The 112,782-nt window shown below is 63.3% G+C and carries 106 protein-coding genes, 1 other RNA gene and 4 pseudogenes (2 of these 111 only partly in view); 71 read left to right on the top strand and 40 right to left on the bottom strand.

The features are described from left to right. The 5 genes from AACW18_RS05120 to mltB form a co-directional block, all read left to right on the top strand. Positions 1-545, top strand: the 3' portion of a protein-coding gene (locus tag AACW18_RS05120) for an ABC transporter substrate-binding protein (RefSeq protein WP_218388002.1). Its footprint begins 640 nt before the window's first position; 545 of the gene's 1,185 nt are visible here — the last part of the coding sequence; its start codon lies beyond the left edge, outside the window; its stop codon occupies positions 543-545. Between the two features lie 3 nt (positions 546-548). Beyond that, a complete protein-coding gene (locus AACW18_RS05115) occupies positions 549-2,198 on the top strand; it encodes an ABC transporter permease (protein WP_218388001.1) in 1,650 nt (549 codons plus the stop codon). 2 nt (positions 2,199-2,200) lie between these two features. Beyond that, positions 2,201-2,863 (top strand): ATP-binding cassette domain-containing protein, encoded by a 663-nt coding sequence (locus AACW18_RS05110; RefSeq protein ID WP_218388000.1) that lies wholly within the window; start codon positions 2,201-2,203, stop codon positions 2,861-2,863. Then, positions 2,856-3,458, top strand: a complete 603-nt coding sequence (locus AACW18_RS05105) for a CDP-alcohol phosphatidyltransferase family protein (protein WP_218387999.1) — start codon at positions 2,856-2,858, stop codon at positions 3,456-3,458. Before AACW18_RS05110 ends, AACW18_RS05105 begins: the two co-directional genes overlap by 8 nt. A 132-nt stretch (positions 3,459-3,590) precedes the next feature. Beyond that, positions 3,591-4,679 carry a lytic murein transglycosylase B gene (gene mltB / locus AACW18_RS05100; RefSeq protein ID WP_218387998.1) on the top strand — a complete coding sequence of 363 codons (1,089 nt, stop codon included), beginning with the start codon at positions 3,591-3,593 and terminating at the stop codon, positions 4,677-4,679. A 45-nt stretch (positions 4,680-4,724) separates the two neighbouring features. On the opposite strand, the gene AACW18_RS05095 is transcribed toward mltB, so the two are convergent. Next, on the bottom strand, positions 4,725-5,207 hold the full coding sequence (locus AACW18_RS05095) for a MarR family winged helix-turn-helix transcriptional regulator (RefSeq protein ID WP_042651368.1): 483 nt from the start codon (positions 5,205-5,207) through the stop codon (positions 4,725-4,727). A 94-nt stretch (positions 5,208-5,301) separates the two neighbouring features. Here AACW18_RS05095 and AACW18_RS05090 point away from each other — a divergent pair, with 94 nt between their 5' ends. Next, entirely contained in the window at positions 5,302-6,183 is an 882-nt protein-coding gene (locus AACW18_RS05090) for a DMT family transporter (RefSeq protein WP_218387997.1), read from the top strand. A 97-nt stretch (positions 6,184-6,280) separates the two neighbouring features. Here the strand turns inward: AACW18_RS05090 and pgm are convergent, their stop codons facing one another. Further along, positions 6,281-7,930 (bottom strand): phosphoglucomutase (alpha-D-glucose-1,6-bisphosphate-dependent), encoded by a 1,650-nt coding sequence (pgm, locus tag AACW18_RS05085; protein ID WP_218387996.1) that lies wholly within the window; start codon positions 7,928-7,930, stop codon positions 6,281-6,283. Positions 7,931-7,982: 52 nt separating this feature from the next. Next, positions 7,983-8,492, bottom strand: a complete 510-nt coding sequence (gene seqA / locus AACW18_RS05080) for a replication initiation negative regulator SeqA (protein ID WP_218387995.1) — start codon at positions 8,490-8,492, stop codon at positions 7,983-7,985. Between the two features lie 290 nt (positions 8,493-8,782). On the opposite strand from seqA, the gene AACW18_RS05075 reads away from it, so the two are divergent. The 4 genes from AACW18_RS05075 to fldA are packed head-to-tail and all read left to right on the top strand — an operon-like array spanning position 8,783 to position 10,705. Next, positions 8,783-9,547 (top strand): alpha/beta fold hydrolase, encoded by a 765-nt coding sequence (locus AACW18_RS05075; protein WP_218388352.1) that lies wholly within the window; start codon positions 8,783-8,785, stop codon positions 9,545-9,547. 55 nt (positions 9,548-9,602) lie between these two features. After that, positions 9,603-9,824: a DUF2788 domain-containing protein gene (locus AACW18_RS05070; protein WP_005325663.1), complete on the top strand. Its 222-nt coding sequence runs from the start codon at positions 9,603-9,605 to the stop codon at positions 9,822-9,824. A 20-nt stretch (positions 9,825-9,844) separates the two neighbouring features. Continuing rightward, positions 9,845-10,141, top strand: a complete 297-nt coding sequence (gene ybfE, locus AACW18_RS05065; protein WP_042651364.1) for a LexA regulated protein — start codon at positions 9,845-9,847, stop codon at positions 10,139-10,141. A gap of 39 nt (positions 10,142-10,180) precedes the next feature. Further along, on the top strand, positions 10,181-10,705 hold the full coding sequence (fldA, locus tag AACW18_RS05060; protein ID WP_042651363.1) for a flavodoxin FldA: 525 nt from the start codon (positions 10,181-10,183) through the stop codon (positions 10,703-10,705). A 70-nt stretch (positions 10,706-10,775) separates the two neighbouring features. Here the strand turns inward: fldA and AACW18_RS05055 are convergent, their stop codons facing one another. Beyond that, complete coding sequence (locus tag AACW18_RS05055) at positions 10,776-11,252, bottom strand: DUF4442 domain-containing protein (RefSeq protein ID WP_042651362.1); 477 nt, start codon at positions 11,250-11,252, stop codon at positions 10,776-10,778. 244 nt (positions 11,253-11,496) lie between these two features. On the opposite strand from AACW18_RS05055, the gene fur reads away from it, so the two are divergent. Further along, a complete protein-coding gene (fur, locus tag AACW18_RS05050; protein ID WP_042651361.1) occupies positions 11,497-11,925 on the top strand; it encodes a ferric iron uptake transcriptional regulator in 429 nt (142 codons plus the stop codon). A 103-nt stretch (positions 11,926-12,028) separates the two neighbouring features. Here the strand turns inward: fur and glnS are convergent, their stop codons facing one another. Further along, positions 12,029-13,690: a glutamine--tRNA ligase gene (gene glnS / locus AACW18_RS05045; protein ID WP_218387994.1), complete on the bottom strand. Its 1,662-nt coding sequence runs from the start codon at positions 13,688-13,690 to the stop codon at positions 12,029-12,031. Between the two features lie 509 nt (positions 13,691-14,199). Here glnS and AACW18_RS05040 point away from each other — a divergent pair. Genes AACW18_RS05040 through AACW18_RS05020 form a run of 5 tightly spaced genes read left to right on the top strand, consistent with a single transcriptional unit; the run spans position 14,200 to position 20,304 of the window. Next, a complete protein-coding gene (locus AACW18_RS05040; RefSeq protein WP_218387993.1) occupies positions 14,200-17,031 on the top strand; it encodes a xanthine dehydrogenase family protein molybdopterin-binding subunit in 2,832 nt (943 codons plus the stop codon). Continuing rightward, positions 17,028-17,558 carry a (2Fe-2S)-binding protein gene (locus AACW18_RS05035; protein WP_218387992.1) on the top strand — a complete coding sequence of 177 codons (531 nt, stop codon included), beginning with the start codon at positions 17,028-17,030 and terminating at the stop codon, positions 17,556-17,558. Before AACW18_RS05040 ends, AACW18_RS05035 begins: the two co-directional genes overlap by 4 nt. Beyond that, entirely contained in the window at positions 17,555-18,772 is a 1,218-nt protein-coding gene (locus tag AACW18_RS05030; protein WP_218387991.1) for a cytochrome c, read from the top strand. The genes AACW18_RS05035 and AACW18_RS05030 overlap by 4 nt, the downstream gene beginning before the upstream one ends. Next, a complete protein-coding gene (locus AACW18_RS05025; RefSeq protein ID WP_218387990.1) occupies positions 18,765-19,748 on the top strand; it encodes an XdhC family protein in 984 nt (327 codons plus the stop codon). Before AACW18_RS05030 ends, AACW18_RS05025 begins: the two co-directional genes overlap by 8 nt. After that, positions 19,738-20,304, top strand: coding sequence for a nucleotidyltransferase family protein (locus AACW18_RS05020; protein ID WP_218387989.1), 567 nt, complete (start codon positions 19,738-19,740; stop codon positions 20,302-20,304). The genes AACW18_RS05025 and AACW18_RS05020 overlap by 11 nt, the downstream gene beginning before the upstream one ends. Positions 20,305-20,502: 198 nt before the next feature. Here AACW18_RS05020 and AACW18_RS05015 read toward each other — a convergent pair whose 3' ends face one another. Beyond that, entirely contained in the window at positions 20,503-23,166 is a 2,664-nt protein-coding gene (locus tag AACW18_RS05015) for a beta-N-acetylhexosaminidase (RefSeq protein WP_218387988.1), read from the bottom strand. 121 nt (positions 23,167-23,287) lie between these two features. Further along, positions 23,288-24,742: an N-acetylglucosamine-specific PTS transporter subunit IIBC gene (gene nagE / locus AACW18_RS05010; RefSeq protein WP_042651353.1), complete on the bottom strand. Its 1,455-nt coding sequence runs from the start codon at positions 24,740-24,742 to the stop codon at positions 23,288-23,290. Between the two features lie 272 nt (positions 24,743-25,014). On the opposite strand from nagE, the gene nagB reads away from it, so the two are divergent. Genes nagB through nagC form a run of 3 tightly spaced genes read left to right on the top strand, consistent with a single transcriptional unit; the run spans position 25,015 to position 28,189 of the window. After that, a complete protein-coding gene (gene nagB / locus AACW18_RS05005) occupies positions 25,015-25,815 on the top strand; it encodes a glucosamine-6-phosphate deaminase (protein ID WP_042651352.1) in 801 nt (266 codons plus the stop codon). Between the two features lie 9 nt (positions 25,816-25,824). After that, complete coding sequence (nagA, locus tag AACW18_RS05000; RefSeq protein WP_218387987.1) at positions 25,825-26,970, top strand: N-acetylglucosamine-6-phosphate deacetylase; 1,146 nt, start codon at positions 25,825-25,827, stop codon at positions 26,968-26,970. A gap of 4 nt (positions 26,971-26,974) precedes the next feature. Continuing rightward, positions 26,975-28,189 (top strand): DNA-binding transcriptional regulator NagC, encoded by a 1,215-nt coding sequence (gene nagC, locus AACW18_RS04995; protein WP_042651350.1) that lies wholly within the window; start codon positions 26,975-26,977, stop codon positions 28,187-28,189. A 302-nt stretch (positions 28,190-28,491) separates the two neighbouring features. Here the strand turns inward: nagC and AACW18_RS04990 are convergent, their stop codons facing one another. The 3 genes from AACW18_RS04990 to aspS form a co-directional block, all read right to left on the bottom strand. Further along, on the bottom strand, positions 28,492-30,117 hold the full coding sequence (locus AACW18_RS04990; protein ID WP_218290102.1) for a phosphoethanolamine transferase: 1,626 nt from the start codon (positions 30,115-30,117) through the stop codon (positions 28,492-28,494). Positions 30,118-30,429: 312 nt separating this feature from the next. Beyond that, entirely contained in the window at positions 30,430-31,170 is a 741-nt protein-coding gene (locus AACW18_RS04985) for a YebC/PmpR family DNA-binding transcriptional regulator (protein ID WP_042651348.1), read from the bottom strand. Between the two features lie 70 nt (positions 31,171-31,240). Beyond that, entirely contained in the window at positions 31,241-33,019 is a 1,779-nt protein-coding gene (aspS, locus tag AACW18_RS04980; protein ID WP_218387986.1) for an aspartate--tRNA ligase, read from the bottom strand. A gap of 434 nt (positions 33,020-33,453) precedes the next feature. Between aspS and AACW18_RS04975 the strand changes: the two genes are divergently transcribed. From AACW18_RS04975 to AACW18_RS04940, 8 genes are all read left to right on the top strand, one after another. Continuing rightward, positions 33,454-34,302, top strand: coding sequence for a DUF72 domain-containing protein (locus AACW18_RS04975; protein ID WP_218387985.1), 849 nt, complete (start codon positions 33,454-33,456; stop codon positions 34,300-34,302). Positions 34,303-34,858: 556 nt separating this feature from the next. Further along, positions 34,859-35,602, top strand: a complete 744-nt coding sequence (cmoA, locus tag AACW18_RS04970; protein WP_218290096.1) for a carboxy-S-adenosyl-L-methionine synthase CmoA — start codon at positions 34,859-34,861, stop codon at positions 35,600-35,602. Positions 35,603-35,605: 3 nt separating this feature from the next. After that, entirely contained in the window at positions 35,606-36,583 is a 978-nt protein-coding gene (gene cmoB / locus AACW18_RS04965) for a tRNA 5-methoxyuridine(34)/uridine 5-oxyacetic acid(34) synthase CmoB (RefSeq protein ID WP_042651344.1), read from the top strand. Between the two features lie 52 nt (positions 36,584-36,635). Beyond that, positions 36,636-37,424, top strand: coding sequence for an ATP-dependent zinc protease family protein (locus AACW18_RS04960; protein ID WP_042651343.1), 789 nt, complete (start codon positions 36,636-36,638; stop codon positions 37,422-37,424). Between the two features lie 3 nt (positions 37,425-37,427). After that, on the top strand, positions 37,428-38,966 hold the full coding sequence (locus AACW18_RS04955; protein ID WP_218387984.1) for an inactive transglutaminase family protein: 1,539 nt from the start codon (positions 37,428-37,430) through the stop codon (positions 38,964-38,966). 3 nt (positions 38,967-38,969) lie between these two features. Then, a complete protein-coding gene (locus tag AACW18_RS04950; protein WP_042651341.1) occupies positions 38,970-39,935 on the top strand; it encodes an alpha-L-glutamate ligase-like protein in 966 nt (321 codons plus the stop codon). Positions 39,936-40,271: 336 nt separating this feature from the next. After that, entirely contained in the window at positions 40,272-41,186 is a 915-nt protein-coding gene (locus tag AACW18_RS04945; protein WP_042651340.1) for a hydrogen peroxide-inducible genes activator, read from the top strand. Positions 41,187-41,304: 118 nt separating this feature from the next. Further along, positions 41,305-41,754, top strand: coding sequence for a C40 family peptidase (locus tag AACW18_RS04940; RefSeq protein WP_218290092.1), 450 nt, complete (start codon positions 41,305-41,307; stop codon positions 41,752-41,754). 59 nt (positions 41,755-41,813) lie between these two features. On the opposite strand, the gene AACW18_RS04935 is transcribed toward AACW18_RS04940, so the two are convergent. After that, positions 41,814-42,107, bottom strand: a complete 294-nt coding sequence (locus tag AACW18_RS04935) for a hypothetical protein (protein ID WP_218328791.1) — start codon at positions 42,105-42,107, stop codon at positions 41,814-41,816. Between the two features lie 210 nt (positions 42,108-42,317). Here AACW18_RS04935 and AACW18_RS04930 point away from each other — a divergent pair, with 210 nt between their 5' ends. From AACW18_RS04930 to AACW18_RS04915, 4 genes are all read left to right on the top strand, one after another. Next, positions 42,318-43,751: a coniferyl aldehyde dehydrogenase gene (locus tag AACW18_RS04930; RefSeq protein ID WP_218387983.1), complete on the top strand. Its 1,434-nt coding sequence runs from the start codon at positions 42,318-42,320 to the stop codon at positions 43,749-43,751. A 9-nt stretch (positions 43,752-43,760) separates the two neighbouring features. Further along, on the top strand, positions 43,761-44,339 hold the full coding sequence (locus AACW18_RS04925; RefSeq protein WP_218387982.1) for a TetR/AcrR family transcriptional regulator: 579 nt from the start codon (positions 43,761-43,763) through the stop codon (positions 44,337-44,339). Next, complete coding sequence (locus AACW18_RS04920; protein WP_218387981.1) at positions 44,329-44,832, top strand: hypothetical protein; 504 nt, start codon at positions 44,329-44,331, stop codon at positions 44,830-44,832. The genes AACW18_RS04925 and AACW18_RS04920 overlap by 11 nt, the downstream gene beginning before the upstream one ends. A gap of 73 nt (positions 44,833-44,905) precedes the next feature. After that, positions 44,906-46,090 carry an iron-containing alcohol dehydrogenase gene (locus AACW18_RS04915; RefSeq protein WP_218387980.1) on the top strand — a complete coding sequence of 395 codons (1,185 nt, stop codon included), beginning with the start codon at positions 44,906-44,908 and terminating at the stop codon, positions 46,088-46,090. A gap of 83 nt (positions 46,091-46,173) precedes the next feature. On the opposite strand, the gene cysM is transcribed toward AACW18_RS04915, so the two are convergent. Beyond that, positions 46,174-47,076: a cysteine synthase CysM gene (gene cysM / locus AACW18_RS04910; protein WP_218387979.1), complete on the bottom strand. Its 903-nt coding sequence runs from the start codon at positions 47,074-47,076 to the stop codon at positions 46,174-46,176. A 146-nt stretch (positions 47,077-47,222) separates the two neighbouring features. Between cysM and AACW18_RS04905 the strand changes: the two genes are divergently transcribed. The 7 genes from AACW18_RS04905 (at position 47,223) to AACW18_RS04875 (ending at position 54,581) form a co-directional block, all read left to right on the top strand. Continuing rightward, positions 47,223-47,486 (top strand): GNAT family N-acetyltransferase, encoded by a 264-nt coding sequence (locus AACW18_RS04905; protein ID WP_218387978.1) that lies wholly within the window; start codon positions 47,223-47,225, stop codon positions 47,484-47,486. Further along, positions 47,486-48,076, top strand: a complete 591-nt coding sequence (locus AACW18_RS04900; protein ID WP_218387977.1) for a nucleotidyltransferase family protein — start codon at positions 47,486-47,488, stop codon at positions 48,074-48,076. Before AACW18_RS04905 ends, AACW18_RS04900 begins: the two co-directional genes overlap by 1 nt. A 70-nt stretch (positions 48,077-48,146) precedes the next feature. Then, positions 48,147-49,970 (top strand): SulP family inorganic anion transporter, encoded by a 1,824-nt coding sequence (locus AACW18_RS04895; RefSeq protein ID WP_042651332.1) that lies wholly within the window; start codon positions 48,147-48,149, stop codon positions 49,968-49,970. 126 nt (positions 49,971-50,096) lie between these two features. After that, positions 50,097-51,443: an MATE family efflux transporter gene (locus AACW18_RS04890; protein WP_218290080.1), complete on the top strand. Its 1,347-nt coding sequence runs from the start codon at positions 50,097-50,099 to the stop codon at positions 51,441-51,443. Positions 51,444-51,454: 11 nt separating this feature from the next. Next, positions 51,455-52,045 carry a hypothetical protein gene (locus tag AACW18_RS04885; protein WP_218290078.1) on the top strand — a complete coding sequence of 197 codons (591 nt, stop codon included), beginning with the start codon at positions 51,455-51,457 and terminating at the stop codon, positions 52,043-52,045. Between the two features lie 272 nt (positions 52,046-52,317). Further along, positions 52,318-52,533 carry a YdcH family protein gene (locus AACW18_RS04880; protein WP_050718646.1) on the top strand — a complete coding sequence of 72 codons (216 nt, stop codon included), beginning with the start codon at positions 52,318-52,320 and terminating at the stop codon, positions 52,531-52,533. Positions 52,534-52,778: 245 nt separating this feature from the next. Beyond that, positions 52,779-54,581 (top strand): MOSC N-terminal beta barrel domain-containing protein, encoded by a 1,803-nt coding sequence (locus AACW18_RS04875; protein ID WP_218387976.1) that lies wholly within the window; start codon positions 52,779-52,781, stop codon positions 54,579-54,581. A 112-nt stretch (positions 54,582-54,693) separates the two neighbouring features. Here AACW18_RS04875 and htpX read toward each other — a convergent pair whose 3' ends face one another. The 5 genes from htpX to bioB form a co-directional block, all read right to left on the bottom strand. Continuing rightward, positions 54,694-55,566, bottom strand: coding sequence for a protease HtpX (gene htpX, locus AACW18_RS04870; protein WP_042651327.1), 873 nt, complete (start codon positions 55,564-55,566; stop codon positions 54,694-54,696). A gap of 113 nt (positions 55,567-55,679) precedes the next feature. Next, on the bottom strand, positions 55,680-56,360 hold the full coding sequence (gene bioD / locus AACW18_RS04865; protein ID WP_218290074.1) for a dethiobiotin synthase: 681 nt from the start codon (positions 56,358-56,360) through the stop codon (positions 55,680-55,682). A 165-nt stretch (positions 56,361-56,525) separates the two neighbouring features. Beyond that, a complete protein-coding gene (gene bioC / locus AACW18_RS04860) occupies positions 56,526-57,359 on the bottom strand; it encodes a malonyl-ACP O-methyltransferase BioC (RefSeq protein ID WP_218387975.1) in 834 nt (277 codons plus the stop codon). Next, on the bottom strand, positions 57,352-58,563 hold the full coding sequence (bioF, locus tag AACW18_RS04855; RefSeq protein WP_256351761.1) for an aminotransferase class I/II-fold pyridoxal phosphate-dependent enzyme: 1,212 nt from the start codon (positions 58,561-58,563) through the stop codon (positions 57,352-57,354). The genes bioC and bioF overlap by 8 nt, the downstream gene beginning before the upstream one ends. Continuing rightward, positions 58,560-59,678 carry a biotin synthase BioB gene (bioB, locus tag AACW18_RS04850; protein ID WP_218387974.1) on the bottom strand — a complete coding sequence of 373 codons (1,119 nt, stop codon included), beginning with the start codon at positions 59,676-59,678 and terminating at the stop codon, positions 58,560-58,562. Before bioB ends, bioF begins: the two co-directional genes overlap by 4 nt. A gap of 195 nt (positions 59,679-59,873) precedes the next feature. Between bioB and bioA the strand changes: the two genes are divergently transcribed. From bioA to asnS, 3 genes are all read left to right on the top strand, one after another. Further along, on the top strand, positions 59,874-61,148 hold the full coding sequence (gene bioA / locus AACW18_RS04845) for an adenosylmethionine--8-amino-7-oxononanoate transaminase (RefSeq protein WP_218387973.1): 1,275 nt from the start codon (positions 59,874-59,876) through the stop codon (positions 61,146-61,148). A gap of 134 nt (positions 61,149-61,282) precedes the next feature. Next, entirely contained in the window at positions 61,283-62,098 is an 816-nt protein-coding gene (locus AACW18_RS04840; RefSeq protein WP_218387972.1) for a HAMP domain-containing protein, read from the top strand. Between the two features lie 314 nt (positions 62,099-62,412). After that, positions 62,413-63,813, top strand: coding sequence for an asparagine--tRNA ligase (gene asnS / locus AACW18_RS04835; protein WP_042651320.1), 1,401 nt, complete (start codon positions 62,413-62,415; stop codon positions 63,811-63,813). A gap of 76 nt (positions 63,814-63,889) precedes the next feature. Here asnS and AACW18_RS04830 read toward each other — a convergent pair whose 3' ends face one another. From AACW18_RS04830 to AACW18_RS04820, 3 genes are all read right to left on the bottom strand, one after another. After that, positions 63,890-64,894 carry an NADP-dependent oxidoreductase gene (locus tag AACW18_RS04830; RefSeq protein WP_256351760.1) on the bottom strand — a complete coding sequence of 335 codons (1,005 nt, stop codon included), beginning with the start codon at positions 64,892-64,894 and terminating at the stop codon, positions 63,890-63,892. Between the two features lie 173 nt (positions 64,895-65,067). Then, positions 65,068-65,865 carry an SDR family NAD(P)-dependent oxidoreductase gene (locus AACW18_RS04825; protein ID WP_218387971.1) on the bottom strand — a complete coding sequence of 266 codons (798 nt, stop codon included), beginning with the start codon at positions 65,863-65,865 and terminating at the stop codon, positions 65,068-65,070. Positions 65,866-65,982: 117 nt separating this feature from the next. Then, positions 65,983-67,074 (bottom strand): alkene reductase, encoded by a 1,092-nt coding sequence (locus AACW18_RS04820; RefSeq protein WP_218387970.1) that lies wholly within the window; start codon positions 67,072-67,074, stop codon positions 65,983-65,985. Positions 67,075-67,308: 234 nt separating this feature from the next. Here AACW18_RS04820 and AACW18_RS04815 point away from each other — a divergent pair, with 234 nt between their 5' ends. The 3 genes from AACW18_RS04815 to AACW18_RS04805 all read left to right on the top strand — a co-directional run bounded on the left by AACW18_RS04815 (position 67,309) and on the right by AACW18_RS04805 (position 70,447). Further along, complete coding sequence (locus tag AACW18_RS04815) at positions 67,309-67,917, top strand: TetR/AcrR family transcriptional regulator (protein WP_218387969.1); 609 nt, start codon at positions 67,309-67,311, stop codon at positions 67,915-67,917. 348 nt (positions 67,918-68,265) lie between these two features. Then, entirely contained in the window at positions 68,266-69,609 is a 1,344-nt protein-coding gene (locus AACW18_RS04810) for an anaerobic C4-dicarboxylate transporter (RefSeq protein WP_042651319.1), read from the top strand. Positions 69,610-69,772: 163 nt separating this feature from the next. Further along, complete coding sequence (locus AACW18_RS04805) at positions 69,773-70,447, top strand: adenine nucleotide alpha hydrolase (protein WP_218387968.1); 675 nt, start codon at positions 69,773-69,775, stop codon at positions 70,445-70,447. Positions 70,448-70,485: 38 nt separating this feature from the next. Here AACW18_RS04805 and AACW18_RS04800 read toward each other — a convergent pair whose 3' ends face one another. Beyond that, on the bottom strand, positions 70,486-71,625 hold the full coding sequence (locus AACW18_RS04800; RefSeq protein WP_218387967.1) for a M20 family metallopeptidase: 1,140 nt from the start codon (positions 71,623-71,625) through the stop codon (positions 70,486-70,488). 87 nt (positions 71,626-71,712) lie between these two features. Then, a complete protein-coding gene (gene dcuC, locus AACW18_RS04795; protein WP_218387966.1) occupies positions 71,713-73,089 on the bottom strand; it encodes a C4-dicarboxylate transporter DcuC in 1,377 nt (458 codons plus the stop codon). Positions 73,090-73,374: 285 nt separating this feature from the next. On the opposite strand from dcuC, the gene AACW18_RS04790 reads away from it, so the two are divergent. From AACW18_RS04790 to AACW18_RS04760, 7 genes are all read left to right on the top strand, one after another. After that, positions 73,375-73,689, top strand: coding sequence for a hypothetical protein (locus AACW18_RS04790; protein WP_218387965.1), 315 nt, complete (start codon positions 73,375-73,377; stop codon positions 73,687-73,689). A gap of 197 nt (positions 73,690-73,886) precedes the next feature. Further along, complete coding sequence (locus AACW18_RS04785) at positions 73,887-74,237, top strand: ArsC family reductase (protein WP_218290059.1); 351 nt, start codon at positions 73,887-73,889, stop codon at positions 74,235-74,237. A 22-nt stretch (positions 74,238-74,259) separates the two neighbouring features. Beyond that, positions 74,260-75,387, top strand: a complete 1,128-nt coding sequence (gene dapE, locus AACW18_RS04780) for a succinyl-diaminopimelate desuccinylase (protein ID WP_218387964.1) — start codon at positions 74,260-74,262, stop codon at positions 75,385-75,387. Between the two features lie 34 nt (positions 75,388-75,421). Then, positions 75,422-76,111, top strand: a complete 690-nt coding sequence (locus tag AACW18_RS04775; RefSeq protein ID WP_218387963.1) for a M15 family metallopeptidase — start codon at positions 75,422-75,424, stop codon at positions 76,109-76,111. A 100-nt stretch (positions 76,112-76,211) separates the two neighbouring features. Next, positions 76,212-76,358 carry a hypothetical protein gene (locus AACW18_RS04770; RefSeq protein WP_005325762.1) on the top strand — a complete coding sequence of 49 codons (147 nt, stop codon included), beginning with the start codon at positions 76,212-76,214 and terminating at the stop codon, positions 76,356-76,358. Positions 76,359-76,651: 293 nt separating this feature from the next. Further along, a complete protein-coding gene (locus AACW18_RS04765) occupies positions 76,652-78,379 on the top strand; it encodes a potassium/proton antiporter (protein WP_218387962.1) in 1,728 nt (575 codons plus the stop codon). Positions 78,380-78,433: 54 nt separating this feature from the next. Next, entirely contained in the window at positions 78,434-79,537 is a 1,104-nt protein-coding gene (locus tag AACW18_RS04760; protein WP_042651310.1) for a beta-N-acetylglucosaminidase domain-containing protein, read from the top strand. 74 nt (positions 79,538-79,611) lie between these two features. On the opposite strand, the gene AACW18_RS04755 is transcribed toward AACW18_RS04760, so the two are convergent. Beyond that, positions 79,612-80,244 carry a LysE family translocator gene (locus tag AACW18_RS04755; RefSeq protein WP_218290053.1) on the bottom strand — a complete coding sequence of 211 codons (633 nt, stop codon included), beginning with the start codon at positions 80,242-80,244 and terminating at the stop codon, positions 79,612-79,614. Positions 80,245-80,662: 418 nt separating this feature from the next. Here AACW18_RS04755 and AACW18_RS04750 point away from each other — a divergent pair, with 418 nt between their 5' ends. Together AACW18_RS04750 and AACW18_RS04745 are read left to right on the top strand one after the other, a co-directional pair. Then, positions 80,663-81,193 carry a DUF1523 family protein gene (locus AACW18_RS04750; protein ID WP_218387961.1) on the top strand — a complete coding sequence of 177 codons (531 nt, stop codon included), beginning with the start codon at positions 80,663-80,665 and terminating at the stop codon, positions 81,191-81,193. A gap of 88 nt (positions 81,194-81,281) precedes the next feature. Continuing rightward, on the top strand, positions 81,282-81,578 hold the full coding sequence (locus tag AACW18_RS04745; RefSeq protein WP_218387960.1) for a winged helix-turn-helix domain-containing protein: 297 nt from the start codon (positions 81,282-81,284) through the stop codon (positions 81,576-81,578). Positions 81,579-81,673: 95 nt separating this feature from the next. On the opposite strand, the gene AACW18_RS04740 is transcribed toward AACW18_RS04745, so the two are convergent. Together AACW18_RS04740 and rihA are read right to left on the bottom strand one after the other, a co-directional pair. Next, the gene (locus AACW18_RS04740) at positions 81,674-82,144 is read right to left on the bottom strand and encodes a hypothetical protein (protein WP_042651306.1); all 471 of its coding nucleotides are present in this window, start codon (positions 82,142-82,144) and stop codon (positions 81,674-81,676) included. Positions 82,145-82,173: 29 nt separating this feature from the next. Continuing rightward, complete coding sequence (gene rihA / locus AACW18_RS04735; protein WP_218387959.1) at positions 82,174-83,109, bottom strand: pyrimidine-specific ribonucleoside hydrolase RihA; 936 nt, start codon at positions 83,107-83,109, stop codon at positions 82,174-82,176. Positions 83,110-83,315: 206 nt separating this feature from the next. On the opposite strand from rihA, the gene AACW18_RS04730 reads away from it, so the two are divergent. Next, a complete protein-coding gene (locus tag AACW18_RS04730; RefSeq protein WP_218387958.1) occupies positions 83,316-84,014 on the top strand; it encodes an RluA family pseudouridine synthase in 699 nt (232 codons plus the stop codon). Between the two features lie 117 nt (positions 84,015-84,131). On the opposite strand, the gene udp is transcribed toward AACW18_RS04730, so the two are convergent. Then, positions 84,132-84,887, bottom strand: coding sequence for a uridine phosphorylase (gene udp / locus AACW18_RS04725; RefSeq protein WP_042651303.1), 756 nt, complete (start codon positions 84,885-84,887; stop codon positions 84,132-84,134). 392 nt (positions 84,888-85,279) lie between these two features. Here udp and yiaY point away from each other — a divergent pair, with 392 nt between their 5' ends. The 3 genes from yiaY (at position 85,280) to AACW18_RS04710 (ending at position 87,599) form a co-directional block, all read left to right on the top strand. Then, a complete protein-coding gene (yiaY, locus tag AACW18_RS04720; RefSeq protein ID WP_218387957.1) occupies positions 85,280-86,431 on the top strand; it encodes an L-threonine dehydrogenase in 1,152 nt (383 codons plus the stop codon). A gap of 135 nt (positions 86,432-86,566) precedes the next feature. After that, the gene (locus tag AACW18_RS04715) at positions 86,567-86,905 is read left to right on the top strand and encodes an outer membrane protein assembly factor BamE (protein ID WP_005325779.1); all 339 of its coding nucleotides are present in this window, start codon (positions 86,567-86,569) and stop codon (positions 86,903-86,905) included. Positions 86,906-86,963: 58 nt separating this feature from the next. Next, complete coding sequence (locus AACW18_RS04710; protein ID WP_218387956.1) at positions 86,964-87,599, top strand: NAD(P)H-binding protein; 636 nt, start codon at positions 86,964-86,966, stop codon at positions 87,597-87,599. 88 nt (positions 87,600-87,687) lie between these two features. Here AACW18_RS04710 and AACW18_RS04705 read toward each other — a convergent pair whose 3' ends face one another. Then, complete coding sequence (locus AACW18_RS04705) at positions 87,688-88,047, bottom strand: RnfH family protein (protein ID WP_042652535.1); 360 nt, start codon at positions 88,045-88,047, stop codon at positions 87,688-87,690. Then, positions 88,040-88,474, bottom strand: coding sequence for an SRPBCC family protein (locus AACW18_RS04700; protein ID WP_218328820.1), 435 nt, complete (start codon positions 88,472-88,474; stop codon positions 88,040-88,042). The genes AACW18_RS04705 and AACW18_RS04700 overlap by 8 nt, the downstream gene beginning before the upstream one ends. Before the next feature lie 339 nt (positions 88,475-88,813). Here AACW18_RS04700 and smpB point away from each other — a divergent pair, with 339 nt between their 5' ends. The 3 genes from smpB (at position 88,814) to AACW18_RS04685 (ending at position 90,089) form a co-directional block, all read left to right on the top strand. After that, positions 88,814-89,302, top strand: coding sequence for an SsrA-binding protein SmpB (gene smpB / locus AACW18_RS04695; protein WP_042652537.1), 489 nt, complete (start codon positions 88,814-88,816; stop codon positions 89,300-89,302). Between the two features lie 122 nt (positions 89,303-89,424). Next, positions 89,425-89,784, top strand: a transfer-messenger RNA (tmRNA) gene (ssrA, locus tag AACW18_RS04690). A 164-nt stretch (positions 89,785-89,948) separates the two neighbouring features. Continuing rightward, positions 89,949-90,089 carry a hypothetical protein gene (locus tag AACW18_RS04685; protein ID WP_218388375.1) on the top strand — a complete coding sequence of 47 codons (141 nt, stop codon included), beginning with the start codon at positions 89,949-89,951 and terminating at the stop codon, positions 90,087-90,089. Between the two features lie 315 nt (positions 90,090-90,404). Here AACW18_RS04685 and AACW18_RS04680 read toward each other — a convergent pair whose 3' ends face one another. Beyond that, a complete protein-coding gene (locus tag AACW18_RS04680) occupies positions 90,405-90,839 on the bottom strand; it encodes a hypothetical protein (protein ID WP_256351758.1) in 435 nt (144 codons plus the stop codon). A 4-nt stretch (positions 90,840-90,843) separates the two neighbouring features. Here AACW18_RS04680 and AACW18_RS21480 point away from each other — a divergent pair. Beyond that, positions 90,844-90,972: pseudogene (locus AACW18_RS21480) on the top strand (integrase); the annotation flags it as partial. Here the strand turns inward: AACW18_RS21480 and AACW18_RS04675 are convergent. Continuing rightward, positions 90,946-91,263 (bottom strand): hypothetical protein, encoded by a 318-nt coding sequence (locus AACW18_RS04675; protein ID WP_218387955.1) that lies wholly within the window; start codon positions 91,261-91,263, stop codon positions 90,946-90,948. The pseudogene AACW18_RS21480 and the gene AACW18_RS04675 overlap by 27 nt on opposite strands. A gap of 297 nt (positions 91,264-91,560) precedes the next feature. Further along, positions 91,561-91,662 (bottom strand): annotated as a pseudogene (locus AACW18_RS21475) (IS5/IS1182 family transposase); the annotation flags it as partial. A gap of 190 nt (positions 91,663-91,852) precedes the next feature. Here AACW18_RS21475 and AACW18_RS04670 point away from each other — a divergent pair. Next, on the top strand, positions 91,853-92,671 hold the full coding sequence (locus tag AACW18_RS04670) for an AraC family transcriptional regulator (RefSeq protein ID WP_218290038.1): 819 nt from the start codon (positions 91,853-91,855) through the stop codon (positions 92,669-92,671). 30 nt (positions 92,672-92,701) lie between these two features. On the opposite strand, the gene AACW18_RS04665 is transcribed toward AACW18_RS04670, so the two are convergent. Together AACW18_RS04665 and AACW18_RS04660 are read right to left on the bottom strand one after the other, a co-directional pair. Next, entirely contained in the window at positions 92,702-94,975 is a 2,274-nt protein-coding gene (locus AACW18_RS04665) for a M9 family metallopeptidase (RefSeq protein ID WP_218387954.1), read from the bottom strand. Positions 94,976-95,179: 204 nt separating this feature from the next. Continuing rightward, positions 95,180-95,281: pseudogene (locus AACW18_RS04660) on the bottom strand (IS6 family transposase); the annotation flags it as partial. A 524-nt stretch (positions 95,282-95,805) separates the two neighbouring features. Between AACW18_RS04660 and AACW18_RS04655 the strand changes: the two are divergent. The 4 genes and pseudogenes from AACW18_RS04655 (at position 95,806) to AACW18_RS04640 (ending at position 101,207) form a co-directional block, all read left to right on the top strand. Further along, positions 95,806-97,674 carry a potassium transporter Kup gene (locus tag AACW18_RS04655; protein ID WP_218387953.1) on the top strand — a complete coding sequence of 623 codons (1,869 nt, stop codon included), beginning with the start codon at positions 95,806-95,808 and terminating at the stop codon, positions 97,672-97,674. Positions 97,675-97,981: 307 nt separating this feature from the next. Further along, positions 97,982-98,183: pseudogene (locus AACW18_RS04650) on the top strand (IS3 family transposase); the annotation flags it as partial. 40 nt (positions 98,184-98,223) lie between these two features. Next, entirely contained in the window at positions 98,224-99,702 is a 1,479-nt protein-coding gene (locus AACW18_RS04645) for a DUF1254 domain-containing protein (protein ID WP_218387952.1), read from the top strand. A gap of 14 nt (positions 99,703-99,716) precedes the next feature. Next, positions 99,717-101,207, top strand: coding sequence for a DUF1254 domain-containing protein (locus tag AACW18_RS04640; protein ID WP_218387951.1), 1,491 nt, complete (start codon positions 99,717-99,719; stop codon positions 101,205-101,207). Between the two features lie 196 nt (positions 101,208-101,403). On the opposite strand, the gene AACW18_RS04635 is transcribed toward AACW18_RS04640, so the two are convergent. Next, positions 101,404-101,835 (bottom strand): GNAT family N-acetyltransferase, encoded by a 432-nt coding sequence (locus AACW18_RS04635; RefSeq protein WP_042652564.1) that lies wholly within the window; start codon positions 101,833-101,835, stop codon positions 101,404-101,406. A 181-nt stretch (positions 101,836-102,016) separates the two neighbouring features. Here AACW18_RS04635 and AACW18_RS04630 point away from each other — a divergent pair, with 181 nt between their 5' ends. Beyond that, positions 102,017-102,517: an SRPBCC family protein gene (locus AACW18_RS04630; protein ID WP_042652565.1), complete on the top strand. Its 501-nt coding sequence runs from the start codon at positions 102,017-102,019 to the stop codon at positions 102,515-102,517. A 73-nt stretch (positions 102,518-102,590) separates the two neighbouring features. Here the strand turns inward: AACW18_RS04630 and AACW18_RS04625 are convergent, their stop codons facing one another. Then, positions 102,591-103,097 (bottom strand): GNAT family N-acetyltransferase, encoded by a 507-nt coding sequence (locus tag AACW18_RS04625; RefSeq protein ID WP_218328424.1) that lies wholly within the window; start codon positions 103,095-103,097, stop codon positions 102,591-102,593. Between the two features lie 144 nt (positions 103,098-103,241). Then, the gene (locus AACW18_RS04620) at positions 103,242-104,498 is read right to left on the bottom strand and encodes a GNAT family N-acetyltransferase (RefSeq protein ID WP_218387950.1); all 1,257 of its coding nucleotides are present in this window, start codon (positions 104,496-104,498) and stop codon (positions 103,242-103,244) included. Between the two features lie 300 nt (positions 104,499-104,798). Here AACW18_RS04620 and AACW18_RS04615 point away from each other — a divergent pair, with 300 nt between their 5' ends. Genes AACW18_RS04615 through AACW18_RS04605 form a run of 3 tightly spaced genes read left to right on the top strand, consistent with a single transcriptional unit; the run spans position 104,799 to position 107,244 of the window. Further along, positions 104,799-105,617: a DUF3100 domain-containing protein gene (locus AACW18_RS04615; RefSeq protein WP_218290705.1), complete on the top strand. Its 819-nt coding sequence runs from the start codon at positions 104,799-104,801 to the stop codon at positions 105,615-105,617. Further along, the gene (locus tag AACW18_RS04610) at positions 105,614-106,063 is read left to right on the top strand and encodes a hypothetical protein (protein WP_218387949.1); all 450 of its coding nucleotides are present in this window, start codon (positions 105,614-105,616) and stop codon (positions 106,061-106,063) included. The genes AACW18_RS04615 and AACW18_RS04610 overlap by 4 nt, the downstream gene beginning before the upstream one ends. Further along, positions 106,063-107,244 carry a M20 metallopeptidase family protein gene (locus tag AACW18_RS04605; protein ID WP_218387948.1) on the top strand — a complete coding sequence of 394 codons (1,182 nt, stop codon included), beginning with the start codon at positions 106,063-106,065 and terminating at the stop codon, positions 107,242-107,244. Before AACW18_RS04610 ends, AACW18_RS04605 begins: the two co-directional genes overlap by 1 nt. Before the next feature lie 360 nt (positions 107,245-107,604). Here the strand turns inward: AACW18_RS04605 and AACW18_RS04600 are convergent, their stop codons facing one another. The 4 genes from AACW18_RS04600 to AACW18_RS04585 form a co-directional block, all read right to left on the bottom strand. Then, complete coding sequence (locus AACW18_RS04600) at positions 107,605-108,564, bottom strand: LysR substrate-binding domain-containing protein (protein WP_218387947.1); 960 nt, start codon at positions 108,562-108,564, stop codon at positions 107,605-107,607. Beyond that, positions 108,564-109,202, bottom strand: a complete 639-nt coding sequence (gene pdxH, locus AACW18_RS04595) for a pyridoxamine 5'-phosphate oxidase (RefSeq protein ID WP_218387946.1) — start codon at positions 109,200-109,202, stop codon at positions 108,564-108,566. The genes AACW18_RS04600 and pdxH overlap by 1 nt, the downstream gene beginning before the upstream one ends. A gap of 155 nt (positions 109,203-109,357) precedes the next feature. Continuing rightward, positions 109,358-109,684, bottom strand: a complete 327-nt coding sequence (locus AACW18_RS04590; protein WP_218387945.1) for a hypothetical protein — start codon at positions 109,682-109,684, stop codon at positions 109,358-109,360. Further along, complete coding sequence (locus AACW18_RS04585) at positions 109,681-111,669, bottom strand: reprolysin-like metallopeptidase (protein WP_218387944.1); 1,989 nt, start codon at positions 111,667-111,669, stop codon at positions 109,681-109,683. Before AACW18_RS04585 ends, AACW18_RS04590 begins: the two co-directional genes overlap by 4 nt. 213 nt (positions 111,670-111,882) lie before the next feature. Here AACW18_RS04585 and AACW18_RS04580 point away from each other — a divergent pair, with 213 nt between their 5' ends. Continuing rightward, positions 111,883-112,782 carry the 5' portion of an RsmB/NOP family class I SAM-dependent RNA methyltransferase gene (locus AACW18_RS04580; protein ID WP_042652574.1) on the top strand. Its footprint extends 312 nt past the window's final position, so only the first 900 of its 1,212 coding nucleotides appear in the window; its start codon is at positions 111,883-111,885; its stop codon lies beyond the right edge, outside the window.

The following is a 112,782-nucleotide window of genomic DNA, read 5'->3' as shown; positions in this document are numbered from 1 at the left end:
TGATCGCCGATCCCGCCCCCCTCTATCGGGAGGCGACCGACGCCGAGTTCGCTCGTCTGAGCGCCCCGCTCTGGACCTGGCTCGATGCGCTTCACCCCGCGCTCTGGCGCAAGGGCAGGCTGTTCCCCACCAGCGCCGCCGAGACCAAGCAGCTGCTCGATGACAATGAGCTGGCCATGGCCATCAGCTTCAACCCGGGGGAGGCCCAGAGCTCGGTGCAAAACGGCACCCTACCGCCGACCGTCAGGGCCGTCGCCATGAGCAAGGGGGCGCTGACCAACAGCCACTTCCTCGCCATCCCCTTCAACGCCAGCGCCCGGGCCGGTGCCATGGTGGCGGCCAACTTCCTGCTGAGCCCCGCCGCCCAGACCCGCAAGGCGGATCCCGCCTTCTGGGGTGATCCCAGCGTGCTGGATCCCGCCAGACTCGGTGCCGCCCCGTCCGCGAGTGCCGGCCCCCAACTGCGTTTCAAGGCGGTGGCCGAGCCCCATCCCAGCTGGCAGCTGCGGCTGGAAGCGGCCTGGGCCGAGCGCTACGGCCGCTGATCGATGAGTTCCCGGGCCTGGCGCCTGCCCTTCATCCTGCTGTGCGGCCTGCTGCTGGCCGCGCCGCTTTGTGGCGGCCTGTTGTTGCTGCTGGCCGAGGGCATCGCCATGGGCAATCTCAGGCTGCTGCTGGCCCAACCCGGGCTCTGGCACTCCGTGGGCCTGAGCCTCTGGGTGGCGACCGCCTCCACCCTGGGCGCCCTGCTCTGCACCGCCCTGCTGCTCGCCCAGGGTGACGGAAGCCGCTGGATGGGCTGGCTCCGCCGCCTGCTCTCCCCCCTGCTGGCTCTGCCCCACGTGGCCTTCGCCATCGGTTTCGCCTTCCTGCTCGCCCCCTCCGGCTGGCTGCTGCGGCTGCTCTCCCCCACCCTCACCGGCTTTGCGCTGCCACCGGACTGGCAGAGCCTGAGAGATCCCTGGGGGCTAGGGCTGATACTGGCGCTGATCCTGAAAGAGACCCCCTTCCTGCTGCTGATGGCGCTGGCCGCCCTGGAGCCCGCCAAGCTGGCGCGCCAGCAGTGGCTGGGGGCCAGCATGGGCTTCAGCGCGCCGCAGATCTGGGGGCGCCTGCTGCTGCCCGCCCTCTGGCCCGCCCTGCGCCTGCCGCTCTACGCGGTGGCGGCCTATGGCCTGGCGGTGGTGGATCTCGCCCTGCTGCTGGGGCCGGATGCCCCGGCTCCGCTGGCGGTGCGGATCTGGCTCTGGTATCAGGATCCCGACCTGCTCTGGCGCGGCGCCTCCGCCAGCGGCGCCCTGCTGCTGCTGGCGGGCAACCTGCTGCTGATCGCCGGCCTGCGGCTGCTGGAGTGGATTCACGGAAGGCTGGGCAAGGCGCGCTGGCTGGACGGTCGGCGCACCCGCCCCTCCCCCCTGCTTGCAGGGCTGACCCGGACGGGCGTCTGGGCCCTGCTCGCCATCAACCTGCTGGTGCTGGCCTCGCTGCTGCTCTGGTCGTTGACCCGGCGCTGGCCCTTCCCCGCCCTGCTGCCGAGCGAGTGGAGCGGCCGCCACTGGCTGGAGCTGCTGCCCAGCCTGGGCCCCTTGCTGTGGCAGAGTCTGCTGCTGGCGCTGCTCTGCGCCGGCGTCGCGCTGCTGCTGGTGGTGCTCAGCCTAGAGGCGCAGCAGGATCGCCGACCCTGGCCGCTCTGGCTCATCTGCCTGCCGTTGCTGTTGCCCCAGGCCAGCCTGCTGTTCGGGTTGCGGCTCCAGATCGACTGGCTGGGCGGCGCCGGAGTCGATGGCATAGGCTGGGGCTGGGTGCTCTGGAGCCAGCTGCTGTTCGTCGCCCCCTATGTCTACCTCTGCCTGCACGGCGCCTATCGCCAGTTCGACCCTCGCCTCACCCGGGCGGCAATGAGCCTGGGAGCCAGCCCCTGGCGGGCCTGGTGGCGGGTGAAGGCGCCGCTGCTGGCACGCCCGCTGCTGTTCGCCTTCGGGGTCGGGGCGGCGGTGAGCCTGGCCCAATACCTGCCCACCCTGTTGTTTGGCGCGGGCCGCGTGGTCACCATCACCACAGAGGCGGTCGCCATCGGCAGCGGCCTCAACCGGCGGCTGGCGGGTCTCTACGGCCTGCTGCAGTTGCTGCTGCCGCTGTTCATCTACGGCCTGGCGCTCTGGCTGCCCCGCCGCATCAATCCCGCACTGAGGCATTGAGCATGCTGCATACCACCCCCCTCACCCTGTTTCTGGATGGCCGCCCCCTGCTGGTGCTGCCCCCCCTCGAGGTGGCCCCCGGCGAGGTGCTGACCCTGATGGGGCCGAGCGGCTGCGGCAAGAGCTCGCTGCTGGCAGCACTGGCGGGCGTGCTGCCCGCCAAGGGCCCCCTCCGGCTGAGCGGCGACATCTATCTGGGTGAGCGGTTGCTCACCCCACTGCCCCCTCAGGCCAGGCGCGTCGGCATGCTGTTTCAGGACGATCTGCTGTTTGCCCACCTGACGGTGGCGGAGAACCTGATGTTCGGCATGCCCGCCCAGCTCGAGGGGCTGACGGCCAGGCGAGCGCGCGCCCTCGAGGCACTGGCGCAGGTGGCGCTCGCCGATCAGGCCGACAAGCTGCCGGGCCGGCTCTCCGGCGGCCAGAAGGCGCGGGTCAGCCTGCTGCGGGCGCTGCTGGCCGAGCCGCAAGCCCTGCTGCTGGACGAGCCCTTCTCCCGGCTGGACAAGCCGCTGCGCAGCGCCTTTCGCACCCTGGTGTTCGAGCAGATCAAGCGCCTGAACATACCGGCCATCCTGGTCACCCACGACGAGGAGGATGCGCCAGGCGCCATCCTGACCCTGACCCCCCCCTGTTCCGACAAAGAGGAAGCCGACCTTGCTTGATCGCCACCTGATCCCCCTCATTCGCCGTCCCCTCCAGCTGCTGGCCGCCCCCCTGTGCCGGGCCGGGATCAGCGCCAACCAGGTCAGTCTCAGCGGCTTTGCCATCGGCATGCTGGCCTTGCCGCTGCTGGCGCTGGGATGGCACGGCTGGGCGCTGCTCGTCATCCTGCTCAACCGGCTGCTGGACGGGCTGGATGGGGCGGTGGCGCGGCAGACCGGGATCTCCGACTGTGGCGGCTTTCTCGACATCACGCTGGATTTCATCTTCTACGCCGCCGTGGTGCTGGGCTTTGCCTTGAGCGATCCCGCCAACGCCCTGCCCGCCGCCACCCTGCTGTTCGCCTTCATGGGCACGGGCTCGAGCTTCCTGGCCTTCGCCATCATGGCGGGCAAGCGCGGCATCGAGAACCCCGTCTACCACCACAAGTCGCTCTACTATATCGGCGGTCTGACCGAGGGCAGCGAGACCATCACCCTGTTCGTGCTGATGTGCCTGTGGCCCGGCGCCTTCGGGCCGCTGGCCTACGGCTTCGCCCTGCTCTGCGGCATCACCACCCTGACCCGGCTCTGGGGCGGTTATCACACCCTTCGATGAGGAAGGGCACCAAGCGCTGGCGGCGAATCAATCAAAGGATGAATAGCGCCCCCCGCCATGCACTGAGCACTTGCGCACCGGCGCCAATGTCTTACCATGACGACACTCCTTATTCAGGCCTTCGAGAACCTTATGCGTCGCCTTGTCTGTGTCCTCACCCTATCCGCCTTCCCCCTGCTTTATGGCTGCAGCAGCACACCGGCCCCAAAGCCCGTGGTCAAGCCACAGCCAAAGAGCGCCTTCATCAACCAGACACCACCGAGCAAACCCCTTTACAGCCAAGGGGTTAGCAAGGGCGACTTCGCCAATCGCCCCAATGTGGACAGATTCGTGCAGCGCATGGTGCAGAAGCACGGTTTCGACAGTGCGCAACTGCATCAGGTGCTGGCCCAGGCCCAGCGCTACGACTGGATCATCAAGCTGATGGACGCCCAGGCCCCCACCACCACGCCGCCGACCGGCCCGACCGGTGCCTGGAACCGCTATCGCGCCAAGTTCATCACCCCGGACAACGTGCAAAACGGCGTCAGCTTCTGGCGTGAATACGAGAGCGAGCTCAACCGGGCGCAGCAGATCTACGGCGTGCCACCCGAGATCATCGTCGGCATCATAGGGGTGGAGACCCGCTGGGGCCGGGTGATGGGCAAGACCCGCATCCTGGATGCGCTGGCGACCCTGGCCTTCGACTATCCGCGCCGGGCCGAATTCTTCACCGGCGAGCTGGAAGCCTTCCTGGTGATGACCCGGGATGAAGGCATGGATCCCGCAGAGCCCCAGGGCTCCTATGCCGGCGCCATGGGCTATGGCCAGTTCATGCCGTCCAGCTTCCGCAGCTATGCGGTGGACTTCGACGGCAATGGCCATACCAACCTGTGGGATCCGGTGGATGCCATCGGCAGCGTGGCCAACTACTTCAAGGCCCATGGCTGGGAGAAGGGACAACCGGTGGCGGTGCGCGGCCAGGGCCAGCTGCCCGGCTATGAGCACGGCTTCCAGACTCGCTACCCCGTCTCCTCCCTGCGCGGGGCCGGGCTGGTCCCCACCGGCTCCCTCGGCAATCACAACGAGGCGAGCCTGCTGCGCCTGGATGTGGGCACCGGTTATCAGTACTGGTACGGTCTGCCGAACTTCTACGCCATCACCCGCTACAACCACAGCACCCACTACGCCATGGCGGTGTGGCAGCTGGGTCTGGCGGTCAGGGATGCCAGGGGTTTCTGAGACCCTTCACTCGCCAACCAAAACGGGCCCGCTGGGCCCGTTTTGTCATTCGTTTTCCAGCAACCAGCGCTTGAGCAAGCCGGCCAGCTGCGCCTGCTGCTGGTCCGTCAACGGGGCCAGCAGGCGGCGCTCGTTCGCCACGTGCCGCTCCACCGCCCTGTCGATCAGCTCATGCCCGTCCGCCGTCAGGCAGACCAGCAGGCTGCGCCTGTCGCTCGGGGCCGCCTGTCGCTCGATCAGGCCCCGCTCGGCCAGCTTGTCGAGCCGGGCCGTCATGGCCCCCGAGGTCAGCATGGCGGACTGGTAGAGCTGGGTCGGCGTGAGCGGCTCGCCGGCGCGGCGCAGGGTCGCCAGGATGTCGAAGTCGGAGCCCAGCAGGCCGCACTCCTTGAGCTCCTCATTCACCTCGCGCCCGGCGATCGCCGCCATGCGCGCCACTCGCCCCAGCACGCCCATGGGCGAGCAGTCGAGATCCGGTCTCTGCCGGGCCCACTGCGCCAGCAGCAGGTCTACATGATCACTGTCCATCCAGACTCCATTATCTTTTCGTAAAGATACTTGATAATAAACCAACTCGCGGCTAATTTATCTTTACTTGAAGATACTTGTCCATGAGATAGCCATGCCACTGCTGATTGCCCTGCTCGCCCCCCTGCTCTGGGGCAGCACCTATGCCCTGGTCAGCCTCTACCTGACCGACTACTCCCCCTACTGGGTGGCGGTGTGGCGCGCCTTGCCCGCCGGCCTGCTGCTGCTGGTGCTGCATCCCCGCCGACCGCCGCTGATCTGGAGCAGGCAGTTCCTGCTGGCGTTTTGCAACATCACCGCCTTCTTCGCCCTGCTGTTCGTGGCCGCCTTCCGCCTGCCGGGCGCCGTGGCGGGTACCCTGGGCGCGACCCTGCCGCTGATCCTGATGGGGCTGGCCTGGTTGCAGGATGGCAAACGGCCGAGCCTGAAATGGCTGCTGCTGGGGCTGATGGGGCTGGCGGGAGTGCTCCTGCTGCTCAACCCCTCCGCCAATCTGGATCCCATCGGCGTGGGCTGCGCCCTGCTCGCCACCCTGCTCATCGGCCAGTCCAGCCGCTGGATGCAGCGCTGGCCGGTGAGCGATCTGCTGGCCCTCACCGCCTGGCAGCTGCTGCTGGGGGGGCTGATGCTGATCCCGCTGGCCTGGTGGCTGGCGGGCCCCATGCCGATACCCCGGCTGGCGAGTGCCCCCGCCTTTGCCTGGCTGATCCTGCTCAACACGGCGCTGGCCTACTGGGCCTGGCTGTGGGGCCTCAAGCGCCATGGCCCCGAGGTGATGGGCATGCTGGCCCTCACCAATCCCATGGTGGCGGTGTCGCTGGGGGTGCTGATGGTGGGTGAGACCCTGGACGGGCGTCAGTGGCTCGGCATCGGGGTGATCCTGCTCTCCCTGTTCCTGATGAAGCTGCCGACGCGCTCCTTCTTCAAACGCTGGCAAGTCCGCAAGGCGAGCACCGGCAAGGCCAGCAATGACTGACCCGCGAGACGAATGGCTTGAATAGCCAACAGGATGCATAAAAAAAGAGGAGCCACCAGGGCTCCTCTTTTTATTCAGGATCTGGCGATCCGCTAGGTCAGACGCCGGCCTTGGCCAGGGCGGCGGAGACGATCAGCTGGGCCTCCTGCTGGATCAGATCCAGGTGTGCCTCGCCCTTGAAGCTCTCCATGTAGATCTTGTAGATGGACTCGGTGCCGGAGGGGCGCGCCGCGAACCAGCCGTGCTCGGTCACCACCTTGAGGCCACCGATGGCGGCGTCGTTGCCGGGCGCGCGGGTCAGCTTGGCGAGGATGGGGTCACCGGCCAGGGTGGAGGCTTCAACCAATGCCGGATCCAGCTTGGAGAGCACCGCTTTTTGCGCGCTGTTGGCCGGGGCATCGATGCGACGGTAGCTGGAGCGGCCGAACTTGGCCTCCAGGGCGTCGTAGTGGGCCTGGGGATCCTTGCCGGTCACGGCCAGGATCTCGGCGGCCAGCAGGGCCAGGATGAAACCGTCCTTGTCGGTGGTCCAGACGCTGCCGTCCTTGCGCAGGAAGGAGGCACCCGCGCTCTCCTCGCCGCCGAAGCCGAACTCGCCGCTGTAGAGGCCATCGACGAACCACTTGAAGCCGACCGGCACCTCTTTCAGGGTGCGGCCAATCTCGCCCGCCACCCGATCGATCATCGAGGAGGAGACCAGCGTCTTGCCGACCGCGGCCGTTTTGGGCCAGCCGGTTCTGTGGGTGAACAGGTACTGGATGGCCACCGCCAGGTAGTGGTTCGGGTTCATCAGACCGGACTTGGTGACGATGCCGTGGCGATCGTAGTCAGGGTCGTTTCCGAGCGCGATGTCGAACTTGTCTTTCAGGGCGATGAGGCCGGCCATGGCGAAGGGGCTTGAGCAATCCATCCGGATCTTGCCGTCCTTGTCCAGGGTCATGAAGGAGAAGGTGGGATCGACGCGATAGTTGACTACCTCGATGTCGAGCTCATAGCGCTTGGCGATCACGTCCCAATAGGCCACGCCGGAGCCACCCAGGGGATCGACCCCGATCTTGATGCCGGCCCGCTTGATGGCCGCCAGATCCAGCACATTTTCCAGATCGTCCACATAGGGGGTGACGTAGTCGTGCTCGACCACCAGGGCGCTCTTGAGGGCCTCGGCGAACGGCATCCGTTTCACCCCGGCGAGGTTCGCCTCCAGGATGGCGTTGGCCCTGTCCTCCACCCACTTGGTGATCTCCCCTTCGGCGGGGCCGCCGTGGGGCGGGTTGTACTTGAAGCCACCGTCTTCCGGCGGGTTGTGGGACGGGGTGATCACCACCCCATCGGCCAGGGCCGCCGGCTTGCTGGCGTTGTGGCGCAAAATGGCGTGGGAGATGACCGGGGTCGGTGTGAAACCGAGGCCGGTCTGGATGCGGGTCTCGACGCCGTTGGCCGCCAGCACTTCGACCGCGCTGGCGAAGGCAGATTCAGAGAGGGCGTGGGTATCCATGCCGACAAACAGCGGGCCCGTGATGCCGGCCTGCTGGCGATACTCCACCAGCGCCTGGGTCACCGCCAGGATGTGGGATTCGGTGAAGGCGTTGTGCAGGGCGCTGCCGCGGTGGCCGGAGGTGCCGAAGGCCACCCGCTGCTCGGGGCGGCTCATGTCCGGCTTGTTGAGGTAGTAAGCGCTGACCAGACGGGGAATGTTGGTCAAGTCGCTGAGACGGGCCGGCTGACCGGCGTGGGGATGCTGTGCCATGGCGTTTTCCTTGCATGAGGCCTTGCCCGGCAAGGCCTGAGTCTTTGATGCGTTAAACGGTGCCGCACACCTGAGCGGTCAAGACTTCATCGTAACCCATGCTGGTCATCAGCTGGGCCACCATGTTCTGCTTGCGACTGGTGTTGGTGTTGGTGATCACCCAGAACGGGGTATCCGGCACCTGCTTGGGCTTGGTGGTGCTGCCACTGGCACGCAGCGCCTCGGGGTCCCGCGAGAAATAGACGCGCTTGCGCCCCTTGATCTCGGTCGCCTGAGTGAAACTCTCCGGGTTGTCCCGGTAGAGGCTACTCAGCACCAGCATGAAGCGGTTGATGGACTTCTCTTCTCTTTGCAGCTCACCCGAGTCGAGCAGGGCCTGCAACCCCACGGCATCGGCGACCACACGCGGCTGGGGGGCCGCCACGGGCTCGACCACAGGCACGGCAATGTGGGAGGGCTGTTCCAGCAGACGGCGCAGGATATCGGAGGCACTCTCGCCGATGTGCCGGGTCTGGCTGGCGATATAGAAGTAGAGATCGTCATCAAGCTCGATGGTTTTCATAGGGATGCGCTGGACTCGTCGAAATTCGGATGCGGCGATTATACATAGGCAAACCCGGCAGCCCAAGGGAGTGGCTGGCAGATGTGCATGAATCTCATCGAGAATACGGCATAATGCGGGTCCAAGTGTGTGATCCCCCGCACTGATAAGGGATCCCGGGGTCGTCTTTTTGGAAAAAAACCACAAGAGAGACCAGCCCAAGAGAATGAAATCCTTTTCTTTCAGTGCGTTAAGAATCTGGCGAAACAGCCCACGACCGATAAGGTGTTATTTTGCAACACAATCAGCTTTTGCATTTCAAGGAACAGGGCCAGGGCCCTGCCGTCGTCCTGATCCACGGCCTGTTCGGCAGCCTGGACAACCTCGGCCTGCTGGCCCGTCCGCTCAGTGAGCAATACAGGGTCATCAGCCTGGATCTGCGCAATCATGGCGCCTCCTTTCACTCGGACGAGATGAGCTACCCGCAGCAGGCGGCGGATGTGATCGCCCTGCTGGATCATCTGGCGCTGGATCAGGTGGCGATAGTCGGTCACTCCATGGGCGGCAAGGTCGCCATGCAGGTCGCCAAGCAGGCCCCCGCGCGGGTCGGCCGGCTGGTGGTGGCCGACATAGCCCCGGTGGCCTACCCCCATGCCCGTCACCAGAATGTGTTCGCCGGGCTCAACGCCACACTGGCCAATCCGCCTCAGAGCCGTGCCGAGGCCGAGGCCCTGCTGGCCCAGTACATCGAGATCCCCGGCGTGCGTCAGTTCCTGCTCAAGTCCTTCGCCAAGGGGGAGTCCGGTTGGGGCTGGCGCTTCAATGTGCCGGCGCTGGAGCGCAACTACGCCAACATCATGGGCTGGCCCGACGACCAGACCCGCTTCGAGGGGCCGACCCTGTTCATCAAGGGGGGCGATTCCGACTATGTGCAGCCCCAATATACCGAGACTGTGATGGCACAATTCCCGGCCGCCAAGGCCCGCGTCATCGCCGGAACCGGTCACTGGCTGCACGCCGAAAAGCCGGTGTTGTTCAACAAATTGGTTGTGGATTTCCTGTCGACAGGCGGTTAACAGTTTCAAATCCTTTGTGATATAGTGCGCCCGTCATAAGGAGTGCGCGCAATCCATGCTGAGTGAACATATCGATCTGATCGAGAGTCTGGGCCTGAAGCTGTTCTTCGTGGCCATCTTCCTGCTGATTGGTCTGGCCATTCACGACGTGCTCAAACGCGGCAACGTGCCCCGCTTCGGTCGTCTCATCGTCTGGCTGGTTCTGTTTCTGGGTTGCGCGGGTTTTGTCGCCAAGGGGCTGATCGAAATGGGCTGGGAAGGCTCAGGGATCGGCTAACTACTTTTCATCTGTGATGTATGGCCAAACAGCAAACTGATCGAACAACACTGGATCTGTTCGCAACTGAGAAGCGCCCCGGCAGGCCAAAGACCAATCCACTCCCCCGTGAGACCCAACTCAAGATCAACAAGCGCAATCAGCTCAAGCGCGATCGGGAGAACGGCCTGAAACGGGTAGAGTTAAAGGTGGAGGCCGAGTTGCTGGAGCGCCTGAACCAACTTGCGTTACAACAGAACGTCAGCCGAGCCGAGCTGATCCAATCTATCCTGAAGCAACAGATTGAGTCTGCTTTTGCAGCAGGCATCGCAATCTGACCGTTAAGCATTAACACCAAATACGGGTAACTAAACACTATGGCTAGTGTAGGTCTGTTTTTCGGCAGCGATACCGGTAATACCGAAGCTGTCGCCAAGATGATCCAGAAAGAACTGGGCAAACAACTGATTGAAGTCCGTGACATTGCCAAGAGCAGCAAGGCCGACATCGACAGCTTCGATCTGCTGATGTTCGGTATCCCGACTTGGTACTACGGCGAAGCCCAAGCCGATTGGGATGACTTCTTCCCCGAGCTGGAAGAGATCGACTTCACCAACAAGCTGGTCGCCATCTTCGGATGCGGCGATCAGGAAGACTATGCCGAGTACTTCCTCGATGCCATGGGCACCCTGCGCGACATCGTCGAGGCCAAAGGCGCCATCATCATCGGCAACTGGCCGACCGCGAGCTACGAGTTCGAAGCCTCCAAGGCCCTGGTCGATGACAAGCACTTCGTCGGTCTGGGTATCGACGAGGATCGCCAGCCGGAGCTGACCGCCGAGCGCGTCAAGGGCTGGTGCAAGCAGTTGCACGAAGAGATGTGCCTGAGCGAGCTGGAGTGATCCACCTCCTCTGACAACAAGGGCCCCGCTGGGGCCCTTGTTGTTTCTGACTCTCGCCTCAGCAGGTGGCCTACTCGGTCGCTCTGTGTTCCGGTCTGGCGCGCACGTAGAGGGTGCGCTTGACCTGGGCCACCAGCTCGCCCCCCTTGTCCTGCACTGTTACCTCAAACTCGGGGAAGTGCTTGTCTCCGCGCTCGGTGGCCGCCACGATCGACGCCAGCTTGGCGTCGGTCAGGGTGAACTCCGCCACCAGCATCCCCTTGCCCGGCTTGATGTAGTTGATGCTGCCCGCCTTGTCCCAGACGTAATAGCGGTTCTTGAAATGGCCCATCAGCATCAGCGGATAGATGGGGTCCGTCATGGCGAACATGCTGCCGCCGAACTGGGTCCGGTTGGCATTCTTGTTCCACCAGCGGGATTTCAGGGTGACCCGACAGAAGCGAAAATCGGGGCTCAGGGTTTCGATGTTGATGCCGGCTCCCCAGAAGGGAGGCCAGGCGTTGAGGGCGTGGCGCACCCAGGCCGCGTTGCCAAAAAGCCAATCCATGGATCTCATCCGACCAGACAATAGAGAAATTACATAGTATCAACATTTCCGGGCGGAGCAAGCCTAGCCACTGCGGGGTATATTTATCCTCCAAGGGGGCTGAACATGCTAAAGCCCTTGAATTGCTGGGTTTATTTTTAACTTGGCTACGACCTATAATGACAGGCCATACGAGTTCGTGGTTGCCATTCCTTCGGCAGTCAATCAGAATAACCACACCTTCGAGAATGCGAATTAATAGAATATGGCAGACAACAACCAAGCGTTAAAAAAGGCCGGGCTCAAGATCACCTTGCCCCGCGTCAAAATCCTGGAAATCCTGCAACAGCCGGACTGCCAGCACACCAGTGCGGAAGATCTGTATAAACGGCTGATCGATCAGGGTGAGGAGATTGGTCTCGCTACCGTCTATCGCGTTCTCAACCAGTTTGATGATGCAGGTATCGTCACCCGTCACCACTTCGAAGGCGGCAAGTCGGTGTTCGAGCTGGCTACCCAGGAGCATCATGACCACCTGGTCTGCCTCGATTGTGGCAAGGTGATCGAGTTCTCCGACGAGGTGATCGAGCAGCGTCAGCGCGACATCGCCAAGGTGCACAACATCCGCCTGACCAACCATAGCCTCTATCTCTATGGCCACTGCGCGAACGGCGACTGCAAGCACGACGAATAACGCCGTCGGCCCGCGCGCAGCAATGAAAAAGCCAGCATGATGCTGGCTTTTTTGTGTCCGCAAGGGGCGGGCGATGGGCAGGATCTCCCCTGCCCTTCTCGCATCAGCCTTCGGTCTTGCCCCAGACGTCGCGCAGGGCAACGGTGCGGTTGAACACCAGGTGCTCCGGGCTGGAGAGCTTGTTGTCGGCACAGAAGTAGCCTTCACGCTCGAACTGGTAGGCAAACTCCGGCTTGGCATCCTTGAGGGAGGCCTCGACCCGGGCACCGGCGATGATCACCAGCGAATCCGGGTTGAGCGCCGCCTCGAAGTCATCCTCGGCAGCGGGATTCGGCATCTTGAACAGACGATCGTAGAGACGGATCTCGGCCGGCAGGGAGTGAGTGGCGCTGACCCAGTGGATCACCCCCTTCACCTTGCGGCCATCGGCCGGATCCTTGCCCAGGGTCTCGGGATCGTAGGAACAGTAGACGCAAGTCACCTTGCCTTCCGCATCCTTCTCGACCCGCTCGGCCTTGATGACATAGGAGTTGCGCAGGCGCACTTCCTTGCCCAGCACCAGGCGCTTGAACTGCTTGTTCGCCTCTTCCTTGAAGTCCGCCTCGTCGATGAAGATCTCGCGGCTGAAGGGAAGCGTGCGGCTGCCCATCTCGGCGTTGTTCGGGTGCGCCGGTGCGGTCAGCACCTCGTCGCCCGCCAGGTTCTCGATGACTACCTTGAGCGGGTGCAGCACGGCCATGGCACGCGGGGCGTTCTCGTTGAGATCGTCGCGGATACAGGCTTCCAGCATGCTCATCTCGACGATGTTGTCCTGCTTGGTCACGCCGATGCGCTTGCAGAACTCGCGGATGGAGGCCGGGGTGTAGCCACGGCGGCGCAGACCGGAGACGGTCAGCATGCGCGGATCGTCCCAACCGCTGACGTGCCCCTCGGTCACCAGCAGGTTCAGCTTGCGCTTGGACATGACGGTGTATTCGAGGTTCAGGCGGGAGAACTCGTACTGACGGGGGTGGCAGTCGATGCTGATGTTGTCCAGCACCCAGTCGTACAGACGGCGGTTGTCCTGGAACTCCAGGGTGCACAGGGAGTGGGTGATCCCCTCCAGGGCGTCCGAGATGCAGTGGGTGAAGTCGTACATCGGATAGATGCACCACTGGTCACCGGTCTGGTGGTGGTGGGCAAACTTGATGCGATAGATGACGGGATCGCGCATCACCATGAAAGGTGAAGCCATGTCGATCTTGGCGCGCAGGCAGGCGCTGCCCTCGGCCATCTCGCCGTTCTTCATCTTGGCAAACAGCGCCAGGTTCTCTTCGACGCTGCGATCGCGGAACGGGCTGTTCTTGCCGGCTTCGGTCAGGGTGCCACGGTACTCGCGCATCTGCTCGGGGGAGAGCTCGTCCACATAGGCAAGACCCTTCTCGATGAGCTCGATGGCGTAGCCGTGCAGCTTGTCGAAATAGTCGGAGGAGTAGCAGATCTCGCCGCTCCACTGGAAGCCGAGCCACTGCACGTCCTGCTTGATGGACTCCACGAACTCGATGTCTTCCTTCGCCGGGTTGGTGTCATCGAAGCGCAGGTTGCACTGGCCCTGGTAGTCGCGGGCGATGCCGAAGTTCAGGCAGATGGACTTGGCGTGGCCGATATGCAGATAACCGTTCGGCTCGGGTGGGAAACGGGTATGCACGCTCTTGTGCTTACCGCTGGCCAGATCTTCATCGATGATCTGACGGATAAAGTTGGTTGGGCTGCTCGCCTCGGTCATGAATTCACCTCGAATGTCTCAGCTCGTGGGGCAACCGCGCGCCCCCGCTTAGAAACCGTCAATGATCCACTATTCATCCATGAGGCTCAACAGGAATTTGCCGCCACGGCAAGTGGGCCGCGCCACCAGGCCCCATTTGTGCTGGGGCCGACAAGCTTCCCCGCGAAACCTCGCGCGGCTTAGTCTCATCCGGGTAGATCCTAAAATAGATCAATTCATATGGGTCTAGAATTAAATGGTCTATTGTGAGTACACACAAAATACTTTTATCACGACAGTTCCAATACAAAAGCTCAAAAATACAAATCAAACACCACATAAGTCAGCTTATTATTCTGACAAATCGCATCAACTCAACATAAGATGCAACAATTAATTTTCCAAACCACTCAATCCTTAGTATTCTATTTATCATTTTCTGCAGCGACATCAAGGAAGATGACCGACAGCACCTGTCCCTCCTCGCTCCCCCGATCCGCTCGCCTCATCCTCACACAGGTAGCTGAACCATGTCCTATCCCTTATCAAGACGTGAATTCATCAAGCAGTGCGTCATCGCCGGCATCGCCGTCTACAGCGCCCCCCTCCTCGCCAACCTCTCGCTGTCCGGTATGGAAGACGAGATCTTCGATCCCGAGTTGCTCGGCCAATGGAAGCAGGGCGGCAAGGTCAAGTTCCGCAGCGACGGCCTGGCCAAGGTGACCGGTCAGAAGATCTACAGCCGGGACTATCGCGCTCAGGATCTGGCCGGCTGGCCGTCCCAGCAACAACATGCGCTGCTGATCCGGGTCGACAAGGCGGATCGCGTCTATCTGGGGCTGGATCTTTCCATGCTGCCTGCCAATGCCCAACCGGTTCGGGTCGTCACCGCCGCCGATCTGGTGCGCGACGGCGTCGAGCTGCCCTCCTTCTACGGCATCAACATGATGGTGAGCGAAGGGGCCACCCCGGATTATCTGGGTCATGCGGCCGCCATGCTGATCTTCCAGGACTTCGCCACCTTCAACCGGGCCAAGCAGATCCTGCAATTCAACGACAAGGTGATCCGTTACGGTGAGGTAATGCCGCTGGTCGCCACCACCCGCGATCCCTGGGCCTGCTGGCGCATCATCCGGATCGAGGGCAAGCTCGGCATGAGCGACCAGTACAGTACCTTGAAGAACGGGCTCTTCTTCCCGGCCATCGTCAGCCACCAGCCGGTGTGGCCGACGGCCAAAGCCGATGGCAACGCGGGTGAACAGGGGATGTATCAGGCCGAGCTGGTGCACAAGGAGCTGGAGGCCGAGGACGCCCTGGTGCTGGATCGCAGCTATCAGACCCAGTTCATCGAACCCATGATGATGGAGCCGGAAAACTTCAACGGCTGGTTCGACGCCAAGGCGCGCACCATGCACCTGGTGATAAGCACCCAGTCCCCTCACGACTTCTACTACCAGGCTGCCGAGATGCTGGCCAAGGGGCCGCTGGCAGGCAAGGTCGACAAGCTGGTGGTGCACTCCCCCTTCATCGGCGGTGGCTTCGGGGCCAAGGATCACACCATATTCCCCTTCTATGGCCTGCTCGCGACCATTTATGGTGACGGCCCGGTGCGCCTGGCCAACGATCGTTTCGAACAGTTCCAGGGTGGCCTCAAGCGTCATCCGTTCAACATGCACAACAAGCTGGTGCTCGACAAACAGAGCGGCCAGTTCCGCGCCCTGATCTCCTCCATGACGGTTGACGGTGGCGGTCGCCTGAACTTCACCGGCTCGGTGGCCAGCGTCGGCGCCAGCGCCATCCAGGGCGTCTACTACCTGCCCAAGAACGACATCACGGCGGTCGCCCTGCCGTCCGAAAATCCAGATTGCGGCTCCATGCGCGGCTACGGCTCCCTGCAAACCATGGCGGCCATGGAGATGATGATCAACGAGGCCGCCGCGCTGCTGAAGATGGATCCGCTGGCGCTGCGGCGCCGCAACCTGATCAAGCCCGGCCAGCCCAATACCCAGGGCGCCATTCCCCAGGGCAACAACCGTTACCCCGAGATCCTGGCGATGGCCGAGCGGCACGAGATCTGGGCCCAGCGTCAGGCCAGGAAGCAGGCTTACGAGACCCAGCACCCGGACCGCCTGCACGGCACGGGTTTCAGCATCACCACCAAGGACTATGGCACCGGCGCCGTGGCCCCCTCCGCCTGCGTCGAGCTGACAAGCAAGGGGGAAATCCTCCTCAAGATCAGTGGCATGGAGATGGGCACCGGGATCCAGACCTCCCAGGCCGAGATCGTCAGTCGCTACTTCGGCCAACCGGCCGACACCATAGATCTCGCCGAAATCGCGCTCTGGGAGAGCTTCAAGCTGGTCGAGACCGATAACCCCTACACCATCTCCCAGGAACGCCAGGACGAGATGCAGAAGAACCCGCGCTGGACGCTGGCCATTCCGCAGGCCTCCTCGGCCTCCATCTCCTCCTACTTCCAGAGTCACGCCACTGTGGCGGCGGCCCGCATCCTGTTCGAGCAGACGCTCTGGCCGGCGGCGGCCGCCATCTGGCGCAAGCAGTTCTTCGTCGGTCAGGCCGGTCTGGACCTGGGCCCCGCCAGCGAGGCGAGCTGGACCCCAGCGGGGTTGACGACCCGTGGCATGCCGCCGTTGCCGCTCTCCCTGCTGGCGGCTCATGCCCACGCCAACGGCCTCATCACCGGTGCCATGGTGCACAGCTTCAATCGCTGGGCCTGGGCCGAGTGCGACTTCACCATCGAGGGTCAGAGCCAGCGCCTGCCCATAGATGCGCTGGCGTTGCGCTACGGTGACGGCGCCAGCAACGCGCAGCGCGCACAGGCCGATGCCAACGGCTACCAGCTGCTCGATCGCACCCAGGCCCACTACCCCAGTACCAACCTGAACAACGCCATGGTGACCTACTACGCCCCCTGCGCCACCCTGGTCGAGATCGCGCTGGAGAAGGGCTCGGGCAAGGTGCACATACTGTCCGCCCACAGCTGGCTGGACGCCGGTCGGGTCATAGTCCCCGAACTGGTGGAAGGCCAGATCCAGGGCGGCCTGGCCATGGGCGTCGGTCATGCCCTCTATGAATATCTGCCGTCAGGCCAGGAAGGGCCGGGCAACGGCACCTGGAACCTGAACCGCTATCAGGTGCCCCTGGCGCACCAGCTGCCAGTCTGGAACCTGACCCACACCCTGCTGGAACCCCTCTCGCCGACCGATGCCACCAAGGGCATTGGCGAAGTGGTGATGATCCCCGTGGTCGCCGCCCTGGTCGAAGCCATCTATCAGGCGACCGGCACCCGCTTCTATCATCTTCCCGTGACTGCAACCGACATTCAGAAGGCCATCCAATGATCACCGTAAACATGACCATCAACGACCGTCTCATTGGCCCGCTCGAAGTGGATGACAACACCATGATGATCGACTTCCTGCACGAGTATGTGAACCTGACCGGCACCAAGTTCGGCTGTGGCATCGGCGTCTGTCATGCCTGCACCATAGTCGTCGACGGGGCGGATGGCAGCAGCGAGAGCGTGCGCACCTGCGTCAACGGGGTTGGCCGCTTCAATGGCCAGCGCATACGCACGGTGGAAGGCCACGCCAAGCGTAACAACTTGGGCAAGATCATCGCCCTGAGCCCGGTGCAGAAGACCTTCCTCGATCACTTCTCCTTCCAGTGCGGCTGGTGTACCTCCGGCTTCGTCAACGAGACCACAGTGCTGCTGGAGCGGCTGCGCAAGCAGCCGGTGGCCATGGCCGACCTCGAATCCACCATAGAGGGTGCGCTTAAAGATCACGTCTGCCGCTGCACCGGTTACAAGAAGTATTACGAGGGGGTCAAGGCCATGTTGATCTCGGAGGGGGTAGTACGCACATGATGCTCTCCGGACTCGCATTCGCACTCTTGCTCGGCACAGGCACAGTGTCTGCGGCCGACGCCCAGGATCCGCAGGTGGCACAGGGAGAATACCTGTCCAAGGTCGGCGACTGCGCCGCCTGCCACACCGCCGAAGGTGGCCAGAAGTATGCCGGTGGACTGGCGTTCAAGACGCCTTTCGGCGTCATCTACTCCACCAACATCAGCTCCGACAAGGCCCAGGGGATAGGCAGCTACAGCTATCAGGATTTTTATGAGGTGATGCACAACGGCAGCGCCCCCAAGGGACGCCTCTATCCCGCCATGCCTTATACCTCCTACCACCTGGTCACGGATGAGGACATGAAGGCGCTCTACGCCTACTTCATGCAGACCAAACCGGCCGCCACCCCGAACCGTGACAACGAGGTCGGCTTCCCCTTCAACGTGCGCACCGGCCTGGTGTTCTGGAACCTGGTGGCCCATGAGGACAGCGCCTTCCAGTCGGATCCGGCCAAGAGCAGCAACTGGAATCGTGGCCGCTACCTGGTGGATGGGCTGGGGCACTGTGGCGAATGCCACACGCCGCGGGATACCTTCATGGCGATGGACGACTCCGGCTACCTGAAAGGGGCCATGATCGAGGGGGTGATGGCCCCGGAGATCACCGCCACCGAGCTCAGGCGCCAGGGCTGGACCCATGACTCCCTGACCCGGCTGCTGCGCAAGGGCTACTCGGTCAAGGGCGGCGTCTTCGCCGGCATGTACCCCGTGGTCGAGAAGAGCTTCGCCTACCTGACCGACGAAGACATGCACGCCGTCACCAGCTACCTGCTCGGCAGCGACACCCCGCTGCCGGTGCCGGAGCCCAAGCAAGTCACCCTGGATAGGGCGCACCCCGGCTATGGGCTCTACCGGGACTACTGCGCCGGTTGTCACGGCCAGGAGGGTCAGGGCAAGCCGAACGTGACGCCATCCATGTACACCAACGCCACCCTGGATCAGGCGACCCCGACCAACACCCTGGCGGTGCTGCTGCGCGGGATCCCGGCCCAGAGCTACAGCCAGACCGAGCGCTTCGCCCCCATGCCAAGCTACGCCAAGGAGCTCAACGAGCAGCAACTGGCGGATCTGGTCAACTTCCTGCGCCAGACCTGGGCCCATCAGCCCTCCACCCTGAGTGCAAGCGACATCGAGGCGCTCAAGAAGGAGATCGTCGAGGCGCACGATGAGTAGCGGTCAGCTGGAGGTGCTGCGTCAGAGCCTCGCCTGGCTCGCTCAAGGAAAATCTATCTGGCTGTGCAGCATAGTGGCGACCTACGGCTCGGCTCCCCGCCCGCAAGGGGCCCTGTTCGCCACCGACGGCAGCCGCCGCAGCGGCTCCATCTCCGGCGGCTGCATCGAGGATGCCTTCGTCGCCATGTTGGCCAGGGGGGAGTATGACTCGCCCCTGAGCCTGCTGGACTATGGATCCCATCTGGCCCCCGATGGCAGCGAGTTCGAGCTGCCGTGCGGCGGCCGCATCCGGCTGTTGGTCGAACGCCTCTCAGGGGACGAGGCCGTCGCGGATCTGAACGAGTGGCTGAGCAGGCTGCAAGGTGCCCTCCCCTTCGTGCGGGAGGTGCGGCTTGATCAGGGGGGGCGCTCCTATCTGGCCGACGAGATGCAGGGCGAGCAAGAGGAGCCAGGCCGGGTGCGGCTGAGCTATGCCCAGCGCTGGCGCCTGCTGCTGCTGGGGATCAGTCAGGTGAGCGAGCAGGTGGCCAGACTGGGACAGGCCGCTGGCTTCGAGGTGCTGCTGTGCGACACCCGCGAGGCATATCGCCCCGACTGGCACTGGGGGCCGGAGCAGGGCGGCATAGCGGTGGAGTGGTGTGACCCCGAGCGTTTCGTCGAGCGTCATGTCACGGCCCGGAGCGCCGTGCTCGCCCTGGCCCACGATCCCAGGATCGACGATGCCGGCTTGATGGCGGCACTGGAATCAGAGGCCTTCTATCTGGGCGCCATGGGCTCGGTGCGCACCAGCGAGCGCCGCCTGGAGCGATTGCAGCGCATCGGCGAGATCAGCCGGGAGCGGCTCGACAGGATCCATGCGCCTATCGGGCTGCCGATCGGCAGCAAGGCCCCGATCGAGATCGCCATCGCCACCCTGGCCGAGGTGATCGCCGCCCGTCATGGCATTCGCCTGAGGCTTCGCCAAGATGCGGCCTGAGCGGATAGCCCTGCTGCTGGCCGCCGGCTTCTCCCGTCGCTACGGCAGCGACAAGCGCCTCGCAGGCTCCCCGCCCCTGATCCTGCGCACCCTCGCCACCCTGCTCCTCTGCCATGACCGCGTGCTGGTGGTGCTCAGGCAGCGAGACGAGGCATTACGCCAGCTGCTGGCGCCGACGGGTGCCCTGATCACCCAGGTGCCGGCAGATGGCGGCATGGGTGACAGCCTGGCCCACGGCGTCCGCACCCTGCTCGCCCAGGATTGGCCCATCCAGAGTCTGCTGGTGGCGCTGGCCGATATGCCCCATCTCTCCCGTACCAGTCTGCTGGCCTTGCAGGCTGCCCAGCAGGGTCACTCGCTGGTGCGGCCCCTCTACCAGGGCCAGCAGGGGCATCCCGTCAGCTTTCCCGCCGATCTGCTGCCCGAGCTGGCCCGCCTCTCTGGTGAGCAAGGCGCCAAGCCGGTGCTCGATCGCCACGCCGACCGCCTGATCTACCTGACGCTGGATGATCCCGGCTGCGTGCAGGATATCGACCGGCCCGAAGACCCTCTCTGATCTACCCCGACGACGACGCCGGCAAAACGCGGGCAAAAAAAGCCCCGCACCAGGCGGGGTCACAAGTGATGAAAAACAGACAATACACACACACAACAAAGGCTCACACGCACAGTCAACCTTTCCCAAAACCGATGACATATCGGCCTTGGGAAAGGCGGGTCTTGCGACCCGCCTGGTGTTAGCGGTTGACAGCTATCAGTTCAGTTCGGTGACGCGGCTGGTGCGCTTGCCATCGAAGCTGGTGGTACGCAGGTAGACCTTGCCGTTCACGCTCGGCTTGGCCGCGGCGTCATAGGCGCTCCAGCTCTTGCCATCCAGGCTGTACTGGATGGGCAGACCCGGCAGATCCACGTTCGCTTCCAGCTTGCCGTCGACGACCTTGGCACCCGGTACCGAGAGGCGATACTCGACGCCGTAGGCTTCCAGTTTCGCCAGCTCACGCTGACCCAGCAGGTTGGCGAACTGGTTCCACTCCTTGTCCAGAGTGGCCTTGTTGACATGCTTGGTCTCGCCGGAGAACTCGCGACCCTTCACATAATCCAGCTCGAAGCCACCCTTGTGCCAGGCACGCTCGGCCACTGAGAAGATCCGCGGGTAGACCATGTACTCGTACTGGGCATCGGTACGCACGGTTTCACCCCACTGCTGACCGGACATGCCCTTGAACTTGACGGGATCCTGGTCACCCTTGGCCACGAAGGCATTGCCGTCGCGGTCAACCGAGGTCTCGGCGTTCTGCGGCAGGTTTTCCGGGGCGAAGTTGAACAACTTGCGGGTGTCGGTGAAGCGAGTCGCCCAGTAGTAGCCACGCTCGGCCGGATGCACCTCGTTCGGGAAGTCCAGGTAGAGGTAATCCGGGTTGGACAGCACCACGTCATAACCCTTGTGCGCCCACGCCATCGCGTTGTTGAAGCCGCCCCAGTAGAGGGTTTCCCAGAAGTTGACCTGGGTCTTGTCGGTGGCGAAATCCTTGGCGCCGTCGGCGTACTTCAGGCCATCTTCCCACGCCATCAGGGTGGAGTAGCCATCCGCCTTGACCATCTTGGCAACTTCCTTCGCGTAGTAGACCATCAGTTCGTCTACGCTCTTGATCTTGCCCTCGTCGATCATCTTCTGGCACAGCGGGGACTTGCCGAACGGCTTGTCCTGCTTGCTCCAGTCGGTGTTGCCCTTCCAGGCCACCAGATCTTCTTTCTTGGTGACGGCCGGATCCTGGTAACCATCGCGGATCATGATGTTCTTCGCCTCGTCACCACCGTAGTGCCAGACGGTCAGCGGCTGGCCGGCGGCCTTGTGCATGGCGCCGACTTCATCCATGACCTTGGCCACGAAGGCGGAAGAGCCCGGCTGGCAAGGGTTGATGAAGGACATCTTGTCGTAGAACTGGACCGAGGTGATGTTGGAGGTGTCGGCCGGATCGAGCAGACGGTACTGGTTCGCCTCCTGCTCTTTACCCTCGGCCATCAGCCGCTTGTAACGCGCCTCCATGGAGACCACGGCGGCACGGGCATGCGCCGGCATGTTGACCTCGGGGATCACGGTCACACCACGCGCCTTGGCGTAACGGACCAGGTCGATATAGTCGGACTTGGTGTAGAAACCGCTACCCATGTTGTCGCTGGTCGGGCCTGAACCCAGCTGTGGCAGGATGCACTTGGTTTCGGACAGATCGTGGCAACGTTCGCTGCCGACGTCGGTCAGCTCCGGCAGGCCCGGGATCTCGATGCGCCAGCCTTCATCGTTGGTCAGGCCCAGGTGCAGGGTGTTGAGCTTCTTGGACGACATCTGGTCGATCAGCTTGCGCAGGGTTTCCGGGCCACGGAAGTGGCGGGCCACGTCGGTCTGCATGCCGCGGTATTCGAAGCGCGGGGCATCCTCGACCGCCATCTGGCTGATCAGCTTGTCGTTGACCCCCAGCAGGGAGATCAGGGATTGCGCGCCCCAGAAAGCGCCGTCGATGTCGTGGCCCTGGATCAGCGCGCCCTGCGAGCCGATGTTCATGTCATAGCCTTCGGCCTGCTTGACCTTGCTGCCGAGCTTGATGGTCACTGGGTAGCCGGTGTCGGAGAGGGTAACACCCAGCTTGGTCAGTGACGCCTTGATGGCTTCGGCACGGTCGGTCGGCAGATCCAGCGCGTTGAGTTTGATGCTGGAGAGATCGACCTGCGGACCCGCCTTCACCACCTGCTTGAGCGGGGTCGGCATGATCTGGTCGTCGATCTTGCTGGCCGGCAGCAGCGTGCTGGCCTGATTGGCAGCGAAACGGGTCTCGCTGTTCATCAGGATGTTCTTGTCATCCTTGGTGCGCTTCCAGCCGTCGGCCGGCATCGGCTTCTCGTAGCTGGTGGCATCTTCGATGTTGGTCATGCTGGCGATCACCTTGGGCTCGGCGCCCTCGGTGGCGACGTACCAGTTCGGCATGATGTCGCTTTCAAACAGCACCCAGTACTCCACCACCAGCGGCACTTCGACCGCAGCATCCTTGGCAAAGCCCTGGAACTTGTCGGTCGGCGTCATGCGATAGAGGTCGCCGGTCAGGTGGGTGATGGTGAACTGGTCGTTGTCCACCCGCTGGATGCGGCGGATGGAGTGGATGTAGATGTTCCAATCCTTGGAAGTCACGTCCGCACCGGTGTTGGTCAGGTGCAGCTTGGCAACGCCACAACTCGCCCACTCGGAACCCAGCGCCTGACAATCCAGACCGGCACTGGCACCGTCGTTGGTGACCACTTCATACTTGACGACCAGGTTGCTGGCGAGTGAATCGACCACGGCTTGCTTGGCGGCATCGGCTGCCTGTACCTGAGCGGCACAAACGGTAGACATGGCAATGGCTAACAGAGAATGTTTCAAGTTCATAACTGCTGCTCTCATTTGAAGTAAAGGTTGGATTTTCTTGGCTTTTTTTATATGGGGCCCCTGAGCGGGGCCCTTAGTTATGTCAACAATGGACTTAGACTTGAGGTGAGCTTGCGCTCGATTAACGCAGGGATTTCATCTCACCGGCGATGATTTCGGCCAAGGGGCCCAGAATCACCTGCAGGTTCTGCTCACCGAGCTTGACCACACCGGCCGCGCCCAGGGCTTTCAGCTTGCGCTCATCCACGATGCTGCGATCTTTCAGGGTCAGACGCAGACGGGTGATGCAGGCATCGATGGTCACCAGGTTATCTTGACCACCCAGCACTTCCAGATACTGGCGAGCCAGCTCGGTGCGGTCGGTAATCTGAGCCTGTACCGGCACGGCTTCGTCATCTTCACGACCCGGAGTCTTCAGGTTGAACTTGACGATGACGGCACGGAAGATGGCGTAGTAGAGGCCGAAGAACACTAGGCCCTGCACCAGCAGCATGTACCACTGGGTAGCCAGCGGGTTACGGCTGGAGAGCACCATATCCACCAGGCCGGCACTGAAGCCGAAACCGGCGATCCAATGCATGCTGGAGGCGATGAACACGGACAGACCGGTCAGCAGGGCGTGGATGACGTACAGCACCGGCGCCACGAACATGAAGGAGAACTCGAGCGGCTCGGTCACACCGGTGAAGAAGGCGGCAAAGGCGGCTGCGATCATGATGGATGCAACTTTCTCTTTGTGCTCTTTCTTGGCGGAGTGGTAGATGGCCAGCGCAGCGCCCGGCAGACCGAACATCATGATGGGGAAGAAGCCAGCCTGGTACATACCAGTGGTACCGACCACGGCCTTGCCGGCGTCGATGGAGCTCTGACCGCCCAGGAAGTTCGGGATGTCGTTGATGCCTGCCACGTCAAACCAGAACACGGAGTTCAGGGCGTGGTGCAGACCGACCGGGATCAACAGACGGTTGAAGAAGGCGTAGATACCGGCACCGGTGGAGCCCATGCTGACGATGGATTCACCGAAGTGCACCAGGCCACCATAGATAACCGGCCAGACGGCCATCAGGATGAAGGAGACCACGATCATGACGACGGAGGTCACAATCGGCACCAAACGACGACCGGAGAAGAAGGCCAGCGCCTTGTGCAGCTCGACGCTGCTGAAGCGGTTATACAGCTCGGCGGCGATGACACCACAGAGGATACCGACGAACTGGTTGCTGATCTTGGCAAAGGCAGCCGGAACCTGATCGGCCGGGATACCCTTGATCTGGGCAACGGCGCCCGGGCTCAGCAAGGTGGTGACCACCAGGAAACCGACCAGACCGGCCAGCGCGGCAGAGCCGTCTTTATCCTTGGACATGCCATAGGCAACACCCACGGCGAACAGCACAGGCATGCTGTCGATGATGGCGGCACCCGCCTTGATCAGGAATGCAGCCACCGGGCTGCCACCGCCCCAACCGTTCGGGTCAATCCAATAACCAATCCCCATAAGGATCGCTGCGGCAGGCAATACCGCTACCGGCACCATCAGGGCACGGCCGATCTTTTGTAAATAACCGAGAATGTTCACGGTTCCTCTCCTTAGTTGATGTTTTTCTAGAATTAAGTGCTTATCACGTTCGACGCATAAGCCATCAAGGCTTGATTGGCAGTCTATGGGTTTTATTTCGCTGCGCAAATTAATAAACCAACATTCGTGATCATTATCACTCAACAGAGATAAAGGTAACGGATAGATGTGGCTTAGTTCGCAATCTTTATTTACGCTATAAAACAACTTGAATCCATCTAAAATCCCTTGCCGTCGATAGACCGGCCGCAACCCGTACAGAGGTATCTAAAATGCGCCTGATCCCGTTGAAGTCCGCCAGCCAAGTGGGTCTCTGGTCTGCCCGTTACATCGTTGACCGCATCAATGCGTTCAAGCCGACCAGCGATCGCCCCTTCGTGCTGGGCCTGCCGACCGGCGGCACCCCGCTGACGACCTACAAGCGCCTGATCGAACTGCATCAAGCCGGCGAAGTGAGCTTCGAGCACGTGGTCAGCTTCAACATGGACGAGTACGTGGGTCTGCCGGCCGAGCACCCGGAGAGCTACCACAGCTTCATGTACAACAACTTCTTCAACCACGTGAATATCCGCCCGGAAAACATCAACATCCTCAACGGCAATGCCGAGGATCTGGTGGCCGAGTGCAAGCGTTATGAAGACAAGATCAAGTCCTACGGCAAGATCAACCTGTTCATGGGCGGCGTCGGCAATGACGGCCACATAGCGTTCAACGAACCGGCCTCTTCCCTCTCCTCCCGCACCCGGGTCAAGACCCTGACCGAGGACACCCGCATCGCCAACTCCCGCTTCTTCGGTGGCGACATGGAGCAGGTGCCCAAGCTGGCGCTGACCGTGGGCGTCGGCACCCTGATGGATGCCGAAGAGATCATGATCCTGGTGACCGGTCACGGCAAGGCCCTGGCCCTGCAGGCCGCGGTGGAAGGTTGCGTCAACCACATGTGGACCATCTCCACCCTGCAACTGCACCCCAAGGGCATGATGGTGTGCGACGAGCCCTCCACCATGGAGCTGAAAGTCAAGACGGTCCGTTACTTCCAACAACTGGAAGCCGCCAACATCAACCGTCTGTAAGGAGCCGTCATGTACGCACTGACTAATTGCACCCTCTATACCGGCAGCTGCGTGCTGACCGGCCACGGCGTACTGATCGAGGGCGACAAGATTGTCGCCATTGTGCCCCGGGCAGAGCTGCCCGCGGAGGCAGTTCAGCATGATCTGCACGGCGCCAACCTGAGCGCCGGCTTCATCGACGTCCAGCTCAACGGCTGCGGTGGCGTCATGTTCAACGGCCACATCACCACCGAGACCCTGGCCATCATGCAGGCGGCCAACCTGAAGTCCGGTACCACCAGCTTCCTGCCGACCCTGATCACCAGTCCGGATGCGGATATGAAGCAGGCGGTGGCGGTCACCCGCGACCATATGGCCGCCCACCCCAACGAGGTGCTCGGCGTCCATCTGGAAGGGCCTTACACCAACCTCAAGCGCAAGGGCATCCACCCGGCCGATCAGATCCGCCAGCCGGCCGACGAGATGATCGACTTCTTCTGTGACAACAGCGACGCCATCGCCAAGATCACCCTGGCACCTGAGCGCAACAAGCCGGAGCACATCCGTCGCCTGGTCGAGGCTGGCATCCTGGTCTCCGCCGGCCACACCGCCGCCAGCTACGAGCAGGCCATGGCCGGGTTCGACAACGGCATCCGCTTCGCCACCCACCTCTACAACGCCATGACCCCCACCCTGAACGGGCGCGAACCCGGGGTGGTCGGTGCCATCTATGATCGCAAGGATGTCCATGCCGGCATCATCGTCGATGGTCATCACGTGCACTGGGCCACAGTGCGTCTGGCCCACAAGATCCTCGGCGAGCGGCTGGTGCTGGTCACCGATGCCACCGCGGCGGCGGGTGCACCGGAAGGCTTTGAGAAGTTTGATTTTTGTGGCGCAACCGTCTATTTCCGCGATGGTCAGTGCGTCGATGAGAATGGTACACTCGGCGGTTCTGCCCTCACCATGATCGAAGGGGTGGAAAATCTGGTCAAACAGGTCGGATTACCGCTCGATGAAGCACTGAGAATGGCCACCCTTTACCCCGCACGCGCCATTGGATGGGACTCACGTCTCGGTAGTATCCAGGTCGGAAAAATTGCCAACCTCACCGTCTTTGATCAGGCCTTCACGGTCTGCGGGACCGTGGTTAACGGACACTACACACAACAGTGACACTATGACTGGCGGACAAATAGCAAACGTAGATCTCATCAAGCAGGTTAACAGTGCGGTCGTGTACCGGCTCATTGACCTGCAGGGGCCCATCTCGCGGGTCAAAATTGCCGAGTTGAGTCAGCTGGCCCCGGCCAGCGTGACCAAGATAACCCGGCAACTGATCGAGCATGGGCTGATCAGGGAGACCTCGCCGCAGGCATCGACCGGCGGACGAAGGGCCATCTCCCTGACCACCATCAAGCATCGCTTTCAGTTTGTCTCTGCCAAGCTCGGCCGCGGCTACCTGCAGCTGAGTCTCTACGATCTCGACGGCAAGGAGCTCGATCAGCACATCACCCAGGTGACCGAGATCGAGCAGCAACCCGTGGTCGACATGCTGCTGCGGGAGATTGGCGCCTTCATCGACGCCAACGCCGAGCGCAGTCGCAACCTCATCAGTGTCGCACTCACCATGCCGGGCCTGGTCAATCCGGAATCCGGCATGGTCATCTACACCCCGACCTACCAGATCCGCAACCTGGCGCTGGCCAAGCTGCTCGAGCACCATTTCAACCTGCCCTGTTACGTGGGCAACGATACCCGCTCGCTGGCGCTGGCCGAGCACTTCTTCGGCGAGTCCCGCGACTGCATGGACTCCATCCTGGTGAGCGTGCACCAGGGCACCGGCTCCGGCATCATCACCAAGGGCAAGGTGTTCCTCGGCCAGAATCGCAACGTCGGCGAGATCGGCCATATCCAGGTCGAGCCGCTCGGCAAGCGCTGCCACTGCGGCAACTTCGGTTGCCTGGAGACCATCGCCTCCAACGAAGCCATCGTCGACAAGGTCAAGGAGCTCATCAGCCGTGGCCACCTGAGCGCCCTGCAGGACAAACACATCACCATTCAGGAGGTGTGCAAGGCCGCCGTGGCGGGGGATGAGCTGGCACGCAGCGTGATCGAGAACGTGGGGGAACATCTGGGCCGGGCCATCGCCATCACGGTCAACCTGTTCAACCCGCAGAAGGTGTTGATCGCCGGCGAAATCACCGCCGCGGAAGAGATCCTGATCCCGGCCATCCGTCGCTGCGTCGAGCACCAGTCCCTGCCCAGCTTCCACCGTGGCCTGCCCATCGTGAAGGCGCGCTTCCAGAACCAGCCCACCATAGGCGGCTTCGCCCTGGTCAAGCGCTCCCTGCTGGAAGGGGATCTGCTGCAGATCATCATGGAGCAGAAGTAGTCCTGCTCCCTCCAATAAAAAAACGGCAGCCATCGGCTGCCGTTTTTGTTTTATGAAGCGTGACACCCGAATTAGCCCCCGGGGTTTGAACAGGCTCGGCTCCGGCTGAGAAAACCGGGTCCGCACAGCTAGGTTCCCCAACATATGACTGGGGGCGGCAGATAGTGCTGGAATGAGCCTGATGTGACCGGCCTGACCGGATCACCCGCGGCTTATCGCGGTGCCGCCATGCCCTCCCCCTTCCCCAATAAAAAACGGCAGCCCATCGGCTGCCGTTGCTGTTGATGATTCATCCCGCAGGCTTAGCCCGCGCGGCAGGGCTTGAACAGATCCAACTTGCCGTCATAGATGCTGGTCTGCACGTCCATGATGCCGAGCATGGAGTGGAACAGGTTGTCATGGGAGAAGCGCTTGCTGCTCGCCTCCTGGCGCAGGCAATCCTGGTTCAGTTGGCGGTCGCGTTGCAGCTGGGGGGAGAACCAGGTCAGCAGCGGCACCCGGGTCTGATCATCCGGCGCGAACTTGTAGGGGGTACCGTGCAGGTAGAGCCCCATGGCCCCCAGAGATTCACCGTGATCCGACAGATAGACCAGCCCCACGTTGTATTGGCTCTCCAGCGTCTTGAGCTTGGCGATGAGCTGGGCCAGCACCTTGTCGGTGTAACGGATGGTGTTGTCGTAGGTGTTGACCAGCTCCTCGTTGCTGCAGTTCTCGATGTCGCTGCGCGGGCAGTCCGGCAGGAAGAAGCGATCGGCGGCCGGGTAGCGGCGGTAGTAGGTCGGACCGTGGCTGCCCATCAGGTGGAAGGCCACCAGCTTGTCGCCCTGCTTGCCCTTCATGTCGGCGATCTGCTGATCCAGCCCCTGCAACAGCACCTCGTCATAGCAGGAGTCGCCTTCGCAGTAGGTGGGAAACTGCTTGGGCTCGATCTCGATGGTGGGCACCTTGTCGCACACCCCCTTGCAGCCGCCGTCATTCTCCTTCCACAGCACAGAGACACCGGCGTGTTGCAGCACATCCAGCAGACCGTCCCTGGACTTGGCCAGGGTCTCGTCGTATTCACGGCGCGTCAGGTTGGAGAACATGCAGGGCACGGAAACCGCGGTGGCGGTGCCACAGGAGCGCACATCCTTGAAGGAGACGAGGTTCGGCTCCTGCTCGGTAAAGCTGTTGGTCTCTTTCTTGTAACCGTTGAGGGAGTAGTTCTGGCTGCGCGCCGTCTCCCCCACCACCAGGAACATCAGGGTCGGCTTGTCGCTCTTGGCCACCACCTTGGCATCGGTTCCCATCGGCTGATAAGGGATCGGGGTGGCGAAGACGATGTCCCGGGCGTAGCGATAGAGGCCGCGCACGTAGTTGGCGGGCACTATCTCCTTGACGATGGAGTGGTTGTTACGCCCGACCGAGGCGTAATCCTGGTAATAGAGGGCGGCGACCCCGACCAGGAACAGCAGAGAGAGGGCGATGCCGCCGAGGCGCATGCCCAGCCCCTTGTACCAGGGCGTCGGGTATTCGATCTTGATCCACAGCAGGCAGAGCACCGGCAGCACGGCGGTCAGCAGGAACCAGAGCATGACGGATGCGTTGAGGTAGGAGGTCGCCTCCCCGCTGTTGGTCTCGATGATGTTCTGCACCATGCCGACATCGAAGATCACCCCGTACTTGAGCATGGCGTAGCTGGCGATGGAGCCGGTCATGATCAGCAGTATGAAGAAGGGTTTGAGCAGATACCTGAAGGTAAACGGCAGGAAGACGGCGTTGAGCGCGGCCATCAGCACAAAGGGGATCGAGAGGGCGAAGCCCGCCTTGACATGCTCAAGGGCGGTGAGAATGCGGTAAAAGTGCAGAAAAATGGGCCAGTTGAAGACCAGTGCAAACAGCAGCACCAGCAACAGGTTGACCTTCATCACTCCCAGGGTGAGACGCATAACGATACTCCGACAAGCCAGTAGATCGGGAGGCCCTGCATGGGGGCTCCGTTTTGAACATCCAGATCACCCGTCTCTCTTCCCGAGCAGACAACAGGGTGATGGGCACAGCGGCCCGGATGCAGAAGAGAGTAAGCAGGCAAACTTAAGCGGGAATTAAGGCGGGAGCAGATTGGATAAAATAAACTCAAACGGGGCCATTCAGACGTAAAAAACGGCAGCCCAGGGCTGCCGTTTCGTGCTCTCGTCAGAGGTGACACCGTGGTGATGCTCCTCCCGGGTTTTCTACCCGGCGATAACGCTACCTGACGATCAGAGCAGTTCTGCCACTTCGTCGGAGATGGAGCCGTTGTGGTACACCTCCTGCACGTCGTCCAGATCTTCGAGCATGTCGATCAGACGCATCAGCTTGGGTGCGGTCTCGGCATCCAGCTCGGCCTCGGTGGAGGGGATCATGGTCACTTCGGCGCTCTCGGGCTTGAAGCCAGCCGCTTCCAGGCCATCCAGCACGGTGCCGAAGTCGTTCGGGGTGGTGTACACCTCGATGGAGCCATCCTCCTCGGTCACCACATCATCGGCACCGGCTTCCAGCGCCGCATCCATCAGGGCATCTTCGTCCACGCCGACGAAGGTGATCAGGCCTTTCTTGCTGAACAGGTAGGCCACCGAGCCGTCGGTGCCCAGGTTGCCACCGCACTTGTTGAAGGCGTGACGCACCTCGGCGACGGTGCGGTTACGGTTGTCGGTCAGGCACTCCACCATCACAGCGGAGCCGGCCGGGCCGTAACCTTCATAGATAATGGTCTCGAGCTGTTCGCCATCGCCACCACCGGCGCCACGCTGGATGGCGCGGTTGATGGTGTCACGGGTCATGTTGCCGGTCAGGGCCGCCGCCACCGCCGCGCGCAGACGCGGGTTGTTGGCCGGATCCGCGTCACCGATCCGCGCTGAGGTGGTGATTTCACGGATCAACTTGGTGAAGATCTTGCCACGCTTGGCGTCTTGCGCCGCCTTGCGGTGTTTGATGTTGGCCCATTTGCTGTGACCTGCCATAAAAACTCTCCGTTATAATTTTAAATCAATGGGATACGGGCCGCGCAGCGACCCGGTCTTAAGCATGTTCTCAGGCTTTCGCCTCAACCTCGGCCTTGGCAACGGTGGCGATGGCCAGCTCGGTCAGCTGAGCCTGGTTGGCGAAGCTGGGGGCGTCCGTCATCAGACAGGCGGCGGCCGTGGTTTTCGGGAAGGCGATCACGTCCCGGATGTTGTCGGTACCGGTCAGCAGCATGCTCAGACGATCCAGGCCGAAGGCCAGACCGGCATGGGGCGGGGTCCCGTACTTCAGGGCATCCAGCAGGAAGCCGAACTTGAGACGCTGCTCGTCCGGGGTGATCCCCAGGATGTCGAACACGGTGGACTGCATCTCGCTGTTGTGGATACGGACAGAACCGCCACCCACTTCGTAGCCGTTGATCACCATGTCGTAGGCGTTGGCATAGGCTTCCAGCGGATTGGCTTTCAGCTCGGTCGGACCCAGGTTGCTCGGTGCGGTGAAGGGGTGGTGCATGGCGGCCAGGCCACCCTCGCTGTCTTCCTCGAACATGGGGAAGTCGATGACCCACAGCGGCTTCCAGCAGTTCTCCACCAGACCCAGATCGCGACCCACCTTCAGGCGCAGGGCGCCGATGGCATCGCACACCACCTTCTTGCTGTCGGCGCCGAAGAAGATGATGTCGCCGTCGGCCGCGTCGGTGCGGGCCAGGATCTCGCGCACGATTTCATCGGAGAGGAACTTGGCGACCGGAGACTGAACGCCCTCGAGGCCATTGGCCGCGGCGTTGACCTTCATCCAGGCCAGTCCCTTGGCGCCATAGATGCCGACGAACTTGGTGTACTCGTCGATCTGCTTGCGGGACAGCTCGGCGCCGCCCGGTACCTTCAGGGCCGCCACGCGGCCTTTCGGATCCTTGGCCGGACCGGCAAACACCGCGAACTCTACCTCGGTCAGCAGATCGGCCACGTCGACCAGCTCCATCGGCAGGCGCAGGTCCGGCTTGTCGGAGCCGAAGCGGCGCATGGCCTCGTCGAAGGTCATCACCGGGAAGTCGCCGAGATCCACGGCCAGCACGTGTTGCCACAGCTGGCGGATCATCTCTTCCATCAGCTCGCGCACCTGGGGTGCGGTCATGAAGGAGGTCTCCACGTCGATCTGGGTGAATTCCGGCTGACGGTCGGCCCGCAGGTCTTCATCGCGGAAGCACTTGACGATCTGGTAGTAACGATCGAAGCCGGACATCATCAGCAACTGCTTGAACAGCTGCGGGGACTGCGGCAGGGCGTAGAACTTGCCCTTGTGGACGCGGCTCGGCACCAGATAGTCACGGGCCCCTTCCGGAGTGGCCTTGGTCAGCATGGGGGTCTCGATGTCGAGGAAGCCCTGCTCGTCCATGAAGCGGCGCACGAAGGCGCTGGCCTTGGCACGGGTCTTCAGGTACTTGGCCATCTCGGGGCGACGCAGATCCAGATAGCGGTACTTGAGGCTGATCTCTTCGCTGTTGGTCTGGTTGAAGTCGAGCGGCAAGGGCTCTGAGCGGTTGATGATGGTCAACTCGTGGCCAAACACCTCGATGGCACCGGTGGCCATGTCGCTGTTGCGCTGGGAGTCGGGGCGGCTACGCACCACGCCGGTCACCTGGATGCAGAACTCTCCGCGCAGCTCGGAGGCCAGGGCGAAGGCGTCCGGTTTGTCCGGATCGAAGAATACCTGCACGATCCCTTCCCGGTCGCGCATATCGATAAAGATCAGACCGCCGAGGTCACGACGACGATGGACCCAACCGCACAATGTAATGGTCTGCCCGGCATGGGCCTCATTGACCTGTCCGCAATAGATAGAGCGCATGGACTTCTTCCTTCGAAATTGTAGAGAGACGGTTAACCTTGGGCCGCCGGGCACGACTGGCAAGCACCGTCTGTCTCACAGCTGGCCAGATTCTTGTTCTTACCCGGTTTGAAATCAGTCTCGTACCATCCGGCTCCCCAGAACCGGACCGTTGCCAGCGATGTCGGCGCGACCGGAGGCAACCCCTATGGGGGCCGAAAAGTCGGTGCGAGGGCATCGGCAAGCGTCGTTGTTTGGCAAGTGTATGGTCGCCGCCATCGCCACCATAGGCGCATGACCCCGTGGGTCACAACAAATTGGCAAACAAAAGGGCTGGCATTATAGAGGAAAACCCCCATTTGGGTAAAATGGCCCGCAGCCTCCTTTGCCCTGTTTTTATCATTCAGGATCAAAAATGAGTGCAAAAAGAGCGAAACCAGCACACAGGATCCGTCATGAGCCTCTATTTGGGTCTGCCGCAGTGGTCACACCCGGCCTGGCCCGGTCAGTTACTGGGCATGGGTGCCAAGCCCGCCGACCACCTCGCCCACTATGCCCAAGTCTTCAACACGGTGGAAGGCAATACCACCTTCTACGCCTCGCCGACCCCGGACACGGTGCGCCGCTGGAGCGAGGCGGTACCGGACAGCTTCCGTTTCAGCTTCAAGTTTCCGCAGACCATCAGCCACCAGAGCGATCTGGTCAGCGTCGACAAGCAAGTGAGCGACTTCATCGCCCTGCTCGGCCCGCTGCACGACAAGCTGGGGCTGCTCAAGCTGCAACTGCCCGCCCGCTTCGGCCCCGCCGGCCTGCCGCGCCTTGCCGCCTTCTTCCAGCGCTTGCCGCGAGACTTTCGCTATGCGCTGGAGGTGCGTCATCCCAACTTCTTCGCCAAGGGCGAGGCGGAGCGGGCCCTGAACCGGCTGCTGATGGAGCAGGGCATCAACCGCATCATGCTCGACAGCCGGCCGCTGTTCTCGGTGCCGGCCAGCACCCCGGCGATGATCGACGCCCAGGGCAAGAAGCCCAGGCTGCCGGTGCACCTGCTCGCCACCGCCGATGCCCCTGTGGTGCGCCTCATCGGTTTGCCGGATCCGGCCGCCAACCACCCCTTCCTGCCGCCCTGGCTGCCCCGCTGGCAACAGTGGCTGGCGGAGGGGAAGGATCTCCACCTCTTTATTCATACCGCCGACAATGTCAGAGCCCCCGAACTGGCGCGTCAGATAAGCCAGTTGCTCGGCCACCCAATGGCGCCCTGGCCAGGGGAAAACGATCGCGCGCGACAAGGCTCATTGGACTTTTAAGCCGGGCCAAAAAGAGCGGCTGTGTCTTTAGTAGCCAGCCCTTTTCGCTGTCCTCGGCCGGGCGCAAAAAAAGCCGCTTTTTTGTGGTACGGCCGGGCCGCACGTCAAGACAAACGCCGGTCAATCCACTACACTAGCGCCCCATACGAGGGCCCTGGTATTCGTCCGTTGCAATCCGTTGCAACTTGATAACAGGGCTCAGGATATGGGCCAGGCTGCCAGTCCGTTGTGACTGATGCCCAGACTCAGAATAAGGGCCAGGCTGCTAGTCCGTTGTGACTGATGGCCCGGCTCAGAATAAGAGCCAGGCTGCCAGTCCGTTGTGACTGATGACCCGGCTCAGAATAAGGGCCAGGCTGCCAGTCCGTTGTGACTGATGGCCGACTCAAAATAAGGGCCAGGACGATGGCCCGTTGCGAACGGAACTGGCCCAAGGGATTTCAAGGCCTGCTACCCGTTCGTCAACCGGTGACGACGCCATCTCGATGCCCGTCTACCCAAGATTCAATTGAACAAAAACAGTCGATTTGTACACCGGCTGTCAGGTTGCGCAGACATGCATACCAAAGATCAGATTTTTGCTGCCCCCATCGCCCGCCTGGGGGATTTTTGTTTTGACGAACAGGTCGTTGACGTGTTCCCCGACATGATCCAGCGATCCGTGCCGGGTTACAGCAACATCATCTCCGCCATCGGCATGATGGCCGCCCGTTACGCCCAGCCAGACAGCCGCCTCTATGACCTCGGCTGCTCCCTCGGCGCCGCCACCCTGGCCATGCGTCGCCACGTGGCGCAACCGGGCTGTAGCATCACCGCGGTCGACCTCTCCCACCCCATGATCGAACGCGCTCGCGCCCACCTCTCCGGCTTCAAGTCCGAGGTGCCGGTGGAGCTGGTCGAGGCGGACATCTGCGACATCGAGATCGAGAACGCCTCAGTGGTGGTGCTCAACTTCACCCTGCAGTTCGTCGAGCCCGAGCAGCGGGCCGCCCTCATCAAACGCATCCACGACGGCCTGCGCCCGGGCGGCATCCTGATCCTGAGCGAGAAGTTCCGCTTCGAGGATGCCCAGGTCAACGAGCTGCTCATCGATCTGCATCTGGATTTCAAGCGGGCCAACGGCTACAGCGAACTGGAGATAAGCCAGAAGCGCAACGCCCTGGAGAACGTGATGCGCACCGACACGCTGGAGGTGCATCGGGCTCGCCTGCGCGCGGCCGGTTTCGTCCATCAGGATCTCTGGTTCCAGTGCTTCAACTTCGGATCCATGATTGCCATCAAAGCCAGCGACGCCAACTAAGCCATGATCGACTTTGCCAACTTCTATCAACTGATCGCCAAGAACCGGCTGAGCCATTGGCTGCATAGCCTGCCCGCCCAGCTGCACGCCTGGCAGCACGACAATCTGCACGGGGATCTGCCGCGCTGGAACCGGGCGCTCAACAAGCTGCCCACGGTCGCCCCCGGCCATATCGAACTGCACAGCCGGGTCGAGATCGGCAGCGATGACAGCCTCAGCGAGGGCGAGCGCAAGAAGACCGAGAGCCTGCTGCGCCAGTTCATGCCCTGGCGCAAGGGACCTTTCCATGTCCACGGCATCCACATCGACACCGAGTGGCGCTCCGACTGGAAGTGGGATCGGGTGCTGCCCCACATCAGCCCCCTGGCCGGCCGCTACGTGCTGGACGTGGGCTGCGGCAGCGGCTACCACCTCTGGCGCATGGTCGGGGAAGGGGCCAAGCTCGCGGTAGGCATCGATCCCAGTCCGCTGTTCCTCTGCCAGTTCGAGGCCATTCGCCACTTCGCCGGCAACGATCAACGGGCCCACCTGTTGCCGCTCGGCATTCAGGAACTGCCCGAACTGCGCGCCTTCGACACCGTCTTCTCCATGGGGGTGCTCTATCACCGCAAGTCCCCCATCGAGCACATCGAACAGCTGCGCAACCAGCTCAAAGACGATGGCGAGCTGGTGCTGGAGACGCTGGTGGTGGATGGCGGGGTCAACGAGGTGCTGGTGCCCACCGACCGCTACGGCAAGATGCGCAACGTCTGGTTCATTCCCTCCAGCGCGGCCCTCAAACTCTGGGTCGAGCGCTGCGGATTCACCGATGTGCGGATAGTGGACGAGAATATGACCAGCACCGACGAACAGCGTCGTACCGACTGGATGATTAATGAATCCCTGAGTGATTACCTGGATCCCGCCGATCCGGCACTCACGGTCGAAGGATACCCGGCACCCAAACGTGCCGTGCTGATCGCCAGGAAGGCCAAAGACTAGCCGATGGCAGCTCAGGAAGTTACACTGACCCAATTCCAGGAAGCACAGTTAAATGAATGACATGAAAAGCAAATTAAAAGGAATGACCCTGCTCTCCCTGCTCAGTCTCGGCGGGTGTGTCAGTATGGAGAAAGCACCCCCTGTCCCGACCCTGACGCTGGCCGAGATTCGCAACGAGATCACCCTGAGCGAACAACGCCTGCAAACATCCATGGAACAGCAACAGAAGCAGTATGTGCAGCAACAGCACCTGCTGGTTCAGCTCAACACCGATGTCACCAACATGAAAGAGTCCGTGAAGAAAGTCGACAGCAAGCTGGCTACCCTGCCACCAGAGCCCCCCAAGCCCATGGCCATTCCGACCGAGAAGTGCCAGGCCCCGAGCCAGGGTCACACCGTCGACGGCAAGCTGCTGGTGGGTGAAGCGGAGTGGATCTGGGTCGATGCCGCCAACGACGCCTTCCAGGCGCGGGTCGATACCGGTGCCACCACCTCCTCCATCAGCGCCCAGGAGATCACCATCTTCGAGCGCAACGGCAAGAACTGGGTGCGCTTCTTCCTGAGCCATCAGGAGATGGACGACAAGATCCAGATCGAGGCCCCGCTGGTACGCCATGTGCGCGTGCGTCAGGCCTCCGCTGACGATCTCGACCGCCGTCCGGTGGTGCGCCTCACGGTGCGCATCGGCGACATGACCGAGAAAGCCGAGTTTACCCTCAAGGATCGCAGCGACATGACCTTCCCTGTGCTGCTGGGCCGTGAATTCCTCAAAGACATCGCCGTGGTCGATGTGGCCCGCGAATATATCCAACCAAAACCCAAGCTCAAGGATGTAAAATAATCCATGGTTTCCCGTAAGCCGTTCTATCTGCTGGTCGCCCTGCTGTACATTGTCGGCCTGGGAATGACGTTTTATCACCATGTCGCGCTGGACGTGCCTTTGACGCCAGGCGAGAAACGTCAGATCTGGTCTATCGAAGCCAAGCTGGAATTCGAGGCCACCGGTGAGCCGGTCATCGCCTCTCTCGCCATTCCGGGCACCCAGCCCGGTTTCACCCTGATGAACGAGAACGCCGCCAGCCCCGGCTACGGCCTCTCCTTCGTCGAGAAAAACGGTGATGCCCGCGCCGAGTGGTCCATCCGCACCGCCTCCGGCCGCCAGGAGCTCTACTACCGGGTCGACATGATGGCCGATGCCCATGCCAAACCGGCCGCCAATCCCCAGCCTCCCACCATCGAGAAGCAGATCGAGAGTGAGCCTTACGCCACCGCGATGAAGCAGATCCTGGAGCGGGCGCAGGAGCGTTCCGCCGACGGCTACACCCTGACCCGCGAGATCATCAAGGAGATCGAGAAGCAGGAGCAGAACGCCGAGCTGCTGAAGTCGCACAAGAGCCGTGCCAACCTGATCGCCGAGCTGCTCAACAACGCCAACGTACCGGCCCGGGTGGTACACGCCCTCAGCCTGGAAGATGGCCGTCGTCGCCAGGAGCTGGTGGACTATCTGCAGGTGTTCAACAACCCGACCGACTACAAGCTGTTCAACCCGCAAGATGGCAGCCAGGGCCAGCCGGCCAACCTGCTGCTGTGGGAGTACAACTCGGGCGCCCTGCTGGACGTGACCGGCGGCCACAACTCCCGCGTGACCTTCTCGATGATCGAGCAGGAGCAACCGGTGAACGTGGCGCTGGCGCAGAAGTTCGAGAAGTCCGAGATGATGAACTTCTCCATCCACAGCCTGCCACTGGAAGAGCAGGCCCTGTTCAAGGGGCTGCTGCTGATCCCCATCGGCGTGCTGATGGTGGTGTTCCTGCGGGTCCTGGTGGGGATCAAGACCTCCGGCACCTTCATGCCGGTGCTGATCGCGGTCGCCTTCATCCAGACCTCGCTCATCACAGGTCTGGTGGGCTTCCTGCTGATCGTCGGCACCGGCCTCATCATCCGTTCCTACCTGTCGCGGCTCAACTTGCTGCTGGTGGCCCGAATATCGGCGATCATCATCATGGTGATCTCGATGATCGGCATCTTCTCGGCCTTCGCCTTCAAGCTGGGGCTGACCGACGGCATGAAGATCACCTTCTTCCCGATGATAATCCTCTCCTGGACCATAGAGCGGATGTCCATCCTGTGGGAAGAAGAGGGTCCGAAGGAAGTGGTTCGCCAGGGCGGCGGCTCCCTGCTGGTGGCGGTCATCGCCTACCTGGCCATGGATAACGAGCTGATCCGTCACCTGACCTTCAACTTCCTCGGCCTGCAGCTGGTGCTGATGGCGACCGTGCTGCTGATGGGTAACTACACCGGCTACAAGCTGAGCGAGCTCAAGCGCTTCAAGCCGCTGGTGAACGAGATGAAGTCTGGTCGCACCCCGGGTAAGGACAAGTAACAGATGTGGTTCTGGGAAAAATACACCAGTCCGTGGAGCCTGTCCCAGGCAGGCATCCTCGGCATGAACAAGCGCAACCACTCCTACATCAGCCGTTACAACCCGCGCAGCCTCTATCCGCTGGTGGATGACAAGTTGCAGACCAAACGCATCGCGCTGGACGCGGGCGTGACGGTGCCCGAGCTTATCGGCACCATCCGCGAGCAGCACGATGTGGGCCGGATCACTACCCTGGTCAAGGAGTGGCCGGGCTTCTGCATCAAGCCGGCCCGTGGCTCCGGCGGCAAGGGGATCCTGGTGATCCTGCGCCAGGAAGACGGCCTGTTCTACAAGCCGAACGGCAGCGCCTGCAACGGTCAGGATCTGGAGCGCCATGTCTCCAACATCCTGGCGGGGCTCTACTCGCTGGGTGGCAAGCCCGACGTGGCGCTGGTGGAAGGCCTCATCAACTTCGATGATGTGTTCGACGGCTACTCGTTCGAAGGGGTGCCCGATGCCCGGGTGATCATCTTCAAGGGCTTCCCGGTGATGGCCATGATGCGGCTCTCCACCTCGGCCTCCGATGGCAAGGCGAACCTGCACCAGGGCGCCGTGGGCGTCGGCCTGTGCATCCGCACCGGCCGCGCGCTGCGGGCGGTCCAGTTTGGCAATCCGCTGCGCCACCACCCCGATACCGGCCTCGATCTGTACGATCTCAAGGTGCCCCACTGGGACACCCTGCTGACCCTGGCGGCCTCCTGCTACGAGATGTCGGGGCTTGGCTACATCGGCACCGACATGGTGCTCGACAAGTTCCGCGGCCCCATGCTGCTGGAGCTCAACGCCCGTCCCGGTCTCGCCATCCAGATCGCCAACGGCCGCGGCCTGGTGCCCAACCTCAAGACCATAGAGAAGCTGGGTCAGGTCAAGATGAACGTGGAGCAGCGCGTCAACTTCGCCAAGGATCACTTCGGCATCTTCGATGAGTAGAGCTAGGTAGCCCAGCTGCCCGACTCGCAAAAAACGCGCCCCTGGCGCGTTTTTTTATGGCCGGCGCCCGGGTTCACCCGCGGCCAGTACGTGGCGTTCCGGGAAGGCCGATCGCCATCACATCCCATGGCCGCGCCGCTTCAACGGGGGGCGGGAAGGCGATAAGCTCCGGGGCAGTGGCGCTTAAGGTCGCCATGGGGCCTTGCCTCTTGGCCCTAGCGCTGAGTGACGCAAGCCTCTGCCAGGGGACAGGATGGCGCCTAATGTCGGCGACAAACCGCCCTCCCGATGGTAGATTAATTAAATCAAATAGATAGCAACGATCGGATTCCCCCTATGCAACGTTGGCCCAGCCTGAAACAGCTGCAATATCTGGTCGCTCTCGACGAGCACAAGAACTTCAATCGCGCCGCCAAGGCCTGCCATGTCAGCCAGTCGACCCTGAGCACCGGGATCCAGACCCTGGAGGACATGATGAATCTGCAACTGGTGGAGCGTGACCACAAGAGCTTCATCATGACGCCGGTCGGCATGGAGATAGTCGCCCGGGCGCGCAACCTGCTCTCCGATGCCCGCGATCTGATGGAGCTCGGCCAGCAGCAGGGCGGCGTCATGCACGGCACGGTCCGGCTCGGCTGCATCCCCACCATAGCCCCCTTCCTGCTCAGCAAGCTGCTGCAGGTGTGCGGCAAGGAGTATCCAGATCTGGAGCTGCTGCTGCGGGAAGACACCACCACCAATCTGCTCAAGCAGCTGGAGCAGGGTCAGCTCGACCTGCTCATCCTGGCGTTACCGGTGGAGATTGGCGGCTTTCACAGCAAAACGGTGGGGCTGGATCCCTTCCACATGGTGATGCCATCCAACATGGCGGCGGGCCTGCACATGCCGTTCGATTACAAGGAGCTGCCCAACCAGAGCATCTTCCTGCTGGAGCGGGAGCACTGCCTGACCGAGCACGCGGTGAGCGCCTGCCGGCTGCGGGACAAGAGCAAGATCAACCCGTTCGCCGCCACCAGCCTGCACACCCTGGTGCAGATGGTCGGCGCCGGCCTTGGCACCACCTTCCTGCCGCAGATGGCCATCGACGCCGGCATCCTCGAGAACTCGGATCTGGTGGCCATTCCCCTGCCGGGGGAGAAGCCCTATCGCGAGATCGGCCTGGTGTGGCGCCCCAGCACCACCCGGGTGCAGACCTTCTACAAGATCGCCGAGCTGCTCTCGCCTCTGATCGAGCCCAAGCCGGCGAGCTGAACCGCCGCTGGCCGGTTGCGCATTTTGTGCACCGGCCAGGCCATTTTGTTATCTGCGTTCAGGTTCCAGGCAGAAACACTGGCTATCATGAGTCGCGTGCCCTATCGAAGGAGTCCCGATGTTTCGCACGTTGCTGCTGCCCCTGCTGGTCCTGTTGCTGGCCGCTTGCTCCAGTACGCCCGAGCCAGCCCCCCCTGCCCGCCAGAGCGGGGCCTTCGACGGCTTCTACCAGCAGTGGCGTGGCGTCCCCTATCGCATGGGCGGCACCAATCGCGCCGGCCTCGACTGCTCCGCTTTCACCCAGCTCGCCTACAGCCAGGTGCTGGGCTTCGAGCTGCCCAGAACCACGGAGTCCCAGGCCAATCTGGGCCGACCCGTGGATCGCTACCGCCTGCAATATGGCGATCTGGTGTTCTTCAAGACCGGCTGGCAGCAGTACCACGTCGGCGTCTACACAGGTGCGGGGGAGTTCATTCACGCCTCCACCAGCAAGGGGGTGATCCGCTCCCGGCTCGACAACGTCTACTGGAACAGCCGCTACTGGCAGGCGCGCCGGCTGACCCAATAGCCAAGCGTCCATAACGAAGAAGGCCCTGACGGGCCTTCTTCGTTTTCGCGTTCAACGACTCAATGCTTGCGGTGCCAGCGCGGCGAGACCGCCCGCTCCCCCCAGGGGGTGACGCAGGGCAGTAGGGCGCCCTCGATCACCCTGTCGCTGCCGGCCAGCGCCTCGGCAATCTTCTGATGCAGCACCTGCAGCAGGCGTCCCTCCTGCTCCGCCAGGGAGTGACCCGCGGCGAAGAACTCGCGCTGATGTTGCAGTGCCAGCTTCTGGGCAAACTCATAGGTGTTGAAACAGTCAGGCATACGCTCGATCACATCGTCCAGCCGGGTCAACAGGCTGTGCAGTTCCCTTGTCATGTGCGGCTCTCTCTCTGGATGGATAATAAAAACTATCCCTTATTGGATAGCCAGCCAACCTCGGCCCCCCAGAACTGTGGCGCTGAGCACAGTTCGGGCCGCCTGGCTCCCGCTCCCTCAACGCAACCCCAGCCCCCTGTTTACAAAGCTGTAACCAGGCAGTACATTTGGACCGACTAATCAGTCGGCCAAATCTTGAGCGGAGCCTCCATGGAAGCGAGACAGTTGCAATCCCCCCCGACCGACAAGTTTGCCTTGGCCGAGCGGCTCATTCGTCTCAAGCAGGCGTACCAGGCTCACCCCATGCCGAGCCACGGCGAGCGCAGCGCCCGGCTGCTGCAACTCAAGCGCAGCCTGCTCGCCCACAAGCAGGGGCTGTGCGATGCCCTGGCCCGGGATTATGGCCGGCGCAGCGACTACGACTCCCTGATCGCCGACATCCTGCCCTGCGTCATGCAGATCAACTACAGCCAGAAGCGGCTGAGGCGCTGGATGAAGCCCCAGCGCCGTCACGCCGGCTTGCTGCTGGCCCCCGCCAGGGTCGAGGTTCACTACCAGCCGCTCGGCGTGGTCGGCATCATGGTGCCCTGGAACTTCCCGGTGATGCTGAGCCTGGGCCCCCTCATCAGCGCCATCGCCGCCGGCAACAGCGCCATGCTCAAGCTCTCCGAGTTCACCCCCCACACCAATGCCGTGCTGCGCACCCTGCTGGCGGAGGTGTTCGATGAACAGCAGCTGATCGTCGTCGAGGGGGATGCCCAGCTGGCGGCCGCCTTCAGCGCCCTGCCCTTCGATCATCTGCTGTTCACCGGCTCGACCGCGGTGGGGCGGCAGGTGATGGCGGCGGCGGCCCCCCAGCTCACCCCGCTCACCCTGGAGCTCGGCGGCAAGAGCCCCTGCCTCATCGCCCCCGACATGCCGATGGCCCTGGCGGTGGAGCGGATGATCTTCGGCAAGAGCCTCAACGCCGGCCAGATCTGCGTGGCCCCCGATTATGTGCTGCTGCCGCGGGGGCAGGAACAGTCCTTCATCGAGGCCTACCAGCGCCACTTCAGCCGACTCTATCCCAAGGGACTCGGCAGCCCGGATTACGGCGCCATCATCAATGCCCGCCAGTATGAGCGCCTCACCGCCTGGCTGGCGGAGGCCAAGCAGGCGGGGGCCCAGCTCCATGCCTGCGCCTCCCCCGCCCGGGACGATGCCACCCGGCGGCTGGTGCCCCACCTGCTGACCGAGGTGCCCGGCCATTGCCAGCTGATGCAGCAGGAGATCTTCGGCCCCCTGCTGCCGCTGGTGCCCTACGACAGCCTCGACGAGGCGCTCGCCTACATAGCGGCGCGGCCCCGCCCCCTCGCGCTCTATCTGATGAGCCTGGACCCGGCGCTGCAGACGCGGTTCATCCGGGAGACCCACGCCGGCGGCATGGCCATCAACGAGAGCCTGTTCCAGGTGGCGGCGGACGATGCCCCCTTCGGCGGCATCGGCGCCTCCGGCATGGGGCACTACCACGGCCACGAGGGCTTTCTCACCTTCTCCAAGGCCAAGACGGTGTTGAGCCGTGGCCGGTTCAGCACCGGCGCCCTGATCCACCCCCCCTATCGGCGCTGGTACCAGCGGCTGATGATGGCCCTGTTCCTGCGCTAGGAGAGCACCATGACCGACAAGCGCCGCCAGATCCTGGATGCCGCCCTCGCCCTGTGCGCCGAAGATGGCCTGCAAGGGGCCGCCACCGCCCGCATCGCCAAGGCGGCCGGAGTGGCCAACGGCACCCTGTTTCACCACTTTCCCAGCAAGGAGCTGCTGATCCAGCAGCTCTATCAGGACATCAAGCAGCGCCTCGGCGCCGCCATCCGCGAGGCGGACCCGGCCCTGCCGCTCGAGGAGCAGGCCAGGCATTACTGGCACCAGGCGATGGACTGGATGCAGGCCCACCCCCACGAGCTCAAGTTCGTGCTGGGGTTCTTCCACTCCCCCCTGCTGGCGCGGCCGCTGCGCAGCCAGATCCTGCGCGACACCCTGGGTTTCCTGCCACAGCTGCTGAGCCAGGGGCTGGCCAGTGGCGAGCTGAGACAAGCCCCCCCGGCCCTGATGCTGGAGGTATGCCAGAGCCAGTTCCTGGCCTGTGCCTCGCTGTTTGTCGACGAGCCCGAGCTGGGAGGAGACCCCGACTGGCAGGCCAGCGCCTTCGCCCTGTTCTGGTCCGCCATCGCCAGGGGGCGCCATGACGCCTGATGCCCTGCTCGCCGCCGGTCGCCGCGGCTGGATCATCGCCCTGCTCTGGATCATCGGCCGCACCCTGTGCCGCGCCGCCCGGGTCGACGAGGCGGTGCGCCGCGAGCTGGCCCCCCTGCCCGAGGGGCTCTGCATCCGGCTGGAGGTACATGGACTGCGCCATGGGCTGACTCTCCATAAAGTGGCCGGACGCTGGCGCTGCGGCGCCCCCGCCACGCCGGCGCCCCACTCGCTGCGAGTCTGCTTCAAGCACCCCGCCATCGCCTTCCGGGTGCTCAGCTTTCGCCTCGGCATCAATCAGGCCTTCTGCGAGAACCGGCTGCTGGTGGAGGGGGATATCACGGCCGCCATGCACCTGGTGCGCGGGCTGGAGCAGTTGCAGTCCCTAATCCTGCCCGCCTTCATGGTGCGGCCACTGCTGCGCCACTATCCGGATCCCGCCGACAAGCTGAGCCGTGCCGGCCGCATCTACCTGGGGTTGCTGAGCGGCTGAGTACCGGCCACCACAGGCTGGGGCCATTGCCTTGCAGGATCCTTTGAACTGACCGAGTACCAGGAGTGACGAGATGAGCCGATATTATGATTTCTTCTGCCCGGTCAAGCTGATGGCGGGGGAGCAGGCACTGGAGCAGCTGGCCGGCGAGCTGATGGCGCTGGGGGCCACCCGCCCGCTGCTGCTCACCGACAAGGGGGTCAGCGGCAGCGGGCTCGCCACCCTGCTGAGCCAGGTGCTGGCCGAGGGCGGGCTGCCGGTGGCCGCCTGCTGGGACGAGATCCCGGCCGACTCCTCCACCGCCGTGGTGGAGCGCATCGCCGCCCGTTACCGGGAGCTGGGGTGTGACAGCCTGGTGGCGCTCGGCGGCGGCTCCGTCATCGATACCGCCAAGGCGGTCAATATCCTCGCCAGCCTGGGGGGAGAGCGGCTGCTGGATCACGCCGGGGCCGGCTGTCTGACCCGGCCATTGAAGCCGCTGGCGGCGGTGCCCACCACCGCCGGCACCGGCTCCGAGGTCACCCAGGTGGCGGTGATCCGGGACGAAGGGAGCGGGCGCAAGCTGCCCTTCACCTCCCCCTTCCTGCTGCCCCAGCTGGCGGTACTGGACCCGCGCCTCAGCCAGGGGCTGCCGCTGTCCATCACCGCCGCCACCGCCATGGATGCCATGACCCACGCCATCGAGGCCTTCATCGGCAATGCCAAGAACCCGGTCAGCGACGCCCTGGCCCTGATGGCGGTGGAGAAGATCGCCGACGCCCTGCCGCAGGTGCTGGTGCGCCCGCAGGATCCGGCGTTGCGGCTGCAACTGGCGGAGGGCTCCACCCTGGCGGGCATGGCGTTTTCCAACTCCATGGTGGGGCTGGTACACGCCCTGGGCCACAGCCTGGGGGCCCGCTGCCATCTGCCCCACGGCCTGTGCATGAACCTGTTCCTGCCCACGGTGCTCGACTACAACAGGCCCGGCATCGATGAGGAGCTGGCCCGCCTGCTGCTGCCCCTGGTGGGGGCGGAGCGCTTCGCGGCCACCCCCGCCGCCATGCGAGCCCAGGCCAGCCTGGATGCCTTGTGCATCCTGCGCGACAGCCTGTGGCAGGCGGTGCGGCTGCCGCGTACCTTGGCGGAGGCAGGGGTGACCGACAGAGCCGTGCTCAGCGAGATCCGGGATCTCGCCATCAACGACGGCGCCCTGCTCTATAACCGCAAGGATGCAGATCGGGAGCAACTGCTGGCGCTGCTGGAGCAGGTGTGGGAATAGAGGAGGATCGGCGGGCCGAGGCGAGAGCACTGCCGATGCCGGTATGCTGCCTGGCATCGGCTCACAGCTGATGACATGAGGAGTCAGGCCGGCGGCGTGAACACCCCGGTGGAGAGGTAGCGATCCCCCCGATCGCAGATGATGGCCACCACCACCCCCTGGCTCAGCTCGGCCGCCACCCGCAGGGCCCCCGCCACGGCGCCACCCGAGCTGACCCCGCAGCAGATCCCCTCCTCCCGCGCCAGCCGGCGCATCATGGTGAGCGCCTCGTCCTGGGTCACATCCAGCACCCGATCTACCCGCTCTGGTTCGAAGATGGCGGGCTGGTAGGCGGCGGGCCAGCGGCGGATACCCGGGATCTGGCTCCCCTCGGCCGGTTGCAGGCCGATTATCTGCACCGCCGGGTTCTGCTCCTTGAGATAGCGAGAGACCCCCATGATGGTGCCCGTGGTGCCCATGGCCGAGACGAAGTGAGTGATTGCCCCCTCGCTCTGGCGCCAGATCTCAGGGCCGGTCGACTGATAGTGGGCATCCGGGTTGGCCGGGTTGTTGAACTGATCCAGCACCAGCCCCTCGCCGCGCGCCTCCATGGCGAGCGCCAGATCCCGCGCCCCCTCCATGCCATCCTCCACCAGCACCAGCTCGGCGCCGTAGGCCTGCATGGCGTCCCGCCGCTCCTGGCTCATGTTGCTCGGCATGACGAGCCGCATCTTGTACCCTCGGGCCGCCGCCACCATGGCCAGGGCGATGCCGGTGTTGCCGGAGGTGGCCTCGATCAGCCTAGCGCCTGGCAGTAAGCGGCCACTCAGCTCCGCCGCCTTGATGAGGTTCAGGGCCGGCCTGTCCTTGACCGAGCCGGCGGGGTTGTTGCCCTCCAGCTTCACCAGCAGCGTCACCCCTGAAGGGGGATTGATGCGCTGCAGACGCAGCAACGGGGTATTGCCGATCAGGCTGTCCAGGGTGGCGAAGGCCATAAGGGGATCCATCCTCTGCTAACTGTTCTATACCTTGCCTAGCGAACCGCTCGCCGGCCGGCCAGTGTAAGCGAGCATCATCGGCCGGCAAAGAGCACGGTTGGCAAAGTCCGGCCAGCATGCTCTGATACCCCTTCCCCACCCTTTGAGGAGCCCCCATGAGCGACATTCTTCATCAACCCGACCAGCAGCAGTTCATCTGCGTGGTGGACGGCAAGACATCGCGGCTCAGCTACCGCTGGCTGGATGCGAGCACGGTCGATGCGCACAGCACCCAGGTGCCTTCCGAGCTGAGGGGACAGGGGATCGCCGATCGGCTGGCGCGCAGCTTCCATGACTGGTGCCAGGCGCAGGGGCTGACCATAGTGGCCAGTTGCAGCTATGTCGACGTCTGGTTGCGCCGCCATGGCGGGAAAAGTTGATGTACGCCACCGCCACCTCGGCCATGACCGAACAGAGGCGCCTCCAGGCACGCACTGAAGATCTGCTGCGCGCCGATCCCATGCGCATGGCCTGCCTGCGGGCGGCGCGGGAGCTGTCTCTGCCCGACTGGGCGCTGGGCGCCGGCTTCGTGCGCAATCTGATCTGGGATCACCTGCATCAGAAAACGGTGCCGACTCCGCTCAACGACATCGACCTCATCTATCTGGACCAGGGGGATCAACAAGGGCTGGCCGAGGCGGCGCACGAGGCCTGGCTGGCGGCGAGGCTGCCAGGGCAGTGCTGGGAGGTGCGCAATCAGGCGCGCATGCATCACCGCCAGCAGGTGCCCCCCTTTGCCAGCAGTCTTGAAGCGCTCAGTCACTGGGTGGAGATCCCCACCTGCATCGGGGTCAGGCTGCTGGCCAACGATGAGTTTGAATGGCTGGCACCCCACGGCTTTGGCCACAACTGGTCGCTGCGAGTGAGCGCTAACCCGAGATGCCGCCAGGACAGCCAGGTATTCGTGCAACGGGTGCAGGACAAGGGTTGGCAATCCATCTGGCCGAACCTTGAGGTCGAGTGGCCATAACGCCGTTGCAATGCCCCGCCATGCATGGGCAAACTAAGAAAAAGATCTATATGACTCAATGGGTTAATTAATGCGCGACTTCTTCTCTCTCGAACGCTGGCTGCCGGGCCTCGCCGCCCTGTTGCAATATCAGCGGGCCTGGCTGATGCCGGACCTTCGCGCCGGCCTGTCGGTGGCCGCCGTGGCCCTGCCCGTGGCCATCGCCTATGCGGAGCTGGCCGGGGTGGGCGCCATCGTCGGCCTCTACTCCTGCATACTGCCCATGCTGGTCTATGCGCTGTTTGGCACCTCCCGCCAGCTCATCGTCGGCCCGGATGCCGCCACCTGCGCCGTCATCGCCGCCGTGGTGACCCCCCTCGCCGCCGGCAACGCCACCCTGCAATGGCAGCTGGTGATGACCATGACCGCCATGACCGGCTTCTGGTGCCTCATCGCCAGCCGCTTCAAGCTGGGGGTGCTGGCAGACTTCCTCTCCCGCCCCATTCTGATGGGGCTGCTCAACGGGGTGGCCATCACCATCATGGTGGGCCAGCTCTCCAAGATCTTCGGCTTCACCTTCAGCGAGCGTTACCTGATAGAGCGCATCCTCAACGGTGCCAGCTACATCACCCAGACCCACCTGCCGACCCTGGCCATGAGCCTGACGGCCCTGCTGACCCTGGTGCTGACCAAGCGCTACAGGCCCGCCTGGCCCTCCTCCATGGTGGCCATGATAGTGACGGCAGCCCTGGTGTGGGCCCTGGATCTCGGCCGCTTCGGCATCGCCACCCTGGGCACCATCGGCTCAGGCCTGCCGGAGTTTCAGGTGCCTGAGTTCCCCCCCGGCCTGATGCGTGAGCTGGTGCTGCCGGCCCTCAACCTGGCCATGGTGAGCTTCGTCTCCATGATGCTGACCGCCCGCAGCTTCGCCGCCAAGAATGGCTACGAGATAGATGCGGACAAGGAGTTCCGGGCGCTGGGGATGGCGAACCTGGCCTCGGCCCTCTCCCAGGGCTTCGCCATCAGCGGCGCCGACTCGCGCACCGCGGTCAACGATGCCAACGGCGGCAAGAGCCAGTTGGTCTCCATCATCGCCGCCCTCATCATCGCCCTGGTCACCTTCTACCTGACGGCGCCGCTGCAGTACATCCCCACCGCCGCCCTCGGCGTGGTGCTGGTGATGGCCTCGCTGTCGCTGACCGACTTTCGCGGCCTCTGGGGGCTGCGCGACTCCGACCGCGCCGCCTTCTGGCTCGCCCTCATCACCTTCGTCAGCGTGCTGGCCATGGGGGTCATCCCGGGGATCACCCTCGCCGTCCTGCTCGGCCTGTTCCAGTTCCTGCGCAACGTGATGCGACCAACGGATCAGCTGCTCGGCATGGATGACGAGGGGGTGGTGCGCACCCTGGGGGACAACGAACAGGCCAAGGCCATCCCCGGCATCCTGGTCTATCGCTTCAACTCGCCGCTCACCTACTTCAACGCCCCCTACTTCAAGCGGCGGGTGCTGGCGCTGCTGGTGCAGGATCCCCAGAATCCCAAGTGCCTGGTGATCGACGCCGTCGCCTGCTTCACCCACCAGGACATCAGCGTGATGAGCATGGTGGGTGAGCTGCACAAGGAGCTGAAGCGCCGCGGCATCCACATGGTGATGGCCGGTCGTCACGGCCAGATGACCCACTGGCTGCAGCAGGCGGGGATCCGGGTCGGCGACGAGGGGATCACCCTCTATCCCGACATGTACCAGGCGCTGCGCATGACCCGCAGCTACCGCGAACCGGTGTTCAAGGACGATGAGGTGGTGGAGAGCACCACCGACAGCCAGCTCGCTCGCTGGCCCCGGGATGAGGCGCTGCCGGACTCGGCGCGGCTGACCCTGCCCTGCGAGCAGGAGGCAGGCTCGGCCCCGGCCTGAGCCGGATCGGCGGCCCCACCCTCCCCACCGGATGACGGGGTCAGCCATTGCACCGCTCAGACTCTTGGTGTTAAATGCCCGTCCAGATGGCGCTGACGAGGGCCATCATTGCTATTTGGATATGCCATGCAGACTCAATCCCACGCGGGCCCGGGCACCCTCTTCGCCCTGACCTGGCCACTGTTCATCGATCTCGCCCTGCACTTCCTGACCGGGGCCCTCAACACCTTCATGGTGGGCCATGTCTCCTATCAGGGGGTGGCGGCGCTGGCGGTCGGCAACCAGGTGTTCGATCTCGCCATCACATTGTTCAGCTTCGTCAGCATTGGCACCAGCGTGGTGATCACCCAGTATCTGGGGGCAGGCGATCGGGAGAAGGCGCGGGTGGTGATCCACACCGCCATCGGCTTCAACCTGCTGGTGGGACTGGTGGCCGCGGTGGGGGTCATGGCCGGTGCCAGCACCATGCTGGCGCTGATGAACCTGCCGGCCCACCTGATGGGCGATGCCACTCTTTATCTGCAGATCATCGGCCTGTGCCTGCTGCCGGAGGCGGCGGCGCTCTGCCTGGCCGCCACCCTGCGTGCCCACGGCCACACCCGGCAGGCCATGTACGTGACCCTGACCGTCAACCTCATCACCTTCGTCGGCAACCTGCTGCTGCTCTACGGCTGGTTCGGCCTGCCCCAGCTCGGGGTGGCCGGGGTCGCCATCAGCACGGTGGCGGGTCGCATCGTCGGCGTGGTGCTGCTGGTGTGGCTGGTGGGACGCAAGACCGGCATCCGCCTGCGTCTGCCGGAGATCCTGCGCCCCAGCAAGGTCATGCTGGACAAGGTGCTGCACATAGGCCTGCCCGCGGCGGGAGAGAACCTCTCCTGGATGCTGCAGTTCATGGTGGTGACCGCCTTCGTCGGCCTGCTCGGCGACAAGGCGTTGGCGACCCAGTCCTACTTCTTCCAGATCTGCCTGTTCATCCTGCTGTTCGGCCTCTCCATCGGCCTTGGCAACGAGATCATCATCGGCCATCTGGCGGGGGCCCGCCGCTTCGAGCAGGCCTATAAGCAGCTGATGAAGAGCCTGAAGCTCGGCCTCATCGTCACCACCCTGATCGCCATCGCCGCGGCCCTGAACGGGCGCGCCATCATCAGCCTGTTCACCGACGACCCCGACATCATCACCCAGGTGGCGCAGCTGTTCCTCATCAGCCTCATCCTCGAACCCGGCCGCACCTTCAACCTGGTGGTGATCAACGCCCTGCGCGCCACCGGGGATGCCCGTTTCCCGCTCTACATGGCGCTCGTCTCCATGTGGGGCATTGCCGTTCCGCTCGCCTATTTCCTTGGTATCATGCAAGGCTATGGGCTGGTCGGCATCTGGTTGGCGCTCGCCTGCGATGAGTGGGTGCGCGGTCTGGCCATGTTCTGGCGCTGGCGCAGTCGCCGCTGGCAAAACAAAATCCTCGTGGAATCATAAGCGGAATCATGATGAAGAAAATCGGACTCTTGTTGGCGGCCATCCTGCTCAGCCCCCTGGCCATGGCGCAGACCGCCCCCAAAACCCCCAAGGCACCCGCCCCCCAGACCTGGTATGTGGCCCCCATCGCCATCGATGAGAGCAGCGAGGCGCAGAAGGCGCTGACCAAGGATTTCATGGCCCAGATGATCAAGACCATCAAGATCAACGAGTACCAGACCGGCAAGGCGCTGGGCAAGCACAAGGATCCCAAGTGGCTGATCCGCACCAGGCTGCTGCCCGCCAGCACCGCCCCCCTGGTCGGCAAGAAACATCCTCAGGCCCTCACCTACGGCAAGGGCATCCCGACCCAGGAGATCGTCGGCGAGCTCATCATGGACGGCACCCTGGTCGCCCATGTGGGCCAGGGCTGGCGTGAGCCCATAGTGCCCGGCACCCCGGTGGCCGAGAAGATCACCATCGCCAACTACCAGTACGCCATCGGCAACGAGGCCAAGGCACCGGATCTGGAAGAGCTGGCGGCCCAGATCGGCTTCGAGGTGGGCAAGGTGATCGCCCGTGACGGCAAACCGCTGCCCGAGAAGAAAAAGAAAAAGGAGTAATCCTCCTCTGCATCGCAACAAGGGGCCCTGTGCCCCTTTTTGCTGCCCGCGGCAGTCATGCCAGCGTAAAGTTGTGATGAGTATCGCAATTTTACGCGCGAATGCTTACTCATAAATCCCTTATCAGGTTGCGATTCAAGCAGTTAAACGCAGACTCCCCGGCACGATGAATCATTGCTCCCGAATTTGAGTTGGATCACATTTCTTAGCCCGGGTTAGGGGTACTTTGAAGGTCAAGGCACAATCAAACGACAACAAGGAGGCTTCATTACATGTTCCCTGAGTACAGAGATCTCATCTCGAAACTGAAGAGCAGTGATGTCCATTTCCAGCAGAAGTTTGACTTGCACAACGACCTGGATGCGGAGATTAGAAAACTGGAAAAGCATCACGCCAGCGATTACAGCTCCGAGGTGAAGGATCTGAAAAAACAGAAACTTAAACTGAAAGAGGAGATATACGACATCCTCAAACAACATCCACACTGACGCCTCGACGAATACCCGGATAAGCAACTTATCCCCCAGCCCGGCTTGTATGCCGGGCTTTTTATTGCCCGCCATACCGCCATCAGGTTCCCTGGAAATCCTGCTCTCTCAGGGCTTGGTTGGTGCCGCCAAGCCGGGTAACATCTCCCTTCTCTGCACTCCCCGACCCGCGCCGGCCTCGTCGCCCGAGCATGCCGGGTGGGAGTCGCCCCGTCGCCCTCTCGCCACGTTACAAGGACCCGGACATGCCAAGGCTCGACAGCATTCATCTCTATCCCATCAAATCGACGGCAGGCATGCCACTGACCCGCGCCCTGGTGACCGAAGAGGGTCTGCTGGGGGATCGCCGCTACATGGTGGTCAAGCCGGACGGCAGCTTCATCACCGCCCGCACCCATCCCCAGCTGCAGCTGGTGGTGGCCACCCCCATCGAGGGCGGCCTGCTGCTGCGCTACCCGGGCCAGGATCCCCTCAGCCTGCTGGAGCAGGCATTCAGCCGGGCCCCGCAGGCCACCGGCGTCTGGAGCGACAGCTTCAGCGCCCTGCACACCACGGCGCAGGCCGATGCGTGGCTGAGCCGGGTCGCCGGCGAGCCGGTCCGGCTGCTCTGGCTGGGGGAGAAATCCGATCGCTTCAGAACCAAGACCGGCACCAGGGTCAGCTTCGCCGACGGCTATCCCCTGCTGCTCATCGGCCAGGGATCCCTCGACGACCTCAACCTGAGATCCGATGCCCTGCACCAGATGAGCCAGTTTCGCACCAACCTGGTGGCGAGCGGCACCCGGCCGTTCGAGGAGGATGGCTGGACGCGGATCCGCATCGGCGAGGTGGAGTTTCGGGTGGCCAAGCCCTGCAGCCGCTGCATCATGACCACGGTGGAGCCGGGCAGCGACAGGTTCAACGCCCTCAAAGAGCCGCTCGCCACCCTCACCCGCTATCGCCGTGGCGAGGATGGGGAGGTCTACTTCGGCCAGAACCTGGTGGCGCTGAATGAGGGCTGGATTGAGGCCGGCAGCGAGATCGAGGTGCTGGAACGCACCCGCCCGCCGGTTTACCCCAATGCGGCGCCGCAGAAGAGGGCGCTGATCTGCGTCGCCCGTGAGCCGCTGGCGCGGGATCTGGAGACCTTCTGGTTCGAGGCGGCCGATGGCGAGCCCCTGCCCGACTACCTGCCCGGTCAGCACCTGCCCATCAGCCTCGACATCAAGGGGGAACGGCTGCAGCGGCGCTACACCCTGAGCTCCAGCCCGGATCAGCCGGATCGCTACAGCATTAGCGTCAAGCGACTCGGCGATGGCCGCCTCTCCCCCTGGCTGCACCATCAGCTGCGTGTGGGGGACAGCCTGCTGGCCGCGGCCCCGGCCGGTGACTTCCATCTGGGCACTGAGCGCAAGCTGCTGCTGCTCTCGGCCGGCTCCGGCGTCACCCCCATGCTGGCCATCGCCCGCACCCTGCATCTGAGACATGAACTCGGGGAGGTGCACTTTATGCACCTGTGCCGCAGCGAAGCCGACATCCCGGCCGCCGCCGAGCTGCACGCCCTACGCCTTGCCGGCATGCAACTCTCCTTGATCCTGAGCCAGCCCGATGGTCACTGGCAGGGCATGAGCGGTCGCCTTGGCAAGGGGCACCTCGAGCAGGTCAGGGATCTGCTGGCACGGGAGATCTTCCTGTGCGGCCCCCACGGCTTTATGAGCGAGGCGGTCAGGCTGCTGCAGGAGCAGGGGGTCACCGCCGAGCGCATCCGGCAGGAGAGCTTCGGCGGCGCCATCCTCTCGGTGGCCCGTCCCCATCAGGTGGTGCAGCTGCGGATCGGCGAGAAGAGCTTCGCCGGCAACAACCAGGGCACAGTGCTGGATCAGGCCCACAAGCAGGGAGTGGAGCTGCCCTGGAGCTGCCGCGCCGGCATCTGCGGCAGCTGCAAGCAGACCCTGCTCGAAGGCGAGGTGGATCACTCGGAGGCGCCGGCCATCACCGCGGCCGAGCGGGCCGAGGGCAAGATCCTCACCTGCTGCGCCGTGCCGCTGACCGATCTGGTGATCAAGTAATCTGATGATCGTGCCGCGATAAGCCAGGGGGCGGGAGCCCGGCCCGAACCACCGGACCACAGAAACGAAAACGGCTGCCCTGAGGCAGCCGTTTTCTTATCGCGTTTGGCTATCAGCCACGCAGGGCGGCGATGCGCTGCTCGATGGGCGGGTGGCTCATGAACAGCTCGCTCACGGAGCGCTTGCCGTTGATGCCAAAGGCCATCATGGCCCCTTCCATCTGCGGCTCGGCACCACGAGAGAGGCGCTGCAGCGCGGCAATCATCTTGTCGCGACCGGCCAGCTTGGCGGCACCGGCGTCGGCGCGGAACTCACGCTGACGGCTGAACCACATGACGATCATGGAGGCCAGCACGCCGAACAGCATCTCCAGCACGAACACGGTGATCATGTAGGCGAAGCCACCGGAGCTGCTGCTCTCTTCGCTGTTGTTGGAGCTGAAGAAGTTGCTGATGACGCCGGCCACGATGCGGGCGAAGAACATCACGAAGGTGTTCACCACCCCCTGGATCAGGGTCAGGGTGACCATGTCACCGTTGGCCACGTGGCTCACCTCGTGGGCCAGCACGGCTTCCGCCTCGTCCCGGCTCATGCTGTAGAGCAGGCCGGAGGAGACGGCCACCAGCGAATCGTCGCGGCGGGCACCGGTGGCGAAGGCGTTCATCTCGGGGGAGTCGTAAATCCCCACTTCCGGCATCTTGATGCCAGCCTCGCGGGCCTGACGGGCCACAGTGCTCACCAGCCAGTGTTCTGTCTCGTTACGGGGTTGCTCGATGACCTGGACACCATAGCTGCGCTTGGCCATCCACTTGGACATCAGCAAGGAGATAAAGGAACCCCCAAAACCGAACACGGCGCAGAACACCAACAGACCGGAAATACTGGACTTGTTGATCCCCAGAACCGAGAACAGGATATTGAGTACCACCCCCAGCACCAGCATGACGGCCAGGTTGGTCACCAGGAATAGCATAATTCGCTTCATATTGACTCCTTGTGAGATATAGACGCACGGTCCGGGCCGATCCATTGTCGGCCCGATACCACACCAGCTCCAGATAATAGATAGATCCGATGAATGTTTGCTGAATGTCAGCCTCAGAGCAGGGGTGAAATATCCAGACACCCTCGCAGATCCGCCTCGAGTGGATTGTTTACAAAGGGTATTTCACCCAAAAACGGCGCCGGCAGCAAGCCCCTCAGGGTCTCCAGATTCTCCTGATAGTGGCTCATGCCGTCGCTCAGCCGGTTGATCACCCAGCCGGCGATCGGCAGGTCCATGTGGCGAATGGCGGCGAAGGTGAGCAGCGCATGGTTGAGGCAACCGAGCTTGGCCCCCACCACCACGATCACCGGCAGGTTCTCCTGCTTGACCCAGTCCGACAGCAGGTGGTTTCTGTCCAGCGGCAGGAACCAGCCCCCCGCCCCCTCGACGATCACCAGCTCGGCCCCGGCCTGCTCTATCTCTCGCAGGCCCGCCGACAGGCCGCTCAGGCTGATGGTCTCGCCCACTTCCCGCGCGGCTATATGGGGCGCGATTGGGGGTTCGAAGGCGAAGGGGTTGACCCGCTCATAGGGCAGCGCCAGGCTGGCGGCCTGCTGCAGCAGAAGGGCATCCTGGTTGCGCAGCCCCTCGGCGGTGCGGGCGCAGCCTGCCGAGACGGGCTTGTAACCGGCGCAGCGAATGCCCTGAGCGGCGAACTCCCGCAGCAGGGTGCGGGCGACCAGCGTCTTGCCCACGTCGGTATCGGTGCCGGTGATGAAAAATGATTTGACCATGATGACTCCTCAACGCACATCGGGTGACGCCAGACCGGCGCCCCCGCGTAGCCATGCTCTCAACAGGGGTGGCAGGTCCTGGCCTGTCCACCCGCGCGTTATCTATTCGGGCACAGGCGGTACGCCTGCGGATCTGTCCCCGGCGAGATCCGTGGGACGGGTGGTTTAGCTGCGGATCACGCGCCCGAGGCAGACCTGGTAGCTGGCGGCCAACAGGCCGTCCGGCTGGCGGTGGCGCTCATAGGCCAGGCTCAGGCGCTGCAGGCGCTGGCGGTTGCCGAGCCCGGGTCGACGCCCGTCGTTGATCTGGCTGGCGCCTATCCCCTTGAGATCCCGCAACAGGCCGTTGAGCTCCGGGTAGGCGAGCGACCAGGTCAGGCACTCCAGCGCGGGGGCGCCGAAGCCCCCGGCGGCGATGGCGTGCTGCAATTGTGACAGGCTGAGGAAGCGATTGACATGGGCAGCGCCGTCAACCGTGCGCCAGGCCTCACGCAATTGCCAGAGCGAATCCGCGAGCAGGGTGGAGAACAGCAGCTGGCCACCGGGCTTGAGCACCCGGTGCAACTCGGCGAACGCCTGGGTCGGTCGCTCGCACCACTGCAGGGCCAGGCTGGAGAAGACCCAGTCCAGGCTCTGATCGGCGAAGGGCAGCCGCTCCGCATCGCCACACAGCAGCTGGGCCCCGCTGCCGCGCAGGGCCGCCTGTTGCAGCATGCCGGGGGCGAGATCCAGCCCGTGCAGCCGCCGGCAACGGCCGGCCAGCTGGGGCAGGAAGAAGCCGGTGCCGCAGCCGAGATCCAGCCCAGCCTCGGGCAACCCCCCTGGGTGCGCCAGGCCTGCACCGGCCAGGCTCGAATCGCTCGCCCCGTCCGGCATCCTGGCCAGCAAGGCCTGCCCCACCTCCTGCTGGAACTGGGCATGGGCGTCGTATCGGTGGGCCGCGGCGCCGAAACGGCGCGCCAGCTGCACCTTGTCGACCCGCTGGAAGGCGTCATGCATGCTTGGCCTCCCCTTGCTCTTGGATTGGTTCAATCCCGGCCTGACCCAGGCCGTCCAGCAGGCGATCGATCTCCTGCTCGCTATGGGCGGCACTCAGGGTGATGCGCAGCCGCGCCGTGCCCGCCGGCACCGTCGGTGGCCGGATGGCACCGACCCAGAGGCCAGCCCCGCGCAGCCGCTCGGCCAGTTGCAGGGCCGCCCGGCTCTCTCCCACCAGCAGCGGCTGGATCGGGGTCTCGCTAGCCCCGAGCGTCCAGCCAAGCTGGCCGGCGCCCTGCCGAAAGCGCCGGATCAGCTGTTGCAGATGGGCGCGCGCCTCATCGGCGCCCCGCACCAGCGCTATGCTCTGGCTCACGGCACAAGCCTGGGCGGCGGGCATGTGGGTGCTGTAGACATAGGGACGGGCGAAGTTGACCAGGTACTCCACCAGCTCGCGGCTGCCGCCGACGAAGGCGCCGGCCACCCCGAGCGCCTTGCCGAAGGTGCCCATCTGGATGTGGACGCAAGCCGGGCTCACCCCTTGGGCCGCCAGGGTACCGCGCCCCTCTGGCCCCAGCACGCCGAGGCCGTGGGCGTCGTCGATCATCAGCCAGTTGCGGCTCCGGGCGGCCAGCTCGCTCAGCTCGCGCCAGGGCCCCTGATCCCCGTCCATGCTGAACACCCCTTCGGAGACGATGAGCCCCTTGCCCGACTCGAGTTGGCGCGCCAGCGCGGCCATGTCGTTGTGGGGGAAGCGCTTCATCCTGCAGGGCAGCTGGCTGCCCATCTCCTGCAGGGAGGCGTGGTTGAGCCTGTCCTGCCACAGCAGGTGCTCCTTGCCAAGCAGCGCCTTGAGCACCGCCTGGTTGGCCGAGAAGCCGCAGTTGAACAGCAGCACCGCCTCCAGCCCCAGCCAGTCGGCGATCTGCTCCTCCAGCGCCTGATGGGCCCGGCTGTAGCCGGTCACCAGCGGCGAGGCGCCGGCCCCGGCCCCATGGCGATCGATCCCCTCCTTGAACGCCTGTTTGATGGCGGCATCATCCCCCAGCCCCAGGTAGTCGTTGGCCGAGAAGTTGAGATAGTCCTGGCCGCCGACCCGCAGCCGGGCGCCGCTGCCACCCTCGGTCGGGGTGCGGCACCGGCGCAGGGCCTCGCGCTCGCGGGCGGCCAACGCCTCACCCAGCGCGAAGGGGCCCCGCGCCGCAGAGGTGAGCACGGCACTCATGAGGATTCGGCGGCAGATTGTGTTGCGCGGGACGGCGCCGTGCGGGTGGCGTCATAGAACAGATCGTCGACCCCGGGGGCGCGCCTCGCCTGGGCCAGCAGCTCGGCCTCAAGCTCCTCGGTCTGCACCGCATCCGGCTTCTGGGGGCGCTGGGCGGGGCGAATGCCGAGCCGCTTGAACAGCTGCATGTCGCTGTTTTCATCCGGGTTCGGCGTGGTCAGCAGCTTGCAGCCATAAAAAATCGAATTCGCCCCCGCCATGAAGCAGAGGGCCTGCATCTGCTCGTTCATCTTCTCCCGTCCCGCCGAGAGGCGCACGTGGGAGCCCGGCATCATGATCCGCGCCACGGCGATGGTGCGGATAAATTCGAACGAGTCGAGGTTCTCTTCGTTTTCCAGCGGGGTGCCCTTCACCTTGACCAGCATGTTGATGGGCACGCTCTCCGGGTGGCGCGGCAGGTTGGCGAGCGCGATCAGCAGGCCGGCTCTATCCCGCGCCTGCTCCCCCATGCCGACGATGCCGCCGGAGCACACCTTCATGCCGGCGCCGCGCACGTGCTCCAGGGTATCGAGCCTGTCCTGATAGGTGCGGGTGGTGATGATGTCACCGTAAAACTCGGGGGAGGTGTCGAGGTTGTGGTTGTAGTAGTCGAGCCCGGCGGCGCCGAGGCGGGAGGCCTGCTCCGCGGTGAGCATCCCAAGGGTCATACAGGTCTCCATGCCGAGGCCGCGCACCCCCTCGATCATCTGCAGTATGTAGGGCATGTCCCGCTCCCTGGGGTTGCGCCAGGCGGCCCCCATGCAGAAGCGGGACGAGCCGTTGGCCCTGGCCTCGCGGGCCCGCTCCAGTACCTTTTCCACTTCCATCAGCCGCTCGGCCTCGAGTCCGGTATGATAGCGGGCGCTCTGGGGGCAATACTTGCAATCCTCCGGACAGGCGCCGGTCTTGATGGAGAGCAGGGTGCTCACCTGCACCTCGTTGGGATCGAAATGGGCGCGATGAATGGTCTGGGCCTGGAACAGCAGATCGTTGAACGGCAGGGCAAACAGCGTCTGGACCTCGTCGTGAGTCCAGTCGTGACGCAGGGCTGAGGCGCCCGTCGAGAGAGCATGCATGGGGATGGCTTCCTGTGATGAAGGGGATCCGCCGGTCCGCATCCTTGCCGGGCAGACCGCCAAACCCGCCACCGGCCGCCCTCGTCAATGCAACGGGAGGGCCAAGCCAAGTGGCTGAAATTGTTGGCTAGTGTAGAGAGCGCGCGTAGACTGTCAACACCGACCAGATCAAATTAATTGACAATAGAACACAAAATGACCAATCAAGAATTCGACCTGCACCACATCTGGCACCCCTATACCTCCCTCACCCAGCCCCTGCCCTGCTACGAGGTGGCCAGCGCCAAAGGCGTGACCCTCACCCTGAGCGACGGCCGCGAGCTGGTGGATGGCATGAGCTCCTGGTGGGCCTGCGTGCACGGCTATCAGGTGCCGGAACTGGATGCAGCGGCCCATGCCCAGCTCGGCAAGATGGCCCACGTCATGTTCGGCGGCCTGACCCATGCACCCGCCGTCGAGCTGTGTCGCAAGCTGGTGGAGATCACCCCGACCGGGCTGGATCGGGTCTTCCTGGCCGACTCCGGATCTGTGGCGGTGGAGGTGGCGCTCAAGATGGCCCAGCAGTACTGGCACGCGAAGGATCAGCCGCGCACCAAGTTTGTCTCCCTGCGCGGCGGCTATCACGGCGACACCTTCGGCGCCATGAGCGTCACCGATCCCGATGGCGGCATGCACGAGCTCTACCGGGGCTTCCTGCCGGAGCAGTTGTTCGCCCCGGCTCCCGATTGCCGCTTCCACGCCCAGTGGGACGAAAACTGCGTGGTGGAGCTCGCCAGCCTGGTGGCGGATCGCCACGAGGAGATCGCCGCCATCGTGCTCGAGCCCATAGTGCAGGGGGCGGGCGGCATGCGCTTCTATCACCCCCGCTACCTGCAGTGGGTGCGCGCCCTGTGCGACGAGTTCGGCATCCTGCTCATCGCCGACGAGATCGCCACCGGCTTCGGCCGCACCGGCCAGCTGTTTGCCTGTGACTGGGCGGGCATCAGCCCCGACATAATGTGTCTGGGCAAGGCGCTCACCGGCGGCTACATGACGCTCTCCGCCACCCTCACCACGGAGCGGGTGGCCCACACCATCTGCGATGGCAAGGCCGGCGTCTTCATGCACGGCCCCACCTTCATGGCCAATCCGCTGGCCTGTGCGGTCGCCAATGCCTCCATCGAGCTGCTGCTGGCCTCCCCCTGGCAGGAGCGGGTGCAGTCTATCGAGCATCAGCTCAGGACCGAGCTGGTACGGCTCACCCTCAACCCAGCAGTGGCCGATGTGCGAGTGCTCGGCGCCATCGGGGTGGTGGAGATGAAGGAGCGGGTGGACGTGGCGCGCATCCAGCGCAAGTTTGTCGAGCTGGGGGCATGGATCCGGCCCTTTGGCAAGCTCATCTACCTGATGCCTCCCTTCGTCATCAGCCCGGCGCAGCTGAGCGTGCTGACCAGGGCCATCGGGCAGGCCATCCACGACGGCGAGTTCTGATCAGTCACAACAGACCCCGCTCGATCGGACGGGGTCTTTTGAATCTTTTTCATCAGAATGTGAGCAACTCATCAAAAACCTGCGCACGAGAAGGGTAGACTGCGCGGGTTTTACCCAACAGATGTACCGTTCCCATGCGCCTCTCCATCGCTGCCAAAATCAATTTCTTCCTGCTGTTCATCTTCTCCATGGTGCTGGTGTTCTCCGCCGCCTATCAGGCGGTGCGCGAGCGTGACCTCATCCTCTCCCTCATCAAGGAGCAGAGCCACGAGCAGACCGAGGCATATTTCGACAGCCTCAACATGCTGATGCTGACCGGCAAGATGGACGCCCGCGATACCCTGCGCCACAAGTTCATGGAGCACGCCCACGTGGAGGATGCCCGCATAGTGCGCGGGGCGCCGGTCAACAAGCAGTACGGGCCAGGCCGCGAGAGTGAGGCTCCCAAGGACAGGTTCGATGCGCTGGCGCTGGCGGGCAAGGGCAGCCTGGAGGTGGTGCACGACAACATGCACAGCCGGCTGGTGGTGACCCGCCCGCTGCTGGCGAAGAAAGATTTTCGCGGCACCGACTGCACCAGCTGCCATCAGGTGCCGGAGAATACCGTGCTGGGGGCGGTGCGATTCGACTACTCCCTCGACAGCCTGTTCACCCGGGTCGAGCAGAACATCCTCACCTCGGCGCTCAGCCTCACCGTCATCTTCGGGCTGGGCCTGCTGCTGACCCTCTGGGCCATCCGCACCTGGATAGTGCGCCCGCTCAACCAGCTGACCCGCTCCATGGAGGAGGCGACCGATCTGCATGAGTTCGGTCATCGGCTGGAAGGGGATGAGGGGGACGAGATAGGCCGGGTCGCGCTGGCCTACAACCAGATGCTCGACAGCGTGGAGCGCCAGCTCGGCAAGCGCCCGGTGCCCCATCCGGAGCAGGACGAGCAGAAGCGCGGCTAGTCCGCGTACCGGCCCGGCAGCTTGGCTATCTAATAAGGAGCGGCACCATGAGGCCGCCCCGACAGAGGATCCGACAGCCCTGTCACCCCATCCGCCCCCTGCCTGCGCGCCTGCACTCTCCACCCCCAGCCAGATGGCCCCATCCGGCCTTCACCCTGCCGAAAAGCCCGCAAACGCCAGACATTTTTGCTTGTTTATCAAACCCGCGCGGGTAAGATTGACGGCTTAGTCTGCCAGGGTGGGCCATTCATGCCCGGGCCAGACCCCTAGTGTTGCAAATAGCGCTGCAAGAACAAGCTGGAGACAATATTTCGATGACGCACGCATCCGTAGTAGATGTGCTGACCGGTAAGTATGCGGTTGGCACCACCCAGACAGTCAAAGGGTGGATCCGGACCCGCCGCGATTCCAAGGCGGGGATCTCATTTTTGGCCATATCCGATGGTTCCGGTTTCCATCCGGTACAGGCCGTCGTTCCCAATACCCTGGCCAATTACGAGGATGAAGTGCTGCGTCTGACCACCGCCTGCTCCGTGGAAGTGACCGGTGTGGTGGTGGCTTCCCAGGGCAGCGGCCAGGCCTTCGAGCTACAAGCCTCCGAGGTCAAGGTAGTGGGCTGGGTCGAAGATCCGGACACCTACCCCATGTCCGCCAAGCGTCACAGCATCGAGTTCCTGCGTGAGCAGGCTCACCTGCGCGCCCGTACCAACGTGGTCGGCGCCGTGACCCGGGTACGCAACTGCCTGGCCCAGGCCATTCACCGCTTCTTCCACGAAGAAGGCTACCTGTGGATCGCCGCCCCGCTCATCACCGCCTCCGACACCGAAGGCGCCGGCGAGATGTTCCGCGTCTCCACCCTGGATCTGGAAAACCTGCCGCGCACCCCGGCCGGCAAGGTCGACTACGACAAGGACTTCTTCGGCAAGGAGACCTTCCTGACCGTCTCCGGTCAGCTCAACGTCGAGACCTATGCCTGCGCCCTGTCCAAGGTCTACACCTTCGGCCCGACCTTCCGCGCCGAAAACTCCAACACCAGCCGCCACCTGGCCGAGTTCTGGATGGTGGAGCCGGAAGTAGCCTTCGCCGATCTGGAAGATAACGCCGCCCTGGCCGAAGCCATGCTGAAGTACGTCTTCAACGCCGTCCTGGCCGAGCGCCGCGACGATCTGGAGTTCTTCGCCCAGCACGTCGACAAGGATGCCATCGGCCGCCTCGAGCGCTTCGTCGCCTCCGACTTCGCCCAGATCGACTACACCGATGCCATCGAAGTGCTGAAAAACTGCGGCAAGACCTTCGAGTTCCCGGTCTCCTGGGGCATCGATCTCTCCTCCGAGCACGAGCGCTACCTGGCCGAGGAGCACTTCAAGTCCCCTGTGGTGGTGAAGAACTACCCGAAAGACATCAAGGCCTTCTACATGCGCCTCAACGACGACGGCAAGACCGTCGCCGCCATGGACGTGCTGGCCCCGGGGATCGGCGAGATCATCGGTGGTGCCCAGCGTGAGGAACGCCTCGAGGTGCTCGATCAGCGCATGGCCGAGATGGGCCTGAACAAGGAAGACTACTGGTGGTATCGCGACCTGCGTCGCTACGGCACAGTGCCCCACTCCGGTTTCGGCCTCGGCTTCGAGCGCCTGGTGGTCTATGTGACCGGCATGGGCAACGTCCGCGACGTCATCCCCTTCCCGCGCACCCCTCGCACCGCCGAGTTCTAATCGCGGACAGCACACGAATCGCAAAAAGCCGACCCTTGGGTCGGCTTTTTTGTTCTTTGCTGTCGCCCTGCGTCTGTCACGCCAGGCTGACCACCACCTTGCCCTTTGCGCGACCGGTCGCCAGATAGGCGAGCGCCTCGTCAATCTGTTCAAACGGAAAGACTTTGTCGATCACGGGCCTGAGCTTGCCCCCGTCGAGCAGCGCGGCAATCCGGGTCAGCTGGGCACCATCCGGGCGCACGAACATCATGCCGTAGGTGACACCCCGTCGCCGGGCAAGACGGTGGATCTTCCAGCTCATCAGGCCAAACAGGGCGGTCATGATGACATTCATGTTTCTCGCCCGCGCAAAGGCCGCATCCGGCGGGCCGACCAGCGACAGGAGCCGCCCCCCCGGCCGGAGGATCGACAGTGACCGCTCGATCGCGTCTCCCCGCAAGGTCCCCAGCACCAGATCGTACCCCTGCAATAGCGCATCGAACTCCTGCCGTCTGTAGTCGACCGCCACCTCGGCCCCCAACCGCCCTACCCACTCGACGTTCGCCGTGCTGGTGGTGGTCGCGACGAAGGCCCCCAGGTGCCTGGCAAGCTGGATAGCAAAGGAGCCTATGCCGCCGGAACCCGCGGGAATGAACACCCTCTGGCCCGGCGCGAGTGGGGCCTGCTCGGTGAAGGCCTGCCAGGCCGTCAGCGCCACCATGGGAATGGACGCCGCCTGAACGAAGTCGAGGCTGGCCGGTTTGAGGGCCGCCGCGTGTTCGGGCACCACAACCCATTGCGCCAGGGCGCCGCGCCCCAGATCGAAGAGGCTGGCATAGACGGCATCCCCCGGCCTAAACCGCGTCACCCGGCTGCCGACCTCCACCACCACACCGGCCAGATCGCTGCCGAGCACGGCGGGCAGCTCAAACTTGAGCAGGGGTTTGAAAGTGCCTCGCGGGATCATGTTGTCGATGGGATTGAGGCCGACGGCATGCACCTTGACCAGGATCTCGTCCGGCTCCATGGTCGGGTGAGGCAGTTCCGCGAACCCGGGTCGTGCCGAGCGACCATAGTGTTTGAACACAAAGGCTTTCATCATCTTGTTACCAGAAAGCATGAGGTGACCGAGCCAGGCAAACCGCCCTGTCCCACACAGGGCAGCGGCACAGGTCAGGCACGCCTCATCGCGAGGATAAAAGAGGCGGTCTGGAGAGAGAATTGCGGGTTGGGCGTGGCGCCGTCCCCAGCAGACCGCCGGTCTTGTTGCCGGGATCAGCGGCCCTGAGGCGCAACCTGATAACGTTCGGCGGCATGGGCCTGCCGAAGGCCGGAGAGCAGCGCCTTGCGCGCGCCATCGAGCTCATCCCAGCGACTGGCCTCATGTAGCGGCGGTATGGTGACCACTTCCCGGCGATCGAAACCGACCAGGGCCGCGTCCACCAGCTCCTCCACCGCCATCAACTCCGGCAAGCTGTCGGGATCGATGCCGGAGCGTGCCCAGATCTCGGTGCGCGTGCCAGCGGGCAGCACCGCCTGCACATAGACCCCGGCGGGAGCGAGCTCCAGGCTCATCCCCTGGGAGAGGAACAGCACGAAGGCCTTGGTCGCGCCATAGAGCGTCATGCCAAATTCGGGCGCGAGCCCGACCACGGAGCCAATGTTCACGATGCTCCCCTCCCCGGCTTGCACCAGCCGTGGGGCTATGGCGGCCGCCAGGCGAGCCAGTGCCGTGGTGTTCAGGGTCACCAGTTGCTCGACGCTGCCGGCGGTCTGGGCGAGGAAGTGGCCCACCTGACCCGCCCCTGCGTTGTTGATCAGGATGCCGATGCTGGCATCGCCTTGCAGCCGGGCCTCCACGGCGGCCAGCTCCCGGGATTGGGTGAGGTCGGCGGGCAGGATGTCGACGGCGACGCCGTACGCCTGGCGCAGGCGGCCGGCCAGCGCCGTCAGCCGCGCCTCGTCGCGGGCGACGAGCACCAGATCGTGGCCGCGCCGGGCGAAGCGGTCCGCATAGGTGGCGCCAATGCCACTGGAGGCGCCGGTGATAAGCACTCTGGGTTTAATGGTCATGATGTCATTCTCTCTGTGATCGTTTTGAACTGGGCTGGATACAGTGCCAGGCACTCAACGGCCGATAGCGCTGTGTCGACAGGGGGACCTGCTATGACGCCCCCTGCCGACGTACGTTTACTCGCCGGCACCCGCCAGGGCCGGGTAATCGATGTAGCCCTCGGCGCCGCCGCCATAGAGGGTCTCGGGTTTCAATGCGGCGAGCGGGGCGCCCTGCTGCAGGCGCTCGACCAGATCCGGATTGCTGATAAAGGGGCGGCCGAAGGCAAACAGGTCCGCCTTGCCCTGGGCCAGAGCACTGCTGGCCAGCGTCAGGTCATAGCCGTTATTGGCCAGATAGCTTTGCTTGAAGCGCCGGCGCAGGGAGGCGAAGTCGAAAGGGGCGACATCCCGGGGGCCACCTGTGGCGCCCTCTATCACGTGCAGGTAGACGACCCCCAGCGCGCTGAGCCGCTCGACAAGATAGTCGTACTGCGGCTGGGGATCGCTGCAGGAGATGCCATTGGCCGGAGAGACGGGGGAGATCCGGACCCCGGTGCGATCGGCCCCGATCTCCTCGGCCACGGCGGCGGTGACCTCGAGCAGCAGCCGCGCGCGGTTCTCGATGGAGCCGCCATAGCCGTCGGTACGCAGGTTGGCCCCATCCTTGAGGAACTGCTCCAGCAGATAGCCGTTGGCACCGTGGATCTCGACCCCGTCGAAGCCAGCCGCCATGGCGTTGGCAGCCGCCTGACGAAAATCGTCGATGATGCCGGGGAGCTCCTCCAGCGCCAATGCCCGGGGCATAGACACCTCGACGAAGTCATTGTTGACGAAGGTCTTGGTCTGGGCCCGAAGGGCCGAGGGGGCCACCGGCGCCACCCCATCGAGTTGCAGCGCGACGTGGGAGACGCGGCCGACGTGCCACAGCTGCACGAAGATCCGGCCTCCCCTGGCATGCACCGCATCGGTCACCTTGCGCCACCCCGCAATCTGCGCCGCCGTGTATAGGCCGGGAGTGTCCTGGTAGCCTTGCGCCTGGGCCGAGACCTGGGTCGCCTCGGCGATCAGCAGACCCGCCGTGGCCCGCTGGCTGTAATAGGTGGCGGCATGCTCGCTCGGGACCAGGCCGGGGCCGGCACGGTTGCGGGTGAGTGGCGCCATCACGATGCGGTTGGCGAGGGTGATGGGGCCAAGGGTATAGGCCTCGAAGAGTCTCTTGTCTGTCATGGCGTGCCTCTGTCATGTGGAACATGGGTCTGGGGAGGAAGGTAGTCCGTATCCCGACATAGCGCCGCCATGATCAGGGGCTGCAAGCGTCAATCGAGTGTCACGGCGCTCAACCCCTTCCCGGGGTCTGCGCATTAAAGATGACGATCATAATCTTTTCAGTCAAGGATTTTGATGATGACCAACATCAATGTATAGTGATCACCACTTCCATGATTCAGAGGACGACCGGGTATGAGGGTCACCAAGGCACAGGCTCAGGCAAACCGGGCACACATAGTCGCCACCGCAGCCAAGCTGTTTCGCGAGCGGGGTTACGATGGCGTGGGAGTGGCGGATCTGATGGCGGCGGCCGGCTTCACTCACGGCGGTTTCTACAAGCACTTCCCCGCCAAGGCGGATCTGATGGCAGAGGCCGCGACCTGCGGGTTTGAACAGAGCCTGGAGAAAACCAGTCCCCTCGATGCCCCCGAGTTTGTCAGGCACTACCTGTCCAGAGAGCACCGCGATGCCCCTGGGGATGGCTGCATCATGGCCGCACTGTGCGCCGATGCGGCGCGGCAGCCGGCCCAGGTCAAGACCGCCTTCGAGGCCGGTATCGAAGAGATGCTGGCCCGCACCTGTGGCCTGAGCGACACGCCGGATGCGCAGGGCACCCGGGCCCGTCGCGCCAAGGAGATAGCGCTGATGGCACAGATGATAGGGGCCATAATGCTGTCACGGGCCTGCCCGGATGAGTCGCCACTGGCCGATGAGATCCTGGATGCCTGCAGCGCAGCCCTCTTGTCCCGGCTCTCCTCATCCGAAGAGGCGGCCACCGCCGAGTCAAACCAGGACACTTGAGCCGACCAGCCGGACTCATTGCCAGGCTCGCAGGCCAGCCCCAGCCTGTGACGCCCCTTCATCGTCCCCTGCCGACTCCTGACAGGGGCGACCCCTGCATCTCATCCTGATCCTCGAATAAATCCCCCCCTCTTCCCCTGCCTGCCACGCTCCCGAACGCCCCTGTTCAAGGGCATATCCATAGTTTTTATGCACTTAAATCGGAAAAGGGTCTGTTATTGAACCACCTCAATTTTTTACCTCTTTAGGGAGGGCAGAATACCCACTAACCCCTTAGGGCTAAATAACAACGCGAATGGCGGACCCAGGGTCCGACGCAGAGATGGATTAATCACACGAGGTAATGGAATGATCTTGATGGAGTTTTTTGTGGTACTCGGCTGCTTGCTGCTGGGTACCCGCTTTGGGGGCATGGGACTGGGTCTCATCAGCGGCATAGGTCTGTTCCTGCTGACCTTCGTGTTCGGGCTGACCCCGGGTGAGCCACCGGTGCAGGTGATGCTGACCATACTGGCGGTGATCGGCTGCGCCGCCACCCTGCAGACCGCGGGCGGCCTCAACCTGATGATGCAGATTGCCGAGCGCCTGCTGCGCCGTCACCCGCAATACATCACCATTCTGGCACCGCTCACCACCTGGACCCTCACCTTCCTGTGCGGTACCGGCCACGTGGTCTACACCATGTTCCCCATCATCGCCGACATAGCGCTGCAGAAGAACATCCGTCCCGAGCGGCCGATGGCGGTGGCGTCCGTCGCCTCCCAGATGGCCATCTGTGCCTCCCCGGTCTCGGTGGCCGTGGTCTCCATGGTCTCCATCCTGGCGGCCGGTCACGGCATAGGTCAGGCCTACGGTCTGCTGGACATCCTGATGATCGCCATCCCCTCCTCCCTGACCGGCGTGATCATGGCGGCCCTGTGGAGCCTGCGTCGCGGCAAGGATCTGGACCAGGACCAGGAGTTCCAGGCCAAGATCAAGGATCCTGAGCAACGCGCCTTCATCTATGGTGGCGGCGAGACCCTGCTCAACACCAAGTTCCCGAAAGAAGCCTACTGGTCGACCTGGATCTTCTTCGCCGCCATCGCCGCCGTGGTGGTGCTGGGGGCCAACGAAGGGCTGAGACCCGTGTTCGAGATCAAGGGCAAGGCTGGCCCGCTCTCCATGAACCTGGTGATCCAGATGATGATGCTGATCGCCGGCGCCATCATACTGATGCGCTGCAAGGTCAAGCCGGGTGACATCTCCAACGGTGCGGTGTTCAAGGCCGGCATGGTCGCCATCTTCTCCGTGTTCGGGGTCGCCTGGATGAGTGAGACCTTCTTCCAGGCTCACATGCCGCTGCTCAAGGAGTCGCTGGCCCACGTGGTACAGGCCCAACCCTGGACCTACGCCCTGGTGCTGTTCCTCATCTCCAAGCTGGTGAACAGCCAGGCCGCCGCCCTGACCGCCATCGCCCCCATGGGCCTGGCGCTGGGGGTGGAGCCGAAGCTGCTGATCGCCTTCCTGCCGGCCAGCTACGGCTACTTCGTGCTGCCGACCTACCCGAGCGATCTGGCCTGCATCGGCTTCGACCGCTCCGGCACCACCCGCATCGGCAAGTTCATCATCAACCACAGCTTCATCATTCCGGGGCTGATCGGGGTCAGCAGCTCCTGCGCCCTGGGGTATGTGCTGACCACCATCTTGCTGTAATACCAACGGCGTTCGACACGCTCTTGCCTGACAGGCCCCCGCATGGGGGCCTGTTCTTTTCTCCCTCCTCCTCTCTCCCGCGGCGATTTCCCGCCGCTGCGGCTTTGCCAAGGGCTCGCCAGCTGGGTAGCATGTCCCCTCTTTCACCATTGGAATCAAACCCATGTCTCGCGTCATCGCACTCTGGAGTGGCGGCAAAGATGCCATGCTGGCGCTCTGCCATGCCCGTGAGCAGGGGCATCAGGTGGTCGCGCTGGTGACCTTTGCCCCACCCGAGCCCCGCTTTCTGGCCCACCCGCTGGCCCTGGTGCGCCGTCAGGCACAGGCTCTCGGTCTGCCCCACCGACTGGTCACCATAGAGGCGCCCTTCGAGCAGGGCTATGAGACGGCGCTGGCCCGGCTACGACAGGAGTGGGCCCTCGATGGGGTGGTGACCGGCGACATCGACAGCGTGGGGGGCGCCAGCAACTGGATCCGCGAACGCTGCCGCCCGCTCGGGTTGACCGTGCACACCCCGCTCTGGCAGCAATCCCGCGCGGCGCTGCTGGCCGGCATGCTGGCGCGCGGCATAGTCGCCCACCTCTCCTGCGTCGATACCCGCACCCTGGCACCCGACTGGGTGGGCCGTTCGTTGAACGCAGCCAGCCTGGCCGAGCTGAAGGCGCTGGCCGACGCCCAGGGCTTCGATCTCTGCGGCGAGCAGGGGGAGTATCACAGCATGGTGACCGACGGCCCCGGCTTCGCGGCCCCCTTGCGGCTGGCAGGCTGGCGGGTGGCGCACCAGGATCATCTGGCCTATCTGGTCGAAGAGGAGCCATTGCCCGCAGAGCGGCCATAAAAAACGGGAGGCACTGGCCTCCCGTTCCGATCCCACGCCTAGTTCGCCAGCCGGCTCAGCACCCGCTGCAGCAGCCGAATGCGCGGCTCTATGCTGTCGAGCAGCAGGAATTCGGCCTCGGAGTGGAAGCCGCCCCCCATGGGGCCGAAGCCATCCAGCGACGGTACCCCGGCGGCGGCGGTGAAGTTGGCGTCCGAGCCGCCCCCCGCCTCCAGCCAGTTGAAGGCAATGCCCTCCTCCTGCGCCGCCGACTCCACCAGCGCCATCAGGGCCTCGGTGTCGCCACTCGGGCGCATCGCCGGCTTGAAGCTCTGGCGATCCACCTCGACCCGGCAACCGGCCAGGAAGGGGTTGTTGGCCATGAAGCCGAGCCTGTCGTGCACCGCGGCGGCCTCCTCGTTGCTCCAGAAGCGCAAGTCGACGATCGCCTCGGCGAAGTCAGGCACCACGTTGACGCCTGTGCCGCCCTGCACCACCCCCACGTTCATGGTGGTGCCTGTCTCCATGTTGACCTGCTCGTTGATGGCCAGCACCCAATTAGCGAGCTCGGTGATGGCAGAGATCCCCTCGGCCAGGGCGGAACCCGCGTGGGAGGCCTTGCCGTGGAAGCGGATGCGGTACTTGGCATTGCCCTTGCGGGCGCTGATGAGATCCCCGCTCGGGCGGGCCGCCTCGGCCACCAGCACGCAGCCGCTCTGCTTGGCCTTGGCTACCAGCCAATCCCTGGACCAGGGGGAGCCAATCTCCTCGTCGCAGTTACAGCAGACCAGCACCTTGAGTTTGGCCAGCAGCGCCGGATCCATCCCCTTCAAGGCATACCAGGTGGAGAGCAGGCCGCTCTTCATGTCGGAGACGCCGGGGCCGAAGGCCTGATTGCCTTCGACTTTCAGCGGGCGTTTGGCCGCCGTCCCCTCCGGGAACACGGTATCCATGTGGCCGATCAGCATCACATCGTAGCGATCGGCGCCCGGCGCATTGGTGATCTCGAGGCAGGGACCGCACTCGGCGGCAAACTGGTGGCGGCTCACCTGCCAGCCGATGGCTTCATACTTTTCGGTCATGATGTCGGCCACCGTCGCCACCCCGGCCGGAGTGCGGGTGCCGCAGTCCAGGTTGATGAGCGGGGCCAGCTCGGCCAGGTAGGTCTCGAGGGAAAATGGAGTCTTCAGGTCAGTCATCATCTTCTCCATGCCAGCCTTGCCACCCTTGGTGCAGGCCGGTCAGCAACAGGATTAGAGCGGGCAGCCAGGCCGCCCGCTCCGCCATCACATAAACAGCAGGTAGTTGAGCGCCAGCGCCGTCACCAGCGCCCCCGCCATGGGCACGCTGGTGCGCTTGACCACCACGAAGGGGGAGACCCTGGCGATGCCGGCACAGGCGATCAGCACGGCGGCGATGGGGGACACCGAGCGCCCTATGCTGGAGGCCAGCTGCATCGGCAGCAGCATGGTGACCGCGGGGACCCCGAACTTGGCCGCCACCGCAGGCGCCAGGGTGGAGAAGCTGAGGAAGGCCGCGTTGCCGGAGCCCATGATGACCGCCGCCACCATGATGAGCCCCACCATCACCAGGGTCATCAGCCCGCTGCCGATGCCCGCGTTGGCGGCGGAGTGCAGCAGGGTGTCGATGGCCCCTATGGCCTTGAGGGACTCGGCGAACAGCTCGGCGCAGACGATCAGCGCCACCACCGGGCCGAACACCTTGCCCATGCCGTCGAGGAAGCTCGACAGCCCGGCCATGGCGGTACGCGCCGAGCGGCTACGCAGCAGCTCACACAGCATACCGATGAACACCGACAGCAGCATGGCCACCTCGACGCTCATCTTGATGTCGTCCACCAGCAGCTTGGAGAAGGTCATCATCAGCACGAAGGGGATGATGGGCAGCAGGGCATACCAGGTCGGCGCCTTCAGCTCCTCCTTCCCCTGCTCGTCCAGCTCGGCATGATCGCCTCTGTGCAGGGCCGGATCCCAGCCATCCTGCCGATCGCAATGCCGCTGCCAGAAGAAGTGCAGCACCATGGTCACCAGCAGCATGGGGGCCACCAGCCAGATCTGGTAGTCGACGAAGTAGCTGGTCGGATCCAGGCCGGACTGACCGGCGGAGAAGATGGCGTTGGTCTGGGTCGGGCCTATCTCGAACGCCTGGGAGGTGGCGATCACCCCGCAGGCGGAGGCCGGGCTGATGCCGAGGTTGCGCATCACGGGGTACATAGTGACCATCAGCAACAGGCCGAGGCCGGTGGCCGAGGTGACGAACAGCGACACGAAGACCGCCACCAGATAGCAGATCGCCAGCATCAGGTAGCTGGACTGGATGCCCGCCACCGGCTTGACCGCCACCCGCACCAGCGCCTGGGAGGCGCCGATGTGGGACATGTAGGTGGCAAAGCCCGCCACCGCCATGATGGTGAGGCCGAGCCCCGCCGCCCGGTAGGAGAAGATCCCCTTGAACACCTCGAACAGGTCGAACAGCGCGAACCCCGTGCTCTTGTCCGCGGGCAGTATGGGGTGCAGCCCCAGCCAGTACGCCAGGGTGAAGAGGGTCATCCCCGCCAGGGCCAGTACCGCCTGTGGGTTGTAATCCTTGACGATGCCGTAGACCACGGCCGCCAGCACAAGCAAGACGAATATGAGTTCCAAAATGCGCTCCTGATAGGATTATCGAAGTGCGAAATCTAGTGGCGATGTCCCGTCTTCCCCTTGATCCCCATCAATAAAGATGATTTGAACGCTCATTCACAGCACGAAACTCCATATAAATCACAAAAAGCAGCCTTTAAATCCAAATAAAAACCATTAGAATCCCATTGCAGGGCCCCCAGGCCAACAACCTCCACTTTTTTTGCTTTGGATCAACGCCCGTGGTGGTTGAACTGGCCAAGATGCCCATCGACACAGAGCGACCATTTCGCACCGGAGAGAGTTATGACAAACCTGGCCACCGCAGAGAGCAGCAACTGCGACTACAAGCTGTGGGACATCCTCATCGAGTCTGCAAGGGAGCGCACCACCATTCGTTACTCCAAGCTGGCCAAACAGGCCGGGCTGGAGAGCAGCCAGGATGAGCTGCGTACCCTGTTGCAACGCATCCGCATGTATTGCACCGAGCATCAGCTGCCGATCCTCTCCACCATAGTGGTGGACGACGTGGGCAAGTACGCCGGCCTCTCCTCCAGCCTGCCCAACGCCCCCTGGGAGCGCGCCAGGGTGTTCGATTACCAGTGGCCCCTCTCGCCATAAGTCGCCCCATCGAAGAGTTTTTGCAACGACGCGCCCAAGGGCGCGTTTTGTATTTCTGGCGCTCGGGCCGGGGGTCGGCGCGGCCCGCCCGCAGAAAAAGCGCCCGGGCGGGGTGCCGGCGTTGCCATGAGGGGATCACAATGCCAGAATCGGGCCTTCGTTGATCCAGGGCCCTGCCCGCAGCTAAAGGACCTCCCATGGCCACCACCCTCTATGGCATCAAGAACTGCGACACCATCAAGAAGGCCCGCAAGTGGCTGGATGAGGCCGGTATCGACTACCGTTTTCACGACCACAGGGTCGACGGGCTGGACCCTGCCCAGTTGGACCTGTGGCTAGGCCAGCTCGGCTGGGAAGCCCTGCTCAACACCAGAGGCACCACCTTCCGCGCCCTGCCGGACGAGGCGAAACAGGGGCTCGACCAGACCAGGGCCCGCGCCCTGCTGCTGGCCCAGCCCGCCATGATCAAGCGCCCGCTGCTGGATCTGGGTGGCGAGCTGCACCTGGGCTTCAAGGCCGACCACTACCAATCCCTCTTCTCTCGTTAAACTTTTCTGTTAAGGAACGCCGATGTCGGATGTCATCGCACTGGCCAAGGATCTGATCCGCCGCCCCTCAGTTACCCCCCTGGATGAGGGGTGCCAGACCCTGATGGCGGAGCGCCTCGCTCGCCTCGGCTTCGTCATCGAACCCATGGTGTTTGAAGACACCACCAACCTGTGGGCACGCCGCGGCACCCAGGGCCCGCTGTTCTGCTTCGCCGGTCACACCGACGTGGTGCCCGCCGGCCCGCTGGACAAATGGCACACCCCGCCGTTCGAGCCGACCATCAAGGATGGCATGCTCTATGGCCGCGGCGCCGCCGACATGAAGGGGTCGCTCGCCGCCATGGTGGTCGCCACCGAACGCTTCGTCGCCGCCCACCCGGATCACCAGGGCTCGATCGCCTTCCTCATCACCTCCGATGAAGAGGGTCCCTTCATCAACGGCACCGTGCGTGTTATTGAGACCCTGGAGGCGCGCAACGAGAAGATCCGCTGGTGCATCGTCGGCGAACCCTCCTCCACCAGCGAGGTGGGGGATGTGGTGAAGAACGGTCGCCGCGGCTCCATCACCGGCGATCTGCTGGTGCGCGGGGTGCAGGGTCATGTGGCCTATCCCCATCTGGCGGACAACCCCATTCACCGTGCGGCCCCGGCCCTGGCGGAGCTCGCCAGCAGGGTCTGGGATCAGGGCAATGCCTACTTCCCGCCCACCAGCTTCCAGATAGCGAACCTCCAGGCCGGCACCGGCGCCTCCAACGTGATCCCGGGTGAGCTGCAGGTCCAGTTCAACTTCCGCTTCAGCACCGAACTGACCGACGGGGAGATCCGCCGCCAGGTCGAGGCGCTGCTGGACCACCACTGTCTCGACTACGAGCTGAAGTGGACTCTCTCCGGCCAGCCGTTCCTGACCGATACCGGCGCCCTGCTGGAGGCGGCCGTCGGGGCCATCGAGAGCGTCAATGGCCAGCAGCCGGCCCTGCTCACCACGGGCGGCACCTCGGATGGCCGCTTCATCGCCCCCACCGGGGCTGAAGTCATTGAACTGGGCCCGGTCAACGCCACCATCCACAAGGTGAACGAGTGCGTGAAGGCGAGCGATCTCGATCTGCTGGCCGACATGTACCAAGGGGTACTGGCACGGTTGCTGGCATGACCTTCATCCCATGGGAAACGACCCGGAGGCTGTGATGACCCAGGATCAACTGCTGGGGCTCGACGAGAGCCACCTCATCCTGGTGGGGCGCGGCCCCCACCGTCTGACCGCTGCCACCGCGGCGGCCTTCAACGACATGCAGGTCGCCGCCGCCTATGCCGGTCACAACCTGCAGCCGGCCTCCAGCTGGCGCGGCTTCGAACGCCAGCTCGCCATCTGGAACGGCAAGTGGCGCGGCGAACGCCCGCTGCTGGACGCGGCGGGCCAGCCGCTGGACGCGCTGCAGCTGAGTGAGACCGAACGACTGCACGCCATCCTGCGCTGGAGCGCCCTGCCCGGCACCAGCCGCCATCACTGGGGCACGGACCTGGACATCTATGATCCTGACTGCCTGCCCGCCGATACCAGGCTGGCGCTGGAGCCCTGGGAATACGAGGAAGGCGGCTGGTTTAGCGACCTGAGCGACTGGCTGGGGGAGCACATGAACGACTTCGGCTTCTTCCTGCCCTTCGCCAAACCGGCGGGGGCCCAGGGCGGCGTCGCCTACGAGCCCTGGCACCTCAGCTTCGCGCTGGAGTCCGGGGAACAACGACTGGATCAGGCGGCGCTGGCGCTTTGCCTGCAGCAGGCCGATATTGAAGGCAAGGCGACCGTACTGGCCCATCTCGATGAGATCCTGGTCCGTTACATCACCCCCTGTCTCGACGCGAGAAATCGCTCATGAAGACGGGGCATATAGAAGGCAAATTGACCATGCTGACCCGGCTCGACGAGCTCCTTGTCAGTTATGACGTCACCCCCTGCCGCGACGAAAGGAGAACATCATGAGTCTGTGGTTATGGATAGGCCTGCCGCTGCTGTTCCTGCTTGGCCTGTTTCTCAACGCCATCAAGGACATGAAGCAGCTCGAGAAACAACTGCCCAAATACAGGGACAAGATCCGGGAAGTCAAAGACGACGAGGACGACTGAATCCCGCACCGGGACCCCGCTGGTGCCCCGGTCTCTGCCTTGCCCTCCCCCTCGGGGAGGGTCACAAACCGCCCCGCACGACCATCCCCGTCTCACGCCACCGACCCGCCCTCTGGAGCCAGTCGTCACACTTTATCCCCCATTCCTGGCCGGGAGGCCGGCATCCCTAGGCGCTGAAAAACAGCACTTTAAATGTAAGAAACTGCAAATCGATGCACAATTAAGCCACACAAGGCGACCCAAACTGCATATAATGTGCCTGTTTTGCATTCTGCTATAAAAGGAGTTCGCCATTGGATGCCACCACCATCAACAGTTTCTTTCTTATCGGTGCCTTGTTGGTGGGATGCAGTGTCCTGTTAAGCGCGCTCTCCTCTCGTGTCGGCATCCCCATCCTGGTCATCTTCCTCGCCGTCGGCATGCTGGCCGGTGAGGATGGCCCCGGCGGCATCCATTTCGCCGACTACTCGGTCGCCTACCTGGTGGGCAACCTGGCGCTCGCCATCATCCTGCTCGACGGCGGCATGCGCACCCGGGTCTCCTCCTTTCGGGTCGCGCTCTGGCCCGCCCTGTCGCTCGCCACCGTCGGGGTGGCCATCACCACGGGCCTGACCGGTCTCGCCGCCGCCTGGCTGTTCGATCTCAACCTGATGCAGGGCATGCTGATCGGCGCCATCGTCGGCTCCACCGATGCGGCGGCGGTGTTCTCCCTGCTCGGCGGGCGCAGCCTGAACGAGCGGGTCAGCGCCACCCTGGAGATAGAGTCAGGCAGCAACGATCCCATGGCGGTGTTTCTCACCGTCACCCTGATCGAGATCCTCGCCACCCAGCATCAGGGGCTGGACTGGGCCTTCCTGCTGCTGCAGCTGGTCAAGCAGTTCGGGCTCGGAGCCGGCATCGGCCTCGGCGGCGGCTGGCTGCTGTGGCGCCTCATCAACAGCGCCAGGCTGGCTCCCGGCCTCTATCCCCTGCTCACCGTCAGCGGTGGCCTGCTCATCTTCGCCATCACCACGGCCGTGGGGGGCAGCGGCATCCTCTCCATCTACCTCACCGGCCTGCTGCTCGGCAACCTCTCCCTGCGCAGCCGCAGCACCACACTGTCGGTGCTGGATGGGCTGACCTGGCTCAGCCAGATCGGCATGTTCCTGGTGCTGGGTCTGCTCGTCAATCCGAGCAACCTGCTGCCCATCGCCCTGCCGGCGCTGGTGCTGGCCGGCTGGATGATCCTGTTCGCCCGCCCGGTGTCGGTCTGGATTGGCCTGCTGCCGTTCAAGAACTTCGCCCCCCGCGAGCGCTGGTTCATCTCCTGGGTGGGGCTGCGTGGCGCCGTGCCCATCATACTGGCGGTCTTCCCCATGATGGCGGGGCTGCCCAACGCCCAGCTCTACTTCAATGTCGCCTTCTTCGTGGTGCTGGTCTCCCTCATCCTGCAGGGCAGCTCGCTGCCGCTGGCCTCCAGGCTGGCACGGGTCGAGGTGCCGGCACCGCCCTCCCCCATCAACCGCTCCGGGCTGGAGATCGATCTCGACAGCCAGTGGGAGACCTTCATCTATCGCCTCAGCGCCGAGAAGTGGTGCATCGGCTCGCCGCTACGCGAGCTGCGCATGCCCCAGGGGACCCGCATCTGCGCCCTGTTCCGGGGCCAGGAGCTGTTGCACCCCTCGGGCAGTACCCGCCTGCAACCGGATGATATCCTCTGCGTCATCGGTCACGAGCGGGATCTGCCCGCCCTCGGCCAGCTGTTCAGCCAGGCCCCCGAGCAGGATCTGGGCCCGCGCTTCTTCGGCGACTTCCTGCTGGAGGCGGCCGCCAGACTGGTGGATCTCGCCCCGCTCTACGGGCTGGATGTGAGCGAGGTGGCGGATCAGACACTCGGCGATTTTATCGCCGGGCAGTTGGGCGATAATCTGGTAGTAGGTGACCATTTCGCTTGGCAGGGTCTGCTCTGGACGGTGGCGGAGATGGAAGAGGGTGAGCCTCGCAAGATAGGGGTACGCTTTTTGGAAGAAGATCCGGTTTAAGACAGCAGTCTGACCATTGTTAGCAAAAAGTGCTCAGCGCGAAGGGAGTTCACTATGCCTTATCAAAGCCTGTTGTCTGGTCTCTATCCCCCCTCGCCCCGACTGGGGCTGATCGAGGGCTTCTTCGGCAAGGGCTGGAGTTGGGAAGCCCGCGCCCGCTATGCTCAGTGGCTGCCTCGCCACGGCTATGGCTTCTACATCTATGCGCCGAAAGAAGATGGCCATCTGCGCAAGCACTGGGCCCAGCCCTGGCCTGCGCACCAGCTCGAGGATCTGCGCCGCCTGGCCCAGCAGTGCCGTGACAACGGCCTCGCCTTCGGGGTGGGCCTGAGCCCCATGGGCGCCCATCACGACTACCCGCGCAAGCGTGCGGCGCTGCTGGAGAAGGTCCGCCTCATCGACGAGGCGCTGCAGCCCGACATACTGGCGGTGCTGTTCGACGACATGAAGGGGGACACCCCGGATCTCGCCCACTGGCAGCTCACCATAGCCCACGACATCGCGGCCCACAGTAAAGCCAGCCGCCTGCTGTTCTGCCCCAGCTACTACTCGACGGATCCGGTGCTGGAGAAGGTGTTCGGCGCCATGCCGCCCCATTATCTGACCGATCTGGGCCAGGGGCTGGACAAGCGTTTTGACATCTTCTGGACCGGCCCCAAGGTCTGCTCCAGCGACTACCCTGCGCCCCACCTCAAGCAGGCCGCCGACTGGCTGCACCGCAAGCCCTTCCTGTGGGACAACTACCCGGTCAACGATGGCAGCAAGGCCAGCAGCTTCCTGCACCTGCGCGCCTTCGAGAACCGCCCGGCGGAGCTGGCCGATCTGGTGGCGGGCCACGCGGTCAATCCCATGAAACAGGCGGCGCTCTCGGTGCTGCCGCTCGCCACCCTGCCCATGAGCTACCGGCTCGGCAAGCAGTACGATCCGGACAAGGCGCTGCACGCCTCCCTCAATGCCACCTGCGGCCCGCAGATCTCCGCCATGATCCAGGCCGATCTGTCGCTGTTCCAGGACATAGGGCTGGCCCAGCTCACCCCGGCGCAGCACGACTATCTCCAGGCCCGCTACCTGCCGTTCCAGGATCAGGGCTGCGTCGACGAGATCCTGCGCTGGCTGGCGGGGGAATACGTGTTCGATCCGGACTGCCTGACCGACTGAGGCGCCGCCAGACGCCCATAAAAAATGCCATCCCTCTTGGTCAGAGACGGGTGGCATTTTTCATTGCGCTACACTCAGCCCAGCGCCAGCCATACCCCAACCCCCAGCATCAGGGAGCCGGCGATGCGGTTCATCAGGGTGACGTTACCGCTCTTGGCGAGGAAGTGGCGCAGGGTGCGGCCCCCGCTGGCATAGAGCAGCAGACAGGAGAACTCGATGACGAGGATCAGCATCACCAGGGCGCTGATCTGGGGCGCCATCGGCTTGGCCGCATTGATGAATGGCGGCAGCAGGGAGACCATGAAGGCCCAGCCCTTGGGGTTGGCGATGGCGGTGACGAAGCCCTGCAGCGCCAGGCCAAGCGGCTTGGTCTCCTGGCCGGCCGACAAGTCCGCCGGGATGGCCATCTTGCCCTTCGCCTGCCACATCTGGATGCCGAGCCAGACCAGATAGGCCCCGCCCACGTACTTGAACGCCGAGAACAACGCCGGGTAGTTGAGCATGACAGCGGCCACCCCGATCACCGACAGCACCGAGACCAACCCGACCCCGATGAGCTCCCCCCACATCATGTGCAGGGTGCGGCGCACCCCCAGGCTCATGCCGAGGGTCATCGCCAGGGTCATACACATGCCGGGGGTCACAGAGACAAAGAAGAACGTGGGAATAAACAGCGCCAGAATAGCGGGATCAATCCAGTGGGACACACTACACCTCCATGGTAACAAGGCTTCAATCTTGCCTACCGCCCCCCTTGCACACAAGCAAAAACCCGTCAGCCGGCCGATTTCGGCCATCGAGGGCGCGGAGCCACCCCAGGTTGCGGACCGAGGCGGCCATCATCCCCGCCCACTCACTACCAAGGGGGTAGCACGGCGACCAACACCAGACTGCCAGCCAGATGCTGTCACATGACTCAGCGCAAAGAGGCCCACGTCGATGCCGCCGCCGACCCTCGATGGGCTGAGCCCGCGCCCACCGGGCCCGCGGGGCGCCTCCTCGGGGGGCCCGGAAGCTGTCAGTTTTAAACGACATTTTGAATGAATGGGGTCATTAGGGACTGGGCTGCATCCGCAAATGTGGGTATGGTAGAGGCACGTCATTCCCCCTCACGTAGAGAATCCCATGAGCCTGAAGTTCAAGAAACCCGCTTTTATCGCGCTGGGCCTCGTCGCCCTGCTCTCCGCTCTCTGGCTCGACTTCTATCTGCCGGAACACACCATCGCCACCATCACCGGGGTCGAGGTGAAGCGCACCGACAAGGATGGCCCCATCAGCCAGAAGAATCCGGCGGATGGCCCCACAGTAGATGTCTACTACATCTATACCGAGCGCCCCGGCGAGAAGATCCGGGTGTTCCGCAACGAGGATACCCTCTGGGGCTGGCCCTTCTACTTCAAGTTCGATGCCGCCGACGTGCAGGCCAAGGCCAAGTCCATGGAATTCGAGAAGCGCCTGGCCATGATCACCTCCTACGGCTGGCGCGTGAACATGTTCTCCCTGTTCCCCAACGTTACCAAGATCGAGAGCACCCAACCTGACGCCTCCACCTGGAGCTTCTTCCGCTGGTTCTGGTTCGGCGTCTGGGCCCTGGTGATAGGCAAGGCCGCCATCGCCACCTGGCGTTACTTCGACCGTCTCGAGGACGAGATATGATCGACTCAGGCAAAAACGGCGCCAGCTGCCTGCAGCGATGGCATATGGCGGCTTGTCCGGTCAGCCAGGAAAATCTCGGGGATAGACAATGACAGAGCCGAGCAAGACCCGGACCAGCTTCTATCGGCGGCTCTATGTTGCCCACCTGATAAGCCAAGGCACCGACAGCATCCCCGCCATCATGGCGGCCACCGGCATGCCGCGGCGTACCGCCCAGGATACCCTGGCGGCCCTGGCGGAGCTGGGCATCCACTGCGCCTTCGAGCAGACCGAGGGGGCACGCCACCTGCAGGGCCACTATCGGATCGGCGACTGGGGCCCCATCAACCCGGCCTGGATAGCGGCGCAGCTCGATACCATCAAGCAGACCCTGGGCTACCCCTGATGGTGGCTGTCAGCACCAGCCACACATAACAAGAGAGGGGAGCCATGGCTCCCCTCTCTGCTGTGGTTTCCTCATCGGCATCATGCCGCCTGTCCCTATTCCGGGAAGGGCTCCTCCGGCAGCGGCTCCTCCGACTCCCCCTGGGTGCAGTCGATGATGGAGCGCTTGGGATTGTTCGGATCCCGCAGCAGCAGGGGAGCCTCCCCCAGATCGTGCTTGCGCTCATCGGCAAACTCGCTGCCATAGGCGTTATGGGTCAGCCGCCTGGCGTTGGCGATGGGGGTGTCAACAAACAGGGCGTGCACCTCGAAGGTCGAGGTCGGGATGAGGAAGCCGTGGATCGGCAGGCCATGCAGCTCCTGGTGGGTCTTGTACCAGGCGAAGCCATCGGTCGTCTTGTAAGGCTTGAAGGCATTGAGCTGCGGCGAAGAGCCCTCCCCCCGTTCAGCGTCGAAAGAGAGGTTGTCCAGATCGCAGGTCGCCAGCCCCTGCCACATCGTCTCAAATGGCGTGGCACAGGCCGTCAGTTGTGCACCGACCAGCAGTGCCAGCGTCGTCTTCCACATCCCCTGCCCCTTATCCATTCGCCCTGATCTCAATGAAATACCTGCAGACGCTGCACCAGCAGGTCGATGAAGCCGACCCGATCCAGCCCCAGCAAGACATGGGTGTTGGCGGCATGGCCGGTCAGGCCATGGCGATCCACCACCGTCATTCCCACAGTATGCACCCCCTGAGTCTCGATGCCGACCCAGCAATCTATCCCATGGAACAGCTCGGGCGCCAGCAACCAGGCGATGGTACAGGGATCATGCAGCGGTGCCCCGCGAAATCCCCACTTGGGATCCCGATGATAGATCATGAAGAAATCGAGCAGCTCCGCCACACAGCGGGCCACCGGGTTGGGGATGGCGCGCACCCGCTCTATGTCCGCGTCCATCACCTGCGCCTCGTGGGTCACGTCCAGCCCGCACAGGGTGAGAGGGATGCCGGACTTGAACACCATGTCGGCCGCCTCGGGATCCACATAGATGTTGAACTCCGCCGCCGGGGTCCAGTTGCCAGCCCCAGCCGAGCCCCCCATCAGCACGATGCGGCCTATCTTGTGGTGCAGCTCGGGATGCGCCGCCAGCAGCAGGGCGATGTTGGTGAGCGGGCCAGTCGGCACCAGAGTGACCGGCTCCGGGCTGTGGCGCAGCGTCTGCGCCATCAGCTCAAGCGCCGTCATGGATTGGGGGGCAAAGCCCGGCTCCGGCAGTCTGGGGCCATCGAGCCCCGACTCCCCGTGCACGTTGTCGGCGATGATGAGCTCCCGGGCCAGGGGTCGCGGCGCCCCCGCCGCCACCGGAATGTCGTGGCGCCCGAGCAGGGTGAGGATGCGCAGGGCATTGTTGAGGGTCTTGTCCGGCGTCTGATTGCCCGCGCTGGTGGTCACCGCCAGCACCCTCAGCTCGGGGCTGGCCAGCGCCAGGATGAGGGCGATGGCATCATCGTGGCCGGGATCGCAATCGAGAATGACGGGCAGTGACATGACGGACTCCTACGACAAAAAAAGATCCACACCTTAGCAAGCCACCACCAGATTAACTCTGGAGGGAGTCACAAAACGGCCTATGCCCACGTTATCAAGCACTTGCCATCGAACTTCGCGGGATGGGCGCCGCCGGCACACGGGGATTCGCCGCCCACCGCCGGTTCGGGTATGATCGCCCCCCGTTTCCAGCCTGCCGTGCCCCTATGTCTGTCATCGTCGATACCTTTATCGCCCCGCCCTGTGCGACCGAGATCAACATCCTCCATCAGGATGCCCATCTGCTGCTGATCGACAAGCCGAGCGGCCTGCTCAGCCTCTCCGGCAAGAATCCACAGAACCTCGACTCGGTGCACTATCGGCTGGTGCAGGATTTCCCCGGTTGCACCCTGGTGCATCGCCTCGACTTTGGCACCTCGGGGCTGATGGTGGTGGCCAGGGACAAGGCCATCAACGCCGCGATCGCCCATCAGTTCAGCCAGCGCGCCGTGACCAAGAGCTACGGCGCCCTGCTGTGCGGCCACCTGGCCGATGACGAGGGGCTGATCGACGCCCCCATCGCCAAGGATCCGGCCCTGTTCCCGCGGATGAAGATCTGCGCCGTTCAGGGCAAGCCGGCCCGCTCCCGCTACCGGGTGGTGGAGCGCCTGGTTCGCCAGAACGAAGATGGCGTTTCCCTGCCGCTGACCCGGGTCGTGCTGACCCCCGAGACCGGCCGCACCCATCAGCTGCGCATCCACTGCCAGCTGCTGGGCCACCCCATTCTGGGTTGCGATCTCTACGGCGGCCTGCTGCTGGCGGGCACGGAGAACACGCCGCGGCTGATGCTGCATGCGAGTGCGCTGGACTTCGTGCATCCGGTGAGCGGTGAGCCGATGGCGGCGAGTTGCACCAGCCCGTTCTGATGGCGGCGTGAGGGAAGAGAGAAGCAGGAAGGAAAGGGGCTCCGGTCGGCAAACGACGGATAAAGATAGGGGCCGCGCTTTCGCAACGGCCCCCACCCCCCACTCGTGGTGGTGCTATCAGATCAGCTTGCGGGCGGCGCCCAGCACGATCTTGATGGCATCAGATTCGGTTCTTGCCATGGTTTCGGCGTTCGGGATTTCCTGCTGGGTACGGTTCACGATGACACCGGCCACCATGCCGGCGCGCAGGCCCTGGCTGGAGCACATGGTCAGCAGGGTAGCGGACTCCATCTCGTAGTTCAGCACGCCCATGGCTTGCCACTCTTTCATGGAACCCTGGAAACGGCTCACTACACGACCGGATACGGTATCGTAACGCTCCTGACCCGGGTAGAAGGTATCGGAAGAGGCAGTCACCCCGATGTGCAGCGTGGAGCCCAGCTCCTTGGCGGTGTTGACCAGCGCCGTGGTGCAGTCGAAGTCGGCCACGGCCGGGAATTCCATGGGTGCGAAGTGCAGGCTGGCACCGTCGAGGCGCACTGAACCGGTGGTGACGATCACGTCGCCCACGTTCAGGTGCGGCTGGATGGCGCCAGTGGTGCCGATGCGCAGGAAGGTGCGGATACCCAGCTGGGCCAGCTCTTCCACCGCGATGGAGGTGGACGGGCCGCCGATCCCGGTGGAGCAAATGATCACGGCCTTGCCGTCCATCTCGCCGCGCCAGGTGGTGAATTCACGATGGCTGGCCAGGTGCACCGGGTTGTCCAACAGTTCTGCGATGCGCTTGACGCGCTCGGGGTCACCGGGAACGATCGCCAGGGTGGCGCCTTGCAGATCAGCTTTCTTCAAACCCAAGTGGAAAACATCAGACATAGTGGACTCCTGGTTGCGCCCCACCAGCGGGTGGCAGAGTGCAGTTAAGATGATTCTTTAATGGTACTTTCGAGCCTGTTTCCCTCCATTGGGGAAGGCGCCAACTATGGTCGAAAGCGCTTTCCAATTCCTTGAAGCAACTCACACTTCCATGCATTGACAGTGACAAATTCAGCGCAAAACGTTTGCTAACTTGATGAATTTCCTGAAAAACGTTTTTCTGCTCTCCGCCCGCTGCCGCCCCTTGTCAAGCCCTCGCCGCCACGATTCGACCAGAGCGCGAGCGAGTCCACAAAGTTATAAAACAGATACTATTGACCCCTGTTCATCTCCCCCGACGCTGCTATTTTGGCACCCGAATACCACTTAATGGCTAATTATCGGAGTCCACCATGGCGACATTCAAATTCTACATTCCCGCGGTCAACCTGATGGGAGCGGGCTGCCTGCAAGAAGCGGCAGCCGATATCCAGGGCTATGGCCATCGCAAGGCGCTGATCGTCACCGATCATGTCCTCAATCAGATCGGCGTGGTCGCCCGGGTGGCCGCCCTGCTGGCAGAGCATGGCATCGAGAGCCAGGTGTTCGACGAGACCAGGCCCAACCCCACCATGGCCAACGTGGAGGCTGGCCTCGCCATGCTCAAGGCCAATGGCTGCGACTGCGTCATCTCCTTAGGGGGGGGCTCGCCCCACGACTGTGCCAAGGGTATCGCCCTGGTGGCCGCCAACGGCGGCAGCATTCGGGACTATGAAGGGGTGGATCGCTCCGCCAAGCCGCAGCTGCCGCTCATCGCCATCAACACCACCGCCGGCACCGCCTCCGAGATGACGCGTTTTTGCATCATCACCGACGAGAGCCGCCACGTGAAGATGGCCATCGTCGACAAGCACGTCACCCCGCTGATGTCGGTCAACGATCCCGAGCTGATGCTGGCCAAGCCGGCCGGGCTCACCTCCGCCACCGGCATGGATGCGCTGACCCACGCCATCGAGGCCTATGTCTCCACCGCCGCCACCCCGGTCACCGATGCCAGCGCCATCATGGCGATCCAGCTCATCGCCCGCCACCTGCGCACCGCCGTCAATCAGGGCGACGATCTGCCTGCCCGCGAGCAGATGGCCTATGCCCAGTTCCTGGCCGGCATGGCGTTCAACAACGCCAGCCTCGGCTACGTGCACGCCATGGCGCACCAGCTCGGCGGCTTCTATGACCTGCCCCACGGCGTCTGCAATGCCGTGCTGCTGCCCCATGTACAGCGCTACAACGCCCAGGTGAGTGCCGCTCGCCTCAAGGACGTCGCCCGCCACATGGGGGTGGATGTGAGCGCCATGAACGACGAGCAGGGCGCCGCCGCCGCGATCAACGCCATCCAGCAGCTGGCCCGCGACGTGAAGATCCCGGCCGGCCTGGAGCAGCTCGGGGTGAAGGCCGACGACTTCGACCTGCTGGCCAGCAACGCCCTGAAGGATGCCTGCGGCTTCACCAACCCGCAGCAGGCGAGCCACGACGAGATAGTCGCCATCTTCCGCGCCGCCATGTAAACCCGCGCCATCTCTGCCAAGGGCCGCCGTGCGGCCCTTTTTATTGGCTGATGGATCAATGGCTTTTTACTTCCGCAGAGGGAGTGGGTATGATTTGCCAAGCTAAAAAGACTGTATGGATGATCTGAACCCGATATGCGGATGAAACACCTGATTGCCGCGGCCCTGACCGCCCTCACCCTGTCCGGTTGCAGCCTGGTCTATCGCATCGATATTCCCCAGGGCAACTACGTGGAACAAAAACAGGTCGATAAACTGCGCCAGGGCATGACCCGCGAGCAGGTCGAGTTCGTGCTGGGTTCTCCCATGCTGCGCGACGGCTTTGACCCCAACACCTGGTACTATCTCTATGAGTTCCAACCGGGGCGTGGTGACAAGGAACGCAAGGAGCTGACCCTGAACTTCGTGGGGGACAGGCTGGCAACCGCCACGGGAGACTTCCCGCTGCCCGCAGCCTTTACCACCCCGCTCTGATATCCCACAAAACCGGCCAAGGCCGGTTTTGTTCTATCTGCGTCATGAGGAGGCAAGCATGAGCCAGATCCTGATCGCGGGGGCAACCGGCCTGATTGGGCAGGCGTTGGTCCGCCAGCTCGGCCCAGAGCATCAGCTGACCCTGCTCTGTCGCAAGGCGGGAGAAGCGGCCCCCGGCCGCCACTGGCTGCCAGTGGACTTCGAGCGGCTCGACAGACTCGAGCTGCCTGCCCCCATCGATCTCGCCTTCTGCTGCCTCGGCACCACCCGCAAGGAGGCCGGCTCCGACGAGGCGTTTCGCCGGGTCGACCACGACTATGTGCTGACCTTCGCCGCCCTCGCCCGTCGCCACGGTTGCCGCCGCCTGCTGGTCGTCTCCAGCCTGGGGGCCAGTGCCCGCTCCCCCGCCCTCTATCCCCGTACCAAGGGGCAAATGGAGCAGGCCTTGCTGGCGCAAGAGTGGCAACGGCTCGTGCTGGTGCGCCCCGCCATGTTGCTTGGCCATCGCCAACCGCCGCGCAAGTCAGAGCAAGTCATTCAGGCCATCTATCCGTTGATCAGGCCGCTGTTGCGGGGACCCCTCAAGCGCTGGCGGGCCATAGAGGCGAGTCAGGTGGCCCACGCCATGACGGTGCTGGCCTATCAGGCGCAGGGGGTAGAGATAGTGCAGAACGAGCGACTGCTAACCCTGTAAGGCCCAGGCCAGTGCAGCCCCTGTGGTAAAACATCCAATAGCAAAGAGGCGCCATGGCGCCTCTTTTCATTGCTCGGTCTTCCCCGCATCAGGTCGATTCGCCATCGTCCCGCTTGCGGTGGACGTCGGGCCGCCCGCCGGTGACCACATCGGCTCGCCCCTCTTCCTTGGCCTTCTCGGCCCGCTTCTTGCGCATCTCCTTAGGATCGGCGATGAGCGGGCGGTAGATCTCGACGCGATCGCCATCCTGCACCGGCTCGGTGCCCTTGACCGGACGGCTGTAGATGCCGAACTTGTTGACCGCGAGATCGATCTCCGGGTGCTTCTGCACTATGCCGGACTGCTCGATGGCGGCCAGCACGCTGGTGCCGGGGGCGACCCGGATGCGCAGCACGGTTTGCCGCTCGGGCAGGGCGTAGGCGACTTCGATATTGAGCAGATCAGACACCGTAGACCACCTTGGCGCGGTTGGAGAAGGCGAGCACCATGGAGCCCACCAGATCGCGGAAGATCTGGCCAAAGGCCAGCTCGATCAGCTTGGAGGTGAATTCGAAGTCGAGATCGAACTCCACCTTGCAGGCATCCACATCCAGCGGGGTGAAGGTCCACCAGCCCGCCAGCGTCTTGAAGGGCCCCTCCACCAGCTCCATCTTGATGGCGCGGTTGGTATCGAGCAGATTGCGGGTGGTAAAGGTCTTGGCAATGCCCGCCTTGGCCACATCGACCGAGGCCGTCATGTAGTCCTCGCCGGTCTCGTGGACGCGGCTGCCGACACAACCGGGCAGGAACTCGGGGTAAGCGTGAACATCGTTGACCAGCCGGAACATTTGTTCGGCACTGAACATCACCAGGGCACTGCGAGTAATACGGGGCATGGGCTTTCCTCATCCAATCGGACCGATTTTATCACCTTGTCAGCCAAAATCACCGCCGAAACCGTTCACAAAGTCGTCACTCGCGCAATTGTGTGTTGTGCAACCGCTCCCCCACCTTCAAATCACCTCGCCAGCCAGCATTATTCCGCAGCGGCTCAGGGCGCCATCACCTGAGCCATAGTGTGCTTTGCAGCCACGATTACCCGGGTTCCCATCACCCTGCCAGCCAAAATCGTTCCATAACTGCTCACAAAGCCACCACTCGAGCGGTTGCGCGTTTTACAGCCGCCGCCACCCACGTATAATGCGCCTTCATCAACATTGCCGAAGGCCCCCGTCATGAGCAAAAAGAACAGTAAAAACAAAGCCGGGTCCAGCACCATTGCACTCAACAGAGGCGCCCGCCACGAGTACTTCATCGAAGAGCGTGTGGAAGCCGGTCTGTCCCTGCAAGGGTGGGAAGTCAAGTCCCTGCGGGCGGGCAAGGCCAACATCAGCGAAGCCTATGTCATCTTCCTGCAGGGCGAGGCCTTCCTGTTCGGCTCCACCTTCCTGCCGCTGAATGCCGCCTCCAGCCACGTGGTGTGTGACCCGACCCGCACCCGCAAACTGCTGCTGAGCCGTCGTGAACTCGACAAGCTGGAGAGCCTGACCGCCCGCCAGGGCTACACCATAGTGCCGCTGGCGCTGTACTGGAAAGAGTGCTGGGTCAAGGTCGAGATCGGCCTGGTGAAGGGCAAGAAAGAACACGACAAGCGGGAAGACACCAAGGCCCGCGAATGGGATAGAGAAAAAGCCCGCATCATGAAGAACAAGAACCGCGGCTGATGGCGAGTCGCGCTCGCCCGCGCGGCGCCCAATAAACCAGCAATCGACCGGCCAAGGCCGGTCGATTGCCATCAACGCCTTGCCATGACAGGATTTTTGCGTACAATCGCTTTTGACAACTTGGGGCTGATTCTGGATTCGACAAGATTCACGAAACCCAAGGTGCATGCCGAGGTGCGGTAGGCCTCGTTAACAAACCGCAAAAAAATAGTCGCAAACGACGAAAACTACGCACTCGCAGCTTAATAACCTGCGCTGAGCCCTTCTACCCTAGCTTGCCTGTGTCCTAGGGAATCGGAAGGTCATCCTTCACAGGATCGTGTGGAAGTCCTGCTCGGGGCGGAAGCATTAAAACCAATCGAGCTAGTCAATGCGTGGCGTGTCTCTCCGCAGCGTGTTGGCGAATGTAAAGAGTGACTAAGCATGTAGTACCGAGGATGTAGTAATTTTGGACGGGGGTTCAAATCCCCCCAGCTCCACCAAATACCGGTCCAACAGTGACCAATGAAGTCCAAGAAACCCGCATAGCATAAGGCTTTGCGGGTTTTTTGTTGTCTTATGCTGTCCAATGGGGTGCGTTGCCATCCAGCCCTTTTAGGCATATCGTTAGGCATATCGTTTTGTATGCCTTCCGGAGCGTATGCCTATGCCTCGTATCACCCGCCCCTTGTCCCCAACCGAGATCAAAGCAGCTAAGCCCAAGGAGAAGGAATACACCCTCTGCGACGGGGCGGGCCTGGAGCTCGTCATCAAGCCCAATGGTTCTGTAGCCCGCCGCGAAAAATGAAAAACCCTTCCGGGTAAAATGACAAACAGAGCTCTGGCCACATTTATCAAACTTGGCGGATTCAAAATCACCGAGTTTGATAGAGGTTTAACAGAGACTTAACCCTCGCTTTCATAGGTGGGTAAGTCCGGTGCAGGCCCCACGATGGCCCCGACCTGGTAAAAGCCTTCTGGCCAATGGCCACCCCTCCCCCTCGCACCACCACTCCACCACCCAACGCCTCCAACGTGGTGCTAGTACCGGACGTCGCCGTGACGGTACCGACCAGCAGTGGGTCGGCGCTGGGCACCAGCTCCATGAATCGCTTAAACAGGTTCATACAAAACGCTCCACGCTCAGTTGCTGGCGCACCGTCATGGCCCTGTTCTGCAGCGCAGCAGAGACCCTGACGCCCCGGTTGTAGCCCTTCCAGCCATCCACCGCGAGCAGCGCCCCCGGCAGGATGAGACCCGTATCTGCCGACAGTGGCAGCTCGATGGTCTGGGTGCGCCTCGGCAGGGTCTTGGCCAGGGCTACTACGCCCTGGGCTCGGGCCGCCAACACATCGCACACCAGCGGGTGGGTGATGGTCGGCGCCTGCCGCTCGCCCGCCGTACCCTGCCGCAGCACCCGCGCACTGATGCCCTGATGGCCACCGCTGACCCATATCCCGTTGGCTGCCTGCCCCGGTTGGAAGTCACTGCCCAGCGTCGTGATGATGGCGCGGGGGATGGCCACATCGGCCAGGGCGGTATCGAACTGCCAGGGCACGGTCGGATACCGTGATCCGCTCGGTCATATCAACGACTAGAGCGCGAATGCTGCCCTTAAGCGACTGGGCTACGGCGAGCGACTTGTGGCCCACAGCTTGCGCTCGCTAGGCAGTATCCTTCTGACTTTTCAAATAGTCCGATTCTTGGGGTATGTTCACCTGTTCTTGTGGGCTTGTGGAGGCAAGGAACTTTACAAACCATTGGTTACCCACCTTGGGATCCAGATCCCCCTTGCTGCTGACTCGCTGATGATGGCCATTCAGAACAACATCGTGGCCGCTCACCTGGAAAACGCCGGGGCGCAGCAGGAGCAGGCCTATGCCTTGCTGATGCTGCGGCACATGGTGGTGAACGGTGATGATCACTCCCTGGCCCATGAGCTGCGAGGCCACCATGAGCGCCGGCACCACATCGATACTCAATCACCTAAACGGCGAAATGGGTACTCCGCCTGTGAGTACCCTTGGTAGGCCAGCCAAGAGTCATGACGAAACCAGCGAATCCCAAGCACCAGCCAGCAGACACCAAGAGGCACCCAGTGCGGCACCCTTTTATCTGATTCCCCCATGCGTAGGACTTTTTGAAAAGTCTCTCTACCTTGCCTACCTAAGGCTCTCAAAGCCTTGCTGTATAAGGAATACAGAGAGGTAGACAGTAATTATTTACTCTCTACCCACTGTCTACCCTCTCAACCTCTTTTCAGTCTTTCATCTTTGTTTGACGCTTGTTCCATCAATGCTTGCTCTACTCCAGTCGATGTGAGCCGCTTGGTGTAACTCGGTCAGCAAGGCTTCATGAAGGCGTCGCCAGCATGTCATGCCGCCTATGTTGGGGTTGGCATCATTCGAATCAACTCGGTTTTGTTAGCGGCTCTAAACAACCTGACAATGCCGGACGACGGTGGCAACTGAGTGTGCAATCCGGATATGGCACAGGGCGGGGCAGCCCATACCGGAGGTTGCTACACTGGCTGGAGAGATTCGTATGGGCACACAAACAAGGATATGGACGATGAGAGAGACTCCCAGCGCCCTCGCGGCACGGCTGCCCCCCAAAAAACCCAGCCCGGGGCATCTGCGCGCCGATCTGGATACCTGGCGGCAGCAGTTTTTTCGGGCGCTGCCCGACGCGCGGTGCCTCGAGACCCTGTTCGATCGGGCCCCGGACATTGTCTTCTCCATCAAGGACAGGGCTGGCCGCTATGTGAGCATCAGCGAGTCCTGTACTGAGCGCTGTGGCCTGGCGAGCCGGCATGACGCCATCGGCAAGACGGCCCACGAGATTTTCCCGCCCCACATGGCCGTGCGCTACCAGGCCCAGGACCTGCGTCTGTTCGACACCGGTGAGCCCGTAGTGGACAATCTCGATCTGACCCTGTTTAACGACCGCAGCCCCGGCTGGTGCCTGACCAACAAGGAGCCGCTGCGCGACGCCGGTGGCGCCATCATAGGCCTGGTATGCATGTCACGCGATCTGCACGAGCCGAGCCGGGCCGGATTCATCGACGCTCGCTTCGTCGAGGCGGTCGATCACATCCTGACCCATTATCCCGCCCCCTTGCGCATTGAATCGCTGGCACGACGGGCCGGAGTATCAGTCGCCCAGTTTGAGCGGCGCATGAAGCGAATCTTCCAGCTCTCCGCCGGCCAGTTCATCACCAAGACTCGCATCGACATCGCGATCAATTGGCTAAAGGGCAGCGATATAGCCATCGCTGACATCGCATTGCGGTGCGGTTTTTGCGATCAGAGCGCCCTGTCGCGGCAGTTTCGTGCCCTGACAGGCCTGTCTCCACGCCAGTACCGGCAGTTGCTGCGCCGGGGGAATTGACGCGCCGCCGGTGCGGCGCGTCGTACCCACCTATTGAGCCAACCCCACACTGAGGCTCAGATCCCGGTAGGGTGCAGCGGCGTCCACCGCTATGTGGTAGTAGGCGCCGCCCTCGGGTGCCTGGATGGTGACTGTCTCGTCGTTGCCGCCATTGGCCGAGCCCTGATCGTAGCTGTCCCGGTTCGGCCAGCCCCGGTGCATGACATAGAGGTTGGCATCGCCACTGCCACCTCGGGTCTGCACCGTCAGCAGTGTCGTCCCCTGGGGCACGAAGACGTAGAAGTAGCGGATGTCGTCCGAAGCGATACCGGTGCGGGCACAGGTCGCGTCGATGAGCTGATCGTCGGGATAGCCGCAGTCCGGCTCGGGCGGCTGGCCGGCCGTGGTGGCCGTCTGCACCCAGGCGGCGAAGTCGTCGTCATGGGTCAGATCCTGCATGGTCGACCAGTAGCCGTCATAGTCGTCGGCGCGAAATCTGGTCACGGTATCGTCCACCCTGTCCCTGTGGTGTTCGAACATGTAGCGCACCGCCATATAGCCCCAGCGGTAGGCGCGGGTCCCATAGTCGTTCATGTCATAGGTGTTGCCAAAGATGGTCGACAGGGGATAGGTGCCGGCCTGGGCCGCCTCGATCGCCTTGGCGTTGTCGTTGCCAAGGGACAGATACTCGGCCAGACCTTCTATCCACCAGACGGTGGGCTGGCTGATGGCACGGGCGAAGTCGCCGGCCATGTTGAAACGGCCATCCAGATAGTGCACATACTCGTGCTCCAGATTCCACACCGAGAACAGGGGGCGCAGCCAGGAGGCCTCGTGGGCGATGAAACGTGCCTGGTTGCCGGGTTGGTCGGGATCACCTTCCAGATACATGCCGCCGTTGTCGGTGGCGATGCCGTAGATGAGGCCAGCGTAGCGGCTGTAGTTGGCGTAGTCGTCGAACACCACCACCTCCAGCGCGTCGTTGACGTCGCCCGGCAGTGGCCGGTTCTGGGTCTTCAGCATGCGGTGGAAGTATTGCTCCTCGTTGGCCAAGGCTGTGCAGCTCTCGGTCAGTTGCTGCTCTGTCATATCCTGGGCTCGGATGCGCAGTGTCGACCCGCACTCGTGGCGGATCGGCAGCACGACGTCGGCCAGCCGCTGCTCGAAGTCACAGGTGCCGTACTCGGCGCAATGGGCATTGTCATAGTATTTCACGGCACTGGCGGCCGCGAGCCAGAGATCGGCGCCGGGACCATCCAGACTGCTCTTTGCCAGGATCTGCTCGATCCTGGCCCGCGATGCGGCGAAGTGGGCCGGATACTGCATGTAGCGCAGGGCCTCGTTCAGGCTGTCGGTGAGCTGGTAGGCGTAGCTGGTGCCAAGCAGGGCGGCCTGGTTGCCCTGCACGAAGGCGAACAGGGCCTCGGCGTAGCTGCCGTCTCGCTCGGCCAGGGCCCGCCCCTCATCGCGGTAGTGGGACATGAACAGGACGGTCAGCAGGCCGGTGTAACCCGACCCCACCTCCCAGCGCTTGAGGGCATCGGCAGCATCCGGCTGTCCGTCTCGATTGGTGAAGCGGGCGATGAGGGGCTTGAGGCGCGGCAGGTAATAGGCCTCATCATGGAGATTGGTCATCAGGGTGAAGCTCTCCCCGATCGTGCTGCCCGCGTCCGGATTGGGGATGAACAGGGCCGGGTTGTCCAGCAGCCGATCGAGGCCGACCCGGATCGCGTCGCGCACCGTGAGCGGTGGCTCCGGGTAGAGATCGCGGGCGATGGCGTTGTAATAGCCGGCGCGCAGATAGAGCACCAGATTGGCGAGGCCACGGCCGCTGCCCTGATAGTCGGCGGCGCGCGCCTGCAACCGTCCGGCCACCGCCAGCAGGTTGGCGGTGTCATAGATGCGGGCGCCGTCGTCCGCCGTGAGAGAGAAGAGGCCATAGGTACACGACACCTCGGGCAGACCCTCCAGGTAGTCGGCCAGCGCAGCACCGGATTTGTCGAGGAAGCCGGCCGGATCGCGACAATCGCCCCCCTCGGCCAGCAGGCTCTGGGCCTGGACCTGGGTCTGGGCCTGGGCGCGCCAGTCGGGCTCTCGATCGCGCCGGACGTGGGGATCTTGCGCCAGCTCGAGGGCGGCGGGCGGCGGCAGCAGGCGGTGCAGCCGCGGCGCTGGCAGGGTAGTGAGGGACTGGCCGTGCTCGGCGCCGGCCAGATCTGCCGGCACCATGGCGGGCGAGGGCAGGGAGACGGGGGCCTCGGCGGCGGCCAGGGCGGTGGCCCAGCCAGCCAACAACAGACACGCCAGGGGTTTTAGTGCAAGCATAGGACTCTCCATGGTTGGGGTAGATGCCCGTGCCGGTGTAGTCACGCCGCTGGCGCCTCCCTGCGCCGGTCCGGGACATCTAATGTGGCAGAGAGTCCCCCCGACCGTATTGGCATATCCCTGCGCCTTGACGGCGCTATTTGCCAAAAATGCGGCATTGTCAGGTTATTTAGCCCAGGTCGAGTGATGGAGATGAATGGAAAATCAAGCAACGAGGTCACTCGCATAATTCCCCCACAGGCTGAAAGCATCAGCTCTGGCGTGGCGGTATGAAACGGCCGAGAGTGTGTGGCGATGAGGGCGAAAAGGGGGGATTAACCTTTCTAGGTAAAGCGACAAACAGAGCTCAGGCCACATTTCTCAAATGTGGCGGATCAAGAACCACCGAGTTTGATAGACATCAAACAGGGGGTTAAACCTCGATTTCATAAGTGGTTGGCGCCATTCCCTGGTCATCGATGGTGTTCATCAGGTGGCTCATTACCTACGCCGGCCAGTGTCATAGTTCCCCCGACACTGTCCGCGAGGCGATGACATTTCGGCCACGGTTTGAGGAGCGACTCGTAGACAACTCCCAGCGTGGATGGTGCTCCCCAGGCCGAACTTGCTGGTCGCGCCGATAGCTGTCACTCCTCGCCCATTCTAAAGCCCATTCCCCCCCATCGAACTCTCATGTTGGTTGTACACGCTGCACTCAACTTCGCGAGTTGGCCCGATGGCAACGGTGACCTCTGTTCCCTTGATGATGCACTTGCCTCCTCTCGTCATTTCACTTTCGACCTGCCTCACCATGCTATCGTTAACATGGTGAATTGAAATGGAATTTCATGATGAGCAATGGAGCACGGCACGGTCGAATGGCCACGACGTTGGCCGCGTTGGGCGTGGTTTACGGTGACATAGGCACCAGTCCGCTCTACGCCTTGAAGCAGAGTTTTGCCGGGCATATGGGGTTGCAGCCAGGCAAAGAGGAGATCTACTCGATAGTGTCTCTCTTCTTCTGGACCATCATGATTGTCGTTTCGCTCAAATACGTGCTGCTGGTACTGCGGGCCGACAACAAGGGCGAGGGAGGCATACTGACCCTGGCCTCCCTCGCCGCCCGTCGCCTCTCTTCACGCACACGTGCGGTGGTGATGTTGTTGGGACTGGCCGGGGTGGGGTTGTTCGTCGGGGATGCGGTGATCACCCCGGCTATTTCCGTGCTCTCCGCCGTGGAGGGGTTACAGATAGTGGCCCCGAACCTGGCTCCCTTTGTCTTCCCTATCGTGCTGGTGGTGCTGATCGTGCTGTTTGGTGTCCAGCACTATGGAACGGCCGGGATTGGCCGTTGGTTTGGCCCCATCATGCTGATCTGGTTCGCTACCCTGGCGCTGCTCGGCCTGCTCGAAATAGCGCAGACCCCCGCCATCCTGAGGGCCATCAACCCGCTCTATGCGGTTGACTTCCTGCTGACGAATCCGGGAACTGCGTTTGTTGTGCTGGGTGCGGTCGTGTTGTGCGTGACGGGCGCCGAGGCACTTTATGCAGACATGGGGCACTTTGGGCGCGGGGCGATCCAGCTGGCGTGGGGCAGCCTGGTGATGCCGGCCCTGTTGCTCAACTATTTCGGTCAGGGTGCGTTATTGCTGCGTCTTCCCGAGGCCATCGAGAACCCTTTCTATCTGCTGGCTCCTGCCTGGATGACCTTGCCACTGATTGTACTGGCCACCATGGCGACCGTTATCGCCTCTCAGGCGGTCATCTCCGGTCTCTATTCCGTGGTACGACAGGCTATCTTGCTCGGATTTCTGCCGCGCCAGGAGATCCGCTACACCTCTGCGCACGAGAAGGGCCAGATCTATCTACCTCTGGTCAACTGGCTGCTGTTGGGGGGGATAGTGCTGGTGATCTTCTGGTTCAAGAGCTCAAGCAATCTGGCTGCCGCTTATGGCATTGCCGTGACCGGCACCATGGTCATCACCACGCTGTTGCTGATGGTTGTGGCGCTCCATCGCTGGAAACAACCCCTCTGGCTCATCGGTTTGGTGGGCACGCCGCTACTGCTGCTGGATCTGGCCTTTTTCGCAGCCAACACCACTAAATTCTTCTCTGGTGGCTGGTTGCCCGTGTTGTTTGCCTTGCTGACCATAGTGGTGATGACCACCTGGAAGCGTGGGCGCGAACTGGTGCTCGACAAGCTCGAGAACAAGTCGCTGGCACTGCAGCCTTTCGTCGATGATATGCAGCTTCACCCTCCCCTGCGGGTGCCGGGTACTGCGGTATTTCTTTCCAAGTCGATCAAGGTTGCCCCCCATGCCATTTTGCATAACCTAAAACACAACAAGGTGTTGCATGAACGGGTGATCTTCCTGACCGTAAGGGTAAAGGATGAGCCCTGGTTGCCCATGGAGGAGCGACTGGAGTTGACCCAGATAGGAGCAGGGTTCTGGCAGGTGGTGGCCAACTTTGGTTACCAGGAGACCCCGTCAATGGCGGAAATATTCCAGGCTTGCGCCGAGCATAAACTGATAGTGAAACTCAACAACACCTCCTTCTTTCTCTCCTACGAGTACCTCATCAGCACCGATTTACCGGGTATGGTGCGCTGGCGTGAAGGGCTGTTTATCTGGATGAATCGCAACTCCTCCCGGGCAACCGATTTCTTCCAGATCCCGACCAACAGGGTGGTGGAACTTGGCATGCAGCTTGAGCTATAGATGCGTGTTCAGCAGCATTCGTCCATGCAAGAGGGGCATGACCTCATGCCCCGTACCATCTGCACATTACATGGCGCCATTGGCCGCATGGCTATTAGCCGGTGCGGTTGAGATTGAGGTTTTGAGAACCACGGCAGTCATTCAGATCACTCTATCCATCAAGAAAAACCAAGACTTGGTCGGCCACACTCGGCCCCCTCTCACTGGGTTCTGTAACACCCGTTTGGGTTCACCCTCGATAACATGACGCCACTGAGCAGACTCGATCCTGAGGATGGGTTAGAGAGTCGGGTGGCGCTGACCCTCTGGTGACCACGCGGCCGACCAAGGCTTTGTGGGTACTCAATCGGTGCCGTACAGCTCGCTGTACAGGGCGTACACTCGATGAGGCTGATACAGACCTGTTTGATTACATTGAATGCTTTCACAACCCAGGAATGCGTCGTAGAGTTGCAAGTCAGGCTCAGATGTTAACAATTTTATTACAGCCGTCCGTGGCAACAGGGTAGCCAACCTGCATCGGTGACCACCATCAAGAAAGGATGCTTTATGAATCGATTGCCCCATCGCCAGTCCCTCTTTGCTCTGACCCTGGTCACCACGCTCACGACCACGGCCTTGTGGGCCACGCCTGGCTACGCCGCCGAAGCCGCCACCGCCGGGCCTGTGACCGGGCCCGTGGCTGATACCAAGGTGACCGAGGCCTACGTGCGGATGATGGCCCGCGAGGCGTACTTCTGGGGCTGGCCAATGGCCAATATCTTCAATCGGCGCCAGGCCTTCAAAGACCTGCCCGAGCCTGGCTTGATGGGCGGTATAGTCCCAGTGGCCCCGATCAATCAGCTATCCCTGCTCAGTGACTACATAGATCCGGCCGAACGGCTGGTGGCCTGCCCGAACCAGGATGTGGTGTACGGCGCCGGCAGCATCGCCCTGGACCTCGAGCCTGTGGTGCTGCAAGTGCCGGATTTCGGCAGCCGCTTCTGGGTGTATCAGGTGGTGGACCTGCGCTCCGACAGCTTCGCCGAACTCGGCAAGATGTATGACACCAAACCGGGCTTCTACCTGCTGGTGGGCCCGGACTGGCAAGGCAAGGTGCCGGCCGGCATCACCAAGGTGTTCCGCGCGCGCACCAACACAGGTTTCGTGATCCCCCGGGTGTTCCAGGACGACTCCGACGCCGATCGCAAGGCCATACAACCGGCGCTGGCCGGCATCGACATGTACCCGCTGTCCAAGTACGACGGCAAGGTCAAGAGCCGTGACTGGGCCAAGCTGCCGAAATTCCCGGCCCAGGCCGCCGCAGGCAACGGCGAAACCAAGTGGGTGATGCCGGAGAAGTTCTTCGACGAGCTGCCGGCCCTGCTCAAGGACGCCAAGCCCTTGCCCGGGGAGGAGGCCCGTTACGCACAGATGGCCGCCCTGGCAGCCATCGCCAAGGCCGACCCCAGGCTCAAGGCGGCGATGACCGATGAGGCGAAGAGAGCCGACAGCGAGGTGATAGACCCCCTGCTGCAGTTCCGCAACTATGGCCTGCAGCTACCCCATCACTGGAGCACCATCAGCAACGGCGCGGCGTTCGGCACCGATTATTTCAGCCGTACCGCAGTGGCGCGTTCGAACATCTTCGTCAACCAGCAGAAAGAGACCAAGTACTTCTACCAGGATCTGGACAAGGCGGGCACCCGTCTCAATGGCCAGCACGGTTACAGCGTGACCTTCGCGAAGGGCAAGCTGCCCCCGGTGCAAGGCTTCTGGTCGCTGACGCTCTACAACGCACAGCATTTCTTCGCACCCAATGATCTCAAGCGCTACTCCATCGGCACCAAGAACAAATCCCTGCAGACCAATGCCGACGGCTCGCTGACGATCTATGTGCAGAGCACGTCGCCGGGCAAGGACAACGAGAGCAACTGGTTGCCTGCCCCCAAGGGCGCCGACTTCTCGCTCTACATTCGCGCCTACTGGCCACAGGCCGAGGCGCTCGACGGTCAATGGACCCCGCCACCCGTGGTGAAAGCCAACTGAAAAGGACCTCAACCATGAACACCGTAGGGAAGACACTCATCGCGCTGGCCCTTGGCATCTCGGCCAGTGTCGCCGCCCAGGCCGCCACCCGCTATGAACAGCTGGCCAACCTGCCGTTCGCCGGGGGTTATCCCACCCAGGAAGGCGTGGCTCAGCTCAAGCACGAATTGCTGTTCCAGCGTGCCGTGCAGTCTTACATCTGGGCCCTGCCGGCACTGAATATGTACGCCATGAAGGAAGGCTCGGAGAACGCGTTCGGCGCCGGCTACAACGTGTTGCCTATCTGGAAGGACAGGCTCAACGCCAAGACGCTGGTGACCACCCCGAACTCCGACGTGATCTATGCCATGGGCTATCTGGATCTGAAGAAGGAGGGCCCCATGGTGATCGAGGTGCCGCCTGGATTGCAGGGCATCCTCGATGACTTCTTCCAGCGCCCGATCTGCTCGGAAGGCATGATTGACGGCCGCCAATGGTGCGGCGATGTCGGCTTGCCCGGGCCGGACGGAGGCAAGGGCGCCCAGTATCTGGTGCTGCCGCCAGACTACGAGGGCGAGGTGCCCTCAGGCTACCTGACGTACCGTTCCCGCACCTACGGCGTGTTTGTGTTCTGGCGCGGCTTCTTCAAGGATCCGAAGCAGCTCGAGGGGCCGGTCAAGGTCATGGAGCAGACTCGCATCTACCCCCTCGGCAAGGCCGCAACGGCCAAGGCGATGGTGTTCCCGAACGCCTCTAACGTCCCGGTCAACATGCTCTATCCCACAGATGGCCGCGCGTTCGACATGCTGTCGCGCTTCATCGACCACGAATACGTCGATCCACAAGACATGGAGATGCGCGGCATGCTCGCCGCGCTCGGCATCGTCAAGGGCAAGCCATTCCAGCCGGATACGGCCACCCGCGACCTGCTGGACAAGGCGGCGAAAACCGCCAGCAAGATCGGCCACGCCATTTCCTACACCCCACAAACCATCGAGACCAATGGCACCTGGTACCCGGATCGCAAGTGGCTGAACGTGTTCCCCGGCAACGCCACCTTCACCGCCGACACCTTCAACTACATAGATCCGCGCACCGGCTTCTTCACCAATGCCTACTCGGCCAGTCCCGGCATGGCGGCGAACATGGAGAATGTCGGGGCCAAGTACCCGGCCACCTTCGTCGATGACAAGGGCGAGTTCCTCTCGGGCAGCAACAGCTACAGAGTCAATCTGCCCAAGGACATTCCGGCGGCGCTGTTCTGGTCGGTGACCGCGTATGACTCGATCACGGCCTCGGGCCTGGACAACGGCCAGCCATTCCCCTCCCTGAATGCCATGGACAAGCCACAGGTCAATGCCGACGGCTCGACCGATGTGTATTTCGGCCCGAACTCGCCGGGTGAGGGCAAGAACTGGATCCGCACCCTGCCCGGCAAAGGCTTCTTCGTGATCCTGCGGCTGTACGGCCCGACCAAGGCCTTCTTCGACAAGGCGTGGAAACCCAGCGACTTGCAGAAGCAGTAAGGCGGGAGACCCCGGGGCGAGGTGGGCGCGGGTGCGTTCACCTCGCCACCGGGTGATGGTTGGCATGATGCCACCTAGCGCCGCCAGCCTTGAGTCCAGGCTGTGGAAACCGTCAGATCGAAGGTAAAGCAATGAAAAAGGCCACTTCGCACGAAGTGGCCTTTTTTCTGCGAACCCGCGGCAGACGCTGTGGCGACTAATCGTCGGCTGACAACACCAGCCGGCGCCAGGGCCCGGTGATGTCGCAGTCGCCCGTCTCGTCCGTATTCTGCCAGCCGAGGCGGTGATAAAACGCCAGCGCCGTGGTGTTGCGGCTGGCCACCTTGAGGGACGCCGGTTTGGCATGCCCGGCCAACCCCTGCGCCAGCAAGGCGCGCCCCAGGCCCTGCCCGTGCCAGTCGGCCACCACGTAGAGGTGATGCACGAAGCTCTCTTCGCCCCAGATGGAGATGAAGCCGCAGGGGGCGCCCCCTTGTTCGGCCACCCAGATCTGCTCACCCCGGGTCTGTTCGGCAAAGTCACTCAGCAGGAACAGGGAGGGCTCGACCCAGTGAAAGGCCTGGCGCCGCCCCTTGAGGAACAGCTGTGCCAGCAGGGGGGCATCCGTGTCTCGCATCATTCTGATCATGAAGGCTTCCTTAATTTCCTTGAGCACAGATGCCCACTCTCGATGGATCTTGCCGCCATGTCAAATGGCGGGAATGGACCCACTCGAACATAGATGGTGTGATGCAGGGCTGCCTATTTTATCGCCTGAGGGGCTATACTGCCTGAGTTCCATCCATGACTGACTTGAGGTTTACCGACTTATGGATAACAAGCAGATTGAAGGCAGCATCCTGGTGCCGGCTCACATCGACGACGTCTGGCGGGCCTGGACGACCGAGAGTGGCCTGCGCAGTTTCCTGGCCCCGGAATGCCTGATGGTCCCGGAACCGAATGGCCCGTTCGAGATCTATTTCAGACCGGATGCGCCCCTGGGCGAGCGTGGCAGCGAAGGCTGCCGGGTGATGGCGGTGATGCCCCATGATCTGCTCAGCTTCAGCTGGAATTTCCCTTCCCAGTTTCCCCATATCCGCCAACAGAAGACCCTGGTCAGCCTGCGCTTCGTGCCGGAGGGTCAGGGCACCCGGCTCCATTTCTTGCAGACCGGCTGGGCCAATGATCCGGACTGGGATCTGGGCTATGACTATTTCAGGGAGGAGTGGCTGGAGATCAACCTGCCCAGGCTGCAATACCGCTTCACCCACGGCCCCATCGACTGGAACTGTCCGCCCAACAAGCAGCAGCTGAAATCCCTGGCCCAGTGAACCGGCGTCAGACTCCCTCCATCAATGTGAAAAAGGACCCTCTGCGGGTCCTTTTTCAGGTCGAATACACTGGCTACTCCACCGGCTCCTCATCGAACAGGGGATGATAGAGCACCTCGCCCTCCATGCCGGCGAGGCCGCCTGGCTGCAGCTCCATCGCCATGAAGCAGTCGGCGGGCACCTCGTAGATGCAGCGCAGGCCGAAGTCGCTGGCCGGCCGGAAGCCGAAACGGCCGTAATAGGTCGGATCGCCGAGCACCACCACCGCCTTCCAGTCCATCTCGAGCGCCGTATCGAGCCCCTCTCGCACCAAATCCGAACCTATGCCCTGTCCCTGCCAGTCCGGGTGCACGGCAACCGGCGCCAGCCCGAGCCAGGGACCTTCCTGACCGTTAATGGTGATCGGGCTCAGCATCAGGTGCCCCATGAACTCATACTCTTCCTCTTCGACCATGGTCACCACGGCGGCGCCGCACTCGCGCAGGCGATTGACCAGTTCGGCCTCGTCGCTACGGCCAAAGGCGGCGCTCACCAGCTCAAAGACCGGCAACATGTCACCGGGGCGCTCGGTTCTCAGCATACAGCGTTACTCCTCGTACGGCAGGACGCCCATTATTTCACAGAAGCGGCGGCCAATTTGAATGGCTTTGTCCGAAAATGGGAGGGCGGACTCAGGAAAACGATTGGCGAGGGGACCGAACGGTGCAAAACCGCCACTCCCGCATCACACAGGGGGGCGCTCATTGCCACCGATCTGCTCACGGATCCGGCGACGCAGATAGGCGAGCCCCAGCTCCCCCCGATCCTTGAGCAGCACCCCACCCAGATGGGAGCCTCGCGCCAGCTGGTCCCCCTCCAGCCAGGAGAGAGGGTGACGGCGGGCCACCAGCTCAATGCCATCCTGCCACAGAGGCTCCTCGCCCGCGCGCGGGTCATTCGTGAAGAGGGCCAGCTCCAGCGCGCCGCCCGCTTCCCCCCTGGCCCAGGCACCATGCAGTATGGTCACAACCACGCGCCTGTCCGCAAGCCAGGGCGCCAATCTCGCCCGGATGTCGTCGGGCAACCGGGGGGCGCGATCCAGCCGCCAGTGACTCAGCTCGCCGGGGTAGCGATCAGTCCCCGGCCGTAGCCCGCAATAGTGCATGCCGAGCTTGGCCATCACCCGACCCGAGGCCAGGTTGGCCGGCATGTGGCGGGCGGTCAGGGCCGGCAACTGCCGCTGCTCGAAGGCAAAGTCCCTGACCAGCCGCGCCGCCCGGGTGGCCAGCCCGCGGTTTTGCCAGGGCACGCCCACCCACCAGGCCAGCTCACCGTTCCAGTGCAGGGAGATCACCCCGAGCAGGGGGGCCGGCTCATCCGCTGGATCCAGCGTCAGGGCCCAGGTCCAGCCCATGCCGAGCGCCCCCTTGCGGTCACTCAGGGCGAGCCAGTCGTGGGCACTCTCCGCAGGATAGGGATGCGGAATATTGAGGGTGTAACGGGCGAGCGCCGCATCCGAGCAGTAGCGTACTATGTCGGCCTCATCCTCGGCCCGCAGTGGCCGCAGCACCAAGCGAGAGGCCGGATCGGACGATGGCTCATGCAATGTGGGGATGCACAGGCGCCGCGCGAGCAACCGCTGCAGCACATCGGCCAGCTCGTCGTCCGCGCTCAGTCGCAGATCCGCGCCGCTGGGGCCCAGGGTGAGCAGGCCGCTCTCCTTGGCCAGGGTCAGCAAAACAGAAGAGGCGCTGATCAGGATCTGGCGACTCGGGTCGGCGTAGACGGCCGCCCCATCCCCCTCCAGCCAGCTCGCGAGCAAGGCACTGGCCGTGAGGATGCCATCGGGCGGACTGTCCGCCCAGGGCGCGGCCAGGCTCCAGGGCTGGCGCTCGGCCCGCTTGCCGAGCAGCAGCTGCCAGCGGTTTCCCCGTTGCTGCCACTCCTGCAATGGCTCCCGCCAGTGGGGTTGCCAGAGCTCCCCCTCGATCAACAACTCCATCCTACCCCCATCCTCTCTCGAGCGACCCGGCGCACCGGCCTGATCCGAACCCAGCAGTATGCCCATCTCCGGCAGCCATGCCCAGCCCAGGCCCCCTTTTCGCTCATGCGGTGCAACTCACTGATCATGCACTGTTAATCCATGTGCTTATCAGGGTTAAACGGCATACCCCATGAAAAAATGCCATATGTCCGGCTTGATGAACGTCACATTAATGACCCCCCTCCCTTCCTATCATGCCCCCATCATGCACCCGCCAGCGCCGGTCATGACAGCCAACGCATAACAAGAGACAACACTATGCAGCAAACCAGTCCCCTCAAAACGGTGGTGGTCAGTACCCTGGCCACCGCCCTGCTGATCTTCGTGGCCCAATACCTGATAGGGAAACAAGAGATCAAGATCGGCATCGCCATCATCCCCATTCTGCCCATGCTGTTCGCCGTCATCATCGGCATGATCATCTCGGCCAAGCCCATCAAGGATCGCATCCCCGGCTGGAGGAAGCTCTTCACCGCCAGGGAAGAGGGCTTCTGCGGCAAGATGGTGGGCTTCAGCCTGCTGATCCTCGGCACCCAGTATGCCGGCATGATCATTCCCAATCTCAAGCTGATCCTGAGCGTCGGGGTGCCCCTCTTCCTGCAGGAGATCGGCAACCTGCTGCCCATCCTCATCGCCATCCCGCTGGCGGTGAAGTTCGGCTTCGGGCGCCGCGCCATCGGGGCCTGCTCCTCCATCAGCCGTGAGCCATCGGTCGCGGTGATCCAGGGCAAATTCGGTACCGGCTCCCAGGAGTACATAGGCGTGCTCGCCATCTACCTGTGCGGCTCCGTCATCGGTACCCTCTGGTTCAGCGTGCTCGGCAGCATAGCCCCGCTCACCGGTCTGCACCCGCTGGCCCTGGCCGCCGGCTCCGGGGTCGGCTCCGGCTCCATGCTGAGTGCCGCCTCCGGCGCCCTCATCAACGGCCTCGACGAGGCGATGGCCCAGCAGGTGCTGAGCATAGCCGCCGCCTCCAACCTGCTCTCCTCCGCCCTCGGCGCCCTCTCCCTCACCTATCTGGGGCTGCCGCTTGCCGAGAAGATCTTCGCCATGTCCTCCAAAGGAGAAGCCCAATGAAAAGCATCGTGATGGATATGCGCTTCGTCTTCCTGGCGATCCTGCTGGCCATGTTTACCCAGACCCTGACCACTGGCCTGCCCCTGTACGAGATGGGTGACAGCTTCGTCGCCATGGCGCTGGTGGTGTTCGTCTCCCTGGTGGCCAAGCGCTACCTGCCCTCCTCCCTGCCGGCCTTTGCCTATGCCACCATCATCGGCATCCTCATCTGCCTGCCGGAAACCGCGGTGCGCGGCCTGTTCATCGACGCGGTGGCGAAGATCTCCTTCCTCTCCTGCTGCGTCCCCCTACTGGCCTTCGCCGGCCTCTCCGTGGGCGGTCAGCTCGAAGAGCTCAAGAAGATGTCGTGGAAGGTGATCCTCATCTTCATGATCGTCTCCACCTGCTGTTTCTTCGGCGCCTCGCTGGTTGCCCAACTCGGCTTCTCCATTCAAGGGATCATCTGATGCACCACTACCAAATAGAACCTGAGCTACTTGCCCTGCGTGACTTCAGCCACGAGGTGCGCCACCACCTGCACCGCATCCCGGAGTACTCGGGCGCCGAGTTCAAGACCTCGGCCTACTGCCGCGAGCTGATGAGCGAGTTCGGCTACCGGATCACCGACTATCCTGGCTTCACCGGTTTCCACGGCGATCTCGCCGTCGACCCCGGCCTGCCCACCATCGCCTTTCGCGCCGACATGGACGGCCTGGAGATGCACGACATGAGTGAGGTGGCGTTCAAGTCCACTCACGAGGGGATGGCCCACAACTGCGGCCACGACTCCCACATGGCGATCGCGCTGACCACAGCGAAATTCCTGGCCCAGCACAGGGAGCGGCTGCAATACAACGTGCGCATCATCTTCCAGATGGCGGAGGAGGACATGCGGGTGCCGGGCGCCGAGAAGATGGTCGAGCTCGGCTGCATGAAGGGGGTGGACGAGATCTACGCGCTGCACAACGACGGCGCCATGGAGACCGGTACCATCAAGTTCAACCAGGGGGTCATGTCCTCCTGGGGCTCGGCCTGGACCCTGGAGGTGCACGGCATCTCCGCCCACGGCTCGACCCCCCACAAGGGGCTGGACGCCATCCGCGAGGCGGTGCGCATCATAGAGGACATGGACTATATAGTCGCCAAGCGCACCAGTCCGTTCAGCCCGGCGGTGTTTGGCTGCGGCATGATCAACGGCGGCACCATCCCCAATGCGGTCGCCGATCACGTGCAGGCCCGTGGCACCATCCGCGCCATGGATGCGGAGACCGACCAGATCCTGAAAAACAGCTTCAAGGACATAGTCACCCAGAGCGAGCTGCGCGGCTTCAAGACCAGCATGGTCTATGCCGGCTATCCGGCGGTCGAGAACCACGCCCTGGCCTGCCAGCGCCTGCAACAGGCCGCCGCCGGCGTGCTGCCCGCCGAGGGCATCAACGGTCAGGGCCAGCCCATGACCGGCAGCGAGGACTTCAGCTACATGATCAACGCCACGCCGGATCGCAAGGGGGCAATGTTCTTCCTCGGCAGCGGCTGCCAGGCCAAGGGGATCTGCAACTACCTGCACGCCAATCCCTACTATCTGGACGATGACTGCCTGCTGATCGGGGCCCAGATATTTGTCAATCTGGCGACCCGAAACACCTGACCATCGACAGCACGCGTCTGGCCAGGCCAGGGGGATCTGCAACTACCTGCATGCCAATCCCCCTACTACCTGGACGATGACTGCCTGCTGATCGGGGCCCAGATCTTTGTCAATCTGGCGACCCGAAACGCCTGACCATCGACAGCACGCGTCTGGCCAGGCCAGGGGGATCTGCAACTACCTGCATGCCAATCCCCCTACTACCTGGACGATGATTGCCTGCTGATCGGGGCCCAGATTTTTGTCAATCTGGCCACCAAGGTAGCCTGAGTCATCTGGTAACCCAGCTGGCCTGAGTCACCCGACTGATGCAAAAAGAGAGGCCAATGGCCTCTCCTTTTTATGGGTCAACCCCGGCTGTCACAACCAGGGCAGGGTCGCCATGTTGCCCGCCGCCGGCTGATTGATGAGCGACAACTGCACCGTCTCGCGGCTCACGTGGGGGGCGTAGAGGTGGATGAAGTCGTACATGTAGTCGCGCAGGTGAACGTGTCTGCGCAGGCAGACATGGGCGGTGCTGGAGGCGATCAGGTGATCGATGTTGAGGCTGACCAGGCTCTCCCTGTCCGCCTCGTCGAAGGCCGAGGTGGCGATCACCCCCACCCCCATGCCGAGGCGCACATAATGCTTGATGATATCGGTGTCGGTGGCCGTCAGCACGATGCGAGGGCTGAGGCCATGACGGCCGAACGCCTTGTCCATCTTGGAGTTGCCGGTGAAGCCGAACACATAGGTGATGAGGGGATAGCGAGCCAAGTCCGCCATGGCGAGTGGCTGGCACTCAATAAGCGGGTGACCGTGCGGCACCACCACGCTGCGGCCCCAGCGATAGCAGGGCACGGTGGCCAGCTCGTCGAACAGATGCATGGACTCGGTGGCGATGGCCATCTCCACGTCCCCGTTCTGCACCATCTGCGCCAGCTGGGCCGGCGCCCCCTGATGCAGGTGGATACTGACTTCGGGATAGCGGCGGGAGAACTCGGTGATCACCGCCGGCAGCTTGTAGCGCGCCATGGTGTGGGTGGTGGCGATGCGCAGCACGCCGCTGGTGGCCAGCTGTTCCCGCACCGAGAGCTGACCTATCTGATCGACCTGGGCCACCACCCCCTTGGCCAGCTCCATCACCTGCTCCCCCATCCGGGTCAGGCCGATCAGGTTCTTGCCCTTGCGGGTGAAGAGCGCCAGCCCCAGCTCGTCTTCCAGCATCTTCATCTGCTTGCTGAGGGTCGGCTGGGAGGTGTAGAGCTTCTCCGCCGTCGCCGAGATGTTGAAGTTGTTCTTCACTATCTCGGTGAAGTTCTTGAGCCGGGCTATGTTCATCAGGGCGCCAGCCGCTCTATATGCCAGCCAGCTCCTTCCCGGCTGTAGTAGAAGCGATCGTGCAGCCGGTGCGCACCACCCTGCCAGAATTCCACCGTATCGATGACCACCCGGTAGCCGCCCCAGAAGCTCGGCAGCGGCACCTCACCCTTGGCAAACTTCTGCTTCAACTCGAGAAACTTCGCCTCCAGCACGCCGCGGGCGGAGATCCGTGATGACTGCTGCGAGACCCAGGCCGCTATCTGGCTGTCCTTGGGACGGCTGTGGAAATACTTCATCACCTCCAGGGTGCCGAGCTTCTCCACCCGGCCGGTGACGTGCACCTGCCGATCCAGGGTGTGCCAGGGGAAGTGCAGGCTGATGCGGGGGTTGCCTTCCAGCTGCGCCGCCTTGCGGCTGCCCATGTTGGTGTAGAACACCATGCCCTGGGCATCGTAGTGCTTGAGCAGCACGGTGCGCTGCCAGGGTTGCCCCTCGGCATCCACGGTCGCCACCACCATGGCGGTCGGATCGGTCAGCTTGGCCTCGCACGCCTGGGCCAGCCACTTCTCGAACAACTCCAGCGGCAGGGCCGGCAGATCGGCCCGGTGCAATCCGCCCCTTGTGTATTCACGGCGCAGATAGGCAACATCCATCATCTTGATTTTCCTTCTCTCTTTCCCGCCAAGGCGGCTATGAAGGCATTGTGCGACGAGAGGGCCATGGGTACAAGTCCGGCGGCGCGCAAATGGGAGCCCCAAAAAGCGAAGGGAGGCCTGGGCCTCCCTTGGTTGCGTCATGGCTGGCTGCCACCTCAGTTCGCGGGCGCCGCGGCCGGCGGGCAGTGCGCCAGCATGCGCCGGTTGTACTCGGCGGCATAGGCGCTGAGCTTGGCATACGCCTCTTGCTGGTCCGGCTTGATGACATCCCCCAGCCCCTCGAGGTAGCGCACCCCACAGCGCGCCTTGGCCTCCAGCTGCCCCTCCTGCGGTATGCCGGGGGCCACCTCGCCGCGCCCCGCCCGCACGATCAGCCGATAATCCTGCTTGGCGAGGCTGTCATCGAGCGCCTGCTCCAGGGTGCCGGCGTCGGCCTGACAGCCCGCGAGCAGCACCAGCGACAGGGCGTAACCTAGCCTCATGCCCGCCTCCGCACCCAGCCCAGCAGGGCCAATGCCAGGGTGCCGAACCCGAGGGAGCCACCGCCACCACCGCCGCCCTCTGCCGCGCGCTGGGTCACCGACAGCTTGAGCGGGCTGATGGCGAAGAAGAGGTTGTCACTGCAGGCGACCTTCAGGCGGGCGGTGCCGTCCTCCCCGGCGGGGATGGCCACGTTCGCCGAGCCCGAGTTGGGCTGGCCGCTGGCCAGCAGGGTCCAGTTCACTCCTTCGTCCCGGGTCATGGAGAGGTCGACCCGGCTGCAGTTGATGGGGGCCTCTCTGGTACCCGCGACATCCCAGCCGATGGTCTGGTTGTGGCCGGCCGTCAGGGGGGTCACCAGCGGGTTGGTGAGGCGGAAGCCGCTGCCGGTATCGACCACCTGGATCTTCATCTCGTCGCTGGTCACGCCGCCCTTGCCATCCCGCGCCGTGAGCCGGAAGTTGAGATCCCGGTTGGTGGCAGGCCAGGTCTCCCCCTTCGCCAGGGTGTTGGTCAGCAGGGAGTCAAAGCTTGGCAGGGTGCGCTCCGGCAGCGCGGTCGGCGCCACGAACCGGAACAGCGGACGGGTGCCGTCGTCTATCATGCTGGCGGCATTGAAGGACTCGGTGCCCAGATCGATCTGCTCCCAGTTGTAGGTCAGGGGATCGCCATCCAGATCAGCCCCGGCCCCCTTGAGCACGAAGGGGGTGTTGGCCGGGATGACGTAGTCAGCGCCGGCGGCGACCTGGGGCGCGTTGTTGGTGAGGCTAAGCCGGGTGCCGCAGCTGGCCACTGTCCCCATGTGTGCCCGCATCTGCTCGATGGACTTGCTGTGGAAATAGGGCAGGCTGTTGGCCTGCAGGTTCTCTTCCCCGCAGATGCCGGCATAGGCCATGATGGAGCTGCCGCTGCCCGGCTCCCAGGCCTGGCTGGCCTCCCGGTTGCCGCCGCCGCAGCTGCCGCTGGTGCCGTTGAAGGTGTGATCGGCGCCGAACTGGTGGCCGATCTCGTGGGCCACGTAGTCGATGAAGAAGGCATCCCCCTCCGGCGTGGCCGAGCCCGTCATGCCGGCCGATTTCTCCGCCGTGCAGAGCACCCCCAACCCCGCCAGACCACCGCCGCCGGTGTTGACCACGTGGCCGATATCGAAGGGGCCCAGCCCTTTGGCCAGCGCATCGGCCTGCACCTTCATGTTGACGTCGGTATCGGTCAGGCCTGAACCAGACGGGTCCTCACCATTGAAGAAGGGATCGGTGACAGGATCGGTGAAGATGATGGTGTCGTTGCCGCTGGCGAGCTGGAACTCGGCGGCGACGTCGCGCTGATACACCTCGTTCACTCGGTTGAGCAGGGTGGTGATGGCCGCCAGCCCGCCCTCGACGGTGCCGCCGTGGTACTGGGTGTACTCCCCCGCGGCCGAGACGGCGATGACGTAGCGCTTGCGCTCGTTGCCCGCCACCAGCACCTGACGGGCCAGCTTCCTGGCCTCACTGCCGATGACCCTGTCCGCCTCATCATCCAGCCGGCCATGGGCGTCCTGCTGGTAATAGATGGCGTAGCCTTCACCATTGCGCAGGGGATCGACGAACACCGTCTTGCCCTGGTGGCTGAACATGGCGTGGAAGCCCTGAGGTCCCAGATCGAAGCGCCCCGTCTCCGCCGGCGCGGCCAGGTTGTGGCCCTTGAAGGTCAAGATGCCGGGATACTTGGCGGCCAAGTCCGCCGGCAGCAGATCATAAGGGCGCAAGGTGAAGCTCACCTCATCGCCGTCTGGCAGGGGCAGGGTCAGCCGACGTTCACCGGCCTGCAGGCCGGCGAAGTAGTCGGCGGAGACCCTGGCGACGCGGTATTGGGTTGCACGCACCTCATAGCCATCCGCCGCACCACCGCGGGCCAGCACGGTGTCCCACTCCTTGGCGGCGAGGCCGCCGGAGGCCATCAGACTGGCCACCATCAGGGCCAGCGGGGAAAATTTCATCACCTGCATCTTTTTTAATTCCTTTTTTGAATGCGTTCGCCCGAACTGCCCCGGCATCATTTTCCTGCTGTGGCGATAAGTCCAGCACCATCCGCTGTACATTCCCCGTATGGGGACGGTTGCGCCAACTCGGTCTAGCCCCTATCATTGCGCGGATTTGTCAGTTTCAGAACCCCAGCCGCTCCGGCGTCGGTTCATCTTTATTTGGCCAAGGTTAATCTCATGCTCAAGTCCCCACTGTTGCCCCGTTCCGGGGATCTGGTCGTTGCCATCGTTGACGATGTATTGGCTCAGGGTCTCACCCTGGACAGAGCCTATGCCCGTCACTTCTCCGGCATCGAACTCAAACCGCAAGAACAGGCAAGGATTGCCCTGGTCACCGGCGATCTGCTGCGCCGCCTCAGCCTCTACTGCTTCCTCACCGGCATTCAGGTGCGTCAGGCCGCCAAGAACGTCTGGCCGCTGCTGCACAGCTGGCACGCCTTCCACAAGATAACCCAGTCTAACCATCCCAGCCTGGATCGCTTCAATGAAGAGGCCTTCCGCCGTCGTCTCACCGAGGCCAAGAAGAACCCGGTGCTGATGGATGGTTGCCCGAGCTGGCTGGAGCAGCTGGGCAGCGAACAGCTGGGCGAGGCCTGGCCTGCCGAGCGGGCCGCCCTGGCCTGGATGCCCAAGCGCTACCTGAGGGTCAACACCCTCAAGGGCACCCGGGAAGAGTTGCAGGCCGTGCTGGCCAAGGAGCACGTCTCCACCATTCCGGTCGAGGGGGTCGCCACCGCGTTGCAGGTTACCACTGACGCCGCCCTGTTCCGCACCAAGGCCTTTGCCGATGGCTGGTTCGAGCAGCAGGATGCGGGCTCCCAGCTGGTCGCCGCCGCGTTGGAAGTCAGCCCCGGCATGCGCGTCATCGATGCCTGCGCCGGTGCCGGTGGCAAGACGCTGCACATCGCCGCCCTGATGAGCGGCAAGGGCCGCCTGCTGGCCATGGACATAGAAGAGTGGAAGCTGGAGAGCCTCAAGCAGCGTGCGCGCCGTGCCGGTGCCCACAATGTGGAGACCCGCGTCATCGAGAGCAGCAAGACCGTCAAGCGCCTGAAAGGCACCGCCGATCGGGTGCTG

It is taken from the genome of Aeromonas sp. sia0103 (genome assembly GCF_963895295.1).
GTDB lineage: Bacteria > Pseudomonadota > Gammaproteobacteria > Enterobacterales > Aeromonadaceae > Aeromonas > Aeromonas encheleia.
Note: the sequence above shows the minus strand (reverse complement) of the source record. Positions and strands in the feature narration are given on the sequence as shown.

Coding starts and splice junctions, on each gene's coding strand:
- AACW18_RS05115 (WP_218388001.1), top strand. CDS start 549: ATGAGTTCCCGGGCCTGGCGCCTGCCCTTCATCCTGCTGTGCGGCCTG.
- AACW18_RS05110 (WP_218388000.1), top strand. CDS start 2,201: ATGCTGCATACCACCCCCCTCACCCTGTTTCTGGATGGCCGCCCCCTG.
- mltB (WP_218387998.1), top strand. CDS start 3,591: ATGCGTCGCCTTGTCTGTGTCCTCACCCTATCCGCCTTCCCCCTGCTT.
- AACW18_RS05095 (WP_042651368.1), bottom strand. CDS start 5,207: ATGGACAGTGATCATGTAGACCTGCTGCTGGCGCAGTGGGCCCGGCAG.
- AACW18_RS05090 (WP_218387997.1), top strand. CDS start 5,302: ATGCCACTGCTGATTGCCCTGCTCGCCCCCCTGCTCTGGGGCAGCACC.
- pgm (WP_218387996.1), bottom strand. CDS start 7,930: ATGGCACAGCATCCCCACGCCGGTCAGCCGGCCCGTCTCAGCGACTTG.
- seqA (WP_218387995.1), bottom strand. CDS start 8,492: ATGAAAACCATCGAGCTTGATGACGATCTCTACTTCTATATCGCCAGC.
- AACW18_RS05070 (WP_005325663.1), top strand. CDS start 9,603: ATGCTGAGTGAACATATCGATCTGATCGAGAGTCTGGGCCTGAAGCTG.
- ybfE (WP_042651364.1), top strand. CDS start 9,845: ATGGCCAAACAGCAAACTGATCGAACAACACTGGATCTGTTCGCAACT.
- fldA (WP_042651363.1), top strand. CDS start 10,181: ATGGCTAGTGTAGGTCTGTTTTTCGGCAGCGATACCGGTAATACCGAA.
- AACW18_RS05055 (WP_042651362.1), bottom strand. CDS start 11,252: ATGGATTGGCTTTTTGGCAACGCGGCCTGGGTGCGCCACGCCCTCAAC.
- fur (WP_042651361.1), top strand. CDS start 11,497: ATGGCAGACAACAACCAAGCGTTAAAAAAGGCCGGGCTCAAGATCACC.
- glnS (WP_218387994.1), bottom strand. CDS start 13,690: ATGACCGAGGCGAGCAGCCCAACCAACTTTATCCGTCAGATCATCGAT.
- AACW18_RS05040 (WP_218387993.1), top strand. CDS start 14,200: ATGTCCTATCCCTTATCAAGACGTGAATTCATCAAGCAGTGCGTCATC.
- AACW18_RS05035 (WP_218387992.1), top strand. CDS start 17,028: ATGATCACCGTAAACATGACCATCAACGACCGTCTCATTGGCCCGCTC.
- AACW18_RS05030 (WP_218387991.1), top strand. CDS start 17,555: ATGATGCTCTCCGGACTCGCATTCGCACTCTTGCTCGGCACAGGCACA.
- AACW18_RS05025 (WP_218387990.1), top strand. CDS start 18,765: ATGAGTAGCGGTCAGCTGGAGGTGCTGCGTCAGAGCCTCGCCTGGCTC.
- AACW18_RS05020 (WP_218387989.1), top strand. CDS start 19,738: ATGCGGCCTGAGCGGATAGCCCTGCTGCTGGCCGCCGGCTTCTCCCGT.
- AACW18_RS05015 (WP_218387988.1), bottom strand. CDS start 23,166: ATGAACTTGAAACATTCTCTGTTAGCCATTGCCATGTCTACCGTTTGT.
- nagB (WP_042651352.1), top strand. CDS start 25,015: ATGCGCCTGATCCCGTTGAAGTCCGCCAGCCAAGTGGGTCTCTGGTCT.
- nagA (WP_218387987.1), top strand. CDS start 25,825: ATGTACGCACTGACTAATTGCACCCTCTATACCGGCAGCTGCGTGCTG.
- nagC (WP_042651350.1), top strand. CDS start 26,975: ATGACTGGCGGACAAATAGCAAACGTAGATCTCATCAAGCAGGTTAAC.
- AACW18_RS04990 (WP_218290102.1), bottom strand. CDS start 30,117: ATGCGTCTCACCCTGGGAGTGATGAAGGTCAACCTGTTGCTGGTGCTG.
- AACW18_RS04985 (WP_042651348.1), bottom strand. CDS start 31,170: ATGGCAGGTCACAGCAAATGGGCCAACATCAAACACCGCAAGGCGGCG.
- aspS (WP_218387986.1), bottom strand. CDS start 33,019: ATGCGCTCTATCTATTGCGGACAGGTCAATGAGGCCCATGCCGGGCAG.
- AACW18_RS04975 (WP_218387985.1), top strand. CDS start 33,454: ATGAGCCTCTATTTGGGTCTGCCGCAGTGGTCACACCCGGCCTGGCCC.
- cmoA (WP_218290096.1), top strand. CDS start 34,859: ATGCATACCAAAGATCAGATTTTTGCTGCCCCCATCGCCCGCCTGGGG.
- cmoB (WP_042651344.1), top strand. CDS start 35,606: ATGATCGACTTTGCCAACTTCTATCAACTGATCGCCAAGAACCGGCTG.
- AACW18_RS04960 (WP_042651343.1), top strand. CDS start 36,636: ATGAATGACATGAAAAGCAAATTAAAAGGAATGACCCTGCTCTCCCTG.
- AACW18_RS04955 (WP_218387984.1), top strand. CDS start 37,428: ATGGTTTCCCGTAAGCCGTTCTATCTGCTGGTCGCCCTGCTGTACATT.
- AACW18_RS04950 (WP_042651341.1), top strand. CDS start 38,970: ATGTGGTTCTGGGAAAAATACACCAGTCCGTGGAGCCTGTCCCAGGCA.
- AACW18_RS04945 (WP_042651340.1), top strand. CDS start 40,272: ATGCAACGTTGGCCCAGCCTGAAACAGCTGCAATATCTGGTCGCTCTC.
- AACW18_RS04940 (WP_218290092.1), top strand. CDS start 41,305: ATGTTTCGCACGTTGCTGCTGCCCCTGCTGGTCCTGTTGCTGGCCGCT.
- AACW18_RS04935 (WP_218328791.1), bottom strand. CDS start 42,107: ATGACAAGGGAACTGCACAGCCTGTTGACCCGGCTGGACGATGTGATC.
- AACW18_RS04930 (WP_218387983.1), top strand. CDS start 42,318: ATGGAAGCGAGACAGTTGCAATCCCCCCCGACCGACAAGTTTGCCTTG.
- AACW18_RS04925 (WP_218387982.1), top strand. CDS start 43,761: ATGACCGACAAGCGCCGCCAGATCCTGGATGCCGCCCTCGCCCTGTGC.
- AACW18_RS04920 (WP_218387981.1), top strand. CDS start 44,329: ATGACGCCTGATGCCCTGCTCGCCGCCGGTCGCCGCGGCTGGATCATC.
- AACW18_RS04915 (WP_218387980.1), top strand. CDS start 44,906: ATGAGCCGATATTATGATTTCTTCTGCCCGGTCAAGCTGATGGCGGGG.
- cysM (WP_218387979.1), bottom strand. CDS start 47,076: ATGGATCCCCTTATGGCCTTCGCCACCCTGGACAGCCTGATCGGCAAT.
- AACW18_RS04905 (WP_218387978.1), top strand. CDS start 47,223: ATGAGCGACATTCTTCATCAACCCGACCAGCAGCAGTTCATCTGCGTG.
- AACW18_RS04900 (WP_218387977.1), top strand. CDS start 47,486: ATGTACGCCACCGCCACCTCGGCCATGACCGAACAGAGGCGCCTCCAG.
- AACW18_RS04895 (WP_042651332.1), top strand. CDS start 48,147: ATGCGCGACTTCTTCTCTCTCGAACGCTGGCTGCCGGGCCTCGCCGCC.
- AACW18_RS04890 (WP_218290080.1), top strand. CDS start 50,097: ATGCAGACTCAATCCCACGCGGGCCCGGGCACCCTCTTCGCCCTGACC.
- AACW18_RS04885 (WP_218290078.1), top strand. CDS start 51,455: ATGAAGAAAATCGGACTCTTGTTGGCGGCCATCCTGCTCAGCCCCCTG.
- AACW18_RS04880 (WP_050718646.1), top strand. CDS start 52,318: ATGTTCCCTGAGTACAGAGATCTCATCTCGAAACTGAAGAGCAGTGAT.
- AACW18_RS04875 (WP_218387976.1), top strand. CDS start 52,779: ATGCCAAGGCTCGACAGCATTCATCTCTATCCCATCAAATCGACGGCA.
- htpX (WP_042651327.1), bottom strand. CDS start 55,566: ATGAAGCGAATTATGCTATTCCTGGTGACCAACCTGGCCGTCATGCTG.
- bioD (WP_218290074.1), bottom strand. CDS start 56,360: ATGGTCAAATCATTTTTCATCACCGGCACCGATACCGACGTGGGCAAG.
- bioC (WP_218387975.1), bottom strand. CDS start 57,359: ATGCATGACGCCTTCCAGCGGGTCGACAAGGTGCAGCTGGCGCGCCGT.
- bioF (WP_256351761.1), bottom strand. CDS start 58,563: ATGAGTGCCGTGCTCACCTCTGCGGCGCGGGGCCCCTTCGCGCTGGGT.
- bioB (WP_218387974.1), bottom strand. CDS start 59,678: ATGCATGCTCTCTCGACGGGCGCCTCAGCCCTGCGTCACGACTGGACT.
- bioA (WP_218387973.1), top strand. CDS start 59,874: ATGACCAATCAAGAATTCGACCTGCACCACATCTGGCACCCCTATACC.
- AACW18_RS04840 (WP_218387972.1), top strand. CDS start 61,283: ATGCGCCTCTCCATCGCTGCCAAAATCAATTTCTTCCTGCTGTTCATC.
- asnS (WP_042651320.1), top strand. CDS start 62,413: ATGACGCACGCATCCGTAGTAGATGTGCTGACCGGTAAGTATGCGGTT.
- AACW18_RS04830 (WP_256351760.1), bottom strand. CDS start 64,894: ATGATGAAAGCCTTTGTGTTCAAACACTATGGTCGCTCGGCACGACCC.
- AACW18_RS04825 (WP_218387971.1), bottom strand. CDS start 65,865: ATGACCATTAAACCCAGAGTGCTTATCACCGGCGCCTCCAGTGGCATT.
- AACW18_RS04820 (WP_218387970.1), bottom strand. CDS start 67,074: ATGACAGACAAGAGACTCTTCGAGGCCTATACCCTTGGCCCCATCACC.
- AACW18_RS04815 (WP_218387969.1), top strand. CDS start 67,309: ATGAGGGTCACCAAGGCACAGGCTCAGGCAAACCGGGCACACATAGTC.
- AACW18_RS04810 (WP_042651319.1), top strand. CDS start 68,266: ATGATCTTGATGGAGTTTTTTGTGGTACTCGGCTGCTTGCTGCTGGGT.
- AACW18_RS04805 (WP_218387968.1), top strand. CDS start 69,773: ATGTCTCGCGTCATCGCACTCTGGAGTGGCGGCAAAGATGCCATGCTG.
- AACW18_RS04800 (WP_218387967.1), bottom strand. CDS start 71,625: ATGACTGACCTGAAGACTCCATTTTCCCTCGAGACCTACCTGGCCGAG.
- AACW18_RS04790 (WP_218387965.1), top strand. CDS start 73,375: ATGACAAACCTGGCCACCGCAGAGAGCAGCAACTGCGACTACAAGCTG.
- AACW18_RS04785 (WP_218290059.1), top strand. CDS start 73,887: ATGGCCACCACCCTCTATGGCATCAAGAACTGCGACACCATCAAGAAG.
- dapE (WP_218387964.1), top strand. CDS start 74,260: ATGTCGGATGTCATCGCACTGGCCAAGGATCTGATCCGCCGCCCCTCA.
- AACW18_RS04775 (WP_218387963.1), top strand. CDS start 75,422: ATGACCCAGGATCAACTGCTGGGGCTCGACGAGAGCCACCTCATCCTG.
- AACW18_RS04770 (WP_005325762.1), top strand. CDS start 76,212: ATGAGTCTGTGGTTATGGATAGGCCTGCCGCTGCTGTTCCTGCTTGGC.
- AACW18_RS04760 (WP_042651310.1), top strand. CDS start 78,434: ATGCCTTATCAAAGCCTGTTGTCTGGTCTCTATCCCCCCTCGCCCCGA.
- AACW18_RS04750 (WP_218387961.1), top strand. CDS start 80,663: ATGAGCCTGAAGTTCAAGAAACCCGCTTTTATCGCGCTGGGCCTCGTC.
- AACW18_RS04745 (WP_218387960.1), top strand. CDS start 81,282: ATGACAGAGCCGAGCAAGACCCGGACCAGCTTCTATCGGCGGCTCTAT.
- AACW18_RS04740 (WP_042651306.1), bottom strand. CDS start 82,144: ATGTGGAAGACGACGCTGGCACTGCTGGTCGGTGCACAACTGACGGCC.
- rihA (WP_218387959.1), bottom strand. CDS start 83,109: ATGTCACTGCCCGTCATTCTCGATTGCGATCCCGGCCACGATGATGCC.
- AACW18_RS04730 (WP_218387958.1), top strand. CDS start 83,316: ATGTCTGTCATCGTCGATACCTTTATCGCCCCGCCCTGTGCGACCGAG.
- udp (WP_042651303.1), bottom strand. CDS start 84,887: ATGTCTGATGTTTTCCACTTGGGTTTGAAGAAAGCTGATCTGCAAGGC.
- yiaY (WP_218387957.1), top strand. CDS start 85,280: ATGGCGACATTCAAATTCTACATTCCCGCGGTCAACCTGATGGGAGCG.
- AACW18_RS04715 (WP_005325779.1), top strand. CDS start 86,567: ATGCGGATGAAACACCTGATTGCCGCGGCCCTGACCGCCCTCACCCTG.
- AACW18_RS04710 (WP_218387956.1), top strand. CDS start 86,964: ATGAGCCAGATCCTGATCGCGGGGGCAACCGGCCTGATTGGGCAGGCG.
- AACW18_RS04700 (WP_218328820.1), bottom strand. CDS start 88,474: ATGCCCCGTATTACTCGCAGTGCCCTGGTGATGTTCAGTGCCGAACAA.
- smpB (WP_042652537.1), top strand. CDS start 88,814: ATGAGCAAAAAGAACAGTAAAAACAAAGCCGGGTCCAGCACCATTGCA.
- AACW18_RS04685 (WP_218388375.1), top strand. CDS start 89,949: ATGCCTCGTATCACCCGCCCCTTGTCCCCAACCGAGATCAAAGCAGCT.
- AACW18_RS04670 (WP_218290038.1), top strand. CDS start 91,853: ATGAGAGAGACTCCCAGCGCCCTCGCGGCACGGCTGCCCCCCAAAAAA.
- AACW18_RS04665 (WP_218387954.1), bottom strand. CDS start 94,975: ATGCTTGCACTAAAACCCCTGGCGTGTCTGTTGTTGGCTGGCTGGGCC.
- AACW18_RS04655 (WP_218387953.1), top strand. CDS start 95,806: ATGAGCAATGGAGCACGGCACGGTCGAATGGCCACGACGTTGGCCGCG.
- AACW18_RS04645 (WP_218387952.1), top strand. CDS start 98,224: ATGAATCGATTGCCCCATCGCCAGTCCCTCTTTGCTCTGACCCTGGTC.
- AACW18_RS04640 (WP_218387951.1), top strand. CDS start 99,717: ATGAACACCGTAGGGAAGACACTCATCGCGCTGGCCCTTGGCATCTCG.
- AACW18_RS04635 (WP_042652564.1), bottom strand. CDS start 101,835: ATGATCAGAATGATGCGAGACACGGATGCCCCCCTGCTGGCACAGCTG.
- AACW18_RS04630 (WP_042652565.1), top strand. CDS start 102,017: ATGGATAACAAGCAGATTGAAGGCAGCATCCTGGTGCCGGCTCACATC.
- AACW18_RS04625 (WP_218328424.1), bottom strand. CDS start 103,097: ATGCTGAGAACCGAGCGCCCCGGTGACATGTTGCCGGTCTTTGAGCTG.
- AACW18_RS04620 (WP_218387950.1), bottom strand. CDS start 104,498: ATGGAGTTGTTGATCGAGGGGGAGCTCTGGCAACCCCACTGGCGGGAG.
- AACW18_RS04615 (WP_218290705.1), top strand. CDS start 104,799: ATGCAGCAAACCAGTCCCCTCAAAACGGTGGTGGTCAGTACCCTGGCC.
- AACW18_RS04610 (WP_218387949.1), top strand. CDS start 105,614: ATGAAAAGCATCGTGATGGATATGCGCTTCGTCTTCCTGGCGATCCTG.
- AACW18_RS04605 (WP_218387948.1), top strand. CDS start 106,063: ATGCACCACTACCAAATAGAACCTGAGCTACTTGCCCTGCGTGACTTC.
- AACW18_RS04600 (WP_218387947.1), bottom strand. CDS start 108,564: ATGAACATAGCCCGGCTCAAGAACTTCACCGAGATAGTGAAGAACAAC.
- pdxH (WP_218387946.1), bottom strand. CDS start 109,202: ATGATGGATGTTGCCTATCTGCGCCGTGAATACACAAGGGGCGGATTG.
- AACW18_RS04590 (WP_218387945.1), bottom strand. CDS start 109,684: ATGAGGCTAGGTTACGCCCTGTCGCTGGTGCTGCTCGCGGGCTGTCAG.
- AACW18_RS04585 (WP_218387944.1), bottom strand. CDS start 111,669: ATGCAGGTGATGAAATTTTCCCCGCTGGCCCTGATGGTGGCCAGTCTG.